Origin of the sequence: Pseudomonas sp. PvP028 (genome assembly GCF_017832255.1) — a bacterium.
Lineage (GTDB): Bacteria > Pseudomonadota > Gammaproteobacteria > Pseudomonadales > Pseudomonadaceae > Aquipseudomonas > Aquipseudomonas syringae.
In genome coordinates this window covers 3581487-3696829 of record NZ_JAFIBL010000001.1, presented here as the reverse complement: position 1 = coordinate 3696829, position 115343 = coordinate 3581487, and the positions used below count along the sequence as shown (strand labels likewise).

The following is a 115343-nucleotide window of genomic DNA, read 5'->3' as shown; positions in this document are numbered from 1 at the left end:
GTCGTTGATGAAGCGAACCGTGTTGCCCAGTTTGGTGTAGCGGGCAAATTCGGCCAGCCAGATGCCGGCCATCAGGCCGATCGGCGTACCGATCAGCAGGCCGATGCCGGACATCAGCACGCTGCCGTAGAACGCGTTGGCCAGGCCACCCTCGGTACCAGGCGGCGGAGTCATGCCGGTAAACAGTTGCAGGTTGAGCGCGTCGATGCCCTTGATGATGGTGGTCAGCAGAATCCACACCAGCCACAGCAGGCCGAAGGCAGTGGCACCACAGCTGAGCACCATCGCAATCTTGTTCTTGAAACTGCGAACCCGATACAGGTGCTCGCTGCCGGTCACATCCTTACTCATAACCCCTCCTTACGCGAAAGGCGCGACAGCATCAGGCGTGCAAGGGCCAGCACGATGAAGGTGACGACGAACAACAGGAAGCCAAGGGCTATCAGTGCGGAGCGGTGCAAGTCGGTATAGGCCTCGTTGAACTCGTTGGCGATCACCGAAGCGATCGAACTGCTCGGCATCATCAGCGAAGCCGAGAATTGATGCGCGTTGCCCAGTACGAAGGTTACCGCCATGGTTTCGCCGAGCGCGCGTCCCAGCCCGAGGAACACACCGCCGACAACGGCCGAACGGGTGTAAGGCAGCACGATGTCCCAGACCACTTCCCAGGTTGTACCGCCCAGTGCATAGGCCGATTCTTTAAGGGCTACGGGCACTGTGCGGAAGACTTCCTGCATCACCGAGGTAATGAACGGCGTGATCATGATCGCCAGCACGATACCGGCGGTCAGCATGCCGATACCCAACGGTGGCCCCTGGAACATCGGACCGATCAGCGGCAGTGCGCCAAGGTTTTCGGTGATCCACGGCGACAGGTGTTCAGCCATGAATGGGCCGAAGACAAACAGCCCCCACATGCCGTAGATGATCGAAGGGATACCGGCCAACAGCTCGATGGCCGAGGCGATCGGCATGCGCAACCAAGGCGGCGCTACTTCGGTAAGAAAGATTGCAATGCCGAAACTCACCGGTACGGCGATCAGCAAAGCCAGAAAAGAGGTAACCAGGGTGCCGTAGATTGGAACCAGGGCGCCGAACTTGCCGGCGTTCACGTCCCACTCGGTGCTGGTCAGAAAGCTAAACCCGAAAGTCTGGAATGCCAGACTGCCGCCCCACAGGGTCGACAAGGCAATACAACCCAGCAAAGCAAGCACCAGCATCGCTGCAGCCTGCAATGAACGCTTGAACCACAGGTCATGACGATGATCCCGTTTGGCGCGCTTCTCGCCCTCGGACTCACCAGCGGAGACGTTAGCGGACAGGTATTGGGTGTTTTCAGTCATGTTGAGGCCACTCGCAAGGAAAAGCCCCCGTCACCGAGCCGATATCGCGGCTGATGACAGGGGTGGTACGGGTTGAATCACTTACTTGGTGAATTCCGTTTTCCAGTAGCTTTCCACGCGATCAACCAGCGATTTTGGCAATGCTACATATTCCAGTTTCTCGGCCTGCTTCTGGCCGTTTTCCAGGGACCATTTGAAGAAGTCGAAAGCAGCCGTGCTTTTCTCTTCGTTCTTGGCTTTCTTGTACATGATGATCCAGGTGGTCGCGGTGATCGGCCATGCAGCCTCACCCGGCGCGTTGGTCATGATCAGGTTGAAGTCTTTGGCGCTTGCCCAGTCGGCAGTGTCAGCGGCAGCAGCAAATGCCTTGGCATCAGGCTTGATGAATTTGCCGGCAGCGTTTTTCAGCTGAGTGTAGGACAGCTTGTTGGTGGTCGCGTAGGAGTACTCGACGTAGCCGATCGAACCCTTGATCTGCTTCACATAGGCCGAAACACCTTCGTTACCCTTGCCGCCCACGCCTGCTGGCCACTGTACGGTCGAACCGAACTTCAGCTTCTCGTTCCACTCCGGGCTGACTTTGCTCAGGTAGTTGGTGAAGTTGTACGTGGTGCCCGAACCGTCCGAACGGTGAACGACGGTGATCGCCACATCTTTCAGGTGATCTTTCAAATCAGGGTTCAGGGCAACGATTGCAGGGTCGTTCCACTTCTTGATGTCGCCCATGAAGATCTTGGCGATGGTTGGGCCGTCCAGCTTCAGTGCGCCACTTTCGACGCCTTCGACGTTGACGATCGGCACGATACCGCCGATCACGCTCGGGAACTGACCCAGACCGCCAGCCTGCAGATCTTCTGCGGACATCGGGGCGTCGGATGCGCCGAAGTCAACGGTCGCAGCCTTGATCTGGGCAATACCACCACCCGAACCGATGGACTGATAGTTGATACGGTTATCCTTGCTCTTGCTGTAGTCCTGGGACCACGCCGAAATAACCGGGTAGACGAAACTCGAACCAGCGCCTGTTACATCAGTCGCGTGAGCCACACCGCTAAGGCACAGCGATGCGATCAGAAGCGACAAGCGTTTTTTAGTCAGCAGAATCACGGTAATACCTCAGTCCAGGAGATTGTGTGGTGGTCCACTTAAGGAGGCCCGAGGCGGATTTAAAACCTCAAATGTTGCTGTTTAATGACAATCCAACGAATCGTGTCGTGCGCGGAACGTTTTTGTAAGTAATTTCTTACGTCGCTGGTGGTGACAAACCCTTTGAAAGCCAATGTTTACGGGCTATTTGCGTGGCGCCAAGCCAAATAGCGTTCTGCCACCACTCATCAGATAGCGGAATGCCAGCTGCGTTATAAAAATGTAAGAAAGTGTGATTTTAAGAATCGTTGTAAATGACCAAGCGGTCACGTTATAGCTAAATCAACTTAAAAATCCGCTTTCGACGGCGCTAAGGGGGTGTATGAGGACCGAAAAGAGCGCGCGATCGCTCTCACGGCTGATAGCAACGACGTAAGCCGTCATGTATCGAACATATCTACCGTTCGTCGGGTTCGACGGCACCTATGGCCACTGGCCAATGACCAATATGAGTCCTTTAAAACAACGGAGTAAGCACCATGATCAAGACCAAACTGACTGCCCTGACTCTTGCTGGCCTGATGGCTGTAGCTTCAGGTGCGGCCTTCGCCGAGTCGACCACCACCCCTGAAACCCCGATCAACAAGAATGCGACCAAACTGCCGGGCACCAATACCCAGCCGATGGACCGCACCTCGTCCGAGACTCCAGGCGTGCAGACTGAAAGCAAAGAAGCGGCAGCCGAGCGTTCGATGAAGCACGACAAGGCTACACACGGCACTCACGACAAGAGCACCGTCACTGAAAAGACCAAGACTCAATAATCAGGCGTCTTACGCGGGCAGGACCATGCCCTGCCCGCGGGTCTACCCTTCTCGCGTCACCGTTTCAATCAAGTACTGTTTCAATCAAAGTACTCACGGAGTTTGCATAATGATCAGGAGTAGATTGGGGGCGATAAGCCTCGCGGCATTTTTGGCCCTGTCGGGCACCAGTGCATTTGCAGGTTCGACCGGCCCGACCAACCCGGTCAGCGACAGCCCAAAAGTACCGGGCACCGGAGCGGAAAACAACGTCGATGGAACCAGCCCCGGCGCGCCAGGCACAAGCCCCGGCACCAAAGGTATTGACCCCTTGCCCGGAAAGAACGGCAGTGCGGATGACAAGCCTCATGATTCGAAACAGCCCCATGATGCGGATCATCAGGACAGTCAGGACGGGCACAAGGCCCCTTGATGATCTGACAGGTCGCTACTGACGCAGACACTGTCGTCAGTCGCCCACTGCACGTAACACACCTCCACCGGCATGCCATGCTCGGCACAGAAGTCCAGCCAGCGCAGTTGGTTGTCCTGGAGGCGGTCACCCGGCCCCTTGACCTCGATCATTCGATAACGACGCTGTTCCGGAAAAAACTGGATCAGATCGGGCATCCCTGTCCGGTTGGCTTTTATGTCCTGCAACAGCCGACGAAACCAGCGAAGCAAATGCTCTGCCGGCAGGCAGTAGAGTGCCTGCTCCAGAAGCTCTGGCGTCAGCGCTCCCCAGAATACAAAGGGTGATTGCAGACCGTATTTGCCCTGAAAATGCTCACGAATGGTCGCCAAGTATTCATCCGACTCCAGTTGCATCAGACAGGCATCGAACAATGTCGCCCTGCGCTGGTAGAAGTCAGGGCTGTACAGGTCACTCGGCGCACTGTGAAACGGATGAAAGAATGCACCCGGCAACGGGGCGAAAATGGCTCGCCAGCACAGCAGCCCGAACAGTGAATTGATCAGCGCATTTTCGACGTAATGCACCTCCCCACCCTGCTCTTCTTCAAGGTGCAGGCGTATCAGACGCTCGACACTCATTCCCGATACTGGCGAGACCTGTACGTCCAGCCGCGCAATGGCCCGCACCGTGCGCTTGCGCGCTGCCGTCAGGCCGAGCTTGCGTTGCAGGCGTGGCAATACGCGTGACAGGTGCTGGACCTCCGCATCACTTTCCGGTGCCAGACGGGCCTGTTCCGCCAGCGCCAGCGCCGCTGCGTACTCGGCGTTGCGCTCCAGTACGCGGATTTGCCTTGAGCGCGCGCCGGGGTAACTGGACTGACGATAGACCGCCATCGCCAGAGGCCAGTCCTGCATGCGTTCGGCCTGTTGCCCGATACGAAACAGCAGTTTGCCGCGCCGCATGAGCAACCACGGGTTACCGCACTCGATGGCAATGACACGCTCGGCCAGCGCACGCAGTTCCATGCAGGTTTCCAGCGCTTCCCGGCAGGCATGCAATTGCAGGCACACATCGATGTCGGCACGCTGGTTGATGCCGCGCGACTCCAGCGAAAACTCGACTTTCTCGTAGCGGTAGATACCCAGGTCAGCCAGTACGAATTCAGACCATTCCTGGTACAGATTGCCGAAGTACAGCAAGCGCAGGCGATCGCACAGCGGCATGATCTTCAGGCCGAATACGGCGTCGGGCAAGGTCGGGTGCCATTGTTCGAGGGACTGCGGCGACGGGTACATCGGCTGCAAGCGCTCGAACCATTCCTGCTTGCGCTCAGGGCCCTTGACCGCATGGTCTTTGAAGCACTGGCTCAACTCATCCCGACGCAGCAGCTGGAACAGCTCGCTCAGGCCCAGCGGCGGAGCGCTGTCGACCCACTCCCGCGCCAGCAGCGGCAATACCGCGTCATGAGGGTCGCCAATCTCGACATAACCGAGTTTGCTGGCCCGAAACAACACGCCTTTGCGCATCACCATGCGCACCAGCAAACCCTGGGAGGGCACCGGCAGCTCGGCAAACTCGCTGATGAAGCGGCGCTCGCTCGCATCGAGCAGGTCATCATAGCGCCGGGCAATCCAGCCAAGGACCTGACGGAAGTTTTCCAGGTAATAAAACGGGTTGTCGAGGGGCGAGTTATTCAAGGCCAGCGTTCACATGACAAATGAGCAGACTGAACAAGGATACTGGTTATCCGTACAGATTCCAGCGCAAACGCCTGCTGTTCGTGTTCCAGCCGATCAATGGCATGTATCGCGAGCAGACGGTCCGCCTTAGAATCGGCGCGATAATATCTGCAGCCGAGAGACGAATATGCACGCGCCACTGGTTTATCTCGCAGGCTTCGACGTGTTCAGGACCGACGCCGTGGAACATGGACGCTATCTCAAGGCATTGTGCGCCGCACACGGGCTTGAGGGTTTGTACCCGTTCGACAATGAGGTCACGCACGGACGGACAGCGCATGAAACCGCACAGCAGATTTACTCGATGAATGTCGCGATGATCCACCGCTGCACTGCCATGCTGGTCAACCTCAACGTGTTCCGTGGTCTGGAGCCGGATTCAGGCACCGCATTCGAAGTCGGGATGGCGGTCGCACTGAACAAACCGGTGTGGGCGTACTTTGAACCAGTGGCGTCGCTGCGCGAGCTGGTTCCCCACGATGAAAACGGTCTCGACGCCAATGGGTTTGCGGTTGAAGACTTCGACTTGCCGCGCAACCTGATGCTCGGCTGCAGTTGGGCGGGTACCAGCTCGACCGTGGAGCTGGGTGCAGAGGCGCTGGCAAAGTACCTGAGCGGCTTTCAGGCCCTGCCGGCGAGCGGCTGAGCGCAGGCTGTCAGCCCCAACCCAGAAAGTCTCCGCCATTATCGCGCAGCATCTGCAACATACCTTCTGCCGCGGGTGACAGGTAACCGCCCTTGCGCAACGTCACACCAATGGTGCGTTTGAGGGTGGTTTGCTCCAGTGGCACTTCACGCAGGTGCTGCATGGTCTTGCCGAACTCCAGAGACTCGCGGGCAATGAAGCTCAACAGATTGCTGCGGGCAATCAGCCCCGGCAACAGCGAGATTGAGTTCGCTTCGATCTGCACCGTCGGTAGCGGCAGGCCATGAGCGGCGAAGGTCGCGTCCAGCCATTTGCGCGATGAAACACTCACCGGCGGCAGTACCCAGCGATACGCGCACAGGTCACTCATTTTCAATGCCGGCTTGAAAATCGGATGATTCTTGCTGGCCACCACCACAGCTTCGTCCTGCAGTATTGCAAAGCTGGTGACGTCTTCACTGTCGGGCGCCAGCGCGCAAATGATCATGTCCAGCTGCCCCGAGCGCAACGATTCACGCAGCAGGTCATCCTGGCCTATCACCAGCTTCAAGGTGACGTCCGGGGTACGTTGCAACAAGGCCGAAGTCAGTTTCGGCATCAAATATTCCGCCATGGTCGCGGCGCAGCCGACACGAATGTTACCCACCATGCCACTGGCGAAATCCCGGATTTCGCGCTGGGTCTGGGCGATGCTTTGCTGCAACTCCTTGCCACGCGCCTGCAACAGCTCGCCTACGGGGGTCAGCTTGATGCGTCGGCCGTCACGTTGAAACAGTCGCGTGCCGAATGATTCCTCGAGGCGCTGAATGCTTTTGGTCAGCGCTGGCTGACTGCGATTGAGCTTCTCCGCAGCGCGTCCGAGGTGCCCCAGCTCGGCAATGGTTTCGAAATAGGTGAGATCGCGCAAGTCCATATCTATCAACCAAAGTTATCAATTCATGATTATTAGAAAATAGACTTGATGGGTTGCGAAGTCGATACTGTGTGTATGTGATTTACCCCAATCAAGGAGAACGTCCTTGTCAAACGCTTCACGCTTTTCGCTTTCCTCCCTTTCCCCGCTGGCTCAATGGGCGGGTCTAATCCTGATGGCCGGCATTGCCGGTCAACTGCTCAAACTGTTCGATATGCCTGCTGCGATGTTCCTCGGGCCCATGCTGGTCGCCATCGGCTTTGGCGTATCAGGTGCCAGCATCCGCATGCCCAAGCGGGCCTTTCAACTCGGTCAGGGCACGGTTGGCGTGCTAATCGCGCATGCCATGTCAGTCAGCGTGCTGCTCACCGCCCTTCATTCATGGCATGTCATGCTTCTGGCGACCATCCTCACGGTCGTGCTGAGCGCGGCGGTTGGGCTGGTGCTGGTGCGCTTTGCCGGTATCCCGAGCAACACCGCAGCCTGGGGCACGTCACCGGGCGCGGCTTCGGCAATGGTCGCGATGTCCGAGGACTACGGTGCCGATTCGCGCATCGTCGCCACCATGCAATATGTGCGCGTCGTCTGCGTGGTCACTATCGGCGCGCTGGTCAGCCATTTTATCGGCGCCCCGGATTCCGCTGCGGCCCTGCACACCAGTGCAGCGGTACTGCCCAGCCTGAACCTTGTCGACCTTGCGCTGAGCCTGGCAGTGATTGCCGCAGGCGTGACTCTCGGCTCGCGCCTCCCGGCAGGTGCCCTGCTGGTGCCACTGATGCTGGGCGGCGCGCTGCAACTGAGTGGCGTGATGCAGATCACCGTTCCGGCCTGGTTGCTGCCCATCGCTTACGGTGCCATAGGCTGCTACGTCGGCCTGCGTTTCGACCGGCCGACGGTGCAGTACGTCTGGAGACGGCTGCCGATGATGATTCTGGCCTCATTGCTGTTGATCGTGCTCTGCGCCGTGTCGGCCTGGCTGATTGCCGTGATGCTGGGCAAGGATTATCTCTCTGTGTACCTGGCGACCAGCCCGGGCGGCCTGGACACCATGGCCATTATTGCCATCGATACACATGCCGACGTCGGTTTCGTACTGGCGATGCAGACCTTGCGCCTGTTCGGCGTGATCCTGACCGGTAGCTTCCTGGCCCGGCAGATCATCCGCCTGACCGACAAACGCATCCCTGCGCTTTGACTTCAGATTTCAGGCTTGAGCCGACAGCCCAGGCTTGACCCAGTGGTTTATTCCAGTCCCGCCAGAGCGCTGGCCAGGCTTGGCGCCAGCGGCAACACCGGCAATAACGTGGCCTGATAGGCGTGATAAAGGTCCGGCTTGCCGGGCCATATGTCTGCGCTGGGCTCGTTGCGCTCGTTCAGCTCATGGCGCCAGCTGCCATGTTCATGATCGATGAACAGGGTCTCGTTGAACTCCCAGAAACAGCGATACCAGTCTTCATACTGCTGCTCGCCGGTACGTTGCAGCAATGCGGCAGCAGCAGCGGCCGCCTCGCAGTGAGTCCAGTGCAGGCGATGACGGACCACCGGCTGGTTCTGCCAGTCGAGGGTGTAGACAATACCCGGTGCTCCATCGACATCCCAACCGTACTGGCAGGCATTGGCAAACAGTTGGCGGGCGTCGTCCAGCAACCATTCGGGGTTGGCGCGTCCGGCCTGACGGCGCGCAGCCTCCAGATGCAACACCAGCCGCGCCCACTCGAAGGCATGCCCCGGCGTAGTGCCGAAGGGCCGGAAACCGTCAGCCGGGTTTTCCCGGTTGTAATCGGCAAGCGGCTGCCAGTCCTGGGTGAAATGCTCGATGACCTGAAAGTTGTTGGCACCGGCATGCTCATGGATAACCCGCTCGACAATGCTCAGCGCCCGGTCGAGCCACTGCGCGTCACCCGTCACATCGGCGAGTGCAAGGAAGGCTTCGGTGCTGTGCATGTTGCTGTTGGCGCCGCGATACGATTCCTCATTGCTCCAGTCCCGCGCGAACGACTCACGCATGGCACCTTCCTGCTCGCTCCAGAAATGCGTCTGGATGACCTGGATGGCGTCTGACAGCAATGCCTGCGCGCCAGGCCGCCCCGCCACCACGGCAGAACTGGCCGCCAGTGCGACGAACGCATGCAGATAAGCCTGCTTTTCGGTCTTGCCGCCGTCTTCGAGCGCGGCACTGAACCAGCCGCCGTGTTCGGCATCGTGCAACGGTCCGCGCAGTGCGGCGATACCGTGATCGACCAGCGCAGCACAGCCAGGGATGCCCTGCGCATGCGCCATGGCAAAACAGTGGGTCATGCGCGCCGTGTTCATGGTTCCTGCGGTGGCACCGACCATCAGCCGACCGTAGTCATCAAGACTGCCAAAGCCGTTGTCCAGCCTCGAAGCCTTGGCGAAGGTCAACAAACGATTGCCTTCCAGTGCCAGCCACTGGTGATGGGCTGGCGAGCGCAGCCAACTGCTGAAGGTTTGATTATTGTTATTCATGAAGCGATGCCGCCCCCTTCGATAAGGTTGTGCCCAGACTGTACCGGAGGTCATTTCGACCGAGGGCATAATGCGCGTCCGGTCGATCGTCGGCAAGCGGACACAACCTGTATCAATGTAGGGTTTTACACCTTGAAGCGTGAGACCACCTGGCTCAGATCGGCCGCCAGACGCGACAATTCGTGGCTCGACGCACTGATCTGGTTGGCACCCTGAGTCGACTGCATGGACAGATCGCGAATGTTGACGATATTGCGATCGACCTCACGCGAGACTTGCGCCTGCTCTTCCGCCGCGCTGGCAATCACCAGATTGCGCTCGGAAATCTGATTGATCGACGAGGTGATTTCGCTCAAGGACTCGCCCGCGCCCTTGGCCAGCGCCAACGTCGAGTCGGCCCGATCGCGGCTGGTGTTCATCGAATCGAGTGCCTGCGCCGAACCGCTGCGCATGGCACTGACCATCGAATCGATTTCCAGGGTCGACTGCTGGGTGCGATGCGCCAATGCCCGGACTTCGTCCGCCACTACCGCGAAACCACGGCCCGACTCGCCTGCACGTGCCGCTTCGATGGCGGCGTTGAGTGCCAACAGGTTGGTCTGCTCGGCAATCGAGCGGATCACGTCGAGCACTTTACCGATGTCCTGCGACTGATTGGCAAGGCTTTGCACCAGCATCGAGGTGGCCTGCACGTTGTCGGTCAGCGTCTGGATCGACTGCACCGTCTCGATCACCCGCGTCTGGCCAGCCAATGCCGAGGTACTGGACTGGTTGGAGGCGTCCGACGTGGACACGGCATTACGCGCAACTTCTTCTACTGCCGAGGTCATTTCGTTGATCGCTGTAGCGGCCTGATCAATCTCTGCATTCTGCTGGTTCAAGCCGCGGTAGCTGTCTTCGGTGACCGAGTTGAGCTCGGTAGCGGCCGATGCCAGCTGGGTGGCCGAACTGCCGATGTGGCGCATGGCTTCACGCAGATTGACCTGCATCATCGCCAGCGCACGCAACAGTCGGGTGACTTCGTCTTCGCCATCGACTTCGATGGTATGGGTCAGGTCGCCGTTGGCAACCTGCTCGGCAGCGGTTACCGCACGCTGCAGCGGACCGACGATGCTGCGGGTCAGCCAGAGCGCCAGGCCGATGGTGCACAGCGCAGCAATCACCACGAAGATAATGACGATGTCGCGCGACTTGTCGTACTGGGCCTCGGCCGACTTGCCTTCCGCATCGACCTTGGTGACATAAAAGTCCGCCAGGTCACCGAGTTGCTTGCCGGAGCCGTCGACGATCTGCTTCATGTCGACCAGCAGCAGCTTGTTCAGCCCGACGCTGTCGCTCTGGCCAGCGAGTACAAAGGAGCGGTCCAGCGCACTGCGGTATTGGCCCATGGTCACCATGAACTGGTCGGTCAGCGTCTTCTCTTCGGGCGTGTCGACAAAGGTCTTGAGGACAGCCAGCTTCTTGTCCAGATCGCCCAGGCGTACATCCATCTGGCCACGGTAGGTCGGAATGCTCGCAGGATCGGTGTCCAGCGCCATGCGCAAGGAAATGGTCCGAATGCGCAGCATGATTTCGCGGATATCGTTGACCACTCGCATGCTGGGCAGCCAGTTGGTCTCCACCGCCACTTCACTCTGGCGAATGGTCGACATCTGCGCCAGCGCAAACCACCCCAGCAAAGCCACCAACAGGGAAATGAGGGTAAAACCCAGACCGGCACGACGAGCGATAGTGAGTTTGCGTAAATTCATGACCAGGGCTCTTTATATTTTTTGGAGGGCAGTGTCCGACGCGAAGTTGTCAGACAACCGACAGCGTATCGCCCTGGTCAGGCAATTCTTTAGGTCGGCCTGCGATCATTTGCAGGGTTGCTTAAAGTAACGGCCAATAGCTGGGCCGGTGTTCGCTGATCACAGTGCTGTCATCAGCCGCCCGAAGCCATCTGCCAGAGCCGCGCCACATCGCGCGCGCGCTCGTGCAACAGGCGGCGGGTATCGCGGCAGGCCTGCTCGAGACTCATTGGTCCGCTGACCAGAGCAAAGGCTGCGCCGATGCCATGCGCGTACAGCTGCTCGTAGCCCTCCCCCAGGGTTCCCGCCAGCACAATCACCGGCACTTGCCGACGCTGGGCGACTCGCGCAACGCCAAGCGGGGTCTTGCCACGCAGGGTTTGCGCGTCGAAACGACCTTCGCCGGTAATGACCAGATCGGCACCGATCAACGCCTGCTCCAGCCCGGTCAGGTCGGCCACCACTTCCACGCCGGCACGAAACGAGGCCTTCAGGTAGGCCTTGGCGGCAAAGCCCATGCCCCCGGCCGCACCGCTGCCAGGACTGTTGCGCAAGTCCTCGCCGAGGACCTGAGCCGTTTGGTCGGCAAAACAGCCGAGCGCGGCGTCCAGCGCCATGACCTGCTCGGGCGATGCGCCTTTTTGCGGGCCGAAGATAGAGGAAGCGCCATTCGGTCCGCAGAGTGGATTATCGACGTCGGCGGCGATTTCGACGCACACGTCAGACAAGCGTGGATCAAAACCGCTCAGATCGATACGCGCCAGCTCGGCAAGCGCGAGCCCACCGGACGCCAGCGGCTGATCGTCGGCATCCAGAAAGCGCGCCCCCAAGGCTGTAAGCATGCCGCTGCCGCCATCGTTGGTTGCGCTGCCGCCGATGGCCAGAATCACCCGACGGGCTCCTGCATCCAGTGCCGCCGAGATCAATTGGCCGGTGCCTTCCGTGCTGGTCACACAGGCGTCGCGTTGTGCCAGGGTCAGCAATTGCAAGCCACTGGCCATGGCCATTTCGATGATTGCGGTCCTGCTCTCCGCCAGCCAGCCCCAATGGGCAGTGACCGGGGCGCCCAGCGGGCCGCTGACGCTGGCGCTCATCAGCTCGCCATTGCAGGCAGCCAGCAGCGCCTCGATGGTGCCCTCCCCGCCGTCTGCCATCGGGCATTTGATCAGCTCGGCATGCGGCCAGACTTCTGCCACACCACTGGCGATCGCGTCGGCAACTGCCTGGGCGCTGAGGCTGTCTTTGAACGAGTCGGGGGCGATGACTATTTTCATTGTTGTTCTCCAGATCCGGTACTCGAATGCTCTCATTCAAAACCGTGCTTTCCGCCTGTCGATCGCACAATGATCCGTCGCCATTCTCGGGCGTTTGAACAAAACCCGGCTTCAGGTCTGGCGAGTGATCATCTGCGCCCCCAGGTACAGCCGCAGCAGGTCGTCGGTCTTGTAGGGATCGCAGCCCGTCAACTCGCCAATCTTCTCCAGCCGGTAGCGCAGGCTGTTGCGATGGATACCCAGCGCTTCGGCGCAGGCCTGACTTTCGCCGCTGTACTCGAACCATTTGCACAAGGTGTCGAGCAGTTGAGTATGCGTGTGCAGACGCTCCAACGGCTCGGCGACGTGTTCCGCCAGCCAGTCATGCCGGTAGCGCCAGAACAGCACCGGCAACCGATACGCTTCAAGACGCAGCAGACGCTGCGCCGGCCTTGCCTGGCTGGCGTAGTCGAGCAGATCCCGCGCTGCGGCGCAGGCCTGGCGCAGGGTGGGCAGGTCTGCCGATTGCGCCACGGTGGCCATACGCTGCACTGGCCAGTGGTGTTCATCAAACTGCTTGAGCAGCAGCGCATCGTCACGCTCCTTGCCCGTCGCGCGGCACCAGTACAGCAAGGTGGGCTCGCGCAGCACGCACCAGCTGTCGGCGTAGCGCGTGCCAAGCCATTTGGCAGCCTGGCTGGCAGCCAGCCCCTCCTCGCCAAACTGCAGCAGCACCACCTGACGCGCCATGTGCGGCTGCAAACCCAGCTGTCGTGCTTCATCCACCAGGCTGTCGGGACACTCCGGCAACAGCAGGCGAGCGAGCAGGTCTTCGCTGCGCTGCGCCCGCCATTGAAGATCAGCCTGCTGACGACGCTGTTCCATGAGCATCTCGGCAGTCATCTTCACCAATTCGCCATACACCCGCACCTCGTCCGGCTCGCCAGTGATACCGAGCACGCCCACCAGTTGATGGTCGAGCATCAGCGGCAGGTTGACGCCGGGCTTGACACCCCCGAGTTGCGACGCCGCCAGGGAATCGATTTCCACCACCTGCCGGTTGGCCAGCACTCGCTGCGCGCCTTCATGACGGGTACACAATCGCTCGGCATCACCGCTGCCGATGATGATGCCCAGGTAGTCCATGACATTGACGTTGTACGGCAGGATGGCCATGGCCCGGTCGACGATGTCCTGAGCCAGCGCTCGATCAAGGGCGAACATGAACGACTCCGGACGCATGGCGAGGCTTGCAATGGTTGGGCATATGGATACATTTTGTTGAAGTTATAGAACGCCCGAGTGTGCCTGAAAGTAGGCACGGGCGCGACGTACATGGCAGAGTGCCCGCGTCGACCTTTTGAACCCTCGAATATGTGTGCACAGGCCCCCTTTTGATCAAATTCCGACTCGCCAGCCTGCTGTCGCTGCTGACCCTGCAAGCCTGCACGTCAATGGCAGAAAGCGAAGAGCCAAAGCAACGCTTTGAAGACTACCGTCAGCAGACCCTCGAGCTGATCCGCAACCAGCGCAACTTCCAGACCGCCGACCACCAGGCCGAACTGGGCTGGAACGCGCCGCGCCAGTGGACCCCGAGCGGGACACCCAAGGGCGGCGTGCTGCTGGCGCACGGTCTGGGAGATTCGGCGTGGTCGTTTCATGACGTGGCACAGACGCTCGCCGCTCAGGGCTATCTGGTCCGAACCGTGCTGTTGCCGGGGCATGGCACCAAGCCCGAAGACATGCTCGACGTGCGCCTCGAACAGTGGCAGCAAGTGGTGCGCGAACAGGCGCAGTTGCTCGGTCGCGAAGTGCCGAAGGTTTATCTGGGCGGTTTTTCGACCGGCGCCAATCTGGTCCTCGATTACGCCTATGGTCATGACGAAATCGCCGGCCTGCTCTTGTTCTCGCCAGCATTTCGCTCCAACAGCGGCTATGCCTGGCTGACCCCGTGGATCGGCTGGGCACGACCCTGGCTTGCCGCGCCGAACGAAGGCCTGCGCCCAATGCAGACGCCGGTTCGCTACATGAACATGCCCACCAATGGTTTTGCGCAGTTCTATCGCAGCAGCGCGCTGGCCCAGGACCGTTTGCATCAGCAGCGCTATGACAAGCCGGTGTTCATCGCCATCGCCGAGCACGACTCGGTACTCGACACTGATTACGTGCTGGATAATTTCAGCCAGCGCTTCAGCCACCCCGCCAGTCGGCTGATCTGGTACGGCGACCTTCCCACCCGGGCTGCCAGTACGCCGCGCGTCGAGGTGCGCAAGGACTATCTGCCGGAATACCGCATCAGCCGCTTCTCACACATGGGCCTGCTTTTTTCAGCGGACAATCCGCTTTACGGCCTATCGGGCAGCCAGCGTATCTGCTGGAACGGCCAGAGCACGGCAGACACCGCCAAGTGCATGGCGGGCGAGCCGGTGTGGTATTCGGACTGGGGCTATACCGAGCCGGGCAAGATCCATGCGCGGCTGACCTTTAACCCGTATTTCGAGTGGCAGACCCACGTGATGCTCGGCGTGCTGAACGCAACGCCGTAGTACGCAACCGCCGCCCTTGTATTGTTGATACCGGGGGCCACGCCTATTTAGGAGCGAACTTGTTCGCGAAGGCGTCGTTTTGAGCGCCGAATCTTCTGCGGCTGTACGGGCCCTTTCGCGAACAAGTTCGCTCCTACATTTTGCCGTACGCTCAAGCATAGAGTGCTTTTGTAGGAGCGAACTTGTTCGCGAAGGCGTTGTGTTGAACGCCAAATCTTCTGCGGCTGTGAGAGTACTTTCGCGAACAAGTTCGCTCCTACATTTTTGCCGTACGCTCAAGCATAGAGTGCTTTTGTAGGAGCGAACTTGTTCGCGAAGGCGTTGTGTTGAACGCCAAATCTTCTGCGGCTGTAAGGGTACTTTCGCGAACAAGTTCGCTCCTACTTTTTTGCCATACGCTCAAGCATAGAGTGCTTTTGTAGGAGCGAACTTGTTCGCGAAGGCGTTGTGTTGAACGCCAAATCTTCTGCGGCTGTGAGAGTACTTTCGCGAACAAGTTCGCTCCTACATTTTTGCCGTACGCTCAAGCATAGAGTGCTTTTGTAGGAGCGAACTTGTTCGCGAAGGCGTTGTGTTGAACGCCAAATCTTCTGCGGCTGTAAGGGTACTTTCGCGAACAAGTTCGCTCCTACATTTTTGCCGCACGCTCAAGCATGGAGGGCTTCTGTGGGAGCGAACTTGTTCGCGAAGGCGTTGTGTTGAACGCTAAATCTTTTGCGGCTGTACGGCCCCTTTCGCGAACACGTTCGCTCCCGCATTTTGCCGTACGCTCAAGCATAGAGTGCTTTTTGTAGGAGCGAACTTGTTCGCGAAGGCGGTGTTTTGAACGCCAAATTTTCTGCGGCTGTAAGGGCCCTTTCGCGAACACGTTCGCTCCTGCATTTCTGCCATACGCTTGAGCATGGGGTGCTTTTGTAGGAGCGAACTTGTTCGCGAAGGCGTTGCTTTGAACGCCAAATCTTCTGCGGCTGTAAGGGTACTTTCGCGAACAAGTTCGCTCCTACATTTTTGCCGTACGCTTGAGCATGAGGGGCTCTTGTGGGGGCAAACACGTTCGCGCCTACTCCAGCGGGACCAGCCGCTCTCGGCTGTTGCTCAGGTGCGTCCACATCGCCGCGCGCGCGGCATCCGGGTCTTTGCGGCGAATGGCGCTGAGCAGTGCTTCGTGTTCGAGGTTGGCCAGATAGCCCTGATGCGCGAGGCTGTTGCCTGCCCGCTCGCTCGATGCAATGCGGCTGCGCGGAATGACCGCGCTGCCCAGGTGTTGCATGATCTCCAGAAAATACGGGTTGCCGGTGGCTTCGGCGATCAACATGTGAAAGCGTTTGTCAGCCTCGACACAGCTGTCGTCGTTGGCCAGGAGGTCCTGATAATCATCCAGCGCCTGACGCATAGCCGCCAGTTGCTCATCGGTACGGCGCACAGCCGCCAGCGCCACGGCCTGGGTTTCCAGGCCGATACGCAGTTCGATGATATCGCGCACTCTGGAAACGGTCTCGACCTTGAGCCGCAGCCCCGTCTGGTCACTGCGCTCGAGCACGAATGTGCCGATGCCGTGATGGGTCACCACCAGCCCGGACGCCTGCAATTTGGAGATCGCTTCACGCACCACAGTTCGACTGACGCCATGCTCGCGAACGATCTGGTTCTCGGACGGCAGCTTCTGTCCGGGTGCGATCTTGCCGAGCAGAATTCGCTGGCTCAGTTCGGTGACCAGATCAGTAGCCAGGCTGTGCTGACGGCGTTTGGGCGCTGTGCTGGCAGGCTCTTGCATAATGAATGAATCCTGACTTGTCTGTTTAAGCTGCCGTATCACGGCGGTGGCAGCGAGAATACTGGGCTGGGAGCGGCCAGAAGCCGGGTTTAACAGCCCTGCGCAGTTGTCTTACTTGTATTACAAGCATTCCCCGCCTGTCAAAGCGCCTGTTTCCGCGCATCTTGCCTTCCGTCAGCCGTTGCGCTCAACGGCACCCACCAAGCCCAGCTAATGCACACAAGCAAAACCCCTGTATTTATTGGTCTAAACTTCAATTCAACACGGTCATATATGCCGGGCACACCTGCACAACGGCGAGTGCCTCCGGTTTAATAATCTCGCAGATCATCACTGCCAAGGGATTGCACAACGGCTTTTTACTTGTATGATGACCGACAATGCGAAGGACACACTTCGCACATACCCGCATAAAAACAACGAGTGGGAGATTCAACTGTGAGCACATCCAATTCCAGGATGGCCGACGGCACAGGTTCGGTTCTGAATTCAGCCGTATCCAAGGTCAAACGTCACGTCCTGCCGCTTTTCGTCATCATGTTCATCGTCAACTACATCGACCGGGTCAACATCGGCTTCGTGCGTTCGCACATGGAGCATGACCTGGGTATCGGCGCTGCAGCCTATGGCCTGGGTGCCGGACTGTTCTTCATCGGCTACGCCCTCTTCGAAGTCCCTTCCAACATCCTGCTGCAGAAAGTCGGCGCGCGTATCTGGCTGACGCGAATCATGCTCACTTGGGGTATCGTCGCCGCCTGCATGGCCTTCATCCAGACCGAAACCCACTTCTACATCCTGCGCTTTCTGCTCGGCGTGGCCGAGGCCGGTTTCTTTCCAGGTGTGATCTACTACTTCACCCGCTGGCTGCCTGGCGTCGAGCGTGGCAAGGCGATTGCCATCTTTCTCAGCGGCTCGGCCATCGCCTCGCTGATCTCGGGCCCGTTGTCCGGCCTGCTGCTGCAAATCACCGGTTTCGGTCTGAAAGGCTGGCAGTGGATGTACTTCATCGAAGGCATGTTCTCGGTCGGTCTGTGCTTCTTCGTCTGGTTCTGGCTGGACTCCAAACCGCACGATGCCAAGTGGCTGACCCGCGAAGAACAGGATGCGCTGGTCAACGCCATCGATGCCGAACAGGCTGCCCGTGAAGCGGCGACGCCGGTCAAGGCCTCCATCGGCAAGCTGCTCAAGGACGGTCAGATCATTCTGTTCTGCCTGATCTACTTCTTCATTCAGCTGACGATTTACGCAGCAACGTTCTGGCTGCCGAGCATTATCCGCAAAATGGGCAGTCTGACTGACTTCGAAGTCGGCATGTTCAACTCGATTCCGTGGCTGCTGTCGATCATCGGCATGTACGTGTTCGCCACGCTGTCCGCCAAGTGGAAACGTCAGCAGGCCTGGGTAGCCATTGCGCTACTGATTGCCGCTGCCGGGATGTTCATGTCGACCACCGGCAGCCCGATCTTCGCCTTCGTTGCCATCTGCTTTGCAGCGCTGGGTTTCAAATCGGCTTCTTCGTTGTTCTGGCCGATCCCACAGGCCTATCTGGACGCACGGATCGCCGCTGCGGTCATCGCGCTGATCAATTCGGTGGGCAACCTCGGCGGCTTCGTGGCACCGACCACCTTCGGCCTGCTGGAAGAACACACCGGCTCGATCCAGGGCGGACTGTATGGCCTGACCGCCACTTCGATCATCGCCGCGATCATTGTTTTCGCCGCGCGCAATAACCCCAAGCCTGGCGCGACGCCGGTCGCCGCCATTCAGACGCCGGCAACCCACTGATGCACGTGCGCAGCCGCTTTTTCATCGGTCATATTTTCAAGGCCTTACGTTTAAAGGACCCGTCATGAACATTCAGCAATCCAATATCACCAGCAAGGCCCCCGTCATTACCGAGATGCAGGTTGTGCCCGTAGCGGGCCATGACGACATGCTGCTCAACCTGAGCGGCGCACATGGCCCCTACTTCACCCGCAACGTGATCATTCTCAAGGACAACGCAGGGCATGTCGGTGTGGGCGAAGTGCCTGGCGGCGAGCTGATTCGCCAGACGCTGGAAGACGCGCGATCGCTGGTCGTCGGCAGCAGCATTGGCACTTACCAGAAGATTCTTAACGAGGCACGCAAGGCGTTTGCCGATCGGGACTCCGGTGGCCGTGGCTTGCAGACGTTCGACTTGCGCATTGCCATTCATGCGGTCACCGCGCTGGAAGCGGCGCTCCTCGACCTGCTTGGCCAGCATCTGGAAGTACCGGTTGCGGCGCTGCTGGGCGAAGGTCAGCAGCGCGATCAGGTCGAAATGCTCGGCTACCTGTTTTATGTCGGCGACCAGCGCAAGACCGATCTGGCCTACCGCAGCGAACCGGAGGCCGACAACGACTGGTTCCGTATCCGCCATGAAGAAGCACTGACGCCGGAGGCCGTGGTGCGCCTGGCCGAAGCCGCGCATCAGCGTTACGGCTTTCAGGACTTCAAGCTCAAGGGCGGCGTGTTGAGCGGCGACCAGGAAATCGAAGCAGTGACGGCGCTCGCCGAACGCTTCCCCGACGCGCGCATTACGCTGGACCCCAATGGAGCCTGGTCGCTCAAGGAAGCGATCCGCCTGTGCCGCGATCAGCATCATGTGCTGGCCTACGCCGAAGATCCGTGCGGCGCAGAAAACGGTTATTCCGGTCGCGAAGTGATGGCCGAATTCCGCCGCGCTACCGGACTCAAGACAGCCACCAACATGATCGCCACCGACTGGCGGGAAATGGGTCACGCCATACAGTTGCAGTCAGTGGACATTCCACTGGCCGACCCGCACTTCTGGACCATGCAGGGCTCGGTACGGGTGGCGCAGATGTGCAACGAGTGGGGCCTGACCTGGGGCTCGCACTCTAACAACCATTTTGATATTTCCCTGGCGATGTTCACCCACGTGGCCGCTGCAGCGCCGGGCACTATCACCGCGATCGATACACACTGGATCTGGCAGGACGGTCAGCGTCTGACCAAGGCGCCGCTGCAAATCATCGGTGGCAAGGTCGAGGTTCCGAAGAAACCGGGGCTCGGTGTCGAGCTGGACATGGACCAGTTGGCCAAGGCTCACGAACTCTATAAAGGCATGGGCCTGGGCGCGCGTAACGACGCCGTGTCCATGCAGTTTCTGATCCCGGACTGGAAATTCAACAACAAGCAGCCTTGTCTGGTGCGTTGAATCGGTCTGACATTCGCCGTTGACTCGCCGCCTGTTCAACCTCTGGCTGGCACACGGCGCGCAACCCCCTTGCGCGCCGTTTTTTTTAATCGAATTTGGCTTGCCGAAGCGGCATGCTACTGTCTGGTAATGTCCAGTAACGATTAGACCGCATGCGCCATCTCGCCCGCACCCGCCCTCGCCTCACCCTTGCCGCTCTGGTCGGCCTGACCGCAGGCATCGCCTGGTCCTGGCTCATCCCTCAGTCGACACTGACCCAGAGCCTGCTGACTGGCTGGGACACGGGGGTTTGGCTTTATCTGATCATGATTTTCATCCGCACGCTGCGCAGCGACGCTGACGATGTGCGGCGGGTCGCGATGAGAGAAGACGAAAACGCGGGGGTCATTCTGGTGACGGTCTGCGTTGCGGCGCTGGCCAGCCTGGCCGCAATCATTTTTGAAATCGCCAACAGCAAAGGCCTTTCCAACGACGCCAAGATGCTTCACCACGCCTTCACCGGCCTGACGGTCATAGGATCGTGGCTGATGATCGGCGTGATCTTCAGCCTGCATTACGCACGCATGTTCTACACCTGGAAAGGCAAAGAGCCCGCGCTGGCATTTGTGGGCGGTGAAAAGAACCCCGATTACTGGGACTTTCTGTACTTTTCGTTCACCCTCAGCGTCGCGGTGCAAACCTCCGACGTTGGCGTAGCGACGCGTGAAATGCGCAAGGTCGTGCTCGGCCAGTCATTGATCTGTTTTGTGTTCAACACCGCGATTCTGGGTTTTTCGATCAACATCGCCGCCAGCCTGTTCAATTAGCGTTTGCCTTGAAAAACAATCCCGTCAAGAGGCCTTAAGACAATGACCCCATTGAAAATAGCGGTACTCGATGACTGGCAAAACGTAGCCAGCACTGTAGTGGACTGGTCCGTGCTTGATTCAGTGGGCAAGGTCAGTTTTCTGCATGACTACCCTGCCGATACATCGACCATGGCGCGGCGCCTGCGAGACTTCGACATCATTTGCGTGATGCGCGAGCGAACCCTGTTCGATGCGACAGTGCTCAGCCAGCTGCCGGCGCTGAAACTGCTGGTCACCGGCGGCATGCGCAATGCGGCGATTGATACCGCTGCGGCCAAGCGTCAGAGCATTGTCGTGTGTGGAACAGAAAGCTATAAGCATGCGGCACCGGAGCTGACCTGGGCGCTGATCATGGGCATCACCCGCAACCTGGTGGCCGAGGCCAACTCGTTGCGTGCCGGCAACTGGCAGGCAGGACTGGGCAGCGACCTGCATGGCAAAACCCTGGGCATTCTCGGCCTGGGCAGTATCGGTAAGTGGATCGCCCGCTACGGGCAGGCATTCGGCATGAAGGTCATTGCCTGGAGCCAGAACCTGACGCCAGAGGCTGCTGCCGAGTCCGGCGTCACCTATGTCAGCAAACAGCAACTGTTCGAGCAGGCCGATGTGCTGTCGGTACACCTGGTGCTCAGCGATCGCAGTCGTGGCCTGGTGGACGCAGAAGCACTGAACTGGATGAAGCCCGGCGCTTATCTGATCAATTCGTCACGCGGCCCGATCATCGATCAGGCCGCGCTGATCGAAACACTGCAGCAGCGCAGAATCGCCGGCGCAGCGCTGGACGTCTTCGACATCGAACCGCTGCCGGCCGACCACCCGTTCCGTACCCTGGACAACGTGCTGGCGACCCCGCACATCGGGTACGTCACCGAGAACAACTACCGGACTTTCTACGGGCAGATGATCGAAGACATCCAGGCGTGGCATGCGGGGTCGCCCATTCGGGTGTTTGGCTGACGAGCCCTGCAACATCAGGCTGTAACCTATGGATGCCACGCTGCTCCTGGGCGTTGCGTATCAGCCGCTTTAAAGCCTGATCACGGGCCGCGATGTCGGCCCTCGCTTCCAGGCCAGTAAACGACCAGCGCTTCGGACAGAAAAAGGCCATAACCGAATTAACCGGCCAGACTTTTGCTGCACGGAAAATGAGTTCTATACGAACCTGCTCGTCCAGTGGACAATGTGCGGGATACCGTTGCACCCTGAGCCCGAGCATCAATAAACAACAGAAACATGGAAACAGTCGCACAATCGTTCAATCAAGTTTCCGACGTGCTTATATGGACACTGTCATTTTAGAAGTTATCGCCTGCCTCGAGCTTCATTCTGCTGCTTCACCAGGCGCAGTCACTTTTCGCATAGACCACAGAGACATCCGATGAATATCCGCTCAGTCGGGCCACATGACAGCCTCATGGCAGCTAACGAAAAACCTGTCATGGCAGACAGGACCCCACAGCCGGCGAGCGCTGGCACGACGGCTGCAACTTCGGATACGCAGACGAAACTTGATACCTACACCCCCTCCGACAGGCGCTCCGCTGAAGCAGCGGAAACGTCGCCGGTCTATACCAAGGCCATGCTTAATGACGCGGCCCCTGTCAAAGACAACACGACCTCTGCCGAGCCAGATACAAAAATCAAAGACAAAGACAAGGTTTCCGCTTCAGACCCCGTCAAAACCCCCGAGCCCGTCTTGCGCGGAGGGGCCAACGTCAATCCTGATGATATCGCCACGCCTGCCGCTGCCACGAAGATGATTCAGGACCTGAAAGCGATTGGAGGCGGAACCTTGCGCTTTCAGATGACGCACGATCAGATCAAGGACGGCAGGCAGTTGGATAAGCTCAGAGCATTGCTCAGTGAAGGGGGCAAACAGGGTGTAAAAGTTCAGTTCACGTTCCGCGACGATGCGAACCAGGGTAGCGGAAACGTGCTGACGGGGGACAAATTGAAGGAGGCCGCGGCCGACATCAGTACCATTGTCAAAAGGTTTGGCAGTCGTACAGGCTTTGTACTGGATACCTTCCATCAGGGCGGTAAAAGCGCAAGTCAGGAATGGGCTGACATGCAGACCACATTAATTAAATCCGCGCGCGATGCCGGTTATAGAGGAAGTATTGTTGTCGAGGACAGCAATTGGGGGGGTGGCCTGACCGCAGGTCCGCAAAGCGGCCTGGTCAAGTTTGCCGTTCAATTAAAGGCTGCCAATGGCGACGACAACCCAGCCCTGATTGGAAGCTTTCATGTATATGCCAGAGAAAGCGAAGCCTCTTCGCGACTCGCCAGCCAGATCAAGGCATTGAAAGAAGCTGGCTATAAATTCCAGATTGGCGAAGTGGGTAATGCCAACCTGACAGCAAACAATACCTTCCAGCAAAAGGACGCCGCCACCAACGCCTTGCGGGATAATATGAGCGCTCTCAAAGCAGCCGGAGCGGATATTTTGCCCGGCAAGGAACAGTTCCAAGGGGGCAAACTTCGCCATCGTGCCGGTTTTTCAACGGCCGATCAGTACTGATGATGCACGGCCGCGTGTGCGCAAGGGCCGGTGCCCATGACACACGCTGCTGAACCTGCCCTTGAAAGGGTCAGGCTTTCTCCATCAGAACCCGATACCGGCACACGGCATCACAACGTATAGGCAATCCCCACCTGCACTGTCCGTGGAGCCCCCGGATAGGCATAGACATTGCCGAAAGAGCCTTCCTCATAGTCTGTGTCGAACACATTCTTCAGGTCCAGATTGAGCTTCACGTGCGGGTTGACCTTGTAATAGGCCAACAGGTCAAACACTGTATAGCTGTCCATCGAGAAAGAGGTGTTGGCTGTCCGCCCGGCGCGCTGGTCGACATAGCGACCGCCGCCGCCCAGGCCCAGACCACGCAGGGCGCCGTCCTGAAACTCGTAGACGTTGAGCAGGCTAAACGTTTGCTCGGGAATGTTCATCAACCGTGTACCGGAGCGTAGCGTGTTGTCCTTGGTGACCTCGGCGTCCACGTAGGCGTAGCTGCCCATTACCCGCCATTGCGGCGTCAGGTTGCCGACCACGTTCAGGTCCAGGCCGCGACTGCGCACCTCGCCCGCCGCCACACTGAACGTTGAATCGAGCGGATCGGTGGTCAGCACGTTACGCTTTTCGATCTGATAGATCGCCGTGTCGACACTCAGCTGCCCGTCCAGCGCTTCCCACTTGGTTCCGACTTCATAGGACTTGCCCTCCTCCGGCTTGAACCCGCCACCCAGTCGGCTGGCACCGCTGTTGGGCTTGAACGAGCGAGCGGTGGTGGCGTAGACGGCAAGGTCGTCGGTCAGGTCGTAGCTCAGGCCGAGGCGCGGTGTGACCGCGTTATCGCTGGCAGTCCAGCTGCTGGTGCCGGGCAGGAAAGAATCGTAATCGTGTTCGAAACGCTCCAGACGCACACCGCCCAGCAGCTTCAGGCGCTCGGTCAGGGCCACCTGATCCTGCACGAAGGCAGCCCAGGTCTTGAGGTTCTCCTTGTCGTGGGTTGTCGTTCGGGTCAGTGCCGGACGAGCCTGGCCGTAGACCGGATTGAAGAGGTCGATCGGGTAGGCACTGACTGCACCGCTGGAGCGTTGAATGATCGACTTGTAGTCATAATCTTCGTACTCGACACCGGTCAGCAGCGTGTGCTCGAAACCGCCCGCCGAAAAATGCCCGGTCAGATTCAGCTGCACATCGCGATCGGTCCATTCCAGCTTGCGATAGTTGAAGTTGCGCCCGAGGGTGCGACCGTCCGCCGCCAGCCCGTTGGCCTCGATGGCATCGCCTTGCAGGGAACCATCAAGGATCTGCACGCCACCGCCCAGCGTCCAGTCCGGGTTGAGGTCATGCTCGAAGCGCAGCTGTGCCATGTTGTTATCGTTATGCAGCTTGCCCACACTCTTCTCGCCGAAGAACGTGTCGCGGGAAGCGGTGCCCGTCTGGTTGGCATAACGCGTCAATCCACGATCCAGCGGCGCGTTATTGCGCATGAAGTCACCTTCGAAGGTGATGCGCGTGGCGTCGTTGACCTGCCAGCTCAATACCGGCGCCACACCATAGCGCTCGGTTTCGACGTGGTCACGGAACGTATCGCCGCCCTCACCCACGACATTCAGGCGATAGGCAAAACGGCCTTCATCATCCAGTGGCCCGGAGGCATCCAGCGTTCCACGCTTCATGCCCTGATCATTGAGCTGACTGCCCAAGGTAACGGAAGGCTCGGCCAACGGCTGTTTGGAAACTACATTGAAGGTGCCGCCCGGATCGCCGCGGCCATAGAGGGTGGTGGCCGGACCACGCAGCACCTCAAGGCGCTCGATGGTGTTGGCGTCCGGCATGTTCGGATAACCACGATTGATCGGGAAGCCGTTGCGATAGAACTCGCCAGTGGTGAAGCCTCGCACCGTGAATGTGGTCAGCCCCTGGCCGCCGAAGTTGTTGGCTCGCCCGACGCCACCCGCGTAGTCGAGAGCATCCTGCAAACGTGTGGAACCGATGTCCTCGACCGCTTCGCGGGTCACGACGCTGACCGATTGCGGGGTTTCGTGCAACGAGGTATCGGTACGCGTGGCGCTGGCGGACCGTGTGGCCCGATAACCATCGACCGGCCCTTGTGCCGTTTCGGCATTGGCGGCGCCCTGAATATCGATATTCTGCAACTCCATGGCAGGCTGGACGCCAGCCACCTGATCAGCCCAGGCCGCTTGAGAGATAGCCTGGATAACGCAAAGTGAAACGAGAGTACGACGCATCGACATGCAGCCCTTGGCAAGAAACCAGACCTCTTGGGACCTGGCAGGATTTTTTGCGAATAGTACAGATTCGTATTAACGCCTGATACAAATTCCCAAAAATACTCTTGCTCAGTCACCGTATGACGCTTAGCCAATGTGGCGATAAACAGGCAAACTGCGCTAATTGCTCCTTACCAGAGAACCCACGATGCCCCTTTCCCACAAGCCTGCCGATCCTCGATGCGCCTTGCTGGTGATCGACATGCAGTACGACTTCATGCCCGGCGGGCAACTGGCGGTGGCTGAAGGTGACGCGCTGCTGCCGTTGATCAATCGCCTGGGTGCGCGCTTTTCCCATGTGGTCATCACTCAGGACTGGCACCCTGCCGGGCACATTTCCTTTGCTTCCAGCCATGCGCAGCGCCTGCCGTTCGAGAGCATTACCCTGCCCTACGGTCCGCAGACGCTGTGGCCGGATCATTGCGTACAAGGCAGTCACGGTGCGCAGTTACATGCCGACCTCGACCTGCCGCACGCGCAACTGGTCCTGCGCAAGGGCTGCAATGCGCACATCGACAGTTACTCGGCATTTCTGGAAGCAGACCGCACGACCCGCACAGGGCTGGCCGGGTATCTGACAGAGCGCGGCATCGACACGCTGTTCGTGGTCGGTCTGGCGCTGGACTTCTGTGTCGCCTGGTCGGCGCAGGATGCACGCTGTGCGAGTTTCAACACTTTTGTGGTCGAAGACGCCTGTCGCGCCATCGACATGAACGGCTCGCTGGAGCACGCCTGGAGGACCATGCTGGGCATGGGTATCGAACGCGTGCAGAGCGCTGATCTGCTGGGCTAGACCGACACATTCTGCCAACTGACTCAAACATTTCTCGATACGCCCCGCCGCTGGCGAACGACAGCGTGCGGCGCCTGTCTGAACCATCGGCCCGACATTGCCCCGGTCGGTCCATTTCATCACTGGCGCTGAGGACGTTGTATGGATCACGAAGTAGATGGCAAGACCCCCGGCCTTTCCGCCGAGGAAGAGCGCGAGATTGATGAGAATCAGCCGCCCCGCGCGGCGGTGTTGCACGAAACCATTCGCATGCAGGGCGACCACGAACTGGAGCGCAGCGTAGCCGCGCTGTGGTGGTCGGCACTGGCTGCAGGGCTGACCATGGGCCTGTCGCTGATGGCCATGGGGTTGTTGAACTCGCGCCTCGAAGGCATCCCCGGCAGTCATGTGATCAGCAGCCTCGGCTATTCTGCAGGGTTTCTGGCGGTCATCCTGGCGCGCCAGCAACTGTTCACGGAAAACACCATCACGGCTGTGCTACCCGTCATGAGCAAGCTGAACCTGGCCAACATCGGGCGGCTGCTGCGTTTGTGGGGTGTGGTTCTGACCGGCAACCTGGTCGGTACGCTGACGGTGGCCTATGTCATGCTCAATCTGCCGATTTTCGATACCAGCACAGACAAGGCGTTTCTGGAAATTGGCCACAAGGTCATGGAAAACGACATGGCCCAGATGTTTTCCAAGGGCATCGTCTCGGGCTGGATGATTGCGACCATGGTCTGGATGATCGCGTCGATGGAAAACGCCAAGATAGCGATCATTGTGCTTATCACTTACCTGATGGCGCTTGGCGACTTCACGCACATCGTGGTGGGTTCGGCCGAAGTATCCTATCTTGTATTCGCGGGTGAACTGGGCTGGAAGGATTTCTGGTTTGCCTTCGCAGGCCCCACGCTGGCAGGCAACATCATCGGTGGCAGTTTTATTTTCGCTTTGATCAGCCATGCGCAGATCCGCAGTGAAAAAGACACCACAGAGAAAATGGAGCGCGATCGCAAAAACAAGGAAGAAAAACTTCGCCTGGAGAAGGCGCAGAAGCTCAAGGAAGCGGATTTCACGGCAAAGCGAGAAATATGATCCCTATCATTAAACTTTCTTTCAGGAAACGCGGCGGATTTTAAAGGCAGAATGACTCTTTGAACGCATCTATTCAGGCAGGGACCATGACCCGAATTCTGGCAATCGAAGATGATGCCATCACTGCAAAGGAAATCGTGACCGAACTCAGCAGCCACGGGCTGGAAGTGGACTGGGTCGACAATGGCCGTGACGGCCTGGCGCGTGCAGTGAGTGGTGATTATGACCTTATTACCCTGGACCGCATGTTGCCGGAGATGGATGGTCTGACCATCGTCACCCACTTGCGCGCCCAGGGCATTTCCACGCCGATCCTGATGATCAGCGCCCTCTCCGACGTGGACGAGCGCGTTCGCGGCCTGCGTGCCGGAGGGGACGACTATCTGCCAAAGCCCTTCGCGTCGGATGAGATGGCTGCGCGCGTCGAGGTGCTGTTGCGGCGCAGCAACCCGGTCAGTGCCGCCAAGACGGTATTGCAGGTTGCCGACCTGGAACTGAACCTGATTACCCGGGAAGCGTGTCGCGGCGGCGAGCCGCTGATCCTGCTGCCCACCGAATTCAAGCTGCTTGAGTTTCTGATGCGCAACAGCGGACAGATCATCACGCGAATGATGATTTTTCAGGAAGTCTGGGGCTACCACTTCGACCCGGGCACCAACCTGATCGACGTACACATCGGCCGTCTGCGCAAGAAGATCGACCAACCCGGCACCGCACAGCTCATTCAGACCGTGCGAGGATCCGGCTATGTCATTGCCGAACCCGTCTGACGGCTGGCGATCATCAACGAGTCGATTACTGGCGCTGTACAGCTCGCTGTTCGTAGCCTGGAGCGTAATTCTGCTTGGCGTCCTGTACTGGGAAGTTACGTCCTATCTGGACACCCTCGCCCGCCAGTCACTTACCCATCGCCAGCAACTGTTTTCGCGCTTCGAGGGGCAAGGACTGGTGGACGCTCTGGCCACCAGCATGACCTTCGATACCCGGTCCGTGGATGCCTACGGTCTGTTCGACGAGAACTTCCGGCCGGTTGCCGGGCCTATCAACAGCGTCCCGAAAAACCTGCCGATAGACGGCCAGATTCATGTGCTGAACGATTGCATCGAGTCGGACGATCCAGGCATGCCGCAAGGCAGTTGCGATGCGATCGTCAATCGCACCTCGGACGGCCGCTGGCTGGTGCTCGTTCGCGAGAACGGCTCGCTGTTTGCGGTGAGCACGCTGATCCTGCATGCCTTGCTGTGGGGCATCTCGCTGACCATTATTCCCGGTGTTGCCGGCTGGCACTTGCTGCGCCGGCGACCGTTGCGGCGTATCCGTGCGATCCAGGCCAGCGCCGAATCGATCATCGCCGGCGACATGGCCGGCCGTCTGCCGGTCTCCAACAGGCGCGATGAGCTAGACATGCTGGCGGTGATCGTCAACGCCATGCTGGACCGCATCGAAAAGCTCATGAACGAGGTCAAGGGCGTCTGCGACAACATCGCCCATGACCTGCGCACACCGCTGACGCGCTTACGCGCGCAGCTTTACCGTATTCAACAGCAGTCAGCCCACGATTCGACCCATGCCACGCAGATTGCCCAGGTCATCAGCGAAGCTGACACGCTGATGGCACGCTTTCGTGGACTGCTGCGCATCTCCGAGCTGGAAGACCGCCAGCGGCGCTCGGCATTCGTTGAACTGGAACTGCGCCCATTGCTGCAGGAGCTGCACGACTTCCACCTGCCGCTGGCTGAAGAAGACCAGATCACCTTGATACTTGACCTGCATGAAACGTTACCCACCCTGGTGGGCGACCGCGCCCTGCTGTTCGAGGCACTGACCAACCTGCTGGGCAACGCAATCAAGTTCACCCCTGCCGGTGGAGTCGTCAAAGTCAGCGCCTACCCTGCCCCAGGCGGTACCACACCGTGCATCGAGGTAGAGGATTCCGGCCCTGGCATCCCCGTCGCCGAGCGCGCCGCTGTCTTCCAGCGCTTTTATCGCAGTGAGGCCGGAACCGAGCAAAGCGGCTTCGGCCTCGGTCTCTCGGTAGTGGCCGCAATCGTCAATCTGCACGGTTTTACGCTGCAGATAGGCACCAGCGAATACGGCGGCGCAAGTTTGCTGCTGGAATGCCGCACAGTGAATACGCTGGCCTGATATTCAGGCACTTTTCAAGCCCACGATTGCACGATCGCGCCTGCTTTTTGACGAGATTAACGCGTCTGGCCCAAGGGTTTCAGCGACTTAGATATTAATCTGGCGCGTTCTGCCAAGCATAAATTTGTAACTAGGTGTTACAAAATCATACCCAGCTTGACCGTTTCAGCCTGCGCAAGTTCCTCTCAATAAATACGCTTTTACGGCTGGATACGGCGTTTTTCCCCGATTAAATCCTTCTCTTTCGCAAAAAGTGATGGCCAAACGCCAAGGTGAAACGTGAGCGACTAGACATTTTTATGACGTCAGTGACTTGTCGCAATGCTGGCACTGCGTTATCTATGTCCGGGCAGACACAGTTCCTGCGGTAACGTTTCCGCTGCATCCAGAATAATAACTCACCGGATTTCGCCACTTACCAGGCGAGGCTTTGGCATGGCTGCCGAAGCAGAGAACGCTGCACTAATTGCTGGATAAAATTTTAGCTGGGAGGCTGTTATGGGCGCACAATCGAAGATTCTAACGATCGGTAAGTACAAGGTTTACGCCGAGGCTTACTGGAAAGGCAGCGACGCCAAGACCATTCTGCTGGTCAACGGTGCACTGTCGACCACTGGCTCTTTCGGGCAGACGGTCAAGTACTTGCAACCGCACTACAACCTGGTGCTGTTCGATCTGCCGTTTTCGGGACAATCCCGAGCGCATAACCCGGACGACATGATTGTCAGCAAGGAAGATGAAGTAAACATTCTCCTCCAACTGATTGATCTCTATCAGGTAAACCACCTGCTGTCGGTCTCCTGGGGCGGTGTATCGGCCCTGCTGGCCCTCTCTGCATGCCCTCCATCCGTAGAAAAAGCCATCATCAGCTCGTTCTCGCCGGTGCTCAACGAGGCCATGCTCGACTATATCGACAACGCCCAGGTCTACCTCGCCGCGCGAGAAAAACGCAAGATCGGCTCACTGCTCAACGACACCGTGGGCAAGTACCTGCCGCGCCTGTTCAAACTCTATAACTACAAGCACCTGATCAGTCTTGCCGAGCACGAATATCGCCAGATCGACTTTCACATCAGCCAGATTCGCCAACTAAGCGCCAGTAATTACGTCGAGCGTTTTTCCTCGATCAACATTCCGGTGCTGTTCATCAACGGTGAAAAAGATGAATACACCACCGTTGAAGATGCCCGCATGTTTTCCAACTACATTGCCAAAAGCAGTTTCAACGTAGTTCCGGACACCGGGCACTTTCTGGACCTGGAAAGCAAGGCGGCGTGGCATCACTCGCAAAGAAACGTACTGACATTTCTGGGCACTGAAGCTAACCAGGAGGTTTGGCCCAGCGTCACCGCGATGGCCTGAAGCTCGGTCGCCAGGCCCGGGAAGCCCTTGCGCTTTTCCGGTCTGACGCTGTGACTCATGGATGATGTTGGCTTCTTTGATCGGGCAGTGCTATTCGTTGATGACTTTTCCCTTTGCAACGCTCCGGCGTTCGTGCTGCCGTGTTTACGGAAATATCCGGCCGTTGCACTCTCTGTACACTCGGCCCGGCGTGGTGCTGGGGTTCATCTCGCTACTCTCGCTCAGCGCTTGCTCTGCAGGAAAACCCGCAGAAAAGGCGCTGGTGCGAGTCACCGCGCAACCGGTTGCCTTACTGAACGTCGCCAGCAGTGTGACGCTGACGGGCGACATCCAGGCACGCAAGGTGACCGAGCAATCGTTTCGTGTCTCCGGCAAGCTGATCAAGCGCTATGTGGATGTCGGGGATCGAGTGCGGGTCGGGCAAGTTCTGGCCAGACTCGACGCGCGCGAGCAAAAGACCGAGCTGGCGTCAGCCAGTGCCGAAGTCGCCGTACGACAGTCGCGGCTGCACCTCGCCGAACAAAACTACCAGCGTCAGCAAGTGCTGCTGCCCAAGGGTTATACCAACCTCAGCGAATACCAGAGGGCCCGCTCCGGGCTCGACAGTGCGCGGGGGGATCTGGCCGCGCTGCAGGCGCAGCAGGCCAACGCGCGTGATCAGGTCGGTTACACCGAACTGTTCGCGGCAGCCAATGGCGTCGTGACGGCGCGCTATGCCGAAGAAGGTCAGGTGGTTCAGGCCGCCACTGCGATTTTCAGCGTCGCTCATGATGGCGAGCGCGAAGCGGTGTTTTCCGCGTACGAATCGCTGCTGCGAGCCGATCAGGCCGGTGCTGCAGTGACTGTCAGCCCCTTGGGCCAGCCGGAGATTCAGCTGAGCGGCATCATCAGGGAAATCACCCCTATCGTCTCCGCCGCGAACGGCACGTTGCGGGTGCGCGTTGCACTGCAGGGCGCCGCTGCGTCGCTCGCACTGGGCTCCGTGGTCAGCGCTCGCTTGCAGACGCAGTCGCAATCGGCGTTCGCCCTGCCCTGGTCCGCATTGAGCCGTACACAAGGACAACCGGCAGTCTGGCGGGTGGACGCTCAGGCCAGGGTCAGGCTGACGTCTGTGAAAGTGCTGCGTTACGAACAGGGCCAGGTCATCGTTTCAGAGGGCTTGTCCGAAGGTGATCGGGTGGTTTCCCGAGGGCTGCAGTTTCTCTACCCGGGACAACGGGTAGAGGTCGCAGAGCAAGCACCAGCCGAACAAAGCGTCTCGCTGGCGTCGTCGGGAGCTGCGCGATGAGCACCTCGTGCGTAGAACCACGAACGAGATCCCGCTGCTGGCTGATCTGCATTCTGATCGTGGCACTGCCGGGATGCCGCGACAAACCGCTTCGCGAGGTTGTCGAACGCCCGGTGCTGTTCACCGAAATAGTCGATCAGCACAGCGCCTCTTATGGCCGCTTCGCCGGCGTCATCGAGCCGCAGTATGAAGCGGAATTGGGGTTTCGCGTCGCTGGCCGACTGGCAACCCGGCACGCGGAGATCGGCGATCAAGTGCGCAAGGGCGATCTGCTCGCCACCCTGGAACCCGGCGACCAGCAACACCGTTTGCGTGCCCGCCAGGCGGAACTCGGCAAAGCCCAGTCCGCCTGGCAACAGGCGCGCGACGAGTTGACGCGCTACCAGCAGCTCTATCAACGCGCTATCGGCTCGCGAGCACGAATGGATCAGAGGGTCAGTGGCGCGCTGCACAAGGGCGAAAAAGTAGTGACTGCCGGCGTCAACGGCATGCAGTCCGGTCAGAAGATCCGTGTGCAGCGAGAGGTCGGTTTGTGAAGGAGCGCTTCAATCTATCGGCCTGGGGGCTCAGGCATCGCACGCTGGTCTGGTACATGATGTTCGTTTCACTGCTGATGGGCAGCTGGTCATTCCTGAATCTGGGGCGTGAGGAAGACCCTTCATTCGCCATCAAAACCATGGTCATTCAGGCGCGCTGGCCGGGTGCGACGCTGCCCGACACCCTGCAGCAAGTAACTGATCGGCTGGAAAAGAAGCTCGAAGAAATCGACGCGCTGGATTACGTGAAAAGCTACACGCTGGCTGGCGAATCGACGCTTTTTGTCTTCCTCAAAAGTGAAACCCGAAGCGTTGATATCCCGGCAGCGTGGTATCAGGTACGCAAGAAGATCAGCGATGTGCGCAGCGAACTCCCCAGCGGTATTCAGGGCCCTGCGTTCAATGACGAGTTTGGCGATGTGTTCGGCAGCATCTATGCGTTCACCTCCGATGGCCTGTCTTTCCGCCAACTGCGCGACTATGTCGAGCAAGTGCGCGCCGACATCCGCAGCGTGCCCAACCTGGGCAAGATCGAGTTGCTCGGCGCCCAGCGCGAAGTCATTTATCTGAATTTCTCGATCCGCAAGCTCGCGGCGCTGGGCATCGATCAGCGCCAAGTGCTGAAAAGCCTGCAAGCGCAAAACTCGGTTACGCCTGCCGGCGTGATGGAGGCCGGTCCCGAACGCATTGCGGTGCGGGCCAGTGGGCAGTTCAGCAATGAACAAGACCTCGAGGCCGTCAATCTGCGCTTCGGCGACCGGTTCTTTCGCCTCAGCGATCTGGCGACCATCGAGCGCCGTTATGCAGATCCGCCCTCCTCACTGTTCCGCTTCAATGGCCAGCCAGCCATTGGCCTTGCGGTGGCCATGAAGCAAGGTGGCAACATCCAGGCATTCGGCACCCAGTTGCAGCAGCGCGTCGACGATCTGACTACCGAATTACCGCTGGGCATCGACGTGCACCTGGTCTCAAGCCAGGCCGATGTGGTCGAAAAAGCCATCGGCGGCTTCACCCATGCACTCTTTGAAGCGATCCTGATTGTGCTGGTCGTCAGCTTCATCAGCCTCGGCATCCGTGCCGGTCTGGTGGTGGCCTGTTCGATTCCGCTGGTGCTGGCGCTGGTCTTCGTGTTCATGGAGTACAGCGGCATCACCATGCAACGTATCTCGCTGGGCGCGCTGATCATCGCCCTGGGGCTGTTGGTGGATGACGCGATGATCACCGTCGAGATGATGGTCACTCGCCTTGAAAGCGGCGATTCGTTACCGCAGGCCGCTACCTTCGCTTACACCTCGACAGCGTTCCCGATGCTGACCGGCACATTGGTCACGGTCGCCGGTTTCGTGCCCATCGGCCTGAACTCCAGCTCCGCAGGCGAATACGTGTTCACCATGTTCGCCGTCATTGCCGTAGCGTTGCTGCTGTCCTGGCTGGTGGCGGTACTGTTCGCGCCACTGATTGGCGTGCACATCCTCAAGGCGTCCGCGCAACACGCAGCGCCGGGGCGCTGGATGCGTGGTTTCAGCCGACTGCTGGTCAAGGCACTCGAGCACCGGGGGTGGGTCATAGGCATCACTCTGCTGATGTTCATCGCGTCGCTGTTTGCAGGCAGGCTGCTGCAGAACCAGTTCTTCCCGGACTCCGACCGGCCGGAAATTCTGGTGGATATCTACATGCCGCAAAACGGCTCCATCGAAGGTACCCGCCAAACCATGGACCGCTTTGAAGCAGCGCTCAAAGGGGATGCCGATGTGCTGCGCTGGAGCTCTTACGTGGGCAAGGGCGCGGTGCGTTTTTACCTGCCGCTGGATCAGCAATTGAGCAACCCGTTCTACGGACAACTGGTGATCGTCAGCCAGGGTGGCGAAGCGCGTGACCGGCTGATCGAACGCTTGCGTCAGCGCTTTCGCGACGATTACGTCGGCGTGGGTGGCTACGTTCAGCCGCTGAACATGGGGCCGCCAGTGGGCTGGCCGGTGCAATACCGGGTCAGCGGGCCGGACATCGAACAGGTGCGCAGCCAGGCCATGGCGCTGGCGGCGATTCTCGATGCCAACCCCAATATCGGCCAGGTCATCTATGACTGGAACGAACCGGGCAAGGTGCTGAAGATCGACATCGCGCAGGACAAGGTGCGCCAGTTCGGTCTGTCCTCCGAGGACGTGGCGCAAATCCTCAACAGCCTCGTCAGCGGCACCACCATCACTCAGGTGCGTGACAGCACCTATCTGATCGACCTGGTCGGACGTGCGGACAGCGACGAACGCAGCTCGGTGCAGACCCTTGCCAACCTGCAGATTCCCACACCCGGCGGTGCGAGTGTGCCGCTGCTGGCGTTCGCCACGCTCAGTTACGAGCAGGAACAGCCGCTGGTGTGGCGGCGTGACAGACTGCCGACCATCACCCTGAAAGCCAACGTGCTCGGCACTTTGCAGCCGGCAGCGCTGGTCAGGCAATTGAAGCCCGACGTCGATGCGTTCAGCGCCGACCTGCCGTTACGTTACTCGGTCGCCACTGGCGGCGCAGTCGAGGCCAGCGCTCGCTCACAGGGGCCGATCCTGAAGGTCGTGCCGTTGATGCTGCTGTTGGTGGTCAGCTTTTTGATGATCCAGTTGCACAGCGTGAAAAAACTGCTGCTGGTGGTCAGCGTAGTGCCGCTGGGCCTGATCGGCGTGGTCGCGGCCTTGTTGATTTCCGGCTATCCGCTGGGGTTCGTGGCGATTCTGGGCGTGCTGGCGCTGATCGGCATCATCATCCGCAACTCGGTGATTCTGGTCACGCAGATCGATGAATTCATTGCCGCCGGGGAAAGCGCCTGGACATCGGTGGTCAAGGCCACCGAACATCGCTGCCGACCGATTATGCTCACTGCTGCGGCCGCGAGCCTGGGCATGATCCCGATTGCCCGCGAGGTGTTCTGGGGGCCGATGGCCATCGCTATGATCGGCGGCATCGCCATCGCCACCCTGCTGACCCTGTTTTTCCTGCCGGCGCTGTATATGGTCAGCTATCGGATCAGGCCACCCGCTGTTTAGCAGGTCAGATTTCCACCGGCAGGAAATCGAACAGCGCCTGTGGGGCCTCGACCAACATAATGCGCTTGAGCGGGTCCGGGCATTCAAGCGCGCGAAACTGCTCGACCACACCGGTGTAGCTGACCACGTGCTCATGCTGGGTGTGCGGCCAGTCGCTGCCCCATACCAGTCGGCGCGGGCCAAAGCTTTGCAGCAGCAACGGCCATGCGGCGCGAGCAAACGTCGCGTTCTGCTCGACACTGCCGCCCAGACGATAGATCGCCGAAATCTTCATCCACATCTGTCCGCTAAGGCCCAACTCCAGCAAGGCCTGGAACGCCGGATCATCAACACCAAGGCGCGCATCGGGCCGCCCGAAATGGTCAATCACCAGCTTGCAACCGAACGGCAACAACTGCCGAATCAGCCCCGGAAGGTCAGCGACCTCGCGGTGCAGTTCGACATGCCAGCCTAGCGTCCAGATGTGTTTGAACAGCGTCTTCCATTCCGGCGCGGCAAAGTCTGGCAGCGGCCTGCCGATCAGGTTCAGGCGGATGCCGACGATGCCCAGCCGGGCCATATGCTGCAACGCACCGCGACTGATGTCCGTGTCGACCACCGCCACACCGCGCAAGCGGTCCGGAGCCTGCGCCAGGGCATCGAGCAGAAACCGGTTATCGGTGCCCAGAAAACTGGGCTGGATCAAAACACCGTGGCTCAGACCATGTTCGCTGAGGTTGGCCAGATAGGCGTGCACCGTTGCGTCGTAGTCCGGGCTGTAACGCCGTCCTGACGCCAGGCTCAAATCCTTGCTGAAGACATGTGCGTGGGCATCGATGCCCAATATTGGCGTGGTACAAGAATCAGTCATGGGTTCGTCTATAAAGAGTCAGCGCGGCGCCGCAACACCGCGAATGAAAGGTTTTCAAGCCCGCTGCGCGGCGCCCTTGTCCAGTGGTTCGGCAACGGGCAGCGTAGCCTCGAGGTTGCGTCCACGGGTTTCCGGCAGGCAGAAAGCGGCAATCATTGCCACGCCGTAGGCAATGCCGGCGTCGATTCCGATGGCGCTGCCGAGCGACATTGACTGGCTCATATGCCCCACCAGAAACGGGAACACCGCCGACAGCACGCGCCCGAAGTTGTAGCAGAAGCCCACCCCGGCACCCCGCACCTCTGCCGGGTACAGCTCGTTGAAAAACGAGCCGAGGCTGGCCGGAATGCCTGCGGCGAAGAAGCCCAGCGGAAAGCCGAGAAACAGCATCTGCGTGTTGCTCAACGGCAGCATCAGGTAACACTGAACGGTGACCACGCAGCACAAGGCGAACAGCATAATGTTCTTGCGTCGACCTATGCGGTCGATCAACAGACCGCTGCACACACAACCGCACCAGAACGCAACGATAATGACCGCCAGATAGCCGCCTGAACTGAGCACGGACAGGTTGCGCTCGGTTTTGAGAAAGGTCGGCAACCAGGTCATGACCGCGTGATAACCGCCGTGCGCACCGAGCCCCAGCAAGCCACCGAGCAAGGTAACGCGCAGCAGTTCGGGGCGAAAAATCCCGGCCATCGACTTGAAGAAGTTGACCTTCGGCGCGGCGCTTTTCTGCATGCGCAGGAAGCTCTCCGGTTCTTCGACATTGCGTCGCACCCAGATGATCATCAGGGCGGGCAGCAGGCCGACAAAGAACATGACCCGCCAGGCAATATCCTCCGGTACAAACGAATAAATCAGAGTAAACAGCACCACTGCCAGGCCCCAGCCGACGGCCCACGCACTTTGCACGGTGGCCATGACCTTGCCGCGGTAGCGGGACTGGATCGTCTCGGCCATCAGCACCGCGCCTGCCGCCCACTCACCACCGATGCCAAAGCCCTGCAGCGCCTTGACGATCAGCAACTGGTTGAAACCGGTCACGAACGCAGACAAAAAGGTAAAGAAGGAAAACCACAGAATCATCCACTGCAGCGTGCGCACCCGGCCATAGCGGTCGGACAGCGTCCCGCCCACCCAGCCACCCAACGCGGACGTTACCAGCGTCACCGCGCTGATCAGCCCGGCATCGCCCTTGGTCAGGGCAAACGCAGCAATCAGGGCCGGAATGGCCAGACCGAACATCTGCACTTCCAGAGCGTCCAGCGACCAGCCGCCAAAACAGGCCCAGAAGGTCTTGCGTTCTTTGGGAGTGACGTCGCGATACCAATTGAACATGGCGCTTATCCTTATGGGCGTTGCACGGCCCGGGCAGACTGCAGCGCTGTCAGCGAATGTCCACGCTGTAGCGGAAATGGCTGGCGTGCCCTCGCGAGCGGCGCCACTCCAGAGGCTCACCGGCGTAGTTGCGCGCCAGGCGTTCGATGACCACCACCGCACTGCCGACCGGAATCTGCAGCAACCGGCCGTATACGTCGTTAACCGTCTCGGCCGTCAGGCTTTCTTGCGCACAGGCGACCACCTGACCGCAGACATCTTCGTAGATCGGATAAAGCAATGGCCCCTGCGTATCGAGGTCAAGCTCCAGCAATGCCTGAAACCGCGCACGTGGCAGCCAGATCTCTTCGGCCAGCACCGGCTGGCCATCCAGCAACCGCAAGCGGACCATACGAATCACCGGCGCACCTGCGCCCATCCCCAGTGCTTGAGCGACCGACGAAGGCGCATCCACAGGCTCGACGGACAAGATCCGGCTTTCCGGCACACGGCGTTCACCCGCTTCGGTTTGAAAACGGAAAAAACGAAACAGCGAGGACTGAAACTGCGCGCGACGAATGAACGTGCCACGCCCCTGCTGGCGCTCCAGAATGTTGTCGCTGACCAGCAGATCAATGGCCTTGCGCACCGTACCGGTGGACAGGCCATACTCTGCAGACAACGCCGCTTCGGTAGGAATCGCCTCACCCGGACGCCAGCGATTATTGGCAATCTGCTCAGCCAGGCTGTCGCGCAGGCGTTGATAAAGTGGTAGACGTTCGTCGCTGGAAAGCTTGTTCATTGTTTTATTCATCCAGTCATCTATATGAATTTCTGAAAAGAGTATTCATCCGTGGCAAGCGAAGGTCAATAGTTCGCGAGCGTGCGTGACTATACCGACACATCGCTGCGCTTCGCTGATCATCATTCCCGGAAATATCCTGTATCAACTCGCCGCACCTACTTAATGGCCGACAAAACCGTTAGCCTGCGCTGCATCGATCAAAAACCGTCTGACAGACACGCTTCCAGCGTCTGACAGTCCATGCTCAAGCGAGATTTTCATGCCCCACTCGTCCCAATCCGCGCATAACGCTGTGACCATGACCCCGGCCATGGTCATGCTGTTTGCCTTCTGCTGCGGCGCAATTGTCGCCAACATCTACTACGCCCAGCCGATCATCGAGCTGATTGCGCCGGACATCGGGCTGTCGAGCACGGCGGCCAGTCTGATCGTTTCATTGACGCAGATCGGTTATGCGCTAGGGCTGTTCTTTCTGGTGCCGCTGGGCGATTTGCTGGAGAACCGCAGGCTGATGCTGGTGACGACTGTCGTCGCGATTCTCAGCCTGCTGGGTGCCGCCTTCGCCGAGCAGCCGAATGTGTTTTTGCTGGTCTCGCTGCTGGTGGGCTTCAGTTCGGTATCGGTGCAGATGCTCATTCCGTTGGCGGCGCATCTGGCTCCGGAGGAGTCGCGTGGGCGGGTCGTTGGCGGGATCATGGGCGGACTGCTGCTGGGGATTCTGCTGGCGCGGCCGATTGCCAGTCTGGTGGCCGACCATTTCGGCTGGCGGGCGGTGTTCGGCTCGGCGGCCGTGGTGATGATCGGCATCAGCGTGGTACTGGCGACCACCATGCCAAAACGCCTCCCGGATCATCGTGCGTCCTACGGCCAGTTGCTGTTCTCGCTCTGGACGCTCTTGCGTACCCAGCCGGTGCTGCGCCAGCGTGCCTTTTATCAGGCTTGCATGTTTGCGACCTTCAGTCTGTTCTGGACCGCCGTCCCGCTGGAGCTGTCGCGCAATCACGGGCTGTCGCAAACCCAGATCGCGCTCTTTGCCCTTATCGGCGCGATCGGTGCCATTGCGGCACCGATCAGCGGCCGCCTGGCAGACGCTGGCTACACCCGCATCGCATCACTGGGCGCACTGTTGTTCGGCGCACTCAGCTTTCTTCCAGGCCTGGTTCATCCAGCCTACAGCGTGATTGGCCTGGCCATAACCGGCGTAGTGCTGGATTTCTGTGTGCAGACCAGTATGGTCCTGGGCCAGCGCACGGTCTACGCGCTGGATGCCGCCAGCCGCAGCCGGCTCAACGCGCTGTACATGACCAGTATTTTTATCGGTGGTGCCATTGGCTCGGCAGTCGCCAGCCCGCTGTTTGATCACGGTGGCTGGACCTGGGTGCTGATCGCTGGCACGGCACTGCCACTGATTGCATTGCTCGCGCTGCTCAGGGACCGATCCAGGCAGAATGCGTAAACCCTGCACTTTGTAACTGAATTGCAGGATAATGCCGCGGCGATGTCATACCCCATCGCCCTTCTGGCTCTCTCTCGCACCTAAAGGCTCGCGTATCCGGCAGCTCTGGATCTGCGCGATTGAACACGGATTGTACACACGCCTCATCCCAAGGCCCCGAATCCGTCGATACTGCTTTTCAAGCGCATCGGCACGCACTTGCGCAACCCGAACAAGGCATAACAGCAATGGACGCAGCACCACGAACAAGCAAGATTTCCGCGATTTTCGCCAAGATATCGCTCGGCATCAGCGTTATGATCGGGGCTATCTGGAGCATCTTCACCTACCTTTTCCCGGACCCGGCCGTTCTTGGCCTCAGTATTGACTTCATAAACTGGAAGACACTGGTCATTATCGTCGGCACCGGCATGGTGATAAGCGGGCTGTACATCGCAATCATGGCCAGAAAGCTTCCATCGCCGCTCAAGCTCGGCGTCTGGCTGGCACTGTCACTATTTCTCTGCGCGGTGTTCTTCAAACTGGGCGGCGAATACGCTAAACCTTCGGTCGATTTCGCCCGCGCTCAGACACTGTTTACCGAGAACGAAAGCGCCAACCTGTTCGGCAAGCGCTCCGAGACCGTCGACAACGTAAGTATGGAGTTGCTGGGTTGTGACCAGAACGGCCAGTCGCCTACCTGCATGCTGGAGCTGATCAATAAAAGCGCCGATCGCGACTTCAGGTTTCTCAACCCGATCAGCCTGTTCGAAGAAACCGGCGGCGCGCTGGGGCTTTCGCAACTGCGTGTCGGCGATGCAAGGTTCGATCGCTGGGACAGCTTCCAGTTGATCCGCAACGTGCCTACCCGCGTGACACTGATCTTTGAAGCGACCAAGGGCCGTGTGAAGCAGTCACCTGCCTTGAAGCTGACCTTCCGCGATCGCGAGAACAAGGACAACGTGCTCAAGTTCAACGAGGTCAAGGTCAACTAGTTGAACGAAGAATGAGCGTCGCCCCCAAGGACGACGCACGTATTCACTGGCGGTTTGACTGCTTCAACCAAGCCGCCAGATCCATCACTTCAGCCTCGTTGATGCTGTGCCCCATGCCGTCATAGGCATGCAACTGCGGCGTCAGACCGAGCGATTTCAACGTCGCTTCGGCTTGCGGGGCGCTGGCATAGGCCACCTGGCGATCCTGCGTGCCGTGACCGATGAATACGCTCAGTGCCTTGAGATCGTCGGAGGCCTTGACCTCGGACTTCACAACCGGCAACAGCCGTCCGCTCAACGCCGCGAAGCCGCCGACCAGCTTTGGCTGTCGCAGCGCGACTTCGTAACTCATCATTGCGCCCTGACTGAAACCGATCAGGAAGACTTTGCCTGGCTGGGTATGAAACTTCTCAGTGGCTTTGCCGATGAACGCAGCCAACCGGGTACCGCTGCTTTTCAGGTCTTCAGTCACACCGTCGTAATCCGCGACGCCGGGCTTCTGCGTGAACCACTTGTAGCTGTCAGCGCGCAACTCCATCGGCGCCTGTACCGACACGTAGTTGTAGTCGGCCGGAAGCTCTTCCTTGAGCCCGAACAGGTCGGCGGCATTGCTGCCGTAGCCGTGGATGAAAATCACCAGTGGCTGGTCAGGCTTGTCGACATTGGTCTGCGCCAGGTAATCGAGTGGCAGGTCCGTATGCAAGGTGTCCTGGGCCTGTGCCATTGCGGTGAAGGCAAACAGCAAGGCAGCGAAGAATTTCAGCATGTTCATCACCTCTGTTTGACGCTGCCAACGGGCAGCGTCGTGAGTGGGCGTGGTGGCAGAAACTAACACAGCCTCAGTTCTGCATGCTGGTCCGCGAAACTTCCGGCTTGATCAACTGCATCTGCTGACGGTAATCATCCGTCACCTGACGGGCCTGGCTGCTGCTGGTAATGACCCGCGGCGTGATCAGCACGATCAGTTCGGTACGGCCCTTGGATTTGCTGGTATTGCCGAACAGCCATCTCAAGCCCGGAATGCGTCCCAGGTAAGGTACGGCGCTGACCGTCTCGGCATTGTCCTGCTTGATCAAACCGCCCAGCAGCACGGTCTGACCGCTCTGTGCGGCCACTTGCGTGGCCACCGAACGGGTGGAAATACGCGGATTGCCGTTGGCATCGCTGTTGTTGGCATTGGTGTCGGCACTGCTGACCTGCTGCTGAATGTCCATGTACACCAGGCCGCCCGGATTGATGCGTGGCACGACATCGAGAATCACACCGGTCTGCACATATTCGACGCTGCTCAATGTGGTGCCGGCATTGGTGTTGGTGTTGATCGAGGTCTGGCTGATCGGGATGTTGTCGCCGACCTGAATCTGCGCCTGCTGGTTGTTCATGACCACCAGCGAAGGCGCCGACAGGACCTGCGTGCGGCCATTGGTTTCCAGCGCCCGCAAGGCGACTTGCAGGTTGTTGCTGACAAAGGAGTAGAAGAACGCGTCAGTAGAGGCCAGCGCAGCACCGCCAGTACCAATCGCACCCTGGCTGCCCGCAGTATTGGTCACGTTGCCGGTGGTACCCGAGTTGCCCGCCAGACGCCCGAGGTACCACTGCACGCCCATGTCCAGCTCACCGGTGAGCTGGACTTCCAGAATGCGCGTCTCGATCTGCACTTGCAGCGGCGGATTATCGAGGCGTTTGATGGCCGACTCGATCTCCTTCCACTGCGCCGGACGGGTGCGCACCAGCAACTGGTTGCTGCTCTTCTGCGCCGTGATGCGTGTGCTGGCGTCCAGAGACTTGTTGTTGCCACCGGACTCGCTGCCTTCCTGGCTGGCCGAATCCGAATCACCGCCACTCTGATCGTCGCCTTCGGATTCGCTGTCGCCATTGTTCTGGCTGTTGTTCATGCCCTGACTGTTGCCAAACCCGCCACCATTGCTCAGGCCGCTGCCGGTACCGCCCAGCCCGTTGGAGCTGCTCATGCCGCCGACACCGTTGCCGCCACTGGAGTTGAGCGACGACAAGGTGGTGGTGCGCAGGCCCGGTGCAACCTTGGCCGCAGCGTCTTCCTTGATGGCACCCGTACCGTAGATCTGCCGCAGGTATTTGGCCAGATCAGTGGCCTTCATGTTGCGCACGTCATACACGTACATCTGCGGCTCGTTGCCACCACCTTCATCGATGGTGTGAATCCACTCGCCGACTTCGTGCAGGTATTCAGGCTGCGAGGAAATCGCCACCACCGAATTGGTCCGCTCGATTGGCAGGAAACGCACCATGCCCGCCAGCGGCATGCCGCTTTCCGGGCCGAACATTTTCTGCAGTTCGGGCATCAGTTCGCCAACCGAGGCGCGTTGCAGGCCGAAGACGCCGACAGACATGCCTTTGAGCCAGTCCACATCGAAAGTGTCGATGGTGTCCTGATAGTTGGCCAGCTCTTCGGGCGTACCCGCCAGGCTGAGCACATTGCGCGCCGGGTCTACCAGCAGGAAAGCGTTTTCGCGAGCGAACGGCTTGAGCAGCTTCTGCATCTCGGTCGCCGAGATGTAGCGCAGCGGAAACAGCCGCGCCGACATGCCCGCCGAAGGTTGCGCCACGCGCATTTCCGGGACCAGCTTGCCCGCCACCGCCTGGTTCGATGGCAGGATCACGTAGCGGTTGCCCTGTTTGATCATCGCGTTGTCGGTCCAGGACAGCAGCGTCTCGAGAATCGATAGCGCCTGCTGCTTGTTGACCGGCTTGGACGTCGAGAAGCTCACATCGCCCTTCACACCCTGGGCAATGCTGTAATTCTCGTGCAGCAGATCGCCCATGATGCTGTTGATCACCGCCTGAATCGGCTGATTGGTGAAGTTGAAGACGATGTCACCCGTCTCGGCCTGACGCGCTGCGGGAGCGGCGGCAGGCTGACGGATGAAACGCTGGTTGCCTTTGATGATCTGCCGCTGCGGCGAGCTGGTCGTCTGCTGGGAAGGTGGCTCGACGGGCGGTCTTTCGCTGCGCGGGTCTACCGGCGGGCGTTGTGAACCGGTTCCCTGGAGCGCTTCCTGCAGCATGCCATTGTCGGGATCGAGTGTGTCTGACTGTGACGCGCAGCCGCCAAGGGCGACGGCGGTGGCCAGGCAAAGCAAGGGTGTGCGCAAGGTAGCGATGGCAGGAACTCCAGAAAAGGTACCCATCACAGGGTGGAATCGTTGGTTAAGGTAATCGGCGGTGTATTCGACGGCGGCGGCAGACGCAGCGCGGGCAGGCGCAGGACTTGCGTGCGGTCATCGAGTTTGAACGTGGCCTGGGTGGGCTCCAGACGGTCCAGCGTCCAGCCGTTGGGCAAGCGATCGCCCTGACGGACTTTCAATGCCGGGCCGCTGGCCTGCTTGAGCAATGCCACACGCAGCGAGCCGTCCATGATCACCCCGGTCAGGGTCAGGCCAGCCAGATTGGTGGCTTGCGCATCGGCTTTGCGAACGGCCACGTCAGGGCTGCGATCAGGACTGAACAGCGGGGTTTTCCAGGTATTGGCGAGGCTGTCGAGGGTCGCCGACGGCGCACTGTGGACCTGCGCCCGCTGATCGACCGGGTTGCGCGGCGCCTGCTCGGGCAGCCAGTCCGGTGAATGCGCAGCGCCGCTGAAGACCAGTGCGATCAAAGCTGCCAACACTGCGGCGAAAGCCAGCAGTGCCCACTCCAGCGGACGCAGTGAACCGATCATTGCTCGCCCTCCCCGGCACTGGCCGGTTGCAGGTAGCCGCGCACCAGCAGGTGCACCACCAGTTTGCCGGCAGCACCGCTGGCCGGAGCGTTGGCGTCGCGACGCATACTCATCTCGTCAATGAACAGAAACGGGCGCTGATACTCCAGCGCATGCAGGATGGCGGTCAGTGGTTCGATGGCGCAGTTCAGGGTCAGGCTGACCTTGACCTGCCGATACGGCTCGGCACTGTCCTGCTCAGGGGTGATCGGCATGCGCTGAGTCAACTCGCAGCCGCCGCCAGTGCTGGCCTGGCTGCTGATCAGGTCGGCAATGCGCTGCATCAGATCAGCGGCCACGGCACTGGGATCTTCGCCCGGCAGCAAGCTGGTGCTACTGGCCGGATCACGGCGGGCCTGCTCCAGTTGCTCGCGCAACGAGTCACCCTGCTGCAGAAGGCCCGCGTAGCGCTGCTGCTGTTCGCGCAACTGGTCGGTCTGTTCGTTGATGTCGCGCAAGGGTCCGGCGAACCAGCTGTCGATCAACAACCAGTAAGCCAGGCACAACACCAGGGCCAGAATCATCAGGGCAGCGCCCCGCCGCTCACGGCTTGTCAGTGGACGGCGCATCGGCGTTCTCCTGCTGCTGGTTCTGGTGCAAATGCGCGCGCAGGGAATATTGATCCTTGCCGGTTTTGGTGTCGGGCTGGATCACCCCCTGAAACTGCGCATTATCCAGACTTCGGCAGTCCTTGACGCGGCCGATCAGCGCACTGGCCTTGGCGCTCTGCCCTGAAAAGGCCACCTCGGCACTGTCGCTGATTTCCAGATGCTCGATCCAGGTGTCCGAAGGCAGGCAGGCGGTCAGTTCGCTGAGCAGCGCCGAGAGCGGCGGCTGCGCAGCCTTGCGGCGCAACAGGTAGTTGGCAGCGCCCAGAGTGTTAGTCAATTGCTGGCGCAGTTGTTGGACCTCGCCAACCTGAGCCTTCTGCGCCTTGACGCTGGCCTGCATGTCCTCGAGCAGGTTCTGCCGATCGTTCAGCCACAGCAACATGGCGCTCAGCAGCAGACCGGCACACAGCCAGATCAGCCCGCGCTGCAAGCGATGGCCGGAGCGCGATTGCTGCGGACGCAGTGGCATCGGCAGCAGATCAATCCCCATGCGCTGCCCTGCAACCAGATTGTCAGCACCCACGTCAGTGCCCACATCGACAGCATCGGGACGCAAGCCACGCTCGGCGCACTCACTGAGTATCGCGTCCAGCCGCTCGCGCAGGATTGCCACCAGCGTGACCTGCACAAAGCTGGCGCTGCGACTGTCCTGACGGGCGACGAAGTACAACTGCCCAGCGTCAAATGGCGTGAAACGGTCAAGCTCGTAGCCGACCACAGTCGACAAATTGCGTGCCGCAGCCGCAGGAAGCTGCAAGGTCTGCAACAGCACAGCCGAGGGCGGCAGCAGCAGAACCCGCCGTACCTGAGGCGATGCATCGGGCAGCGGCTCGACCAACGGCCAGACAAGCGTCTGCTCCACGGTCTCGCGGCCCAGCCATCGACGCACACGCGGCGGCAGGCAGGCGCGAAGCTCCGTCACCCACCACTGCCAGGCATGTTGCGCCGGACTGCCACGCCACTGCCGGGCGACCTGTTCGCGTAACGCGTAAACAGGCGCCAGACGTGCAGAAACTGATGAATTCATTCTTGCCAACGCAACACCCTGTAGGGTTGTGCGCCTCCCTCCGATGGGCTCAATAAAACAGTGGTCTGTAACAGGGCGGTCACGCCGCCCGGTCGTTCTGCGCGCGTGTCTATGGCCAGTACCTCACCGGGGTCGGCTCCGACCGCGCTCTGGTTCGGCAGGTTCAAGGCCCGACGCAGCAACGCCGAAGCGAACGCCGGGTCGGGCCGATCCAGACCGCTCCATAATGTTATTTCCGGCAACAGCCGGGTATACAGCGCCTGGTTCATGCCCGGCAGCTGGCGAACTTCCTCTACCACCCGCAGCGGTGACTGACCGCCATTGCGCTGCGACTCCAATACCTGGGCGATACCGCTGGCCTGATTTTTAGCCGCGCCGCAGGCCTGCAGCAGACGCGATATATCAGCAACCGGCGCGCTGTTGAGGTCCAGCTTGCCGCGCTCGCTTCTGATGCTCACCAGCAGTTGCGTATCATCCATACGCAACGAGACCACACGCCCGTCGGCAATCCAGCGTTTGCGCTGCTCAGCATCGAGCAAGCCTTGTACAGCCATATTCATGCCAGCTTCGGCGGCCATCAGCGCCTGGGTATTTTGCCGTAACCAGAGCGACTGCCGGCTCTCCAGTTGCACCCACCCGGCCAGCCCGCCGAGCAACAGGCTCAGCAGTGCCAGCACCCAGAGCACCACCAGCAGCGCAACACCGCGCTGCGATTGGCTAGTCACGTTCATTCGCCGCCCGCCCCGCCGGACAGGTCCAGACGCAAGGCCACCACTTCCGAGACCCATTTCACCGCGCCATGGGTCTGCATGTCGATGCGCACCGCGCCCGGCAAGCGATTCGGCCAGGGCCATTCGGCCATCCAGCCGGTCGGTTTGCCCTTGGGGGTCAGCCCGCGATAACTGAACGTCAACGACTCGACGTTTTGCAGCAATACCTGAGGCTCACCCCAGGGTTTGAGGGCGATGCCATTCGCACTGGACAGAACCTGAGCGAACGACACTTGCAAAGACCGATGGTCTTGCGGCCCCTTGAGCTCCAGGCTGTGAACCTGGATACCGCCGCCTAGCTCGCCCGGCAGCGTTGCGACAAACCGCAACTGCTGCGCCGAGCCTTCAAAAAAACCGCTGTTGACGTCATCCTCACCAGACGTGTCCAGCGGCAGCGCCTGAGCGATCGAGCTGCGCAGAAACGCTTGCGCGGCGCGGATCTCGTCCAGGTTAACGGTGTAGCGCTCAGCCTTGAGCACGGCACGATTGGCGCCCAGCAACGCCCCGGCAACCAGTACCAGCAACACGCCGAGCAGGCTGATCACCAGCAGCACTTCCAGCAGCGTGAAGCCACGCTGGGTACGCATCATGACCCCGCACCGCTGACAGCGCCGCGTAATTTAAACGTGCTGAACTGCGCCTTGCGCTGATGTTCACTGAGCATCAGGTCGAGGCGAAACATCCTCGCCTGACCATTGGCACCCGGCAACTGACGGATATCCAGTGTCCAGTCGATGCCTGCTAGCTCTCCCTTTCGCGTACCGTTTTCCAGCGGACCGGCGCTTTCCTGATCCATTATCGTGCGTGCCGCATGGCTCAGCCGGTCACTGCGCGACACCTGCTGCAAGGAGCGCGCACTTTGCCCGAACGCCACCAGCAGAACACCGCTGCACACCGCCATGACGGTCAATGCAGCAAGCATTTCCAGCAGGGTGAACCCCGACTGCGATGTTTTCATTAAAGCGTCCGGACCTGGACGCTGCCGGTCAGCCAGCCAATATCAATACGCCAGCGTCGGTCGCCGTCAGCGACCACCACGTTGCCACCACTGGAGCCGCCGTCCGGGTAGAACTCCACAGCGGAACCAAGATCGGACGAGGTCTGCATGGTCACGCGCAGACTTTCCGGCCAGTGCATCTCGCGCTTGCCGGGCGCCTTGAAGGTCGCCTTGCGCAGATTGAATTCGGTGCGCGCCGGCTGACCGGTGACAATCGCGCGCACTCTGGTGGCCCGCAACGCTTCGACCATGTCGCCGACCGCGCGCCGTTCACTGGCGGTGCTCAAACCCTGTTGCAGACCGAAACCCACCAGACCGACGGCGATGCTCATCAACACCAGCACCACCAGCATTTCCATGAGGGTAAAACCCCGGGTTGCGACAGGCGTTCTCATGCCGAACGTTACTCCCAGTTGCCCAGGTCGGCGCTGTACCCTTCGCCGCCCGGCTGACCGTCCTGGCCGTAGAAGATCAGGTCGAAGCTGCCGTGCTGACCAGGGAAGCGGTAGCCGAATGCGTGGCCGAACGGATCCTTGAGGTCCGAAGGCTTGGCGTAAGGGCCGTTCCAGTTCGATGCATTACCCGGCTTCTCGGTCAATTGCTGCAAGGTCTTGGGTGGCGAACCGACGTCCAGCGCGTAGCTTTCAATCTTCATGCCCAGGCTGGCCAGTTGAGCCTTGCCTGCCCCGTACTTGCCCTTGTCGACGTTGCCGCCCACCTGACGCACGACGATGGTCGCAACGATGCCCAGCAATACGATAACGGCGAGCATTTCCAGCAATGTGAAGCCGCCCTGTCGACGTGCGGGTTTGAAACGTGTACGGCTAAAAGTCATCGGAATGGTTTCCTGTTTCATGAATTCAGATATTGCTGGTCAGGCTCATCAGCGGCAGCATGATGGCCAGCATGATCACCGCGACCATGCCCGCCATCACCACCGTCAGCGCCGGTACGAGTGCGGCCAGCATGCGGTCGATACCGCGCTTGGCCTCGACGTCGAACACATCGGCGACCTTCATCAGCATGGTGTCCAGTTCGCCAGCCTGTTCGCCGACCTCGATCATTTGCAGCGCCAGATCCGGCAACAGCGGTTGCGCGCCAAATGCGCTGGCCAGCGTACCGCCACCCTTGACCGACTCGGCCGCCTGCTCGACCTGCGCCTGCAGGGCACGATTGGTACAGACCTGGCGAGCGATCACCAGCGCCTGCAACAACGCCACTCCATTGGTCAAAAGCGTCCCGAGGGTTCGAGTCAGACGTGCTGCCTCAATGCGCTGCAATAAAGGACCGATCACCCGGATGCCCAGCAAACGGCGATCACGGCGCTCGCGACGCTGCGGGTCGCGCATGCGAATGGCCATTCCCCAGATCAACGCGATCAGGCCCGCCAGCACCGCCAGCCCGTAGTCGCTCAAAAACTCTCCGAGGTTGAGAATAACCTCGGTGATCAACGGAATCGGCACGCCGAGATCCTTGAAGATCGGTACGAATTGCGGCACGACGTAGGCCAGCAACAGCGCCAGGGAACCCAACACGCCTACCACCAGGAAGGCCGGATAGATCAGCGCGTTGATCACCTCGCCACGCAGCAACTGGCTGCGCTCCAGGTAATCGCTCAGCTGGCGCAGCGTACTTTCCAGTGCGCCACCGGCTTCACCGGCGCGGACCATGCTTATATAGAGGGGCGAAAACTGGCTGCCCTCTTCTTCAAGCGCCACGGACAGCGGCTTGCCTGCCTTGACCTGTTCGCGGATGCGCTCGATCAACGCTTTGGTCTGCGGTTGTCCAGGCTGTTTGAGCAGAATTCCAAGCGATCGTTCCAACGGTTGGCCTGCGCCGAGCAACGTTGCGAGCTGCTGGGTGAAGCTGACCAGCGCCGCGCCATTGAGCAAACCGCTGCCCAGCGCACGACGCAAACCGCCCAGACCGGCAGCATCGACCTGCAAAACCATCAGGCCACGCTTCTGCAACGCGGCAATGGCGGCGTCCTGATCGCGGGCCTCCAGCGTGCCATTCTGCGGCGCACCCTGAGCATCCAGCGCGCGGTACTTGAACAGGCTCATGTGCCTTCACCACGGGTGACGCGCAGCACCTCTTCCAGCGAAGTCACCCCTGCAACGGCCTGACGCAGGCCTTCTTCATGCAGTGTGCGCAAGCCGCCACGTCGGGCAGCCTCTTCCAGCGTCGAGGCGTCGGCGTGACGCATCAAAAGACTGCGCAGCTCTTCGTTCATCACCAGCAGTTCGGTGATTGCACTGCGCCCGCGATAGCCGCCGCCGGGCGCATCGGCACGCGGACGATACAGACGGATGGGCCGCTCGTCAGTGAAACGCTCCAGCCCGTGTTCGGCGATCAGCTCCGGTGGCGCATCGAAGGCTTCACGGGTTGCCGGATCGAGGCGACGGACCAGGCGCTGAGCCAGAATTCCGTTGACCGTCGAAGCGATCAGGTAGCTTTCGACGCCCATGTCCAGCAAGCGGGTAATACTCGCCGCCGCGCTGTTGGTGTGCAGGGTCGAGAGCACCAGGTGACCGGTCAACGAGGACTGGATGGCAATACGGCAGGTTTCCAGGTCGCGCATCTCACCGATCATGATGACATCCGGGTCCTGACGCACGATGGAGCGCAGCGCTCCGGCGAAATCCAGGCCGATGGAAGGCTTGACCTGAATCTGGTTGATACCTTCGAGCTGATACTCGACCGGATCTTCAACGGTGATGATCTTGCGCTCGGCCGTATTGAGCCGTGACAGCGCGGTATACAGCGTGGTGGTCTTGCCGGAACCGGTCGGCCCGGTAACCAGCAGAATGCCGTGCGGACGCTCCAGCACGTCGAGAAATTCGTCCAGCCGTTCGCCATCGAAACCCAGGCTCGGGAAATCGAAGTTGATGGTCTGTCGGTCCAGCAGACGCATGACCACCGATTCGCCAAAGCTGGTGGGCACTGTCGATACCCGCAGGTCCAGCTCCTTGCCCTGGATGCGCAGCATGATCCGGCCATCCTGCGGCAGACGCCGCTCGGCGATGTCCAGCCGCGCCATGATCTTCACCCTGGAAATCACCGCCGCCGAAGAGCTGGACGGCGGTGCTTCGGCTTCGTGCAAAACACCGTCGATGCGATAGCGCACCTTCAACTGGCTCTCGAAGGGCTCGATATGAATGTCTGACGCACGCTGTTCGACCGCGCGCTGCAGGATCAGGTTGACCAGACGAATGACCGGCGCTTCGGAGGCCAGGTCCTTGAGATGCTCGATGTCTTCCAGCGAGCCGCCCTCCTCATCCAGGTTCTCGATCAGGGTGCCCATTGCAGAGCGGCCCTGACCATAATAACGCTCGATAAGGGTCTCGACCTCGTTGCGTGGGCCGATGGACAGTCGCACCGGTACCGCGCAGGCATAGGCGATGGCCTGAAACGGATACGCCGTGGCGGGGTTGGCGCTGAGCACTTGCAGGCCTTGATCGCTCCAGCCTACCGGCACGACTTGATAGTGACGCATGAAGCGTTCGGTCAGTGGCGGCAAAGGATCCAGCAGCGGTGGCACAGCGTCGGCGAGCAACAAAGGTGCCTGCAGCAAGGCCGCCCATGCGCGGGCCAGTTCGAATTCGGAAACCAGTCCCAGACGCGTCAGCAGCCCGAGCAACTCAGTGCCTTCCGACTCCTGCTGCAAGCGCTGCGCGCGCTCCAGATCGGCCGTTTTCAGACCGGCATTTTCGATCAGCCAGGCGCAAACCTGCTGGGCATCCGGAATGAGCAGACGGGAAACTTCGACGGGAGCTGACGGCATGAATGAGGGCATTTTGCTACTTCGGAGGGACATATTACAGCACTCTCCGACCGGAGAGTGCTGCGCTCAAAGGCTTCAAACGATCAGTTTGACTGCTTTTGAGGGGTTGCGTTCTGCGGGCGACCGCCTTTTGTCGTTTCGGTCTTCTGGTTTTGCGCTTTCTGAGCCGCCTTGGCGTCCTGAGTCTGGGTCATCACGGTCTCGTCGCTGGCGCCGGAAGTTGCATCTGCATCCGTCGCGTCGTCGGCAAAGGCTGCACCACTCAGGGCAAGACCTAACACCACACCGGCACTCATCATGGAAAATTTCATCGTAGTAACTCCTCAAAAAACAAAAAGAGCCCCGCAAAAAAGCGGGGCAGTTGTAGAAACCGGTCAAGCACTAGCGCACCGCATATGTCGCAACTTGCGAGCCGTCTTTCTTCATCCTGAAAAATCTTAAACCCATCGACCAGTAGGTTTAACAAGAGTTCCTCAGATGTAAAGAAAAATTACCAAATCAAAGAAAAATACGCTTTTATTTGACATTTATGCCTTGTTTTATACTTAATTGTATCGTTTTGTAGATTCAAAACGCCATCACGCGATGTCAATTTGATAGCGCTCGGCAAGTAAAAAAAGAAACGCCATACAAAACTAATACGGTAACTAAGGAGTCCTACCTCGCGCCCTTGAAACAGGGAATAAACGCGACGACGGGAAACTGTTGCCCAAAGAAAAGTTGGCCGAAAGCAGTAAATAAGAACGCATTTATCCTGCGCACGTGCGCAGGCAGACAGTTATTTGAAACGCAGTTGGAGAGCAATATGAACAAGCGAAAGATGATAGGCGCGCACTCGGCGCTGGCCTTGCTGGCATTGGCAGTATCCCAGGTGCACGCCGCTGACCCTACCGTACAACAAGGGCGTGAAGATCGCGCCGAAAAAGCCGCACAGAAAACCCTGGCCAAGATGACCATGGAAGAAAAGCTGGCCTACATTGGCGGCACCGGCGGCTGGGACGTCAAACCACTGACCAACTACGGCGTCCCGCAGATCCATGGCGCTGACGGCGGTGTGGGCGTGCGCTACACCAGCGAAGGCAACGATCAGGGTGTTGTCTACCCGTCCGGCCCTAACCTGGCCGCCACCTTCAACCCGCGTCGTGCCATCGACCTCGGCCGTGCGCTGGGCTATGACACTGCCGTCGGCGGCTACCAGTTCATCACTGGCCCCGGCGTCAACCTGTACCGCATGCCGTTCGGCGGCCGTGCGTTCGAATACCTCTCCGGTGAAGACCCGTTCCTCGGCGCCAGCCTGGCACCAGGTGTCATCAACGGTATCCAGTCTCGTGGTGTATGGGCCAACGCCAAGCACTACGCGGCTAACGATCAGGAAAGCAACCGCTTCAATCTGAACCAGACAATGCCAGAGCGCGTGCTGCGCGAAATGTCGCTGCCTGCGTTCGAATCGTCGTCGAAAAACGGCAACGTGGCGATGATGATGTGCGCTTTCCAGAAAGTGAACGGTGAGTTCGCCTGCGAAAGCGAGCACCTGATCGCCCAGATCCTGAAGAAGGAATGGGGCTTCAAAGGCTTCGTACAGAGCGACTACAACGCTGTCGTTCACGGTTTCAACGCTGCCCGCGCCGGTACCGATCTGGACATGATGGGCTACCAGATGAACAGCTCCGTGCTGAAGCCGCATCTGGACGCCGGCGACCTGAGCGCTGCGACCATCGACGACAAGGTCCGTCGTATTCTCAAGCAGATCTACCTGTACAAGTTCGACAGCAAGACGCCGCTGACCACGCACAACATGAACAGCTCGACCAGCAACAAGGTTGCTCTGAACGCTGCGCGTGAAGGTATCGTATTGCTGAAAAACCAGGACAACCTGCTGCCGCTGGACAAGCAGAAAGTCAAGAAAATCGCCGTTGTCGGCACCCTGGCCAAGTACTCGCCACCGACCGGTTTCGGCAGCGCCAACGTCATGGCCAGCCATTACGTCAGCGAATTGAGCGGTCTGCAGCAAATCGCGCCTAACGCCAAGGTCGACTTCATCGAAGGCCTGTCGCTGGACCCAAGCACCAGTGCCTGGACCACCACCGACGCAACTGGCAATGAAGTCCAAGGCATGAAGGCCGAGTACTTCAGCAACACCAACTGGTCTGGCGATGCCGCTGTCACCCGCACCGAGAAGCACGTTGACTTGGACTGGGCCAACGACAAGAACCTGCCGTTCGAAAGCAACACTTCGACGTCCGATCCGTACACCACCAAAGGCTCGACCGCTGGCCAGTTGAATGGCGATACATCGTCCACTTCGATTCGCTACACCGGCAAGGTCACCCCGACCCAGAGCGGCGAGCAAGTGTTCAAGGTGCGTGCCGACGGCGCCGTGCGTCTGTGGGTCAACGGCAAGAAAATCATCGACAACGGTGACGGCAAGCCGCTTCCGGGCAACAGCATTCCGCCTACCATTCCAGAGTTCGCCAAGATCAACCTGGAAGCGGGCCAGTCTTACGACGTGAAGCTCGAGTACTCGCGTCGTGCCGGCTACCTGTCGACCATGGGCGGCCTGGTAGGTGTGCAGTTGAGCTCCGCCTCGCTGAACGCTCCTCAGGACCTGTCCGGCTATGACGCCGTCGTGGTTGCCGTAGGTAACAGCAACGAATACGAAGGTGAAGGTTTCGACCACAGCTTCGATCTGCCTGAGTTCCAGAACGAGCTGATCCAGAACATCGCCAAGGTCAACCCCAATACCGTGGTGACCATGTATGGCGGTACGGGTCTGAAGATGAGCGACTGGATCGAACAGGTTCCAGCAGCGCTGCACGCCTTCTACCCAGGTCAGAACGGTGGTCAGGCCCTGGCCGAGATCCTGTTCGGCAAGGTCAACCCGTCGGGCAAACTGCCGATCAGTATCGAACGCAACATCGAAGACAACCCGGCTTACGCTTCCTTCCCGAAATTCGACAATCAGAACACTCTGACCGACATGGATTACAAGGATGACCTGCTGCTGGGTTATCGCGGATACGAGAAGAAAGGCATCAAGCCGCTCTACCCGTTCGGTTACGGTATGTCGTACACCACGTTCGGCTACAGCAACATCAAGGTGACGCCAGGCGTCGCGGTCGGCAACACGCCGATCAAGGTGTCCTTCGACCTGAGCAACACCGGCAAGGTCGGTGGTTCGGAAGTCGCCCAGCTGTACGTGGGCCAGCAGAACCCGAAAGTCGAGCGTCCGATCAAGGAACTCAAAGGCTACAAGAAGGTGTTCCTCAAGCCGGGTGAAAGCAAGCGTGTGACCATTGAGCTGAATGATCGCTCGCTGGCCTACTTCGATGAGAAGAGCAAGCAGTGGGTGGTCGATGCCGACACCTTCAACATCTCGCTCGGTTCGTCGTCGCAGGACATCCGCCTGAACGCCAAGCTGGTCAACTCGTTCCGTCAGGAACTGTCGACCACCACCAGCAACCCGCTGCCACGCTCCGCTCTGAACTCGGTTCTGGTCGAGAAACCACCGGTCAAGACCGGCGGTGTATTCAAGCAGACCGTTGAGTAAGCGTTAGCTGACTGAAAGGTAAACGGACAAATAAAGGCTCAAGGACGAGCCCTTACCGCTGCATCGACCTGCGCAATGTAGGTATCGAAACACTCGACCAGATCCACCTGATCGGGAAAGCGTAACCACTGAATCTGCAAGCCATCCATCATCGCCAGAAGCTGCCGGATAATCTTGTCCAGATCCACATCCGCACGTACCTCCCCGCGCTCCACCAAGGCCGAAAACTGTCCCAGCAAGTGCGCGTGAATACGCTCGTAGCGCGTCTGGAACCATTCATAGGCAGGCTGGTTTTCCAGCAGACTTTCCGCATTGAGGATCGAAAACGCGCGTACCACGCCGGGTGCCGTGGCGTTGGAGCGGTTGATCGCGCGCAAGCCGCCGAGCAGACCGGTCAAGGTGTTATCGGTGCGGACTTCGGCAGCAATTCGGCCGTTGACCTCGTCGCGTCGCTCCAGCACGCCCATCAGCAGCGAGATCTTGCTCGGAAAATGGTGCAGCAATCCGGCGACGGAAATACCGACGATGGCCGCCACTTTGGCCACTGAAGCGCCGGTATAGCCTTCAAGGGAAAACACTTGCAGGGCCGCATCGAGCAGTTCTTCGCGGCGCTTTTCGCCCTTTGGCGCGCGTCGCTGTCGGGTGACTGCCGTGCCCGTTTCCGTGGGGTCATGCCGAGTCATATCAGGCTCCTTCTTGAACAGCCGCGTACCCTAACGATTCAGGCAAGCGCTGGCAACGCTATTGAGCCGGATTGTTCGACAATTTCATCTTGTACAGCAGAGCCATGGCAGGGTCAGGTGCGCTCCACCGGAACACTGCCCCAACCTTCGCCCAGCATGCGCTGCATCAGCACCGTGTCTACCCAACGGCCATGCTTGAAACCGACCGATTCAAACACCCCGACCCGGCGAAAGCCAAGACGCTCATGCAGGCGCAACGACGCGATATTCTGGCTGTTGCCGATTACCGCAATCATCTGCCGCCAGCCGCCCGCTTCACAGTGCTGCACCAGGGCACTCAACAGCGCCTGGCCGATCCCCTGACCGCCGAGTCCATCGCGCACGTACACGGAGTCCTCGACGGTAAAGCGGTAGCCTGGACGTGGCCGATACGGCGTAACGTAGCCATAGCCGACAATTTCTCCGCCGCGCTCAGCGACCAGATACGGCAAGCCTTTCGCAAGGACCATACGACGACGCTGCAGCAATTCGGCCAGGTCAGGCGGCTCCAGCTCGAAGCTGGAAATCCCGTGCAGCACGTGGTCAGCGTAGATCGCCTGTACAGCGGGCATGTCATCGTCGCGGGCGTCACGCAGGTCAAAGGTTGAAGTCATGTCCAGGCTCTGTACGAATGTCTGTGAATGGCCGCAATGATGCCGCTCACCACGACATTAAAAAAGCTATGATTTGTCATCCACAGCATAAGAAATACTTTGTCATGCGTCGGCTGAACCTCAATCACCTGCACACCTTTTCGCTGGTCATTGCCCATGGCAGTTTTTCTGCGGCGGCGGAGCGTTTGCACCTGACCCAACCCGCGGTCAGCCTGCAGGTGCGACAGCTGGAAGATCAACTGAAGCTGCAACTGATCGAACGGGTCGGCAAACGCCTCAAACCTACCTCCGCAGGCAATGTACTGCTGGAGCATATCGCGCGCATCGATGCGGTGGTCGAAGACGCCCTGCAGGCGCTGTCCAGCCATGCCAGCGGCATTGCCGGCAAAATCGCCATCGGCACCGGCGCAACAGCGTGTATTCATCTGCTGCCGCCCATGTTGCAGGCGCTGCGTCGGCGTTTCCCCGAACTGGATGTGCGCGTCAGCACCGGCAACACCGAAGGCATCCTCAAGGCGGTCGAAGAAAACCTCGTGGATCTGGCGCTGGTCACCCTGCCCGCCTCTGGCCGCAGTCTGCACATCACGCCGCTGCTTGAAGATGAGTTCGTCGCGATTTTCGCCAGCAGCCAGCGACCGATGCCGGCACACATGACCCCGGAGCGCCTCAGCGCACAGCCGTTGGTCGTATTCGAAGCCGGCAGCAGCACGCGTCAGTTGATCGATGAATGGTTCCTGCATGCCGGGATCCGGGTAAAACCGGTCATGGAACTGGGCAGCATTGAAGCGATCAAGGAAATGGTCGCTGCAGGCCTGGGCTACAGCATCGTGCCGCGGATGGCCGTTGCTGCGCTGCACCATCGCCGCGGCCTGCAAGTGCTGCCCTTGGCAACAGCGCTGACTCGCACACTGGGAATTGCCTTACGCCAGGACAAACCGGTCAGCAAAGCCCTGCGTCAGGTGCTGGATGCGCTGCAAGACCTCAAAAGGTCATAAAGGCGCGCCACGATAGAGGCTTGATTGCGCCCTTGCACTATAAAGAGCAAAGGCACTCGGCCTGGCAAATAAGGTCGACAGTTGCACAGGCGGCGAATCAGGTTGTACGATGACTGCCCACTGGTAACTGAAAAAATGATGGCTGGCCTGCTTTTAGACGCCCCATCACTGACAATCTGTAAAGCAACTCGGCAACCCATAAGGAGCGCCGGTCCGGATACCTTCCCTGCCGACCTCCAACCTCAAAACAACAGGAGATACCGATGCCTAACATTCTCGGCCAGAACTTCATCGCTGGCGGCCGCAGCGCTTTGGGCCAGAGCCTGCAAAAAAGCCTGGATGCCACCACGGGTGAAGAGCTGCCTTACAGCTTTCATCAGGCCACCGACGGCGAAATCGACGCCGCGGCACTGGCTGCCAAGGCTGCATTCCCGGAATTTCGTCAGCTGAGCCCGGCCCGTCGCGCGGATTTCCTCGACGCCATTGCTGATGAACTCGACGGGCTTGGCGATGACTTCGTCGCTATCGTCTGCCAGGAAACCGCTCTGCCCCAGGCGCGTATTCAGGGTGAGCGCGGGCGCACCAGCGGCCAGATGCGTCTGTTTTCCAAGGTCCTGCGCCGCGGTGATTTCGTCGGTGCACGTATCGACCTGGCGTTGCCGGATCGCAAGCCGTTGCCACGCGTCGACCTGCGCCAGTACCGCATCGGCGTGGGCCCGGTTGCTGTGTTCGGGGCAAGCAACTTCCCGCTGGCGTTTTCCACTGCGGGCGGTGATACCGCAGCAGCACTGGCCGCCGGTTGCCCGGTAGTATTCAAGGCGCACAGCGGTCACATGGCGACTGCCGATCTGGTGGCCAGCGCAATCATTCGCGCTGCCGAGCGTACGCAGATGCCCAAAGGCGTGTTCAACATGATCTTCGGCAACGGCGTCGGTGAAGGCCTGGTCAAGCACCCGGCCATCCAGGCGGTTGGTTTCACCGGCTCGCTGAACGGTGGCAACGCGCTGTGCAAAATGGCTGCCGAGCGTCCACAACCCATTCCGGTGTTTGCCGAGATGTCCAGTATTAATCCGGTCGTGCTGCTGCCAGGCGCCTTGCAGGCACGTGGTGAAACCGTGGCCAAGGAGCTTGCCGGCTCGGTGGTCATGGGTGCCGGTCAGTTCTGTACCAACCCCGGCGTGGTCATCGGCCTGCGCTCCCCGGCGTTCTCGACATTCATCGAGCAACTGACCGAACAGATGGGCAGTCAGGCTCCGCAGACCATGCTCAACGCGGGTGGCCTGCGCAGTTATAGCAAGGGCGTGGAACATCTGCTTTCGCATCCTGGCGTGACTCATCTGGCCGGCAAGCCACAGGAAGGCAAGCAGGCTCAGGCGCAGTTGTTCAAGGCTGACATCAGCCTGTTACTGAACGGTGATCAATTGCTGCAAGAGGAAGTCTTCGGCCCGACCACGCTGCTGATCGAAGTCGCTGACGATGCGCAGTTGAAAGACGCGCTGCAAGCCTTGCGTGGTCAGCTGACTGCGACGGTGATCGGCGAGCCTGCGGACTTGAGCCAGTACAACTGGCTGCAACCGATTCTCGAAGAGAAAGTCGGGCGCATTCTGTTCAACGGCTACCCGACCGGTGTCGAGGTCTGCGAGGCCATGGTTCACGGTGGCCCATACCCGGCAACCTCGGACGCACGCGGTACCTCGGTGGGCACCCTCGCCATCGACCGCTTCCTGCGCCCCGTGTGCTATCAGAACCTGGCGGACAGCCAGTTGCCACCTGCGTTGCAGAACGCCAACCCGTTGGGCCTGCGTCGTCTGGTCAATGGCGAATGGAGTGATCAGCCTGTCGCGTAATCGCCATCGGCTAAATCCGCAACACAGCATCCGCAACACAGCAGCGCGACCTGATGAGGGTCGCGCTTTTTTTTGGAAAAAATTTCTTTTTTGTGCCCGGAGTCGCTTATAGCGGACCGGTTTTGTACCCGGATGACAGCAACATAGAAGTGCAAAACATGGGCTGTTCATAAAATAACCACACAGCTGTAAGCCACGTGTAACAAGGGTTTCAAAAAGTTACCCACAGACATACCCACGATTTCCGTGGACAACTTTTCATCGAATTCGGACCTTAAAAACCCTGAGCAGTGCAAGCGTAAATTTTTGACGGGGGCCTTGAATTCCGGGGTGATGGCATCGGTAATGGCCCACGAGGCCGCCCGACATAACCTTATGCACGTTTGGCGGTTGATTCGACAGGCAGTCCCGCGTGAAATAGACGATTTATCGAGGCCTCAACCATGCAACAGCGTTGTAACGTGGCCGTACTCGGCCTGGGTGCCATGGGTGCTGCCACGGCCTATCAGTTGGCAAAGGCCGGAGTCGATGTGATTGGCATCGACCGCTACGCCCCTCCGCACACACAAGGCTCCAGTCACGGCGATACCCGCATCACGCGGCTGTCGGCCGGTGAAGGTCCGCAATACCTGTCACTGGTACGCAGCTCGCAGCGCATCTGGCGCGAACTTGAAGCATTGAGCGGCGAGTCGCTGTTCGAGCAGTGCGGAGTGCTGGTGATGACTTCAAGCCCCGCTTACGATCCAGAGGACGTCAACGACTTTACCCATCAGACCATCGCGCTGGCCCGCACTTATGGGGTGAAACACGAGGTATTGGCGGCCGCAGCGATTCGCGAGCGCTTCCCTCAGTTCGCTCCTGTGCTGGATAGCGCCATCGGCTATTTCGAACCAGAGGGCGGATTCGTTCGGCCCGAGCGCTGCATCGCCGTACAGCTCAAGCTGGCAAGGCAACACGGCGCGCGTTTGCTGACCCACGAGACGGTCACGCAACTGCAGGCGCATGGCGATCAGGTACGAATCACCACCGACAAGGGCTCGATCATCGCCGACAAGGTCGTGGTCAGCGCGGGCATGTGGTCGGCCGATTTGCTTGGCGCACCGTTCAGCGACCTGCTGCGGGTGTGCCGGCAGAAGCTGTTCTGGTTCGAGTTGCAGCATGAGGCTGCCTTTGCTGCGCCGTCGCCAAGCTTCATCCTGATTCACGGGCCGGGCGACGCCGATGTCAATTACGGCTTCCCGCCGCTGCCCGGTGAAAACAGCATGAAGGTCGCCACCGAGCAATACCTTGAGACGTCAGCGGCTGACCAGTTGGACCGCACCATTACCGCGCGGGAAGAACAGGAAATGTTCCGCACTCAGGTGCAGGGCAGGATTGCGGGACTGACGCCAAAGGTGGTCAAGTCTTCGGTGTGCGCTTACACGGTCACGCCGGACTGCCACTTCATCATCGATGAACACCCGCACCTGAAAAATGTGACGGTGGTCTCGGCCTGTTCCGGCCACGGTTTCAAACATTCGGCCGGGCTCGGACTGGCGCTGGCGCAACGCTGTATCGAAGGCGAGAGCGATGTGGATCTCTCGGCCTTTTCACTGCAGCGTTTCGCCAGACAGTGCTGATCAGCGCGCCACCACGAAAGCCTCGTCGATGCGCGCCAGATCGGTGTCACGCAAGGTGCCGGCGTAGTAATGCAGCTTGATCCAGGCCATCAAATAGTCGTAACGGGCTTTCGCCAGATCGCGACGAGTACTGTAAAGCTGCTGCTCGGCGTTGAGGGCATCCAGGCTGATGCGCTCGCCACCCAGAATGCTCTGGCGGGTCGATTCGACAAGTGCCTGCGCCGAGATCAGCGCCTTCTGATAGGCGCGCAACTTGCTCACCCCTGACGCACAGGCGTTGAACTGGCGACGCAGCTCGATCAGGGTTTCGCGGGTCTTGCCCTCCAGCTCGTATTCAGCCTGCTCGCGCTTGCTGTTGGCCTGGCGCACCGAGGCGCTGGTGCCCCCTCCGGCGTACAGCGGAAGACTGAGCTCGATGCCTATCGTGTTGGTGTCGTAACGCTGATTGTAGGTGTTGCCGCTGTCCGATTCGTTCTGACGGATACTTGCGTAGGCATTCACCGTCGGCAGATGCCCCGCGCGATTGCGCTCCACCTCGTATCGCGCCACTTCCAGGGACTGACGCTGCGAAGCCAGGATCGGGCTGTTGGCCATCGCCAGCGCATGCCACTCGGTAAAGCTGGACGGTGCGAGGACCAACGCCTGAAAGCTGTCCCTCAAGGGCTCCAGCTGCGCAACATCGATACTCGGCTCGCCCAGCAACGCGGCCAGCTCGCGCAAGGCCGCGTCCTGCTCATCGCTGGCTTCGATCTGCTCGGCAATCGCCAGTTCGTTGCGCGACTCCGCTTCGAGAATGTCGGTGCGTGTGCCCTCTCCCTGCTCGAACATCTGCCGATTCTGCGCGAACTGGCGTTCGAACGCCTGCTGCTTGGCACGCGCGATATTGATCTGGTCCTGGGCGAAGAGTGCCTGGGTGTACAGGGTCAACACCCGCACCAGTAACTCCTGGCTCTTGCTGCGAAAGGTCTCGTCGGCAAACAACGCCTGGGCCAGTCCCTTGCGGTAATTGGCGTACGCCTCGTAATCGATCAATGGCTGCTGAACCGTCAGGCTCGAACCAAAGCTGTTGTAGTGGCGATGATCAGTGGTGTCTTGAGTGCTGCCTTTGAGGGTCGCCTTGGAATCGTTGCGCCCCTTGTTGTAGCTGTATGACACGCGGGGCAACAAGCCGGCACGACCGATCACCCGGTTTTCCAGACCCGCGTCACGCTCCTTCAGCGCGCCCAGATAAACCGGGTCATTGCGAAGCGCCAGTTCATAGACCTGAAACGGGCCCATGGCCTGACTCAAGGGTGCAGTACCCATCAGGATGGCCGTCAGCAAAGCAGCTTTAAGGGGATGACGAAACATCCTATTCCTCCGTCAACGCGGAGCCGGCACGGTCCAGCAAAGGTTTGAACAGATAATTGAGCAGCGAGCGCTCACCCGTGCGCACGAACATTTCAGCGGGCATGCCGGGTTTGATCACCAGCCCGTTGAGTTTTTCCAGCGCCGCGTCGCCCACCGAGGTGCGCAGGACGTAATACGGCTGGCCGGTTTTTTCATCCTGCATCTGGTCGGCAGAAATCAGGCTCACCTCGCCGGAAACCCGCGGCGTACGGCTTTGATTGAACGCGGTAAACAGAATGTCGACCGGCAAATGGCTAGCGACCTTGTCGATCAGTTGCACTGGCAGCCGCCCTTCAACTTCAAGCCGTGTGCCTTGTGGGACGATTTCCAGCAGGGTTTCGCCGGCACGCACCACCGCACCTTCGGTGTGCACGCCCAGATTGACGGCGATGCCATCCGCCGGCGCCAGGATGGCGCTGTGTTGCAGACTGAAACCGGCCGAGGCCAGTTGCTGCTCAAGGGTAAGCGCCTTGACCTGGGCATCGGCCCATTGGCTGCGCACCTCTTTCTGGTACTCCTCGCGCTGCTGCTGAAGGCGCAGGCGCGACTCGACGATACCTTGCTCTATACGTCCGGTTTCGCCTGCGTTTTGCGCCAGGCTCTGCTGCACCTGAGAAAGCTGACGCTGGAACTCCAGCAGGCGATTGCCGGGAATGAACCCGTTCTGCGCCAGCGGCTCCAGGTTACTCAGTTGCTTGCGTAGCGAATCAGCCTGAGCCATCAGATCCGAGCGTGCACGGCGCATGCCGGCGAGCTGCAATCCGGCACCCTCGATGCTCGCCTGCAGACCGGACTGCTCGCGCGCCAGGGCCTGGCGTCGGCTGCTGAACAACTGCCGCTGCCCTTCAAGCACCAGCGCCAGCCGTGGGTCGGGGTCTTGCCCCTGCCCGGCGGCAATGAGTTCTGCGGGAAAACGCACCTCGTCAAGGTTGTCGCGCTCGCTCTGCCAGCGCGCCAGGCTGGCCCAGGCCATTCGGTACTGGGCTCGCAGCGATTGCACGTCGGCTTCGACCTGAGTCTGATCAAGGCGAAACAGCGGTTCGCCCTCTTTGACCAGTTGACCTTCACTGACCAGAATTTTGCTGACCACGCCGCCATCCAGCGATTGCACGGCCTTGCGTTTGCCAGAGACCACCACCGTCCCCTGCACGGCAATGCCCTGATCCAGAGGGGCAAGACTGGCCCACAGAAAAAAACTGCCCGCCCCCGCCAGCATGAGAATCCAGCCGGCGCGAACGAAGAACTGCACGCCACGCTCCTTGCCCGGCACGGCGTAATGAGTGTCGATAGGGCTGTTCATACGTCGGACTGCCTGTTCTGCGCGCCGTATTGACGGCTCATGGAAAGCCCGGCTGCCGGGCGAGATTGCGATTGAGGGTGCGCTTGCGCTGCTTGCGCTGACGATGGCTGCCCGGACAAGGCCTGCAACACCTGAGCCGTGGCACCGAATGCCTGCATGCGACCTTCGCTCAGCACCAGCAGGCGATCGGTCTGGTTCAACGACTGCGTACGATGGGTGACGAGCACAACGGTACAGCCGCGGGTCTTGAGTTCAGCAATCGCCTGAGTCAGCGCCGCTTCACCCGCGGCATCCAGATTGGAATTGGGCTCATCGAGCACCACCAGTCGCGGATCGCCATACAGCGCACGGGCCAGCGCGACGCGCTGTTTCTGACCGCCGGACAAGCCAGCGCCATCATCGCCCAGCCGCGTGTCGTAGCCTTGCGGCAGGCGCAGAATCAATTCGTGCACGCCCGCCAGTTGCGCGGCAGCAACCACCGCGCTCGCGTCGCCCTCGCGAAAGCGCGCGATGTTTTCTGCCACGCTGCCGCCGAACAGCTCGATGTCCTGCGGCAGATAGCCAATATAGGGACCCAGCGCCTCTCGGTCCCAGCGATGCATATCGGCCCCGTCCAGACGTACCGTTCCGCCCAGCGCTGGCCAGACACCAACCAGCACGCGTGCCAGGGTCGATTTTCCGGAGCCGGATGCGCCCAGCACGCCGAGCACTTCACCGGCTTGCAACTGGAAGCTCACTTGCTGAATCGTCGGCGACGTTTTGCCTGGAGGCGCCGCGCTGACCTGTTCGGCACTGATCTGACCGCGCGGTGCCGGCAGCGGCATGCGCGGCGCAGGCTCGGCGTAGGTCTTGAGTAACTGGTCAAGGCGCCCGTAGGCCAGGCGTGCAGAACTCCATTGTTTCCAGACGGCGATCAACTGGTCGATGGGGCTCAGAACCCGACCCATGAGGATCGAGCCGGCGATCATCATGCCGGCGGTCATGTCTCCATTTATCACCAGCAGTGCGCCCAACCCCAGCACCAGCGACTGCAGGCACAGGCGTAAAGCCTTGCTGATTGAACTGATCACCGCTCCCGTGTCACTGGCACGGTTTTGCAGGGCCAGAAAGCGCCCATGCACATGGAACCAGCGACGCCGCAAGACCTCAAGCATGCCCATCGCCTGGATCGCCTCGGCCTGTTGCAGATGCCGGGTCGCCAATTGCGCAGACTGCTGCGAGTAGCCGCTGGCTTCGGCCAGCGGTTTGCGGGTCAGCCATTCGTTGAGGCAAGCCAGTCCGACCAGCAACACCGTCCCCACACTGGCCAGCACGCCTAGCCAGGGGTCGAAAAGGAAGATTACCGCCAGGTAGATGGGAAACCACGGGGCGTCGAAGAACGCGAACAGCGCCGGCCCGGTGAGAAACTGGCGGATGAAGGTCAGGTCACCCAGCGCCTGTCCAGCCTGACGCTGTCCGGCGTGCAGGTTGCTCTCGAACGCGGCCTGATAGACGCGCAGATTGAAACGCTTCTCCAGCTCGCTGCCGATGCGGATCACCACAAAGCTGCGGATCATCTCCAGCAAGCCGATAAACGCAAAAAACCCGACCACCATCAGCGTCAGCATGGCCAGAGTGGTCTGGTTCTGTGAGGTCAGTACGCGGTCATAGACTTGCAGCATGTAAATCGATGGGGCGAGCATCAGCACGTTGATCAGGGCGGTAAAGCAACCGACACCAATCAACGCGCTCTTGTAGTCAGCCAGCGCTTTGTACAACGGCGCAGGGTTGCCTTGGGAGGACATACTCATGGTTCTTCCTTGAAAGCCGCGAGTGCGGCCGGGTGACATCCTTGGGGACATTCATTTCGGACATTTTTTCGGTGCACGGCCGGCACCCTTTATTCGGCTGCGCGCTCCAGCCTCAGCACCTGACCGCTCGGCAGGCGCGCCTCATAGCGCTGCTCTCCCATATGGTTGAAATGAATCAGTCGATTGCCCTCTTTGTCGGTCAAGGCGAGACCGTCAGGCGTCGGGAACCAACCGACTGGTGCTTCGTTCAGCCATTTGGTGGCGCAGGCGGTATCGCCGCCCAGCTGGGGCGCCTCGGTGTTCAACTGCAGTTCGCAGGCTCGATCAGCCTGTGAATGAATAAACAGGTACCACTTGCCACTGAGTTCAGCGGGGCTTGGCAGTTTCAGACTCATGGCCATGCATGCTCCAGAAAGGCTCACCAGCAGCGCAAGAGCGGCTGGAGCGAATTGAAAAAAACGGTTGAGCTTCATAAGGACGAACGTTCCAGATCATGGGCGGGCCGATCGACTCGCCCATGATTTTTACCGGTTAAACGATGATGTCAGCAGCGACTGCCTGACCTACGGTACCGACCAGGAAATCGCCGATGCCCTGCCCGGTGAAGTCGATCGCCAGACTGCCCAGATTGCTGCTCTGGTTATAGTTGAGGATCGCCTCGCCAGCATGGCCGCTGAACGCGTTGACGAACTGCAGCGCGCTCAGCGTGGAAATGGCCGACACGTCGATCTTGTCCTGACCGCTGACGAAATCACGAATCGTATCCTGGCCTGCACGGTTGGAGTCGGAGCTGGCGCCAAACACGAAGATGTCGGCACCCGCACCACCGGTCAGGCTGTCGGCGCCGCCACCCCCATAGATGATGTCGTTGCCGGCACCACCCTTGAGGTCGTTGGCGGCAGCATTGCCGATCAACAGGTCATTGCCCGAACCGCCCACCGCGTTTTCAACCACCACACCCTTGGCGATCGAAACGTTGCCCACCATGCCACCGACATCCGAGAACGAGGCGGCATTGAGGTTGATCTTCTGGTTTTGGGTGAAGCCGGAGAAGTCGAGGGTATCCTTGCCCCCGCCATCCCACACCGAGAACACCACCTTGGAGGAGGCGGACGTGGCGCTGTAGAAATCGCGCCCGGCAGTGGAGTTGAACCCATAGACCGTATCACCGGCACGGGTGCTCATGTTCGCGCCATAGAGCTGCTGAACGGCAGTGATGTCATCCAGCAACGGTGCCGAAGAGTACGACGGAGCGCCGCCCTTGACGAAGTTCTGGTCAGTGTTGGACTCACTCCAGTAACTCATGACGCTATAGCCACGGGTGTCTTCTGCGTAGGTGGCGTCCTTGTAGCTCGGATTGCCCTCGCCCGCGTTGTAGTCACCCGGGTGAGACAGGCCCAGGGTATGGCCGATTTCATGGGTCAGGGTCTGACGGCCGTAATTGCCATTGTCCGGGGTGGTGTTGACCTTGTAGCTGTTATCGACAAGGTACCAGGACTGGCCGTCAGTACGGCTGTTGCCGCTCGGCAGGTAGGCAAAAGCTGCCCCGCCTGCGCTGCCGTTGCTGTAGTTGCCGAAGGTCATATGCCCGTCGCCGCCGGAAGCCGCCTGGGTAAAGCTGACCTTGGCGACGTCTGCCCAGGATTGCATCGACAATACCGCCTGTGCTTTCTGCTGCGCGTTGAACGCACTGAAAGTCCCCAGCGAATTGTCGAACCCGGCAGGCTTGGCCGTCAGGAACGTGTAGGTGAGGTTGATGGTGCCGTTGCCATCGCGATCCGTCCAGGCGGCGTCGTCGCGAAGAATATAATCAGCGGCCTGATCGACCGAATACGAGGGCTTGCCATTGATCGTGAGGTTGCCGCCACGGTCATACTGGTGCGCGAACGCATTGATCTGGTCAAAAGAGGTGCTGGTAGCAGCGGAAAGTTGAATTGCAGCATTTTCTTTGACTTTCGTCATGACACTTCCTTGTTTGCTGTTTGACAGGTTAGGTACGACAGGACTCTCCCCTGTAGCGAGAGAGTCCGGTCACTCGCCTTGTGAAGCATAAAAATCGTATTGCGTAACAAAACTGACACATCCTGAAATCTTGTGTCCAGCACTGTTCGATGATGTCAAGTGGCCCTAAATGGGCAAGCGCCTACAGGCGTTGGAGAATCGCCTGATATTATTTTTTGTGATGATGAAATAGTCGATAAACGCTTGAACAGACTGTAGCAAGCTTGATAAATATGACTGATAGGTCAGGAATTTTACGGGGTCGACTGGCCGCAAATGCTCTGAGTAATGCTCCGGCTCACTCAGCCGCCAGGAACGGCACACCGCCAGCAGTGCGATGGGCCAATGCTGACATTTTTCCCCGCCACACAAACGCAAAAAGCCCCGACAAGTCGGGGCTTTTGTTGAAGTGCAGCGGCCTGAATATTCAGGCCTGGTAAATCAATCGTCGCGGCTCATGATGCCGAAGATCTGCAGCAGGCTGATAAACAGGTTGTAGATCGATACATACAGGCTGACCGTCGCCATGATGTAGTTACGCTCACCACCCTGAATGATCGCGCTGGTCTGGAACAGAATGCACACCGACGAGAACAGCACGAAGCCCGCGCTGATAGCCAGTTGCAGACCGCTGATCTGGAAGAACATGCCGGCCACTACCGCACCCAGCAGTACGAAGAAACCTGCGGTGATGAAACCACCCAGGAAGCTCATGTCCTTGCGGGTAATCAGTACGTAGGCTGACAGGCCACCGAATACCAGAGCCGTCATCGCGAAGGCGGAGCTGACCACTTCAGCACCACCGGCCATGCCCAGGTAACGGTTCAGGATCGGACCCAGCAGAAAGCCCATGAAACCTGTCAGGGCGAAGGTCGACACCAGGCCCCAGGCCGAATCACGCAGCTTGTTGGTCAGGAAGAACAGACCGTAGAAGCCGATCAGCACCACGAAAATGTTCGGGTAGCCGACGCGCATCTGCTGAGCGACAAAGGCCATGACACCACTGAAAGCCAGTGTCAGGGCGAGAAGACCATAAGTATTGCGCAGGACACGACTAACCTCGAGCTGGTCGGCCTGCATGCCGGTTTTAAGGCTGTAATCCTGTTCGCGCATGGCGAAACTCCTTGCTGTTGAAATGTTGAGTTGCAAAGATCATAACAGAGGCGCTGCAACTGGCTAGTCACAGAGTTTGACAGCTTGTTTCATTCCGGTATTATGGCGCCCGCAACGAAGTGGAGGTATGGCCGAGTGGTTTAAGGCAGCAGTCTTGAAAACTGCCGACTGTAACAGGTCCTAGAGTTCGAATCTCTATGCCTCCGCCATATTTGGCAGCGCAAAGCCCTGATTATTCAGGGCTTTGTCGTTTCTGGTCGCCACGAATTCCTCCCACCGCCCCGCCGTGCGAGCTGCAGCACGCAACCTGATATATTGATGTCCATACCGAATCAATCAGCCTGGTTACGCAATGCCCATCAATTTCGACCTCAACGACCTCCAGGCATTTCGTGCCGTGGTCGAGAATGGCAGCTTCCGCAAGGCCGCTGAAACCGTGCAGATCACCCAGCCTGCGCTCAGTCGGCGAATAGAAAAGCTCGAGTCTGCGCTGAATGTGAAGCTGTTCGAGCGGACCACCCGCAGGGTCAGTCTGACCACGGTCGGCCGCGCATTTCTGCCTCAGGTCGAACGCATTCTGGATGATCTGGACAGCGCGTTGATGACCATCGAAGGCGTCGGCTCCACGCGAATGGGCAGCGTGACGATTGCCTGCGTGCCTTCAGCCGCCTATTACTTCATGCCTCAGGTCATCAGCGCCTTTCACCGGTTGTTTCCGAAAATCAGAATCCGGGTCATGGACGCCAGCGCCAATGAGGTCAACAGCGCGGTTGCCCTGGGCGAAGCCGATTTCGGGGTGAGTTTCAGCGGCAATCTGGCGCCGGAGGTGGATTTCGAGCTGCTGCTGCAGGAACGCTACGTGATGGCCTGCAGGCGGGATCACCCGCTGGCAAAGTGCGACAGCGTCAGTTGGGAAGAGATGTACCGCCACGACTACATCGGCCTGGACATCACCTCGGGTAATCGTCTGGTGCTGGATCAGGCGCTGGCACCTTCGCGCCCGCACAAGGAAAGCATCTGCGAAACCCGCCATGTCACGACCATGATCGGCCTGGTGGAAGCCGGGCTTGGCGTGGCTGCGGTGCCGTCGATCGCCATGCCGATGACCGCTCACCCGTTTCTGGTGAGCGTGCCATTGGTTGCGCCCGAGGTGATTCGCAATGTAGGGCTGATCAAGCGTCGTGGCAGGACCTTGACACCGGCAGCCCTCGAGTTGGAACAACTGGTCAGGAAAATGCCTTCACGCTCAGCGGGGAACTGAATCCAGACCGGTAGACTGCACTGTAGCCTGGGCCTTCGGGGAAGCCAGGTAATCCAGCAAGGCCTTCGCCTCTTTCGGATGCTCGGCATTGACCGGGATGCCCGCGGCATAACGGGTAACCGACTGAACGTCTTCCGGGATCTTCGCCACGAACGTCACGCCGGGAATCGGCAGCAACTCGGCAACCTGTTGAAAGCCCACCTCGTAGTCACCCTTGGCAACCACCGAAGCAACCGGGATGCGCTCGATCATCTTGCCCTTCGGCGCGAGCTCCTTCTCGATACCGAGCTTTTTGAAAAGCTCTTTTTCGATGTACACGCCACTGGCGCTGTCGGAGTAAGCCACCGACCTGGCCTTGAGCAAGGTGGCCTTGAGCTCACTGTCGGTGCCGATCGCCGGCTTGGCCGCACCCTCCTTCACCACCATCCCGATCCGCGAGTCAGCCAGTTCGACCCGCGATGCCGGGTCTACCTTACCTTGCTTGATCAGATCATCCAGCGCATAGCCGACCATGATCACCACATCGGCGTGCTCGCCACGGGCTAGACGATTCGGGATGGCCTCGGGCGCCTTGCCCATCGATGGGCCGAGAATGGTGTCCAGCGAGTCCCCGGAAGACGCCGCGTATTGCGGTCCGAGCAGTTTGTACGCAGCCGTAAAGCCGCCGGAGGTCATAACCTTGAGCTGTTCAGCCTGCGCCGCCGCACTGACCGCGATACAGCCGAGAAAAAGCGCGGCCAATTGATGTTTGCATAACGATTTCATAATGATTTTCCTTGATTAAACAGCCAGTTGCGGGCGGGTCGAGATGTGCCGGTAGAGCACCAATGTGGCACCCAGCGCACAGGCTGCAGCAAATGTCATCCAGTAAGCAGGTGCAGCCTTGTCGCCGGTGAGGTGGATCAACCAGGTCGAAATCGCCGGAGTGAAACCACCAAAAACCGCCGTCGCCAGGCTGTAGGCCAGCGAGAAACCGGCAACACGCACCTCTACCGGCATGATTTCGGTCAACGCCGGAATCATCGCGCCGTTATACAAGCCGTAGAGAAACGAGAACCACAACAGCACTTCCAGCATATGGCCGAAGCTGGGCGCCAGAGCGAGGAAAGACAGCGCCGGGTACGCACTGACGATGGTCAGTAGCGTCATCGCAACCAACAGCGGCTTGCGCCCGAAACGGTCGCTCAACATGCCGCCGACAGGCAGCCAGATAAAGTTGGAGACACCGACCAGCAAGGTCACCAGAAGCGCATCGGAGGTACTCAGGTTGAGTACGGTTTTGCCGAATGTCGGTGCGTAGATGGTGATCAGATAAAAGGTGGTAGTGGTCATCGCCACCATCAGCATTCCGGCAATCACCACGCGCCAGTTTTGCAGCAGCGTCGCGAACACCTGCCGCATGGTCGGACGATGAGAGCGAGTGGCGAACTCCTCTGTTTCCTGCAGGCTGCGGCGCAGCAGGAAAATGAACGGAATGATCAGGCAACCGATGGCGAACGGAATTCTCCAGCCCCAATCGGCGACAGCAGCAGGTGCCATCCATTGGTTCAAGCCATAGCCCAGTGCAGCGGCGACAACGATTGCCACCTGCTGACTGCCCGACTGCCAACTGGTATAGAAGCCCTTGCGGCCGGGTGTCGCCATCTCTGCCAGATACACGGACACCCCACCCAGTTCCGCGCCGGCAGAAAAGCCTTGCAGCAAGCGGCCGACCAATACCAGGGCCGGCGCCCACAGGCCGATGCTCGCGTAACCGGGTACCAGAACGATCAGCAGCGTGCCACTGGCCATGATCGAAAGCGTCACGATCAGCCCTTTGCGGCGGCCCACGTCATCGATGTAAGCGCCCAGAATCACGGCACCCAACGGACGCATCAGGAAGCCAGCACCGAAGACCGCGAAGGTCATCATCAGCGAAGCGAACTCACTGCTGGCCGGGAAAAAGGCGGAGGCGATCTGGGTGGCGTAAAAGCCGAACAGGAAGAAGTCGAACTGCTCGAGGAAATTACCGGAGGTGACCCGAAATACCGCGCCTGCCTTCGACCGGGAGGATTCTTTTCGTAATGGGGATGAGCCGTGCATCAGTGTTCTCCAGCGATCTTATTAGAGTGTTGTAAGCGCTTGTGATGGAGGAGTCTGCCGGACACACTTTGAAACGATAAGTGCTATGTTTTCATCGATTGATGCCTATTGAACATCAATCCGGGCGCAAACCGTTGCATCCCGGCCCAGCGCTCGCAGGTCAACACGCGCCAAACTCACACGCCTGCCCTTGAATTCTTTATCATTGCGCATGTTTTGTTGGCAGAGCCGATCATGAAATTCGCCATCTCCCTTTTTTCCGCCGCGCATGCGCCCTCCTCTCGGCGAGCCTTGCAGTTCGCCAGGGCGGTGCTGGCAGGCGGGCACGAAATTGTCCGGTTGTTCTTCTATCAGGAAGGCGTACACAGCGCGTCAGCCAACGTCGTGACGCCGCAGGACGAGCAGGATATGGCACTGCAGTGGCGTGACTTCATCGTCGAGCACAAGCTGGACGGCGTGGTGTGCATTGCCGCGGCGTTGCGTCGCGGTGTGCTCGACACGCAAGAGGCCGAGCGTTATCAGCGGCCGGCGGCAAACCTGCGCGAGCCGTGGGAATTGTCCGGGCTGGGCCAGCTGCACGATGCTGTGCAATCGGCTGATCGCCTGATCTGCTTCGGAGGGCCGTGAGATGCCCAGATCACTATTGGTTGTCAGCCGTCAGTCGCCGTGGTCCGGTCCCGGTGCCCGCGAAGCGCTGGATATCGTACTGGCGGGCGGGGCATTCGATCTGTCGGTAGGCCTGCTGTTTCTGGACGACGGGGTTTTTCAGTTGTTGCCACAGCAGTCGCCCGACGCCCTGCAACAGAAAGACCTGACCGCAAACCTGAAAGCCCTGCCGATGTTCGGTGTCGAAGACCTTTACGTCTGCGGACAAAGCCTGGCCGAGCGCGGCATCTCCCCCGGCGCATTGAGCGAAGAGCTGAGCCAATTGACTACGCGCGCAGAATTGTCAGCACTTTTTGACCGGTATGACGAGGTAATCACGATCTGATGGCTACTTTGCACGTTCTCTCTCACTCGCCGTTTGCCGACACCCGGCTGGACAGTTGCCTGCGCTTGCTGGGCAACGATGATGGCGTACTGCTCTGTGGCGATGCCACCTATGCGCTGATGCCATCCAGTGCGCAGCTCAAAGCCCTTCAGTCGTCGGTCGACTCATCGCAACTGTTCGCCCTCGACGAAGACCTCAGCGCACGCAATCTGCCCCTCCCTGCCGGAGTCAGCAGCATCGACTACCCGGCGTTCGTGGAACTGTCGCTGCGCTTCGACAAGGTCAATACCTGGTTATGAAACAGTTGAACATTGATGGGCGCAGCATCGAACTGGACAAGGATGGTTTTCTGCAAGACCTCAGCGACTGGTCGCTGGACGTCGCCCACGCCTTGTCCGCCGAGGAAGGTATCGAGCTGAGTGCCGAGCACCTTGAAATCCTTGAGCTGCTGCGAGGTTTTTACGCCGAGTTCCAGCTTTCGCCCGCAACACGGCCGCTGATCAAATACACCGCGCTGAAGCTGGGTGCAGAAAAAGGCAACAGCATGCACCTCAATCGCCTGTTCAACGGCACTCCCGCCAAACTCGCCGCCAAGCTGGCGGGCCTGCCCAAACCGACCAATTGCATATGAATGATTACGCTGCGCTTGTCACTGAAACACCTGAAGAACATCCCTTTGCGACGTTCGTTCGCATTCTGGGCAAAGGCAAACGTGGCGCGCGCAACCTGACTCGCGAGGAAGCACGGGAAGCCATGGGCATGCTGCTCGATGAAAAAGTCGAGGACACCCAACTTGGCGCTTTTCTGATGCTACTGCGTCACAAGGAAGAAAGCCCCGAGGAGCTGGCGGGGTTTACCGAAGCGGTGCGTGAACGTCTGCACGCTCCCGACATGCAGGTCGACATCGACTGGCCGACCTACGCCGGAAAAAAGCGTCACCTGTCCTGGTATCTGCTGGCAGCCAAATGCCTGGCGCAAAACGGCGTCAGGATCCTCCTGCACGGCGGGGGCGCGCATACCGCAGGGCGTCTGTACACCGAGCAGCTGCTGGACCTGCTGAAGATACCGCTGTGCCGCAACTGGTCAGCGGTCAAAACCTCGCTTGAGCAAGAACAGCTGGCGTTCATTCCGCTCGCCGACTGGGCACCGCAGTTGCAGCGCATGATCGATCTGCGCAACACGCTGGGGCTACGCTCGCCCATTCATTCGCTGGCACGCATTCTCAATCCGCTGCAGGCGCGGTGTGGCCTGCAAAGCATTTTTCACCCGGGCTATCAAAGCGTGCATCGCGATGCCAGCAGCCTGCTCGGCGACAACGCCATCGTGGTCAAGGGTGATGGCGGCGAAATCGAGATCAACCCCGACACCATCAGCCACCTGTACGGCACCACCGGCGGCCAGCCGTGGGATGAAGAATGGCCAGCGCTCTCACCGCGTCGCCATGTAAAACCGGCGACACTCGACCCGCAGCAACTGCTGGCCTTGTGGCGAGGAGAAATCGAAGACAGTTACCCGCAACTTGCATTGATATCGACCATGGCGCTCGCCCTGCGCGGCCTGGGCGTCGATCGTGACGAGGCCTTCGCCCAGGCGCAGGTATTCTGGGATCGCCGCGACATCAATCTGTGACGCTTCGGCCTTTCGACAATGAAAGGCCGTAATCCAGTCGAACCGATGCACCCGCGCTGACCTCCAAGCTCTATCACCTGGAAATGGGAGTCAGACATGGGCCTTCTGGTCGAAGGACACTGGCAAGACCAGTGGTACGAAAGCAGCAAAGATGGCGCATTTCAGCGCGAAAATGCGCAGCGACGCAATTGGGTCACGCCCGATGGACAGCCTGGACCGTCCGGTGCAGGCGGGTTTGCTGCGCAGGCGGGCCGCTATCACCTGTACGTGTCTCTGGCTTGCCCGTGGGCACACCGCACGCTTATTTTGCGCAAGCTCAAGGGCCTGGAAGGCCTGATCGATGTATCGGTAGTCAGCTGGCTGATGCTGGAAGACGGCTGGACCTTCGATCAGCAGAAAGGCTCCAGCGGCGATGCCCTGGACGACCTGCAGTTCCTTCACCAGCGCTATACCGCCGACGACCCTCGATACACCGGCCGCGTCACCGTTCCGGTGCTGTGGGACAAGCAGCAGCAATGCATCGTCAGCAACGAATCTGCGGAAATCATCCGCATGTTCAATTCCGCATTCGACGATCTGACCGGCAATACGCTGGATTTCTACCCGCAAGCGTTACGCGCGAGCATTGGCGAGCTTAACGAGCAGATCTACCCGAAGGTCAACAACGGCGTGTACCGGGCTGGTTTCGCAACTTCGCAAGGTGCGTATGAGGAGGCGTTCGACGATGTGTTCGCTGAACTGGATGTGCTGGAAAATCTGCTCGGCGAAAGGCGTTACCTGACAGGCAAACACCTCACCGAAGCCGACATACGCCTGTTCACCACCATCGTGCGCTTCGATGCGGTGTATTACAGCCACTTCAAATGCAACCTGCGGCGCATCGCGGACTACCCCAATCTCCGCAACTGGCTACGTGAGCTTTATCAGTGGCCGGGTATCGCAGAGACGGTAAGTTTCGAACACATCAAAGGGCATTATTACGGGAGCCATCGCACCATCAACCCGACCGGCATCATACCGAAGGGGCCCGCACTCGATCTGCAGGCAGATCACGACCGTGAGCGACTGTCCGGTGAAGGTGTCTGGAACAACTGACGTATGGGAAGAAGTGGTGGATAGCCCGGACGGGCTACCCACCATTGACATCAGAGAGTCGCCTGAGCGCCCTCGAACCACGCCAGCTTTTCACGCAACTTGACCACCTCACCGATGATCACCAGCGTCGGCGCATGAACGTTATGCTCGGCGACCAGCTGCGGCAGGTTTGCCAAAGTACCCGTGAACACACGCTGATTGACGGTGGTGCCCTGCTCGACCAGTGCAGCAGGCGTGTCGGCAGAGCGACCGTGCCGGATCAACTGCTCACAGATAACCGGCAAACCGATCAGCCCCATGTAAAACACCAGTGTTTGCGCAGGCGCTACCAGATCTGACCAGGGCAGATCTGTCGTACCGTTTTTCAAGTGCCCGGTGATGAAGCGCACCGATTGCGCATGATCACGGTGCGTCAACGGTATACCCGCATATGCTGCGCAACCGCTGGCAGCGGTGATGCCGGGCACTACCTGGAACGGTATGCCATGCGCCGCCAGTTCTTCGATTTCCTCGCCGCCACGGCCGAAGATGAACGGATCACCGCCCTTCAGACGCACCACTCGCTTGCCCTGCTTTGCCAGTGCAACCAGTTGCTGGTTGATCTGTTCCTGCGGAACGGCATGCTCCGCACGGCGCTTGCCAACGTAGACACGCTCGGCATCACGACGGCACAGGTCAAGAATCGTTGGCGCGACCAGGCGGTCATACAGCACCACATCCGCTTGCTGCATCAGGCGCAAGGCCCGGAAAGTCAGCAAATCCGGATCACCTGGACCCGCACCGACCAGATAGACCTCACCGGTCTCAGAAGGCGGCTCGCCAGCAATCTTGGCGATCAGCATACGTTCGGCTTCAGCACCCTGCCCGGCCAGCTGGCGATCGGCAATGGCGCCCTGAAAAACATCTTCCCAGAACGCTCGGCGCTGCTGCACATTCGGAAACAGGCCTTTGACCTGATTGCGAAAGCGCGCAGCCAGTCCGGCGAGCTGCCCGTAGCTGGAGGGAATCCAGGTTTCCAGCTTGGCGCGAATCAAACGCGCCAGCACCGGCGCATCGCCGCCACTGGACACGGCAATCACCAAGGGCGAGCGGTCGACGATGGCCGGAAAGATCACCGTACACAGCGCCGGGGCGTCAACCACGTTGACCGGAACGCAACGCAAGCGGGCATCGCGTGACACCTGAGCGTTGAGCGGCTCATCATCCGTCGCAGCAATGATCAGCACGCAACCATCAAGGTCGCATTCGCTGTAGCCGCGCAGGATCATTTCACCGCCGCTCTGGACAACCAGCTCGCTCAGTTGTGCCTCGATTTCCGGCGCAACCACGCGCAGCACTGCACCGGCGTCGGCAATCAGGCGTGATTTGCGCAGGGCAATTTCACCGCCACCAACCACCAGCACACGGCTGCCACGCAGGTTATGGAACAGCGGCAGAAATTCCATTTAACCGATGACCTCAAGGCCGCCCATGTACGGCTTGAGCACCTCAGGCACACGAATCGAACCGTCCGCCTGCTGATAGTTCTCCAACACTGCCACCAGTGTGCGGCCTACCGCCAGGCCCGACCCGTTGAGGGTGTGGACCAGCTCCGGCTTGCCGGTTTCAGGGTTACGCCAGCGCGCCTGCATGCGCCGCGCCTGGAAATCACCGCAGTTGGAGCAGGAAGAGATTTCGCGATATTTGTCCTGGCTCGGAATCCAGACTTCCAGGTCGTAAGTCTTCACCGCACTGAAACCCATATCGCCGGTGCACAGCGCGAGCGTGCGATAAGGCAGCTCAAGCAATTGCAGGACGCGTTCGGCGTTGCCGGTCAGCGACTCGAGCGCGGCCATGGAGTCATCAGGCGCAACGATCTGGACCATCTCGACCTTGTCGAACTGGTGCTGGCGAATCATGCCGCGAGTGTCACGCCCGGACGCGCCCGCTTCACTGCGGAAGCAAGGGGTATGGGCAACAAACTTGAGAGGCAGCTGTTTGGCATCGAGAATTTCACCCGACACGATATTGGTCAGCGACACTTCGGCAGTCGGGATCAGGTACAGATCGGCCTCGCCTTCGCGGGAGATCTTGAACAGGTCTTCCTCGAACTTGGGTAACTGACCTGTGCCCTGCAACGCTGGTGCCTGCACCAGATACGGAGTGTAAGTCTCTTCGTAGCCGTGCTCGTTGATGTGCAGATTGATCATGAACTGTGCCAGGGCACGGTGCAGACGCGCGATCGGGCCACGCAGCAGCGCAAAGCGCGCGCCGGACAGCTTGGCTGCGGTCTCGAAATCCAGCCAGCCGAACCTCTCGCCCAGCGCAACGTGATCCTTGACCTCGAAATCGAATGACGTCGGCGTACCCCAGCGACGTACTTCGACGTTGCCTTCTTCGTCGGCACCGACCGGCACGGACTCGTGGGGCAGGTTCGGAATGCTCAGCACCAGCGCATCCAGTTCGGCCTGAATACCATCCAGCTCGACCTTGCCTTCGCTCAGCTCATTGCCCATGCGCTCGACATCAGCCATCAACGGCGCAATATCTTCGCCGCGCTGCTTGGCCTGACCAATGGATTTGGAGCGTGCATTGCGCTCGGCCTGCAGCTGTTCGGTGCGGGTCTGCACTACCTTGCGCTGGGCTTCCAGCGATTCAATGCGCGCCACATCCAGCGTGAAACCACGGGAAGCCAGGCGATCCGCTACGTCCTGAAGTTGAGTACGTAACAGTTTGGAATCGAGCATATCGTTCTCTCGTCTATCAAAGTCTGGTCAGGGACAGGCCAGCCCAGGTTGCGAGCAGCCCGCCGAATACACTGATACCGGCATAGCCGAGGGCCAGCGGTACCTGCCCGCTTTCCAGCAGGCGCAGCGTATCCAGTGAAAAGGATGAAAAGGTCGTCAGACCGCCTACAAAGCCGACAAGCAAGCCGGCACGAATTTCGATGGGCACTTCCGGACGCAGCAGGAACAGTCCGTACAGTACACCGATGATCAGGCACCCGACGATGTTGACCGCCAGCGTCGCCGCATAAAAATAACGAGGCCAGTTGGCGCTGACCCAGGTGCCTGTCGCAAAGCGCAATAATGTACCAGCGATCCCGGCAATCGACACCGCAAGAATAGTCTGAATCATCACTTTCTCCGCTTGCGAGGGCTGGCATCGTCCAATGCGTTCAGATGCCTGAGCTTTTCACCGATCTTGAGCTCCAGACCGCGAGGCACAGGCTGGTAATACTGCCGTGGCTCCAGCTCGTCCGGAAAGTAGTCTTCGCCAGCTGCATAAGCATCGGGCTCATCATGGGCATAGCGATATTCTTCGCCATAACCTAGCTGCTTCATCAGCTTGGTAGGCGCATTGCGCAAGTGCAGCGGAACCTCCAGCGAACCGTGCTCACCTGCTTCGCGCATAGCCGCCTTGAACGCCATGTAGACCGCGTTGCTTTTTGGCGCACAGGCGAGATAGACAATAGCCTGCGCGACCGCCAGCTCTCCCTCGGGACTGCCAAGGCGCTCCTGCACATCCCAAGCGGACATACACAACGGCAGCGCACGAGGATCGGCATTGCCGATATCTTCACTGGCCATGCGCACCACGCGGCGCGCCAGATATAGCGGATCACAACCGCCGTCGATCATCCGCGCAAACCAGTACAGGGCCGCGTCGGGATTGGAACCGCGAATCGACTTGTGCAGTGCCGATATCTGGTCGTAAAACGCCTCGCCGCCCTTGTCGAAGCGGCGTCGACTGTCACCCAACAGGCTCTGCAGCAGCCCGACATCGATTTCGCTGCCATCTTCGGCCAGATCCGAGGCGTTCTCCAGCAAGTTGAGCATGCGCCGACCGTCGCCATCGGCGGCGGACATCAGCATCGCAAAACCCTCATCGCTCAAGGCCAGTTGCCGCTTGCCCAGCCCGCGTTCTTCGGTCAGGGCACGGTTGACCAGCTTGCGTAACGCCGCCTCGTCCAGGCTTTTGAGCACGTAGACACGCGCCCGGGACAACAAGGCGTTGTTGAGTTCGAACGAGGGGTTTTCGGTGGTCGCGCCGATAAAGATCAGCGTGCCGTCCTCGACATAAGGCAGGAAGGCATCCTGCTGTGACTTGTTGAAGCGGTGCACTTCGTCGACAAACAGGATGGTGCGCTTGCCGTACTGTCCGGCCTGCTGCCGGGCGACTTCGACGGCCTGACGGATTTCCTTGACCCCGGCGAGCACCGCCGAAACCGTCTCGAAGTGCGCGTCCGACACTTTGGCCAGCAGCTTCGCCAGGGTGGTCTTGCCCACCCCGGGCGGGCCCCAGAAAATCATCGAGTGCAGTGCGCCTTGCTCCAGCGCCTCACGCAGAGGCTTGCCGTGGGCAAGCACGTGTTCCTGGCCGACATACTCATCCAGGTTGGTAGCACGCAAACGTGCAGCCAGAGGCTGAGCTATCGGTTCGCGGCTGAACAAGTCCATGGTCAGAAATCGGCCCTTTTACTCTTGAATGACATCAGCACCCTTGGGAATCTGGAACTGAAACTTGCTGGCTGCGATCGACTCGTTGGCCTTGACCCCGGTGAACAGGATATTGGTGCGCTGACCTACGCTGTCGATCAACTGCATGTCGTTGATGATGCCGTTGCGGAACGACAGACGCAGGCTGTCGAACAGCGTGTCCTTGGTCTTGGGCTTGAGCACGAAATCGATCACGCCACCCGCCTCTTTCGCGGTGATGTCGAAGCTTTCGCTGATCTTTGATACATCACCGGACAGCAGCAAGGCTGGAGTCTGAGTCAGGCGCTGATCGAGCTTCTTGATCGTGACCTGCTCCAGATCAGGGTCCCACAGCGAGACTTTCTTGCCGTCCGAGACCATCAACTGCTCCTGTGGCGCATCGGTATGCCAGTTGAACAAGCCGGGGCGCTGCAGGGCCATTTCGCCGGTGGTTTCCTGCAACTGGGTACCGCCACCGTCCAGCGTCAGTTGCGAGAAGCGGGCGGTCAGGGTCTGGGATTTCTCCAGCAACTGGGTCAGGCGCGCCACGTCCTTGCTGTCGGCATGGGCGGGGATCATGGAGAAGGTCAGTGCAGTGGCCAACAGCATGCGGATAAGGCGCATGGGATTCCTCTTTGAAGTCGATGATGATGCGACAGCGTGGCGTGCACGCCGTCGCCGCAATACGGGGTGATAAAAATCAGTCGCGCACCGGCCCGGGGGCCAGGACTTCGCGCGAACCGTTGGTATTCATGGAGGTCACGACCCCTGCCATTTCCATCGCTTCGATCATGCGCGCTGCGCGGTTATAGCCGATCTTCAACTTGCGCTGTACGGCAGAAATCGAAGCGCGACGGCTTTCCAGCACGAACTTGACGGCCTCATCGTAAAGCGCGTCGCTTTCGCTGTCTTCACTGCCTTCGCCGCCACCGCCATCAAAGCCGCTGCCGGGCTCTTCGACACCGGCGAGAATATCGTCGTTGTAGTCCGGGGAACCTCGCAGCTTCCAGGCTTCTACCACACGATGCACTTCTTCGTCGGAAACGAACGCGCCATGCACACGAATCGGCAGGCTGGTGCCTGGCGGCATGTACAGCATGTCGCCGTGGCCCAACAGTTGTTCGGCGCCGCCCTGGTCGATGATGGTCCGCGAATCGATCTTGCTCGATACCTGGAATGCCATACGCGTCGGAATGTTGGCCTTGATCAGACCGGTGATCACATCCACCGACGGACGCTGGGTCGCGAGAATCAGGTGGATACCCGCAGCACGCGCTTTCTGGGCGATACGTGCGATCAGCTCTTCGACCTTCTTGCCGACGATCATCATCATGTCGGCGAACTCGTCCACCACCACGACGATGGTCGGCAGTTTGCTCAGCAGCGGCGCTTCGTCATGAATACTTTCGCGCTTGTACAGCGGATCGGCAAGCGGCTCGCCGGCATCCTGAGCTTCCTTGACCTTCTGATTGAAGCCGGACAGGTTACGTACACCCATCTTCGCCATCAGCTTGTAGCGACGCTCCATCTCGGCAACGCTCCAGCGCAGGGCGTTGGCGGCGTCCTTCATGTCGGTGACCACCGGACACAACAGGTGCGGAATACCTTCGTAGATGGACAGTTCGAGCATCTTCGGGTCGATCATGATCAGCTTGGCGTCTTCCGGGCCGGACTTGAACAGGATCGACAGGATCATGGCGTTCACACCCACCGATTTACCGGAACCGGTCGTACCGGCTACCAGCAGGTGGGGCATCTTGGCCAGATCGGTAATCACCGGCTTGCCGCCGATGTCGTGGCCCAGGGCCAAGGTGACAGGCGACTTGGCGTTATCGTATTCGGGAGTCGACAACACCTCGGAGAAGCGCACAATCTGGCGATCTTCGTTGGGGATCTCGATACCGACGGTGGTCTTGCCCGGAATCACCTCGACTACACGAACGCTGGTCACGGCGAGCGAGCGCGCAAGGTCCTTGGCGAGGTTGGAAATGCGGCTGACCTTGACGCCGGCGGCTGGCTGGATCTCGTAGCGGGTAATGACCGGACCGGGGTGGATGGAGTCTACCGAGACCTCCACACCGAATTCCTTGAGCTTGATTTCCAGCAAATGACCGACGGCCGCCAGAGACTCTGGGGAATAGTTGAGCTGCTTCTTCTCTGCCGGATCGAGGATGGAAATCGGCGGAAGCGTGCCTTCCACTGCACTGTCCACGAACAGCGGCGCCTGCTTTTCCTTCATGACGCGCTTGCTGGGCTCTACAGGCTTCGAAGGCGCTGGCGCGATGACCGCTGGCACGTGCTTTTCGCGCTCGGTCATGTGTTTGCTCAACGACGCTTCACGCTCAACCAGGCGCTCTCTGGCCTTGGCCTGCTCGCGACGATCGGGAGCCACAGGCGCCACCACATCGTTGACGCGCATGTCCACCTCACGCAACTGCGCAACCATCTGCTTGCGCTCGGCGCGGGCAGTCCACCAGCGGTTCGCAGCGCCTTGAAACAGTTCGAACAGGTCGAGGGTGATCTTGCCGGTGACATCCATCACCTTGAACCAGGACAGGTCGGTGAACACGGTCAGGCCGAACAGAAAAAGGGCAATGAACAGTAAGGTGCTGCCTTGAATATTCAGCGCTTTCTTGGCCAGATCGCCGAGCACTTCGCCCAGCACACCGCCTGCCGAGCCTGGGAAGCCGGCCGAGAAATGGAAATGGATATGCGCCAGCGCAGCGCCCGCCAGGATCAGGAACACCAGACCGATCAGGCGCCAGGAAAACAGCCAGCCGCTCCATTGCCATGGCTCATGGCGATGGCGAAAGACCTGCCAGGCTTTGATCGCCAGCAACAGCGGGAAGATGTAGGCGAAATAGCCCAGAACCATGAACAGAATATCGGCACAGAACGCACCTGCACGCCCTGCGGCATTCTGCACCTGTGCCGCATTGCTGCTGGTGTGGCTCCAGCCGGGATCGCTCTGATCGTAGGTCAGCAAGGCCATCATCAGATACAGGCACAGTGCGCCAAAGGCAATCAGGGCCCCTTCCTTGAGCCGGTAGTGCAATTGCTGTCGCCAAAGCGGGACAGCGCTGGGTGCTGGGGTGGATTTCTTCAAAACTCTTTATTTCCTGCGCAATAGCGCGAACATCTCGTTGATTGACCAGAAACGGCTGTCGGACGGCACTGACTGCTCCCGCATGGACAGGGAGCGCAGACAGCGGGAAAGCCTGTCGACAGACGCTTGAATGATAACGCCCAAAACAGGCATTGTACGGTTTTACAGCCACTTGAGTCTGTACGAAAACACACCAGATCCACTTCAGAAGGTTCCGCAAGACGGAACACGCTTTCACCTTCACTGACGATGTTCAATTTGAGCATGCATTGCGTTTTGTGACAAAGGCTTATGGCGTGTTTCTGTCAACGGTCTGCAACTTGAGCGGCCACGCGACCGTTGCGAGGCTCACGCCCTACCGCATGCACAAGGTACGCGCCATAATGACAACCGCTTGTGACCACGCCTGTCACACAGAGTTGCACACACAGACAGGTGCGCCCTCCCCTTCCGCAAAGTTGTGATGCCATGCTGACCTGGTTGACCCGCAACAGCCTCGATTTTCCCCCACTGGAAAAAGCCCTCCGTGAACCCAACGGTCTACTTGCCGCAGGCGGAGACTTGTCGGCCGATCGCCTGATCAGCGCTTATCGACATGGCTGCTTTCCCTGGTTTCAGGACGGTCAGCCGATTCTCTGGTGGTCTCCCGATCCGCGCACCGTGCTGTTTCCTGAAGAACTCCATGTCTCGCGAAGCCTCGGCAAGGTTCTGCGCCAGTCGCGCTATCGGGTGACCTTCGATCAGGATTTTGCCAGCGTGATCAAGGCCTGCGCTGCGCCTCGCAGCTACGCCAACGAAACCTGGATAACCGGCTCGATGCAGGCGGCCTACGTTGAGTTGCACCGCCGTGGCCACGCGCACAGCGTCGAGGTCTGGGATCAGGATGAACTGGTCGGCGGACTGTACGGCCTGGCAATGGGCCAGCTGTTTTTCGGCGAGTCGATGTTCAGCCGGGCAGACAACGCCTCGAAAGTCGGCTTTGCCACGCTGGTAGAGCATTTGACTGACTGGGGATTTGTGTTGATCGATTGCCAGATGCCCACTCAACATTTGCACAGCTTCGGCGCGCGCGCCATTCCTCGGCAGACTTTCGCCGATTACCTGTCCCGCCATCTGGACCAGCCGACCGACGCCGACTGGTCAGCTAGGCGAGTTTGACAGGCTGGCATACACTCATGGGTAAGGATTCACCATTAGGCGACGACCATGACAGAGCTGGCGAGGCTGAAGTTTTATGCCACTCAACCGCACACGTGCAGTTACCTGCCCGAAGAGCAGGCGACGACCCTGTTTCTGGACCCCAGCCAGCCGATGGATGTACAGGTCTATGCCGACCTGTCGGACATGGGTTTTCGCCGCAGCGGTGATCACCTCTATCGCCCGCACTGCCAGAACTGCAGCGCCTGTGTACCCGCACGCATTCCGGTGAGCCTCTTCGTCCCCGACCGCCAGCAAAAACGCATTCTGAAACGCAATGCCGACATTCAGGTGCAAAGCGCCAAACCAGTGTTCACTCAGGAATATTTCGATCTTTATCGGCGTTATATTGAACAACGGCACGCTGACGGCGACATGTTCCCGCCAAGTCGCGAGCAATTTTCGACCTTTCTGGTCCGCGACCTGCCCTTTTCGCGCTTTTACGAATTTCGTGTCGATCAACGCCTGTTGGCAGTCGCCGTCACCGACCTGCTGCCCAACGGGCTTTCAGCGGTCTATACGTTCTACGAACCCGATGAAGAACGCCGCAGTCTGGGCCGTTACGCGATTTTGTGGCAGATCGCCGAAGCTGCCAGGCTGCAACTGCAGGCGGTGTACCTCGGCTACTGGATCAAGAACTGCAAAAAGATGAATTACAAGACCCAATATCGCCCCATCGAGCTGCTCACCAATCAAAGATGGGTCACTCTGTATTGAACCCCTTGGCTTAAACTGGTTTTTTCGGGCACAATGCACGCCGCTTTTGCCTGGCGCCACTTGCACCGGGCCACTCATTTGTATACCGAGGGCTTTACTGCATGTCGAAAGAAGACAGCTTCGAAATGGAAGGCACTGTCGTCGACACCCTGCCCAACACCATGTTTCGCGTGGAGTTGGAAAACGGGCACGTCGTAACCGCGCATATCTCCGGCAAGATGCGCAAGAATTACATCCGTATTCTGACCGGTGACAAAGTGCGTGTAGAGCTGACGCCCTACGACCTGAGCAAAGGGCGCATCACCTACCGCGCTCGCTAAACAGGCATTAACGAAAACGCCCGGCATAAGCCGGGCGTTTTTGTATGCCTGTTTTTCTACAATCGATGCCCTCAACCTGCCCCGCATCATCATGATGCGGGGCGAGGCGTAGGCTATCAGGCCATTTCTGCCGTGGTTTCGAAATCGAAGGTGATCTCGCCATCCTTGATATCGATGTGCACCACGCCGCCATGTTCTGACAGTTCGCCGAACAGGATCTCTTCGGCGAGAGGCCGTTTGATCTTGTCCTGAATCAGGCGAGCCATCGGTCTGGCCCCCATTGCCGCATCGTAACCACCCTGCGCCAGCCAGCTTCTCGCCGCCTCGGACACTTCGAGCAGTACGCGCTTGTCTTCCAGTTGGGCCTGAAGCTCGGTGAGGAACTTGTCGACCACGCTCTTGATGACTTCGTGGCTGAGGCGACCAAACTGAATGATGGTATCCAGACGGTTGCGGAACTCCGGCGTGAAGCTCTTCTTGATCACTTCCATCGCGTCAGACGAGTGGTCCTGATGAGTGAAACCGATCGAAGCGCGCGCAGCAGACTCGGCCCCGGCGTTGGTGGTCATGATCACGATCACATTGCGGAAATCCGCCTTGCGCCCGTTGTTGTCGGTCAGCGTACCGTGATCCATCACCTGCAGAAGCAGATTGAAGACTTCCGGGTGAGCCTTTTCGATTTCATCGAGCAACAGCACGCAATGCGGCTGGCGGGTAATGGCCTCGGTCAGCAGACCGCCCTGGTCGAAACCGACGTAGCCCGGAGGCGCACCGATCAGACGGGAAACGGTATGCCGTTCCATGTACTCAGACATGTCGAAACGGATCAACTCGACGCCCAAAGCCTTGGCCAGCTGACGAGCCGCCTCGGTCTTGCCGACGCCCGTAGGACCGGCGAACAGGAACGAACCTACCGGTTTGTCAGGCGACTTGAGGCCTGCACGAGACAGTTTGATCGCCGTCGACAACGAGTCAATGGCCGCATCCTGCCCGAACACCGTGAGCTTGAGATCGCGCTCCAGGTTACGCAGCAGTTCCTTGTCGGAGCTATTGACGTGTTTTGGCGGAATACGCGCGATCTTGGCAACGATGTCTTCAACCTCGGGCACATCGATACGTTTAGCGCGCTTTTCGACCGGCTGCAGACGCTGGTAGGCACCCGCTTCATCAATCACGTCAATGGCCTTGTCAGGCATATGACGGTCGTTGATGTAGCGCGATGCAAGTTCTGCGGCAGCGCGCAGGGCTTCGTCGCTGTATTCGATGCTGTGATGCTGCTCGAAACGGCTTTTCAGGCCACGCAGAATACCAATGGTGTCCTCGACCGAAGGCTCGGACACATCGACTTTCTGGAAACGACGCGCCAAGGCACGATCCTTCTCGAAAATCCCGCGAAACTCCTGGAAGGTGGTCGAACCGATGCAACGGATCTCGCCGGAAGACAGCAGCGGCTTGAGCAGATTGGAAGCATCCATTACCCCGCCGGAGGCTGCGCCAGCACCGATGATCGTGTGGATTTCGTCAATGAACAGGATCGCCTGAGGACGCTTGCGCAGTTCGTTGAGCAACGCCTTGAAGCGCTTCTCGAAATCGCCGCGGTATTTCGTCCCGGCCAGCAACGCACCCAGGTCGAGCGAGTAGACGACGCTATTGGCAAGCAGGTCAGGCACCTGATTGTCGACGATGCGCTTGGCCAGACCTTCAGCGATAGCCGTTTTACCGACACCCGCTTCACCGACCAGCAAAGGGTTGTTCTTGCGACGACGAGCCAGAATCTGTGCCACCCGCTCGACTTCGCTTTCGCGGCCGACCAGTGGATCGATGCGCCCCTGACGTGCCAACTCGTTCAAATTGCTGGCATAGGCATCCAGAGGATTGCCTGAGGAAGATGCTTCACCGCCCTCGTCGTCCTGCATATCCTGTTCACCTTCAGAAGAGTGTTCGCCGTGCCCTGGCACCTTGGAGATACCGTGGGCGATGTAGTTGACGACATCGATCCGGGCCACGCTCTGCTGTTTGAGCAGAAATACGGCCTGGCTTTCCTGCTCACTGAAAATCGCGACCAGCACATTGGCGCCGGTCACTTCGCGCTTGCCTGAGCTCTGCACGTGGAAGACTGCCCGTTGCAGCACGCGCTGGAACCCGAGCGTCGGTTGTGTCTCGCGGTCCTCGTCATGAACGGGGATCAGCGGAGTGGTGGAGTCGATGAACTCCTGCAGATCATGCTTGAGTTTATCGAGGTTTGCGCCGCAGGCACGCAGGACAGTGGCTGCAGCCTCATTATCCAATAGAGCCAGCAGGAGATGCTCGACCGTCATGAACTCATGACGCTTCGAACGTGCCTCCTTGAAGGCAAGATTGAGGGTGACTTCGAGCTCACGGTTTAACATAGCTTCACCTCATACCCAAGTGGTCGGCGTTTAACCGTCCTTCTCGATCTCACAGAGTAGCGGATGCTGGCTCTCCCTGGCGTATTGATTGACCTGCATTGCCTTGGTCTCGGCGATGTCACGGGTAAACAATCCGCAGACTGCCCGTCCCTCTGTATGGACGGCCAGCATGACTTTGGTGGCCAGCTCACGATTCAGGTTAAAAAACACCTCGAGTACTTCTACGACGAAATCCATCGGGGTGTAGTCATCGTTGAATAAAACCACCTTGTACATCGGTGGCGCCTGCAGGGCCGGCTTGGCGTCCTGCACCGCAATGCCCGCCGAGTCGTCCTCGTGCGACTGCGGATCATCCTGATTGAATGTTAGTCGAATCTTGCTGAATGCATGCATGGAAAGAAATGTTCGTTTGAGGGCGGATTGAGCAATTTAGTCGCAGTCTGGGCGGTTTTTAAATGGGCTGCCACATGACCTTGACTATCAGCTAAACGGTGTTACAAACAATAGAGCCCACATTGGGTAAAAAGGGTCCGTGCAGTCAACCAAAATTTTTTGGGTGAGCAGCGGATTGAAGTGGATGATACTCCTGACGGAGTCCTTTGCAGAGGGAGATGGTAATGATTGAAGGAAAAGTCAAGTGGTTCAACAATGCAAAAGGGTTTGGGTTCATAAACGCTGAAGGCAATGACGAGGATCTGTTCGCTCATTTCTCGGCCATCGAAATGGACGGTTACAAAACTCTAAAGGCTGGCCAGAAAGTCAGATTTGAAGTCGCCCAAGGTCCAAAAGGGCTTCATGCGGTAAAAATCAAAGGCTTGGAAGATAAAAAGCTGGATCCGGCAAAAGAAACACATCCGCTGCACCAGCAGGACCACGCTCACGCGGACGCCTGATACTCATGTTGAAAAAGTGATTAGATCTATAGCGGCAGCCATCAGAGCCAGCCGAATCAATAGAAACATGCAATGAGCTTTGCCGGACACGTAGAAAGACAGGGACATTGGTCTGTTTATATCCGTCACGCTCCACAGGGTGTCGAATTAGCGGTTATTGCACCGCGGATACCCAGACTCCAATCCAGAACGTTCCGTTCGTCTACCCCAAACCGTCCTGAACAACGAAAATCCGCCCTCACCATCTGCCCCCCCCATCAAGGCGTGCCAGGCCCCACATGCCAACCATTCCAGACAGCTGCCTGGAGGACTGCGCGTTCGACCAACGGCGGATATTCATTTTTCGATAGCTCGCATAGCATTAATGCTTGGTGCCAATGGTTTGATATACTCGCGCCGTGACCGCAGAGTCATCAAGGCCGACCCGTCCGAATTCTGACCCTCGGCCTTCCTTATGCGTCGGGCTGCTACCTGACCCGACAGCTTGACGCTCGACTGATGCACCCAACATCACCGCGAATAAACCTCGACCTGGCTCATGGCCGAACCGTGGGCAAGCGCGCTTAGAATGCGCGTATCGAGATTTTGTGCATGCTCAGCAAAAGAGAGTTAATACGAATGTCCAACCGCTCGAAGATCATCTACACCTTCACCGACGAAGCTCCGGCCCTCGCCACCTACTCCCTGCTGCCTATTATCGAAGCGTTCACGGCAACCTCCGATATCGACGTGGAAACACGCGACATTTCTCTGGCGGGCCGTGTTCTTTCCAGCTTCCCGGAATTGCTTGCCGACAAAAAAGTGCCGGATCATCTCGCCGAGCTGGGCAAACTGGCCACTACGCCAGAGGCCAACATCATCAAGCTGCCTAACATCAGCGCCTCGGTCCCGCAATTGAAGGCGACCATCAAGGAGCTTCAGAATCAGGGCTACAACATTCCTGACTACCCTGAAAACCCTGCCACTGACGCGGAAAAAGAAACCCGCGCACGCTACGACAAGACCAAGGGCAGCGCCGTGAACCCTGTTCTGCGCGAAGGCAACTCCGATCGCCGCGCCCCGCTGTCGGTCAAGAACTACGCGCGCAAGCACCCGCACAAGATGGGCGCCTGGTCAGCTGACTCCAAGGCTCACGTTGCACACATGAGCAACGGCGACTTCTACGGCAGCGAAAAAGCTGCCGAGATCGCAGCCGATAACACCGTCAAGATCGAACTCGTCGCCCAGGACGGCACCACCACCGTCCTGAAGGAAAAAACCTCCGTCAAGGCGGGCGAAGTCGTCGACTGCTCGGTCATGAGCGCCAAGGCCCTGCGCAGTTTCATTGCTGCCGAAATCGAAGACGCTCGCAAGCAGGGCGTTCTGTTTTCGGTGCACTTGAAAGCCACCATGATGAAGATCTCCGATCCGATCATGTTCGGCCAGATCGTCGACGAGTTCTACAAGGACGCGCTGACCAAGCACGCCGATACGCTCAAGCAGATCGGCTTCAGCCTGAACAACGGCATCGGCGACCTGTACGAACGCATCACTGCCCTGCCCGCTGACAAGCAGGCAGAAATCAAGGCTGACATCGAAGCGGTCTACGCCGTTCGTCCACAGCTGGCGATGGTCAATTCCGACAAGGGCATCACCAACCTGCACGTGCCGAGCGACGTCATCGTCGACGCCTCGATGCCGGCAATGATTCGTGACTCCGGCAAGATGTGGGGCACAGATGGTCAGTTGCACGATGCCAAGGCCGTCATTCCGGATCGCTGCTACGCCACCATTTATCAAGCGGTCATCGAAGACTGCAAGAAAAATGGCGCATTCGACCCGACCACCATGGGCAGCGTACCGAACGTCGGTCTGATGGCTCAGAAGGCCGAAGAGTATGGCTCCCACGACAAGACGTTCCACATTCAGACCAACGGCGTGGTTCGCGTAACCGACAGCCAGGGCAACCTGCTGATGGAACAGAACGTCGAAGCCGGCGATATCTGGCGCATGTGCCAGGCCAAGGACGCACCGATCCAGGATTGGGTGAAACTGGCCGTCAACCGTGCCCGCGCCAGCAACACCCCGGCTATCTTCTGGCTGGACTCGTCCCGCGCCCACGACAGCGTGATGATCGAGAAAGTGCGCAAGTACCTGGGCGACCATGACACGTCGGGCCTGGATATCCAGATCCTGTCACCTGTCGACGCGATGAAGCTGACCCTGGAACGCACGCGCGCAGGCAAGGACACCATTTCGGTGACCGGCAACGTTCTGCGCGACTACCTGACTGACCTGTTCCCGATCATGGAACTGGGCACCAGCGCGAAGATGCTGTCGATCGTTCCGCTGATGAACGGCGGCGGTCTGTTCGAAACCGGCGCGGGTGGTTCGGCTCCGAAGCACGTGCAGCAGTTCGTCGAGGAAAACTTCCTGCGCTGGGATTCGCTGGGCGAATTCCTCGCGCTGGCAGCGTCCCTCGAGCATCTGGGCCATGCCTACAACAATCCGAAAGCGTTGGTTCTGTCCAAGACCCTCGACCAGGCCACTGGCGAGTTCCTGGACCGCAACAAGTCGCCTTCGCGCAAGGTAGGCGGTATCGACAACCGCGGCAGCCACTTCTACCTGACCCTGTTCTGGGCTCAGGCACTGGCTGCTCAGAACGACGATGCAGACCTCAAGGCGCAGTTCGCACCTCTGGCCAAGACCCTGACCGACAACGAAGAAAAAATCGTTGCCGAGCTGAACGCCGTTCAGGGCAAGCCGGTGGATATTGGCGGCTACTACTTCCCTAACCCGGAAGTCACCAGCAAGGCCATGCGCCCGAGCGCCACGCTCAACGCGGCCATCGCCGCGCTGTAAGAGGCAATCCGAGGCGGTGCATAAAAGATGCACCGCCCCACAAAAAATCCCCGGCCTGTTGCCGGGGATTTTTTTTATCCATGAAAAATTTCAGCCGCCTGTGTAAGCCCAGGCGCCAGGGAGATGCTCGCTCAAGCACACCATTTATCCCTTCAGCTTTTCAGTGTGCGCGAAAGAAAGTCGCGAATGTATTCGGCGACCTCAGGCGCGTGTGTTTCCAATGCAAAGTGCCCTGCATCCAGCAGATGCACTTCAGCAGCCGGGACGTCCTTGCGATAAGCATGCGCGCCAGGCGGTATGAACGCAGGATCGTGCTTGCCCCAGACCGCCAGCAAGGGAGGCTGATATTTGCGCAAGTATTCCTGAAACGAGGGGTAAGCCGCTACGTTACTGCGGTAGTCAAGAATCAGGTCAAGCTGGATCTCCTCTGCGCCCGGCCGCGCCATATACATAATGTCGAGGTTGTAGCCATCGGGAGAAAGCTTTTCAGGATCGGCTCCCGTACCGTATTGCCAGTCCCGGATGACTTGCGGTGACAACGAGGCGCGACAGGCTTCGCGATTGGCTGCCGAAGGCTCGCGCCAATAGGCTTGCCACGGACCCCATTGATCGCTGAATCCTTCCAGGTAGGCGTTGCCGTTCTGACTGATGATTGCAGTAACCTTCTCCGGGTTCGCCGCTGCGAGCCGCAAACCTGTCGGTGCGCCATAGTCGAATAGGTATAACGCGTATTTCTTCAGGCCCAGCGCCTCGGTGAAGCGCTCGATCACCTTGTAAAGGTTTTCGAATGTGTAATCGAACTGCCCGCGCGGTGAAGCCTTGGTATTACCGAATCCAAGCAGGTCGGGAGCGATCAGGCGGTACTGACTCGCCAGCAAGGGCATCAGGTCGCGAAACATGTGGCTGGAACTCGGAAAACCATGAAGCAACAGCAGCACCGGGGCGTCCTTGGCTCCGACTTCGCGATAGAACACATTGACGTCTCCTACCTGCTGAGTGTGAAACGTCACGCGGAAGGCGTCATCAATGTTCATTGCATTTTCCCTGGATAGAGGTTTATTGCTTGCAGAAGCGGCGCTCACCAACGACGCCCCGAGAGCAGAAGCAGCGCCTAACGCTGACACCTGTAAAACCTTGCGCCGACTGACACCGGATGCGGCATTTTCAGCGTCGGCTGAACCGAAATTTTTCATAGAAGAGTCTGACCGGGCTTGATGAATGTGCAGCCATCCTAATCATTGCTCCTAAAATGCAGAATCACCGCAAAAATCAATTCACCATTTCAAAATCTGAAATGCTGATACGATTTCGCATCTCTCGTGGCAAGCAGGCAGCCTATGGACCGTATTCAGGAAATGACGCTTTTTGCCGCACTTGCCGAGCAAACCAGTTTTGCCGGGGTGGCCCGCCACTTTGGCCTGTCGACCGCTACGGTAACCCGGGCTGTCGCGAGCCTGGAGAGCCGCCTGGGCATCCTTCTGGTGGTGCGCACCACTCGCAATATGCGGCTCACCGAGGCGGGCCAGCGCTTCGCCGCTGATTGCCGTCGATTGCTTGCCGACCTTGATGAGGCTGAAAGCGCGGCAGGCGGCTTGCATGCGTTGCCAGGCGGCCTGCTGACGGTCACCGCACCTCAGATGTTCGGCGCGCTGCATGTCGTACCCGTAATGACGAGCTTTCTCGAGCGGTTTCCGGCCGTGGACATCCGTGCCATTCTGGTCGACAGGGTAGTGTCCATGCTCGATGAGGGCATCGACGTGGCGGTCAGGATCGGCACCCTGCCCGATTCGTCTCTTACCGCAATCCCGACAGGTAGCGTGCGGCGCATGGTTTGCGCCTCCCCTGCCTACCTCGAAAAGCATGGAGCCCCGCAGCATCCCGACGATTTGCGACAGCATTCCACAGTTTCAACCACCACCGCCGAACGCTCGCCTCACTGGCTTTTCCGGATCGATGACAAGAATTATTCAGTAGACGTCGCCTCAAGACTCAGTCTGACGTCTTATCAGGCGGCGATCAGCGCAGCGTTACAGGGCTGGGGACTGACCCAGGTGCCGTACTATCAGATACGCGAGCACCTGCAGGAAGGCAGGCTCAAGTGTGTTCTGGAGACGTTCGAAATAATCCCGGAACCGGTTCACGTTGTTTACCTGGAGGGCCGTCGTCGCTCATCCAAGGTGCGAGCCTTTGTGGACTTCTGCGTCAGCGCCCTGAGGCATGATCTGCAATTCGATCAACAATAAGCTGTTACGGCTGACTCAATCCCCAGCAAAGAGACCATTATCATGACTTGGCAAGCCCACGTTACCGTCGCCACTATCGTCGAAGATCAAGGCCGCTTTCTGTTCGTCGAAGAAATCAAAGGCGGACGCGCCGTACTCAACCAACCCGCCGGGCACCTCGACCCGAACGAGAGCCTGCAACGCGCTGCAGTGCGTGAAACCCTGGAAGAAACCGGCTGGGACGTCGAATTGACTAGCGTGGTGGGCATCTACCTGTACACCGCACCGAGCAATGGCGTGACCTACCAGCGAATCTGCTTTGCCGCCAAGGCCCTGCGCCACCATCCGGAATATCAACTCGATGAAGGCATCGTCGGCGCAGTCTGGCTGACTCGCGATGAACTGGTAGCCCAGCAGGAGCGCTGGCGCAGCGAGCTGGTATTGCGCTGCCTGGACGACTACCTCGATGGTGAACATTTCAGTCTCGACCTGCTGCGCGACAAGGCGTGAGACTCGACGCCCTCAGCCTGATAGAATCGCGTCCTTTTACAGGTCAGCCGTTGAATCCCCATGCGTGATCCAGCCCCCTCGAACTCAGAAATGAAGCGCGTCATAGTCGGCATGTCCGGCGGCGTGGACTCTTCCGTTTCCGCCGTACTGCTCATGGAGCAGGGTTATCAGGTGGAAGGCTTGTTCATGAAGAACTGGGAAGAAGACGACGGAACGGAATACTGCACCGCCCGCGAAGACCTGGCAGATGCCCAGGCCGTGTGCGACAAGATCGGCATCAAGCTGCACACGGCCAACTTCGCGGCCGAGTACTGGGACAACGTCTTCGAGCACTTCCTTGAAGAGTACAAGGCCGGGCGCACGCCGAACCCGGACATCCTGTGTAACCGCGAAATCAAGTTCAAGGCGTTTCTCGACTACGCACTGATGCTCGGCGCCGACCTTATTGCTACAGGCCATTACGTACGCCGCCGTGATATCGATGGACGTACCGAGCTGCTCAAGGGCCTGGACCCGAACAAAGATCAGAGCTACTTCCTGCACGCCGTTGGCGGCGAGCAGATTGCCCGCACCCTGTTCCCGGTTGGCGAGCTAGAAAAACCGGAAGTGCGCGCCATTGCCGAAAAGCACGGCCTGGCCACTGCCAAGAAGAAGGATTCCACCGGAATCTGCTTCATTGGCGAACGCCGCTTCACTGATTTTCTGCGCCAGTACCTGCCCGCCCAGCCCGGCGAAATCAAGACCACCGAAGGTGAAGTCATCGGTCGTCACAGCGGCCTGATGTACCACACCATCGGCCAGCGTCAGGGTCTGGGCATCGGCGGTCTCAAGGATGCCAGCGATGATCCGTGGTACGTGCTGGTCAAGGACCTGGACAACAACGAACTGATTGTCGGTCAGGGTAACGATCACCCCTGGCTGTTTTCCCGTGCGCTGGTTTCTTCGGAAATCTATTGGGTCAACCCGATCGATCTGAGCAGCCCGCGCAGGCTCACCGCGAAGGTCCGTTATCGTCAGGGCGACCAGCCATGCACACTGGAAAAAACCGCAGACGGTTATCGCGCCACATTCGATGACCCGCAACGCGCCGTCACTCCCGGCCAGTCTGTGGTGTTCTACGACGGCGAAATCTGTCTGGGCGGCGGCGTGATCGAAATTGCCGAACCCTGGACCAGCAAGGACAAGCGTTGATGAGCCCGACTCAGGAACAACTGATCGCTCTGGGCGGTGTATTCCAGGCCGCCGTGCTCGTCGACCGGATCGCCAAGACCGGTCAGATCAGCGAAGCGGCCCTGGGCTGCATGCTCGGCAGCCTGCTGGTGGTCGATCCCAAGGATACGCTGGACGTCTACGGCGGCGACGATCTCAACCTGCACGAAGGCTATCGCGCCATGGCCAGCGCCCTGGAGCGCGACCCGGCAACCTTGCAACGCGAGCCGTTGCGCTACGCCCTGTCGATGCTCGGCCTCGAGCGTCAGCTGGCCAAGCGCGATGACCTGCTTGAAGTGATCGGCAAACGCATTCCGGTGATTCAGTCACAGGTCGAGCATTTTGGCATCGCCCACGAGAACGTGATTGCCGCGACCGGCGCGCTGTATCAGGACACCCTGAGCACCTTGCGCCAGCGCATTCAGGTGCAAGGCGACATGCGTAATCTGCAGCAGCCGAATAATGCCTCGAAGATTCGCGGCATTCTGCTGGCCGGTATTCGCTCTGCCCGCCTGTGGCGGCAAGTTGGCGGTCATCGCTGGCAACTGGTGTTCAGCCGCCGCAAGTTGTTGAAAGAACTTTATCCATTGCTGCACGGCTGACCCGCCGCGCGCCAATGACCTTCACCACCCCTGGCACGACGCTGTCTACGCTGGTCGGCGGACTCCGGTCCGACTGACTTTTCATGTATGATATGCGCCCTTTTCGTCGCCCGACTGTCCGAGAGCATCCCATGCAGCTTTCTTCGCTCACTGCGGTTTCCCCTGTTGATGGCCGCTACGCCGGCAAAACCCAGGCCTTGCGCCCTATTTTCAGCGAATACGGCCTGATCCGTTTCCGCGTGATGGTTGAAGTTCGCTGGCTCCAGCGTCTTGCGGCTCACCCGCAGATCACCGAGGTCCCGGCCTTCTCCGCGCAAGCCAACGCCATCCTGGATACCCTGGCCGAAGACTTCTCCGTGGAGCATGCCGAGCGAGTCAAGGAAATCGAGCGCACCACCAATCATGACGTGAAGGCTGTGGAGTATCTGCTCAAGGAGCAGGCTGCCAAATTGCCAGAGCTGGAAAAGGTCAGCGAGTTCATCCACTTCGCCTGCACCAGCGAAGACATCAACAACCTGTCTCACGCATTGATGCTGCGCGAGGGCCGCGACACTGTCGTGCTGCCGCTGATGCGTCAGATCGCCGACGCTATCCGCGAGCTGGCGATTCGCTTCGCAGACGTGCCGATGCTGTCCCGCACCCACGGCCAGCCCGCCTCCCCGACCACATTGGGCAAGGAACTGGCCAACGTCGTCTACCGCCTCGAGCGTCAGATCAGCCAGATCGCGGCAGTCCCGTTGCTCGGCAAGATCAACGGCGCAGTCGGCAACTACAACGCCCACCTCTCTGCCTACGCAGACATCGACTGGGAAGCCAACGCGCGCGCCTTCATCGAAGACGAGCTGGGCCTGGGCTTCAACCCCTACACCACGCAGATCGAACCGCACGACTACATTGCCGAGCTGTTCGATGCTATTGCGCGCTTCAACACCATCCTGATCGACTTCGACCGCGACATCTGGGGCTACATCTCGCTGGGCTATTTCAAGCAGCGCACCATCGCTGGCGAAATCGGCTCCTCGACCATGCCGCACAAGGTCAACCCGATTGACTTCGAAAACTCCGAAGGCAATCTGGGCATCGCCAACGCACTGTTCCAGCACCTGGCGAGCAAGTTGCCTGTGTCTCGCTGGCAGCGTGACCTGACCGACTCCACCGTGCTGCGCAATCTGGGCGTCGGCTTTGCCCACAGCGTCATTGCCTACGAAGCCAGCCTCAAGGGCATCAGCAAGCTGGAACTGAACGAACAGCGCATTGCCGCCGATCTGGACGCATGCTGGGAAGTTCTGGCAGAGCCGATTCAGACTGTCATGCGTCGTTACAACATCGAAAACCCATACGAAAAACTGAAAGAACTGACACGCGGCAAGGGCATCGGTCCTGAAGCGTTGCAGACTTTCATCGACGGCCTGGACATGCCTGCCGAAGCCAAGGCCGAGCTCAAGAAGCTCACGCCGGCCAATTACATCGGTAACGCAGCCGCTCAGGCCAAGCGCATCTGACACGCAAAAAAATTGCACACGCCCGGCTGTGCCGGGCGTTTTCATTTCAAGGGCTTACACATGAATCCTGATATTCCTCTGCAACTTCTGGGCGGCATCAGTGCTCGCGTTTTCCTGCGTGACTACTGGCAGAAAAAACCGCTGCTGATCCGCCAGGCTCTGCCGGACTTTCAAAGCCCGATCGACGCGGACGAGCTTGCCGGCCTCGCCCTGGAAGAAGAAGTGGAGTCGCGCCTGGTCATCGAAAACGGCGAGCGTCCATGGGAGCTGCGTCGTGGCCCGTTCGCTGAAGACGAGTTCAGCAAGCTGCCCGAGCGCGACTGGACGCTGCTGGTCCAGGCCGTGGACCAATTCGTCCCGGAGGTCAGCGAGCTGCTGGAAAACTTCCGTTTTCTGCCCAGCTGGCGGATTGACGACGTGATGATCAGCTACGCAGCCCCTGGCGGCAGCGTCGGTCCGCATTTCGACAACTATGATGTGTTCCTGCTTCAGGGACATGGCAAACGGCACTGGCAGATCGGCCAGATGTGCGATGCGGAAAGCCCGCTGCTGCAGCATGCCGACCTGCGCATCCTTGCCGAATTCGAGAAGACCGAAGAGTGGACGCTGGAACCGGGCGACATGCTTTATCTGCCGCCACGCCTGGCGCACTGCGGCGTCGCCGTCGACGACTGCCTGACCTACTCGGTCGGTTTCCGGGCGCCAAGCGCTGCCGAAGTCCTGACTCACTTCACCGACTTCCTCAGCCAGTTCATCCCGGATGAAGAGCGCTATACCGATGCTGACGCCCAGCCGGTCAGCGACCCTCATCAGATCCAGCATGACGCGCTCGATCGCCTGAAAACGCTGCTGGCCGAGCACATGAGTGACGAACGCCTGCTGCTGACCTGGTTCGGCCAGTTCATGACCGAGCCGCGCTACCCGGAACTGGTGACCGGCCCTGAGCTGGAAGAACAGGACCTGCTCGACAGCCTCGAGCAGGGCGCGGTGCTGATTCGTAACCCGAGCGCACGGCTGGCCTGGTCTGAAGTTGATGACGATCTACTACTGTTTGCCAGTGGCCAGAGCCGTCTGCTGCCGGGCAGCCTGCGTGACCTGCTCAAACTGATCTGTGCCGCCGATGCGTTGCACAGCGAAAACCTTGGCCAATGGTTGGCCGATGACGAGGGGCGCAATTTGCTTTGCGAACTCGTAAAACAAGGAAGCCTGGGATTTGCCGATGAATAAAGTCACTGTAGCTGTCGCCCAATGGCAGAAGAACAACGCCGATATCCGGCGCATACGCGATTCGGTATTCATTGCCGAACAATCGGTGCCGCCGGAACTGGAGTGGGATGCCGAAGACGCAGGTGCCGTGCACTTTCTTGCGTACGAAGGTGAATATGCGGTGGGCACTGCCCGACTGCTGCCAGATGGCGAGATCGGCCGCTTGTCAGTCCTGAGAGACTGGCGTGGCCTGAAGGTCGGCGAGGCTCTGTTGGGTGCCGTGATCCATGAAGCTGAACAGCGTGGCCTCAAGCCGCTCAAGCTGAGCGCTCAGGTGCAGGCCGTCGAGTTTTATCAGCGCTTCGGCTTTTCGGTTATCAGCGACGAGTTTCTCGAAGCCGGCCTGCCACACGTCGATATGCTCCGCGAAGCGTGATCAACGCGATTATGTAGGCGCTCACCGCGGCACTACATAATGATCGCCCTGCCCTTTTTCGCTAGACCCTCTCAAGGTCGAACCGAAAAGCGGCAGGGCTTTTTCATGCCTGACCATTCAGCTTGATTGCCTGCAGCCGACACAGTGGCACAATCATGCTTTACGCGCTTACCGCGGAGAATGAACATGTCAGTACGCAACTTGCTCAATGCAGCGCTCACCTCGATGCTGATCGTCCTCAGCGCTCACGTCTTCGCAGCGACCGAAGTCGTCCCGCTCAACTACCGCACCAGTGCCGATCTATTGCCGGTCGCCAAATCCTTTCTGGGGGACGAAGGCACCGTCAGCGCCTACGGCAATCAACTGATCGTGAATGCAGAGTCACGCAAGATCGAAGAACTTCGCGCCTTGATCTCGCAACTCGATACCGCACCGAAACGCTTGCTGATCAGCGTTGACACCAGCGACAGCGCGACGCGCAACAGCAGCGGCTCGCCAGTGATCGAGTACGGTACCGCCAGCCGTGAAGGCGGCGTGCAACAAGTACAAACCAGCGAAGGGACCCCTGCACTCATTCAGGTTGGCCAGAGCGTGCCACTGACCTCCTCATCCACGGACGCGTACGGATACTCGCGAAGCGACACCGAGTACCGCAATGTAACTCAGGGGTTTTACGTCACGGCCAGCGTGACCGGCGACACGGTTCACCTGAGCATCAGCACCAATCATGACCGCATGAGCCAGGAGCGCCCTGACGCCGTCAAGGTGCAGAGTACCGACAGCCAGGTGAGTGGCAGGCTGGGAGAATGGATCACGCTGGCGAGCAATAGCAACGAATCCGTCGCCGATCAGAGTGGTCTGGCGCAACGCTATTCCACCCAGGGTCGCGACGATATGATTTTGCGCGTAAAGGTCGAAACCCTCGAATAGCCTGTATGGGGTGAAAACCCAATACTTACGGGCCTTTTGATGACTGGCCGGTCGACTTCCCACAAATATGTAGTGATTTAAAAAAAGCACTACAAAAGGTTTGACGCCCCCCGGAAGTGCGAGGCATGATTGCCTCGCTCCCGCTAATCAGAGGCTTTGCAAAGAGTCTTCGAGTCGCCGCTCTCACACACCCCGCAGAGCCGATTCGTGTCCGCACCGCCCACAAGGCAGTTTGACGAGGTTGCGACTGGAACGAAGTTGTCCCGAGGGACGGAAGCGTAAACGGTAACCCGGCAAGGCCGACGGTGATGCACAACGCCACTGCAGGCCCGACTGTCCACCTGACAGCCTCATGTCCGGACGCCCGCTCTCCCCTCGAGTACATCGTTCACCTGTCGCGACCCACGAACGTGCGGCTTCAAGCAAAGCCCCGGATCAGCGAGCAGCCATCTACCGTGCCTTCGATAAACGAGGCGTTTTGGCGGAGCAGGACTTTCCAACGAGACCTACTTCTAGAGGTTTATCACCATGGCACTGACACGCGAACAACAAATAGCGGCTCTCGAGAAAGACTGGGCTGAAAATCCGCGCTGGAAAAACGTGACCCGTACTTACTCCGCTGCAGATGTGGTCCGCCTGCGCGGCTCGGTTCAACCCGAACACACCTTTGCACGACTGGGTGCAGACAAGCTGTGGAATCTGGTGACCCAGGGTGCCAAACCGTCCTTTCGACCGGACAAGGATTTCGTCAATTGCATGGGTGCCCTCACTGGCGGCCAGGCCGTGCAGCAGGTCAAGGCCGGTATTCAGGCCATCTACCTGTCCGGCTGGCAGGTCGCTGCCGACAACAACTCTGCCGAGTCCATGTACCCGGATCAGTCGCTGTACCCGGTCGACTCGGTGCCGACCGTGGTCAAGCGCATCAACAACTCGTTCCGCCGTGCCGACCAGATCCAGTGGAAAGCCGGCAAGGCACCGGGCGACGAAGGCTACATCGACTACTTCGCCCCGATCGTGGCAGACGCGGAAGCCGGATTCGGCGGTGTACTCAATGCCTATGAGCTGATGAAAAGCATGATCGAAGCCGGTGCCGCCGGGGTGCACTTCGAAGACCAACTGGCTTCGGTGAAGAAATGTGGCCACATGGGCGGCAAGGTGCTGGTCCCGACTCAGGAAGCCATACAGAAACTGGTCGCAGCACGCCTGGCCGCCGACGTGGCCGGTGTACCGACCATCATTCTGGCCCGGACTGACGCCAACGCTGCCGACTTGCTGACATCCGATTGCGACCCGTACGACAAGCCATTCGTGACCGGCGAGCGAACCCACGAGGGGTTTTACAAGGTTCGCGCCGGTCTCGATCAGGCGATCTCGCGTGGCCTGGCGTACGCGCCCTACGCCGATCTGATCTGGTGCGAAACAGCCAGACCGGATCTGGACGAGGCACGCCGCTTCGCCGAAGCGATCAAAAAGGAATACCCGGACCAGTTGCTGTCCTACAACTGCTCGCCGTCCTTCAACTGGAAGAAAAACCTCGACGACGCAACCATCGCCAAATTTCAGCGCGAGCTGTCGGCCATGGGTTACAAGCACCAGTTCATCACCCTGGCAGGCATTCACAACATGTGGCACAGCATGTTCAATCTGGCACACGACTACGCCCGCAATGACATGACCGCCTACGTGAAGCTGCAGGAACAGGAGTTCGCCGACGCTGCCAAGGGCTACACCTTCGTGGCCCACCAGCAGGAAGTGGGTACCGGCTATTTCGATGACATGACGACCGTGATCCAGGGCGGAGTATCGTCGGTAACCGCACTGACCGGCTCCACCGAAGAAGAGCAATTCCACTGATACACCGCGCAACGCGTTGAAAAGACAGGCCGCCCGTAAGGGCGGTCTGTGTTTTGTGTCAGAAGGTGCCGGTATTGATTTCGGACAATATGCAGTTGCCGAGCGAATGCTACAAAAGGCGCACTTTATAAGCAGTACCGTTACCCACTATGCGACGACTACCGCACGCTGAACTATCAAGGCTCCCTCAAATGATATTAATTATCATTCAAATTGCCTTTCCTTACATTTCGTGCACAAGAAACATAATTAATGAAATCCCCGCTGACGCCCGTCTGGCAGGCCCTGCAGCCTCCGTGAAAGGCCGTGGGCAATTAATTCCGTAAATAAATTTGATGTAGAAAATTTACTTGCCAAGTGTTTGCACATAAAATCAATCCGTTGACCGCACTGCGACATTTCGTCACTGCCTCGACTCTTTATCAAGCACAGAGACCTTTGCTCTCTAACAAGGACTGACAGCATGCCCGAATCGACAGGTCTGATTGCCCATAACTGGGGCTTCGCCATTTTCCTTTTGGGTGTTGTCGGCCTTTGCGCCTTCATGCTCGGTCTGTCCAGCCTGCTCGGAAGCAAGGCCTGGGGTCGCAGCAAGAACGAACCTTTCGAATCCGGCATGCTGCCTACCGGCAGTGCGCGCCTGCGTCTCTCCGCAAAATTCTATCTGGTCGCGATGCTTTTCGTGATCTTTGACATTGAAGCCCTCTTTCTCTTTGCCTGGTCTGTGTCCGTCCGCGAAAGCGGCTGGACCGGATTCGTCGAAGCTCTCGTTTTCATAGCAATTCTGTTGGCAGGTCTTGTCTACCTATGGCGGGTTGGCGCTCTTGACTGGGCTCCTGAAGGTCGCCGTAATCGGCAAGCGAAGCTGAAACAATGAGGCTTTGGCGATGCAATATAATCTCACCAGGATCGACCCGGACGCTCCTAACGAGCAGTACCCCATCGGCAAACGGGAAACCGTTTCCGATCCGTTAGAAGATCAAGTCCACAAAAACATCTACATGGGCAAGCTGGAAGACGTGCTGAACGGTGCGGTCAACTGGGGACGTAAAAACTCCCTGTGGCCCTACAACTTCGGCCTGTCGTGCTGCTATGTGGAAATGACCACCGCCTTCACGGCACCCCACGACATCGCCCGCTTTGGTGCCGAAGTCATCCGGGCGTCGCCACGACAGGCGGATTTCATGGTTATTGCCGGTACCTGCTTCATCAAGATGGCGCCGATCATCCAGCGTCTCTACGAGCAAATGCTCGAACCCAAGTGGGTCATTTCCATGGGTTCGTGTGCCAACTCCGGTGGCATGTACGACATCTACTCAGTGGTCCAGGGGGTGGACAAATTCCTTCCCGTGGATGTCTACGTGCCCGGCTGCCCGCCCCGCCCCGAGGCGTTTCTGCAAGGCTTGATGCTGTTGCAGGAATCCATCGGCAAGGAGCGTCGCCCTCTTTCCTGGGTCGTTGGCGATCAAGGCGTGTATCGCGCCGAGATGCCGTCGCAAAAGGAACAGCGCCGCGAACAGCGTATTCAGGTGACCAACCTGCGCAGCCCCGACGAAGTCTGATCCAGCCCGTTCTTCTTATAAAAAAGACAAGAACCGGGGTTGATTCTGTACGTTGACCGAAGTGATTGAGACCTATGACTGCAGACAACGCTCTGTACATCCCGCCTTACAAGGCTGACGACCAAGATGTCGTCGTTGAACTGAATAACCGTTTTGGTGCCGAGGCTTTCACCGCCCAGCCGACTCGCACCGGCATGCCCGTGCTGTGGGTCGAGCGCGCCAGACTGTTTGAAATTCTGACGTTCCTGCGCAACGTGCCCAAGCCCTACTCCATGCTGTATGACCTGCATGGCGTGGACGAGCGACTGCGCACAAACCGTCGTGGTCTGCCCGGCGCAGACTTCACCGTGTTCTATCACCTGCTGTCGATCGAGCGAAACAGCGACGTGATGATCAAGGTAGCGCTTTCCGAAAGCGACTTGAGCGTACCGACGATTACCAGCATCTGGCCCAACGCCAACTGGTACGAGCGTGAAGTCTGGGACATGTTCGGCATCGACTTCCCAGGCCACCCGCACCTGAGCCGCATCATGATGCCGCCAACCTGGGAAGGCCACCCGCTGCGCAAGGACTTCCCTGCCCGTGCAACGGAATTTGATCCGTACAGCCTGACCCTCGCCAAACAGCAGCTGGAAGAAGAAGCCGCACGCTTCCGTCCGGAAGACTGGGGCATGAAACGCTCTGGCGCCAACGAGGACTACATGTTCCTCAACCTGGGGCCGAACCACCCTTCTGCTCACGGTGCGTTCCGTATCATTCTGCAACTGGACGGCGAAGAAATCGTCGACTGCGTTCCGGACATCGGCTACCACCATCGTGGTGCCGAGAAAATGGCCGAGCGCCAGTCCTGGCACAGCTTCATTCCCTACACCGACCGTATCGATTACCTGGGCGGGGTGATGAACAACCTGCCTTATGTGCTCTCGGTCGAAAAGCTGGCAGGCATCAAGGTGCCGGAGAAGGTCGACGTCATCCGCATCATGATGGCCGAGTTCTTCCGAATCACCAGTCATCTGCTGTTCCTGGGTACCTACATTCAGGACGTGGGCGCCATGACACCGGTGTTCTTCACGTTCACCGACCGCCAGAAAGCCTACACGGTGATCGAAGCGATTACCGGCTTCCGTCTGCACCCTGCCTGGTACCGCATCGGCGGGGTCGCTCACGACCTGCCGCGTGGCTGGGAAAAACTGGTCAAGGACTTCGTCGACTGGCTACCGAAGCGCCTCGACGAATACACCAAGGCTGCGCTGCAGAACAGCATCCTCAAGGGTCGTACCGTCGGCGTTGCCGCCTACAACACCAAGGAAGCCCTCGAATGGGGCGTCACCGGTGCAGGCCTGCGCTCCACCGGTTGCGACTTCGACCTGCGCAAGGCTCGCCCTTACTCGGGTTACGAGAACTTCGAATTCGAAGTGCCGCTGGCCGCCAATGGCGATGCCTATGACCGCTGCATGGTCCGCGTCGAAGAGATGCGCCAGAGCATCAAGATCATCGACCAGTGCATGCGCAACATGCCGGAAGGCCCGTACAAGGCGGATCACCCGCTGACCACGCCGCCGCCGAAAGAGCGCACCCTGCAGCACATCGAAACCCTGATCACGCACTTCCTGCAGGTTTCGTGGGGCCCGGTCATGCCGGCCAACGAATCCTTCCAGATGATCGAAGCGACCAAGGGTATCAACAGCTATTACCTGACGAGCGACGGCGGCACCATGAGCTACCGTACCCGGATCCGCACCCCGAGTTACCCGCACCTGCAGCAGATCCCTTCGGTGATCAAAGGCAGCATGGTCGCGGACTTGATCGCGTACCTGGGTAGTATCGATTTCGTTATGGCCGACGTGGACCGCTAAGCATGAATAGCCCGCTAATCCAGACAGACCGTTTCGCCCTGAGCGAAACCGAGCGCTCGGCCATCGAGCATGAGATGCATCACTACGAGGACCCGCGCGCGGCGTCCATCGAAGCCCTGAAAATTGTTCAGAAGGAACGCGGCTGGGTGCCCGACGGCGCCATTTACGCGATCGGCGACCTGCTGGGCATCCCTGCCAGCGACGTCGAAGGCGTTGCCACCTTCTACAGCCAGATCTTCCGCCAGCCGGTCGGGCGTCACATCATTCGCGTCTGCAACAGCATGGTGTGCTTCATCGGCGGCCACGAAAACGTGGTCGACGAGATCAAGAGCTCACTGGGCATCGGCCTGGGTCAGACCACCGCCGACGGTCGTTTCACACTGCTGCCGGTCTGCTGCCTCGGCAACTGTGACAAGGCGCCGGCCGTGATGGTCGACGACGACACTTTCGGCGATGTACAGCCTGCTGGCGTTGCCAAGATGCTGGAGGGTTACCTATGACCATCACTTCCTTCGGCCCTGCCAACCGCATTACGCGCACGGCAGAAACCCATCCGCTGACCTGGCGTCTGCGCGACGACGGCGAGCCGGTCTGGCTCGACGAGTACCAGACCAAGGACGGCTATGCCGCAGCGCGCAAGGCGCTGATGCAACAGGCGCCTGACGATATCGTCCAGTCGGTCAAGGATTCCGGCCTCAAGGGACGCGGCGGCGCAGGCTTCCCCACCGGTGTGAAGTGGGGCCTGATGCCCAAAGACGAGTCCATGAACATCCGCTACCTGCTGTGCAACGCGGACGAGATGGAGCCCAACACCTGGAAAGACCGCATGCTGATGGAGCAACTGCCCCATCTGCTGGTCGAGGGCATGCTGATCAGTGCCCGCGCGTTGAAAGCCTATCGCGGCTATATCTTCCTGCGCGGCGAATACGTCACTGCGGCCAAGCACCTCAATCGCGCAGTGGCGGAAGCCAAGGCTGCCGGTTTGCTGGGCAAGAACATTCTCGGCACCGGGTTCGACTTCGAGCTGTTCGTGCACACCGGTGCCGGTCGCTACATCTGCGGCGAAGAAACCGCACTGATCAACTCGCTGGAAGGCCGCCGCGCCAACCCGCGCTCCAAGCCGCCCTTCCCTGCTGCAGTGGGCGTTTGGGGCAAGCCGACCTGTGTGAACAACGTCGAAACCCTGTGCAACGTGCCTGCCATCGTCAATAACGGCAACGACTGGTACAAGTCGCTGGCTCGCGAAGGCAGTGAAGACCACGGCACCAAGCTGATGGGTTTCTCCGGCAAGGTCAAAAACCCCGGTTTGTGGGAGCTGCCTTTCGGCGTACAGGCTCGCGAACTGTTCGAAGACTACGCCGGCGGCATGCGCGATGGCTTCAAGCTCAAGTGCTGGCAGCCCGGAGGCGCCGGTACGGGTTTCCTGCTGCCGGAACACCTGGACGCCCAGATGTATGCAGGCGGTATCGCCAAGGTCGGCACCCGGATGGGTACTGGACTGGCGATGGCGGTCGACGACTCGGTCAACATGGTCTCGCTGCTGCGCAACATGGAAGAGTTTTTCGCTCAGGAGTCCTGCGGCTTCTGCACGCCATGCCGCGACGGTTTGCCATGGAGCGTGAAAATGCTTCGCGCCATCGAGAACGGTCAGGGTCAGCCGGGGGATATCGAAACCCTGCTGGGTCTGGTCAATTTCCTCGGCCCTGGCAAGACCTTCTGTGCCCATGCACCGGGCGCCGTTGAACCCTTGGGCAGTGCGATCAAGTATTTCCGTTCCGAGTTCGAAGCCGGTATCGCGCCAGCCAGCGCAACCACGCTCGTTCCGGGCAAAAGTCCGACAGTGGTCGGCGCATAACAAGACACAACGGTCGGCAGCTGTTCGAGCTGCCGTCCTCGTACCTGCTGACGCCCTCCGGGCTGAACGATACGGGTACTACCGAGATTCCATTAGCCACGCCCGCTGACAACGGGCCAACGAAGACCTTTGAACCATGGCTACTATTCACGTAGACGGCAAAGCGCTCGAAGTCGATGGTGCAGACAACCTGTTACAGGCATGTCTGTCGCTTGGCCTCGATATTCCTTATTTCTGCTGGCACCCCGCCCTTGGCAGCGTTGGCGCCTGTCGCCAGTGCGCGGTCAAGCAGTACACGGACGAGAACGACACCCGCGGTCGTATCGTCATGTCCTGCATGACGCCAGCCACCGACAACACCTGGATTTCCATCGAAGACGATGAGTCCAAGGCCTTCCGGGCCAGTGTCGTCGAATGGCTGATGACCAACCACCCGCATGACTGCCCGGTCTGCGAGGAAGGCGGTCACTGCCACCTGCAGGACATGACGGTGATGACCGGCCACAACGAGCGCCGTTATCGCTTCACCAAGCGTACCCATCAGAATCAGGAGCTGGGGCCGTTCATCGCGCACGAGATGAACCGCTGCATCGCCTGTTATCGCTGTGTGCGCTTTTATAAAGACTACGCAGGCGGCACCGACCTGGGCGTCTACGGCGCCCATGACAACGTGTACTTCGGTCGCGTTGAAGACGGCACGCTGGAAAGCGAGTTCTCCGGCAACCTCACCGAGGTCTGCCCGACCGGTGTGTTCACGGACAAGACCCACTCCGAGCGCTACAACCGCAAGTGGGACATGCAGTTCTCTCCAAGCATCTGCCACGGCTGTTCCAGCGGCTGCAACATCAGCCCGGGTGAACGCTACGGTGAATTGCGCCGCATCGAAAACCGTTACAACGGCTCGGTCAACCAGTACTTCCTCTGCGACCGCGGACGTTTTGGCTACGGCTATGTCAACCGCAAGGATCGCCCGCGTCAGCCATTGCTCGCCGACGGCCAGGTCAAACTGAGCCTGGACGAGGCACTGGACAAAGCGGCGGACCTGCTGCGCGGCCGTAACATCGTCGGTATCGGCTCTCCTCGCGCCAGCCTTGAAAGCAACTACGCGCTGCGTGAGCTGGTGGGTGCCGAGCATTTCTACAGCGGTATCGAAGCCGGTGAACTGGAGCGTATCAGGCTGATCCTCAAGGTCCTGAACGACAGCCCGCTGCCTATTCCGACCCTGCGCGACATCGAAGATCACGATGCCATCTTCGTCCTCGGCGAAGACCTGACCCAGACAGCGGCACGTATGGCCCTGGGCTTGCGCCAGGCCGTCAAAGGCAAGGCTGAAGACATGGCAGCGGCGATGAAAGTCCAGCCGTGGCTCGATGCAGCCGTGAAGAACATCGGTCAGCACGAGCTCAATCCGCTGTTCATCGCCAGCATCGCCGAGACCCGTCTCGACGACGTCGCAGAAGAATGCGTACATGCAGCGCCCGATGATCTGGCGCGTATCGGTTTTGCCGTAGCCCATGCCCTGGACGCCAGCGCACCTGCTGTCGAAGGTCTGGACAGCGAGGCGCTGGAACTGGCGCAACGCATTGCCGATGCACTGCTGGCTGCCAAACGACCGCTGATCATTTCCGGCAGTTCACTGGGTTCGACAGCGCTGATCGAAGCTGCTGCCAACATCGCCAAGGCCTTGAAACTGCGCGACAAGCAGGGTTCCATCAGCCTGATCGTGCCTGAAGCCAACAGCATGGGCCTGGCGATGTTCGGCGGCGAGTCCGTAGATGCCGCGCTGCAAGCCGTGATCTCCGGCAAGGCCGACGCTATCGTGGTGCTGGAAAACGATTTGTATCGTCGTGTGGACGCCAGGATCGTCGACGCCGCGCTGAGCGCAGCGAAAGTCGTGATCGTCGCTGACCATCAGAAAACCCCGACCAGCGACCGCGCCCACCTGATCCTGCCAGCTGCCAGCTTCGCTGAAGGCGACGGCACACTGGTCAGCCAGGAAGGCCGCGCCCAGCGCTTCTTCCAGGTCTTCGATCCGACCTATCTGGATGCCAGCATTCTGATCCACGAAGGCTGGCGCTGGTTGCATGCCCTGCGTGCCACCTTGCTGAACAAGCCGGTTGACTGGACGCAACTCGACCACGTCACCGAAGCCTGCGCCGGCAGCACGCCGCAACTGGCGGGTATCGTCAACGCCGCGCCGTCTGCGTCGTTCCGCATCAAGGGCCTGAAACTGGCTCGCGAACCGCTGCGTTATAGCGGTCGTACCGCGATGCGAGCCAACATCAGCGTGCATGAGCCGCGCACCTCGCAAGACATCGACACAGCGTTCTCGTTCTCCATGGAAGGCTACTCGGGCTCGGCCGAGCCTCGTCAGCAGGTGCCATTCGCCTGGTCGCCGGGCTGGAACTCGCCACAGGCCTGGAACAAGTTTCAGGATGAAGTCGGCGGTCACTTGCGTGCCGGCGACCCGGGCACTCGCCTGATCGAAAGCCAGGGCGATGGTCTGTCGTGGTTCTCCAGCGTGCCACGCGCGTTCTCTCCAGAGCGCGGCACCTGGCAGGTCGTACCGTTCTTCCACCTGTTCGGCAGCGACGAAACCTCGTCTCTGGCCGCGCCGGTTCAGGAACGCATCCCGCAGGCCTATGTCGCAGTGGCCAAGTCCGAAGCCGATCGTCTCGGCGTCAACGAAGGTGCCCTGCTCTCCTTGAGCATCGGCGGCGAAACGCTGACCTTGCCGTTGCGCATCAGCGAAGAACTGGGCGCGGGCCTTGTGGCATTGCCGGCAGGACTGCCTGGCATTCCGCCAGCACTCTTTGGCAAATCCGTTGACGGTCTGCAGGAGGCAGCGCAATGACCTGGTTTACCCCTGATGTGATCGACGCAATCATTGCAGTGGTCAAGGCCATCGTGGTGTTGCTGGGCGTCGTGGTTGGCGGTGCCTTGTTGAGCTTCGTCGAACGTCGTTTGCTGGGCTGGTGGCAGGACCGTTATGGTCCGAACCGCGTGGGTCCGTTCGGCATGTTCCAGATCGCAGCTGACATGCTGAAGATGTTCTTCAAGGAAGACTGGACCCCACCGTTCGCTGACAAGGTGATCTTCACCCTGGCGCCGGTGGTTGCCATGAGCGCCTTGCTGATCGCCTTCGCAGTCATCCCGATCACCCCGACCTGGGGCGTCGCGGACCTGAACATCGGTCTGTTGTTCTTCTTTGCCATGGCGGGTCTGTCGGTGTATGCGGTGCTCTTCGCCGGCTGGTCGAGCAACAACAAGTTCGCCCTGCTGGGCAGCCTGCGTGCTTCGGCACAAACCGTGTCCTACGAAGTGTTCATGGGCCTTGCGCTGATGGGCATCGTGGTTCAGGTCGGCTCATTCAACATGCGCGACATCGTTGAATATCAGGCGCAGAACCTGTGGTTCATCATTCCGCAGTTTTTTGGCTTCTGTACGTTCTTCATCGCAGGCGTGGCGGTGACTCACCGCCACCCGTTCGACCAACCGGAAGCCGAGCAGGAACTGGCTGACGGCTACCACATTGAATATGCCGGCATGAAATGGGGCATGTTCTTCGTGGGCGAATACATCGGGATCATTTTGATCTCGGCGCTGCTGGTGACGCTGTTCTTCGGCGGCTGGCACGGCCCGTTCGACATTCTGCCATCGCTGGCATTCTTCTGGTTCGCCTTGAAAACCGCGTTTTTCATCATGCTGTTCATTCTGCTGCGCGCCTCCATCCCGCGCCCGCGTTATGACCAGGTCATGGATTTCAGCTGGAAGTTCTGTCTGCCGCTGACCCTGATCAATTTGCTGGTGACTGCTGCGATTGTGTTGTTGAACACACCGGCAGGCTCGGTTCAGTGAGGATTTGACCCATGTTCAAATATATTGGTGACATCGTTAAGGGTACGGGTACCCAGTTGCGCAGCCTGGTCATGGTCTTTGGCCACGGCTTTCGCAAGCGCGACACCCTGCAATACCCCGAAGAGCAGGTTTATCTTCCGCCCCGCTACCGTGGCCGCATCGTTCTGACCCGCGACCCCGATGGTGAAGAGCGCTGCGTGGCGTGCAACCTGTGTGCGGTAGCCTGCCCGGTCGGCTGCATTTCGCTGCAGAAGGCCGAGACAGAGGACGGACGCTGGTATCCCGACTTCTTCCGCATCAACTTTTCGCGCTGCATCTTCTGCGGCCTGTGCGAAGAAGCCTGCCCGACGACCGCGATCCAGCTAACGCCGGACTTCGAGATGGCCGACTTCAAGCGTCAGGATCTGGTGTACGAGAAGGAAGACCTGCTGATCTCCGGACCCGGCAAGAACCCTGACTACAACTTCTATCGCGTTGCCGGTATGGCCATCGGCGGCAAGCCCAAGGGCTCCGCACAGAACGAAGCCGAGCCGATCAACGTCAAGAGCTTGCTGCCTTAAGGAAGTAAAGATGGAATTCGCTTTCTACTTCGCATCTGGTATCGCTGTTGTGTCCACCCTGCGGGTGATCACCAACACGAACCCGGTGCACGCCCTGCTCTACCTGATCATCTCGCTGATCGCCGTAGCGATGACTTTCTTCAGCCTCGGTGCGCCGTTCGCCGGTGTGCTGGAAGTCATCGCCTACGCGGGCGCGATCATGGTCCTGTTCGTGTTTGTGGTGATGATGCTCAACCTCGGCCCGGCCTCGGTTCAGCAGGAACGTGCCTGGCTCAAACCCGGCATCTGGATCGGTCCGGTCATTCTCGGCGCGCTGTTGCTGGCCGAGTTGCTGTACGTGCTGTTCGCCAACCCGACCGGCGCTGGTGTCGGTCACACCACGGTCGACGCCAAGGCAGTCGGCATCAGCCTGTTCGGGCCCTATCTGCTGGTGGTGGAACTCGCCTCGATGCTGTTGCTTGCAGCAGCCATCACGGCTTTCCATCTGGGCCGCAACGAGGCCAAGGAGCCAAGCCAATGAATGCTATCCCTCTTGAGCACGGTCTGGCGGTCGCCGGGGTCCTGTTCTGTCTGGGTCTGGTCGGCCTGATGGTGCGCCGTAACATTCTCTTCGTGTTGATGAGCCTGGAAATCATGATGAACGCCGCTGCACTGGCGTTCGTCGTGGCCGGCAGCCGTTGGGGGCAACCGGACGGGCAGGTGATGTTCATCCTGGTGATCAGCCTTGCGGCAGCCGAGGCCAGTATCGGCCTGGCGATCCTGATGCAACTGTATCGCCGCTTCCACACTCTCGATATCGATGCTGCCAGCGAGATGCGCGGATGAATCTTCTCTTTCTGACTTTCGTATTCCCCCTCATCGGCTTTCTGCTGCTGTCGTTCTCCCGTGGACGCCTCTCGGAAAACCTCGCTGCGCTGATCGGCGTCGGCTCCATCGGCCTGTCAGCCATCGTCACGGCCTGGGTCATCTGGCAGTTCAACGTGGCGCCACCCGAAGGCGGTCACTACACCCAGGTGCTGTGGCGCTGGATGGACGTCGATGGCTTCCAGCCCAACTTCGCGCTGTATCTGGACGGACTGTCCGTCACGATGCTGGGCGTCGTGGTTGGCGTCGGCTTCCTGATCCACCTGTTCGCGTCCTGGTACATGCGCGGTGAAGCGGGCTACTCGCGCTTCTTCTCCTACACCAACCTGTTCATTGCCAGCATGCTGTTCCTGATCCTGGGCGACAACCTGCTGTTCATCTACTTCGGTTGGGAAGGCGTAGGCCTGTGCAGCTACCTGTTGATCGGTTTCTATTACAGCAACCGCAACAACGGCAACGCAGCGCTCAAAGCGTTCATCGTCACCCGTATCGGTGACGTGTTCATGGCTATTGGCTTGTTCATCCTGTTCCAGCAACTGGGCACGCTCAATGTGCAAGAACTGCTGGTCAGGGCGCCGGAACACTTCAAGGTCGGCGATTTCTGGATCGTGCTGGCGACGTTGATGCTGCTGGGCGGTGCGGTCGGTAAATCTGCACAGCTGCCACTGCAAACGTGGCTGGCGGACGCGATGGCCGGTCCTACGCCAGTTTCGGCGCTGATCCACGCAGCGACCATGGTCACGGCGGGCGTTTACCTGATCGCGCGCACTCACGGCCTGTTCGCACTGGCACCTGACATTCTGCATCTGGTTGGCATTGTCGGCGGCGTCACGCTGGTTCTGGCGGGTTTCGCCGCACTGGTACAGACCGACATCAAGCGTATCCTCGCCTACTCGACCATGAGCCAGATCGGCTACATGTTCCTGGCACTGGGTGTCGGCGCCTGGGAAGGCGCGATCTTCCACCTGATGACCCACGCCTTCTTCAAGGCGCTGCTGTTCCTTGCTTCCGGTGCGGTGATCGTTGCCTGCCACCACGAGCAGAACATCTTCAAGATGGGCGGCCTGTGGAAGAAACTGCCATTGGCCTACGCCAGCTTCATCGTCGGTGGCGCTGCTCTTTCCGCCCTGCCGCTGCTGACGGCGGGCTTCTACTCCAAGGACGAAATTCTCTGGGAAGCATTTGCCAGCGGTAACAACGGTTTGCTGTATGCCGGTCTGGTGGGCGCGTTCATGACGTCGCTGTACACCTTCCGTCTGATCTTCATCGCGTTCCATGGTGAAGCCAAGACCGAAGCACACGCAGGTCACGGCATCGCTCACTGGCTGCCACTGTCGGTGCTGATCGTGCTGTCTACGTTCATCGGCGCGTTGATCACTCCGCCCCTGGCCGGTGTGCTGCCGCAGAGCGTCGGCCATGCCGGTGGCGAAGCCAAGCACAGTCTGGAGATCGCTTCCGGCGCCATCGCGCTGGCCGGTATCCTGCTGGCAGCGTTGCTGTTTCTCGGCAAGCGCCGCCTGGCGACGGCTATCGCCAACAGCGGTCCGGGCCGTTTCCTTTCGGCCTGGTGGTTCGCGGCCTGGGGCTTCGACTGGATCTACGACAAGCTGTTCGTCAAGCCGTATCTGGCAATCAGCCATGTACTGCGTAGCGATCCGTTCGACCGCACCATCGGCTTGATCCCACGTCTGGTCAAAGGCGGTCATGACACCATGAGCCGCACCGAGACCGGCCAGTTGCGTTGGTATGCTGCCTCGATCGCCGTGGGTGCCGTTCTGGTACTCGGTGCCGTCGTTCTGGTTGCGATCTGATATGAACCTTGCGAATTTGCGAAAGGAATTGAGCCCGTCATGATTCTGCCCTGGCTAATCCTGATCCCCTTCATCGGCGGCCTGCTGTGCTGGCTGGGTGAGCGCTTCGGCTCTACCCTGCCGCGCTGGATTGCGTTGCTGACAATGACCCTTGAACTGGTTCTCGGCCTCTGGCTGTGGGCTACCGGCAACTTCGGCTACGCGCCGGTGCCGGGTGCCGATCCGACCTGGACCCTGGAATTCCACCACCCGTGGATCACCCGCTTCGGCATCGACGTGCATCTGGCACTCGATGGCCTGTCGCTGCTGATGATCCTGCTGACCGGCCTGCTGGGCGTGCTGTCGGTGCTGTGCTCGTGGAAGGAAATCCAGCGCAAGG

General features: G+C 59.4%; 103 protein-coding genes, 1 tRNA gene and 1 pseudogene (2 of these 105 cut by a window edge). 59 read left to right on the top strand and 46 right to left on the bottom strand.

Features of this window, described 5'->3' with window-relative positions; genetic code table 11:
• The 3 genes from pstA to pstS form a co-directional block, all read right to left on the bottom strand.
• A protein-coding gene (pstA, locus tag JOE34_RS16450; protein ID WP_003396464.1) for a phosphate ABC transporter permease PstA crosses the window boundary here: on the bottom strand, positions 1–351 show its 5' portion. The gene continues 534 nt to the left of window position 1, outside the view; the window shows 351 of its 885 coding nt (coding positions 1–351); it begins with the start codon at positions 349–351; its stop codon lies beyond the left edge, outside the window.
• The gene (gene pstC, locus JOE34_RS16445; protein ID WP_003315456.1) at positions 348–1343 is read right to left on the bottom strand and encodes a phosphate ABC transporter permease subunit PstC; all 996 of its coding nucleotides are present in this window, start codon (positions 1341–1343) and stop codon (positions 348–350) included. The genes pstA and pstC overlap by 4 nt, the downstream gene beginning before the upstream one ends.
• A gap of 81 nt (positions 1344–1424) precedes the next feature.
• Positions 1425–2450, bottom strand: coding sequence for a phosphate ABC transporter substrate-binding protein PstS (pstS, locus tag JOE34_RS16440; protein WP_003315457.1), 1026 nt, complete (start codon positions 2448–2450; stop codon positions 1425–1427).
• A 518-nt stretch (positions 2451–2968) separates the two neighbouring features.
• Between pstS and JOE34_RS16435 the strand changes: the two genes are divergently transcribed.
• Complete coding sequence (locus JOE34_RS16435) at positions 2969–3253, top strand: hypothetical protein (protein ID WP_003315458.1); 285 nt, start codon at positions 2969–2971, stop codon at positions 3251–3253.
• A gap of 109 nt (positions 3254–3362) precedes the next feature.
• The gene (locus tag JOE34_RS16430) at positions 3363–3665 is read left to right on the top strand and encodes a hypothetical protein (RefSeq protein ID WP_024664983.1); all 303 of its coding nucleotides are present in this window, start codon (positions 3363–3365) and stop codon (positions 3663–3665) included.
• Here the strand turns inward: JOE34_RS16430 and JOE34_RS16425 are convergent.
• Complete coding sequence (locus JOE34_RS16425) at positions 3641–5344, bottom strand: VRR-NUC domain-containing protein (RefSeq protein ID WP_209996092.1); 1704 nt, start codon at positions 5342–5344, stop codon at positions 3641–3643. The genes JOE34_RS16430 and JOE34_RS16425 overlap by 25 nt on opposite strands.
• A 169-nt stretch (positions 5345–5513) precedes the next feature.
• Between JOE34_RS16425 and JOE34_RS16420 the strand changes: the two genes are divergently transcribed.
• The gene (locus tag JOE34_RS16420; RefSeq protein WP_010407009.1) at positions 5514–6032 is read left to right on the top strand and encodes a nucleoside 2-deoxyribosyltransferase; all 519 of its coding nucleotides are present in this window, start codon (positions 5514–5516) and stop codon (positions 6030–6032) included.
• A 10-nt stretch (positions 6033–6042) separates the two neighbouring features.
• Here the strand turns inward: JOE34_RS16420 and JOE34_RS16415 are convergent, their stop codons facing one another.
• Positions 6043–6945, bottom strand: coding sequence for a LysR family transcriptional regulator (locus JOE34_RS16415; protein WP_003417523.1), 903 nt, complete (start codon positions 6943–6945; stop codon positions 6043–6045).
• A gap of 106 nt (positions 6946–7051) precedes the next feature.
• On the opposite strand from JOE34_RS16415, the gene JOE34_RS16410 reads away from it, so the two are divergent.
• Positions 7052–8140 (top strand): AbrB family transcriptional regulator, encoded by a 1089-nt coding sequence (locus JOE34_RS16410; RefSeq protein WP_004417340.1) that lies wholly within the window; start codon positions 7052–7054, stop codon positions 8138–8140.
• Between the two features lie 47 nt (positions 8141–8187).
• On the opposite strand, the gene JOE34_RS16405 is transcribed toward JOE34_RS16410, so the two are convergent.
• The 4 genes from JOE34_RS16405 to JOE34_RS16390 form a co-directional block, all read right to left on the bottom strand.
• Positions 8188–9432, bottom strand: coding sequence for an AGE family epimerase/isomerase (locus tag JOE34_RS16405; protein WP_024684271.1), 1245 nt, complete (start codon positions 9430–9432; stop codon positions 8188–8190).
• Positions 9433–9557: 125 nt separating this feature from the next.
• Positions 9558–11183, bottom strand: a complete 1626-nt coding sequence (locus JOE34_RS16400; RefSeq protein WP_209996090.1) for a methyl-accepting chemotaxis protein — start codon at positions 11181–11183, stop codon at positions 9558–9560.
• A gap of 173 nt (positions 11184–11356) precedes the next feature.
• The gene (locus tag JOE34_RS16395; protein WP_209996088.1) at positions 11357–12496 is read right to left on the bottom strand and encodes a glycerate kinase; all 1140 of its coding nucleotides are present in this window, start codon (positions 12494–12496) and stop codon (positions 11357–11359) included.
• Between the two features lie 111 nt (positions 12497–12607).
• Positions 12608–13699 carry a sugar diacid recognition domain-containing protein gene (locus JOE34_RS16390; RefSeq protein WP_003411518.1) on the bottom strand — a complete coding sequence of 364 codons (1092 nt, stop codon included), beginning with the start codon at positions 13697–13699 and terminating at the stop codon, positions 12608–12610.
• 230 nt (positions 13700–13929) lie between these two features.
• Between JOE34_RS16390 and JOE34_RS16385 the strand changes: the two genes are divergently transcribed.
• A complete protein-coding gene (locus JOE34_RS16385) occupies positions 13930–15021 on the top strand; it encodes an alpha/beta fold hydrolase (RefSeq protein ID WP_209996866.1) in 1092 nt (363 codons plus the stop codon).
• Positions 15022–16081: 1060 nt separating this feature from the next.
• Here the strand turns inward: JOE34_RS16385 and JOE34_RS16380 are convergent.
• Complete coding sequence (locus JOE34_RS16380; RefSeq protein ID WP_046266433.1) at positions 16082–16795, bottom strand: FadR/GntR family transcriptional regulator; 714 nt, start codon at positions 16793–16795, stop codon at positions 16082–16084.
• A gap of 459 nt (positions 16796–17254) precedes the next feature.
• Here JOE34_RS16380 and JOE34_RS16375 point away from each other — a divergent pair, with 459 nt between their 5' ends.
• From JOE34_RS16375 to JOE34_RS16355, 5 genes are all read left to right on the top strand, one after another.
• On the top strand, positions 17255–18580 hold the full coding sequence (locus JOE34_RS16375) for an MFS transporter (protein ID WP_003396445.1): 1326 nt from the start codon (positions 17255–17257) through the stop codon (positions 18578–18580).
• A 64-nt stretch (positions 18581–18644) separates the two neighbouring features.
• Entirely contained in the window at positions 18645–19997 is a 1353-nt protein-coding gene (gudD, locus tag JOE34_RS16370; RefSeq protein ID WP_209996086.1) for a glucarate dehydratase, read from the top strand.
• A 152-nt stretch (positions 19998–20149) separates the two neighbouring features.
• Positions 20150–20803, top strand: coding sequence for a DUF1345 domain-containing protein (locus JOE34_RS16365; protein WP_024665344.1), 654 nt, complete (start codon positions 20150–20152; stop codon positions 20801–20803).
• 42 nt (positions 20804–20845) lie between these two features.
• Complete coding sequence (locus JOE34_RS16360) at positions 20846–21802, top strand: D-2-hydroxyacid dehydrogenase family protein (protein WP_209996084.1); 957 nt, start codon at positions 20846–20848, stop codon at positions 21800–21802.
• A 421-nt stretch (positions 21803–22223) separates the two neighbouring features.
• Complete coding sequence (locus JOE34_RS16355) at positions 22224–23366, top strand: cellulase family glycosylhydrolase (RefSeq protein ID WP_024692841.1); 1143 nt, start codon at positions 22224–22226, stop codon at positions 23364–23366.
• A 110-nt stretch (positions 23367–23476) separates the two neighbouring features.
• Here JOE34_RS16355 and JOE34_RS16350 read toward each other — a convergent pair whose 3' ends face one another.
• Complete coding sequence (locus tag JOE34_RS16350; RefSeq protein WP_198704437.1) at positions 23477–25603, bottom strand: TonB-dependent siderophore receptor; 2127 nt, start codon at positions 25601–25603, stop codon at positions 23477–23479.
• A gap of 190 nt (positions 25604–25793) precedes the next feature.
• Between JOE34_RS16350 and pncA the strand changes: the two genes are divergently transcribed.
• The 8 genes and pseudogenes from pncA (at position 25794) to JOE34_RS16310 (ending at position 35881) form a co-directional block, all read left to right on the top strand.
• Positions 25794–26438: a bifunctional nicotinamidase/pyrazinamidase gene (pncA, locus tag JOE34_RS16345; protein WP_010425446.1), complete on the top strand. Its 645-nt coding sequence runs from the start codon at positions 25794–25796 to the stop codon at positions 26436–26438.
• 141 nt (positions 26439–26579) lie between these two features.
• Positions 26580–27515 carry a formate/nitrite transporter family protein gene (locus tag JOE34_RS16340; RefSeq protein WP_003396430.1) on the top strand — a complete coding sequence of 312 codons (936 nt, stop codon included), beginning with the start codon at positions 26580–26582 and terminating at the stop codon, positions 27513–27515.
• Positions 27516–27601: 86 nt separating this feature from the next.
• Entirely contained in the window at positions 27602–28285 is a 684-nt protein-coding gene (locus tag JOE34_RS16335; protein ID WP_003343378.1) for a winged helix-turn-helix domain-containing protein, read from the top strand.
• The gene (locus JOE34_RS16330) at positions 28263–29660 is read left to right on the top strand and encodes a HAMP domain-containing sensor histidine kinase (RefSeq protein WP_003426210.1); all 1398 of its coding nucleotides are present in this window, start codon (positions 28263–28265) and stop codon (positions 29658–29660) included. Before JOE34_RS16335 ends, JOE34_RS16330 begins: the two co-directional genes overlap by 23 nt.
• A 498-nt stretch (positions 29661–30158) precedes the next feature.
• The gene (locus tag JOE34_RS16325) at positions 30159–31022 is read left to right on the top strand and encodes an alpha/beta hydrolase (protein WP_010425449.1); all 864 of its coding nucleotides are present in this window, start codon (positions 30159–30161) and stop codon (positions 31020–31022) included.
• Positions 31023–31086: 64 nt separating this feature from the next.
• A complete protein-coding gene (locus JOE34_RS16320) occupies positions 31087–32310 on the top strand; it encodes an efflux RND transporter periplasmic adaptor subunit (RefSeq protein ID WP_161421059.1) in 1224 nt (407 codons plus the stop codon).
• Positions 32307–32741 (top strand): annotated as a pseudogene (locus tag JOE34_RS16315) (biotin/lipoyl-binding protein); the annotation flags it as partial. The gene JOE34_RS16320 and the pseudogene JOE34_RS16315, both read left to right, overlap by 4 nt.
• Before the next feature lie 101 nt (positions 32742–32842).
• Complete coding sequence (locus JOE34_RS16310; RefSeq protein WP_161420923.1) at positions 32843–35881, top strand: efflux RND transporter permease subunit; 3039 nt, start codon at positions 32843–32845, stop codon at positions 35879–35881.
• A 4-nt stretch (positions 35882–35885) separates the two neighbouring features.
• On the opposite strand, the gene JOE34_RS16305 is transcribed toward JOE34_RS16310, so the two are convergent.
• The 3 genes from JOE34_RS16305 to JOE34_RS16295 are packed head-to-tail and all read right to left on the bottom strand — an operon-like array spanning position 35886 to position 38853.
• Entirely contained in the window at positions 35886–36731 is an 846-nt protein-coding gene (locus JOE34_RS16305; RefSeq protein WP_004417319.1) for an amidohydrolase family protein, read from the bottom strand.
• Between the two features lie 54 nt (positions 36732–36785).
• Positions 36786–38072, bottom strand: coding sequence for an MFS transporter (locus JOE34_RS16300; RefSeq protein ID WP_198713382.1), 1287 nt, complete (start codon positions 38070–38072; stop codon positions 36786–36788).
• A gap of 49 nt (positions 38073–38121) precedes the next feature.
• Positions 38122–38853, bottom strand: a complete 732-nt coding sequence (locus tag JOE34_RS16295; protein ID WP_003395782.1) for a GntR family transcriptional regulator — start codon at positions 38851–38853, stop codon at positions 38122–38124.
• Positions 38854–39115: 262 nt separating this feature from the next.
• Here JOE34_RS16295 and JOE34_RS16290 point away from each other — a divergent pair, with 262 nt between their 5' ends.
• Together JOE34_RS16290 and JOE34_RS16285 are read left to right on the top strand one after the other, a co-directional pair.
• The gene (locus tag JOE34_RS16290; RefSeq protein ID WP_004417315.1) at positions 39116–40312 is read left to right on the top strand and encodes an MFS transporter; all 1197 of its coding nucleotides are present in this window, start codon (positions 39116–39118) and stop codon (positions 40310–40312) included.
• 227 nt (positions 40313–40539) lie between these two features.
• Complete coding sequence (locus JOE34_RS16285; protein WP_010425466.1) at positions 40540–41286, top strand: hypothetical protein; 747 nt, start codon at positions 40540–40542, stop codon at positions 41284–41286.
• A gap of 43 nt (positions 41287–41329) precedes the next feature.
• On the opposite strand, the gene JOE34_RS16280 is transcribed toward JOE34_RS16285, so the two are convergent.
• The 13 genes from JOE34_RS16280 to JOE34_RS16220 all read right to left on the bottom strand — a co-directional run bounded on the left by JOE34_RS16280 (position 41330) and on the right by JOE34_RS16220 (position 52522).
• Positions 41330–42052, bottom strand: a complete 723-nt coding sequence (locus JOE34_RS16280; protein WP_161420921.1) for a dienelactone hydrolase family protein — start codon at positions 42050–42052, stop codon at positions 41330–41332.
• Positions 42053–42125: 73 nt separating this feature from the next.
• Positions 42126–44453, bottom strand: coding sequence for a type II secretion system secretin GspD (gspD, locus tag JOE34_RS16275; protein WP_003426187.1), 2328 nt, complete (start codon positions 44451–44453; stop codon positions 42126–42128).
• Complete coding sequence (locus tag JOE34_RS16270) at positions 44453–44983, bottom strand: general secretion pathway protein GspN (protein ID WP_003417561.1); 531 nt, start codon at positions 44981–44983, stop codon at positions 44453–44455. Before JOE34_RS16270 ends, gspD begins: the two co-directional genes overlap by 1 nt.
• The gene (gspM, locus tag JOE34_RS16265) at positions 44980–45591 is read right to left on the bottom strand and encodes a type II secretion system protein GspM (protein WP_003343405.1); all 612 of its coding nucleotides are present in this window, start codon (positions 45589–45591) and stop codon (positions 44980–44982) included. Before gspM ends, JOE34_RS16270 begins: the two co-directional genes overlap by 4 nt.
• Positions 45566–46660: a type II secretion system protein GspL gene (locus JOE34_RS16260; RefSeq protein WP_016568429.1), complete on the bottom strand. Its 1095-nt coding sequence runs from the start codon at positions 46658–46660 to the stop codon at positions 45566–45568. The genes gspM and JOE34_RS16260 overlap by 26 nt, the downstream gene beginning before the upstream one ends.
• Positions 46657–47391, bottom strand: a complete 735-nt coding sequence (locus JOE34_RS16255; protein WP_004417310.1) for a general secretion pathway protein GspK — start codon at positions 47389–47391, stop codon at positions 46657–46659. The genes JOE34_RS16260 and JOE34_RS16255 overlap by 4 nt, the downstream gene beginning before the upstream one ends.
• On the bottom strand, positions 47388–48020 hold the full coding sequence (locus tag JOE34_RS16250) for a prepilin-type N-terminal cleavage/methylation domain-containing protein (protein WP_003371841.1): 633 nt from the start codon (positions 48018–48020) through the stop codon (positions 47388–47390). The genes JOE34_RS16255 and JOE34_RS16250 overlap by 4 nt, the downstream gene beginning before the upstream one ends.
• Entirely contained in the window at positions 48017–48388 is a 372-nt protein-coding gene (locus JOE34_RS16245; RefSeq protein ID WP_003343408.1) for a type II secretion system protein, read from the bottom strand. Before JOE34_RS16245 ends, JOE34_RS16250 begins: the two co-directional genes overlap by 4 nt.
• The gene (locus JOE34_RS16240; protein WP_080272632.1) at positions 48388–48822 is read right to left on the bottom strand and encodes a prepilin-type N-terminal cleavage/methylation domain-containing protein; all 435 of its coding nucleotides are present in this window, start codon (positions 48820–48822) and stop codon (positions 48388–48390) included. Before JOE34_RS16240 ends, JOE34_RS16245 begins: the two co-directional genes overlap by 1 nt.
• 8 nt (positions 48823–48830) lie before the next feature.
• A complete protein-coding gene (gene gspG, locus JOE34_RS16235; protein WP_003317918.1) occupies positions 48831–49262 on the bottom strand; it encodes a type II secretion system major pseudopilin GspG in 432 nt (143 codons plus the stop codon).
• Positions 49263–49287: 25 nt separating this feature from the next.
• A complete protein-coding gene (gspF, locus tag JOE34_RS16230) occupies positions 49288–50490 on the bottom strand; it encodes a type II secretion system inner membrane protein GspF (RefSeq protein ID WP_003417566.1) in 1203 nt (400 codons plus the stop codon).
• Positions 50487–52211, bottom strand: coding sequence for a type II secretion system ATPase GspE (gspE, locus tag JOE34_RS16225; protein ID WP_046266438.1), 1725 nt, complete (start codon positions 52209–52211; stop codon positions 50487–50489). Before gspE ends, gspF begins: the two co-directional genes overlap by 4 nt.
• Before the next feature lie 83 nt (positions 52212–52294).
• Positions 52295–52522: a hypothetical protein gene (locus tag JOE34_RS16220; protein WP_017278752.1), complete on the bottom strand. Its 228-nt coding sequence runs from the start codon at positions 52520–52522 to the stop codon at positions 52295–52297.
• 494 nt (positions 52523–53016) lie between these two features.
• Here JOE34_RS16220 and JOE34_RS16215 point away from each other — a divergent pair, with 494 nt between their 5' ends.
• Positions 53017–55758 carry a glycoside hydrolase family 3 C-terminal domain-containing protein gene (locus JOE34_RS16215; RefSeq protein ID WP_024648643.1) on the top strand — a complete coding sequence of 914 codons (2742 nt, stop codon included), beginning with the start codon at positions 53017–53019 and terminating at the stop codon, positions 55756–55758.
• A 38-nt stretch (positions 55759–55796) separates the two neighbouring features.
• Here JOE34_RS16215 and JOE34_RS16210 read toward each other — a convergent pair whose 3' ends face one another.
• Together JOE34_RS16210 and JOE34_RS16205 are read right to left on the bottom strand one after the other, a co-directional pair.
• Positions 55797–56441: a TetR/AcrR family transcriptional regulator gene (locus tag JOE34_RS16210; protein WP_003343422.1), complete on the bottom strand. Its 645-nt coding sequence runs from the start codon at positions 56439–56441 to the stop codon at positions 55797–55799.
• A 113-nt stretch (positions 56442–56554) separates the two neighbouring features.
• Entirely contained in the window at positions 56555–57094 is a 540-nt protein-coding gene (locus JOE34_RS16205; RefSeq protein WP_003395744.1) for a GNAT family N-acetyltransferase, read from the bottom strand.
• A 104-nt stretch (positions 57095–57198) separates the two neighbouring features.
• Between JOE34_RS16205 and JOE34_RS16200 the strand changes: the two genes are divergently transcribed.
• The 3 genes from JOE34_RS16200 to solA all read left to right on the top strand — a co-directional run bounded on the left by JOE34_RS16200 (position 57199) and on the right by solA (position 61555).
• Positions 57199–58089: a LysR family transcriptional regulator gene (locus JOE34_RS16200; RefSeq protein WP_017278754.1), complete on the top strand. Its 891-nt coding sequence runs from the start codon at positions 57199–57201 to the stop codon at positions 58087–58089.
• A 263-nt stretch (positions 58090–58352) separates the two neighbouring features.
• Entirely contained in the window at positions 58353–59936 is a 1584-nt protein-coding gene (locus tag JOE34_RS16195; RefSeq protein ID WP_209996082.1) for an aldehyde dehydrogenase (NADP(+)), read from the top strand.
• A gap of 443 nt (positions 59937–60379) precedes the next feature.
• Positions 60380–61555 carry an N-methyl-L-tryptophan oxidase gene (gene solA / locus JOE34_RS16190; protein WP_209996074.1) on the top strand — a complete coding sequence of 392 codons (1176 nt, stop codon included), beginning with the start codon at positions 60380–60382 and terminating at the stop codon, positions 61553–61555.
• Here solA and JOE34_RS16185 read toward each other — a convergent pair whose 3' ends face one another.
• From JOE34_RS16185 to JOE34_RS16160, 6 genes are all read right to left on the bottom strand, one after another.
• Positions 61556–62905: a TolC family outer membrane protein gene (locus JOE34_RS16185; RefSeq protein ID WP_209996072.1), complete on the bottom strand. Its 1350-nt coding sequence runs from the start codon at positions 62903–62905 to the stop codon at positions 61556–61558.
• Between the two features lies 1 nt (position 62906).
• Complete coding sequence (locus JOE34_RS16180; protein ID WP_004417301.1) at positions 62907–64244, bottom strand: HlyD family type I secretion periplasmic adaptor subunit; 1338 nt, start codon at positions 64242–64244, stop codon at positions 62907–62909.
• Positions 64241–66034, bottom strand: a complete 1794-nt coding sequence (locus tag JOE34_RS16175) for a type I secretion system permease/ATPase (RefSeq protein WP_209996063.1) — start codon at positions 66032–66034, stop codon at positions 64241–64243. The genes JOE34_RS16180 and JOE34_RS16175 overlap by 4 nt, the downstream gene beginning before the upstream one ends.
• A gap of 89 nt (positions 66035–66123) precedes the next feature.
• Complete coding sequence (locus JOE34_RS16170) at positions 66124–66507, bottom strand: protease inhibitor Inh/omp19 family protein (RefSeq protein ID WP_209996061.1); 384 nt, start codon at positions 66505–66507, stop codon at positions 66124–66126.
• Positions 66508–66565: 58 nt separating this feature from the next.
• On the bottom strand, positions 66566–67996 hold the full coding sequence (locus JOE34_RS16165; protein ID WP_003411605.1) for a serralysin family metalloprotease: 1431 nt from the start codon (positions 67994–67996) through the stop codon (positions 66566–66568).
• 480 nt (positions 67997–68476) lie between these two features.
• Positions 68477–69148 carry a Bax inhibitor-1/YccA family protein gene (locus JOE34_RS16160; protein ID WP_010425505.1) on the bottom strand — a complete coding sequence of 224 codons (672 nt, stop codon included), beginning with the start codon at positions 69146–69148 and terminating at the stop codon, positions 68477–68479.
• 121 nt (positions 69149–69269) lie between these two features.
• Here JOE34_RS16160 and JOE34_RS16155 point away from each other — a divergent pair.
• A tRNA-Ser gene (locus tag JOE34_RS16155) sits at positions 69270–69357 on the top strand.
• A gap of 143 nt (positions 69358–69500) precedes the next feature.
• Positions 69501–70409: a LysR family transcriptional regulator gene (locus JOE34_RS16150; RefSeq protein WP_046266440.1), complete on the top strand. Its 909-nt coding sequence runs from the start codon at positions 69501–69503 to the stop codon at positions 70407–70409.
• Here the strand turns inward: JOE34_RS16150 and JOE34_RS16145 are convergent.
• Positions 70395–71174 carry a substrate-binding domain-containing protein gene (locus JOE34_RS16145; protein ID WP_004417290.1) on the bottom strand — a complete coding sequence of 260 codons (780 nt, stop codon included), beginning with the start codon at positions 71172–71174 and terminating at the stop codon, positions 70395–70397. The two genes, JOE34_RS16150 and JOE34_RS16145, sit on opposite strands and share 15 nt — an antisense overlap.
• Before the next feature lie 15 nt (positions 71175–71189).
• Positions 71190–72491 (bottom strand): MFS transporter, encoded by a 1302-nt coding sequence (locus tag JOE34_RS16140; RefSeq protein WP_004417288.1) that lies wholly within the window; start codon positions 72489–72491, stop codon positions 71190–71192.
• A gap of 234 nt (positions 72492–72725) precedes the next feature.
• Between JOE34_RS16140 and tusD the strand changes: the two genes are divergently transcribed.
• The 6 genes from tusD to JOE34_RS16110 all read left to right on the top strand — a co-directional run bounded on the left by tusD (position 72726) and on the right by JOE34_RS16110 (position 76206).
• Complete coding sequence (gene tusD / locus JOE34_RS16135) at positions 72726–73118, top strand: sulfurtransferase complex subunit TusD (protein WP_003317940.1); 393 nt, start codon at positions 72726–72728, stop codon at positions 73116–73118.
• Position 73119: 1 nt separating this feature from the next.
• Complete coding sequence (gene tusC, locus JOE34_RS16130) at positions 73120–73482, top strand: sulfurtransferase complex subunit TusC (protein ID WP_004417284.1); 363 nt, start codon at positions 73120–73122, stop codon at positions 73480–73482.
• Positions 73482–73781 (top strand): sulfurtransferase complex subunit TusB, encoded by a 300-nt coding sequence (tusB, locus tag JOE34_RS16125; RefSeq protein WP_003395712.1) that lies wholly within the window; start codon positions 73482–73484, stop codon positions 73779–73781. The genes tusC and tusB overlap by 1 nt, the downstream gene beginning before the upstream one ends.
• Positions 73778–74113, top strand: a complete 336-nt coding sequence (locus JOE34_RS16120; RefSeq protein WP_003317943.1) for a TusE/DsrC/DsvC family sulfur relay protein — start codon at positions 73778–73780, stop codon at positions 74111–74113. Before tusB ends, JOE34_RS16120 begins: the two co-directional genes overlap by 4 nt.
• Complete coding sequence (locus JOE34_RS16115) at positions 74110–75111, top strand: glycosyl transferase family protein (protein WP_046266441.1); 1002 nt, start codon at positions 74110–74112, stop codon at positions 75109–75111. Before JOE34_RS16120 ends, JOE34_RS16115 begins: the two co-directional genes overlap by 4 nt.
• A 96-nt stretch (positions 75112–75207) precedes the next feature.
• Positions 75208–76206: a glutathione S-transferase family protein gene (locus JOE34_RS16110; RefSeq protein ID WP_010425515.1), complete on the top strand. Its 999-nt coding sequence runs from the start codon at positions 75208–75210 to the stop codon at positions 76204–76206.
• Positions 76207–76256: 50 nt separating this feature from the next.
• On the opposite strand, the gene cysG is transcribed toward JOE34_RS16110, so the two are convergent.
• The 6 genes from cysG to ftsK all read right to left on the bottom strand — a co-directional run bounded on the left by cysG (position 76257) and on the right by ftsK (position 83769).
• The gene (gene cysG / locus JOE34_RS16105) at positions 76257–77651 is read right to left on the bottom strand and encodes a siroheme synthase CysG (RefSeq protein WP_010425516.1); all 1395 of its coding nucleotides are present in this window, start codon (positions 77649–77651) and stop codon (positions 76257–76259) included.
• Positions 77652–78932, bottom strand: coding sequence for a serine--tRNA ligase (gene serS / locus JOE34_RS16100; protein WP_029572571.1), 1281 nt, complete (start codon positions 78930–78932; stop codon positions 77652–77654). It abuts the gene before it with no gap.
• 16 nt (positions 78933–78948) lie between these two features.
• Entirely contained in the window at positions 78949–79323 is a 375-nt protein-coding gene (crcB, locus tag JOE34_RS16095; protein ID WP_003317947.1) for a fluoride efflux transporter CrcB, read from the bottom strand.
• Positions 79323–80645 (bottom strand): replication-associated recombination protein A, encoded by a 1323-nt coding sequence (locus JOE34_RS16090; RefSeq protein ID WP_003411647.1) that lies wholly within the window; start codon positions 80643–80645, stop codon positions 79323–79325. The genes crcB and JOE34_RS16090 overlap by 1 nt, the downstream gene beginning before the upstream one ends.
• A gap of 18 nt (positions 80646–80663) precedes the next feature.
• Complete coding sequence (gene lolA, locus JOE34_RS16085) at positions 80664–81287, bottom strand: outer membrane lipoprotein chaperone LolA (protein ID WP_003371767.1); 624 nt, start codon at positions 81285–81287, stop codon at positions 80664–80666.
• Between the two features lie 76 nt (positions 81288–81363).
• The gene (ftsK, locus tag JOE34_RS16080) at positions 81364–83769 is read right to left on the bottom strand and encodes a DNA translocase FtsK (protein ID WP_058417278.1); all 2406 of its coding nucleotides are present in this window, start codon (positions 83767–83769) and stop codon (positions 81364–81366) included.
• A 468-nt stretch (positions 83770–84237) separates the two neighbouring features.
• Between ftsK and aat the strand changes: the two genes are divergently transcribed.
• From aat to infA, 3 genes are all read left to right on the top strand, one after another.
• Positions 84238–84927 carry a leucyl/phenylalanyl-tRNA--protein transferase gene (gene aat, locus JOE34_RS16075; RefSeq protein WP_010425525.1) on the top strand — a complete coding sequence of 230 codons (690 nt, stop codon included), beginning with the start codon at positions 84238–84240 and terminating at the stop codon, positions 84925–84927.
• A gap of 48 nt (positions 84928–84975) precedes the next feature.
• Positions 84976–85683, top strand: a complete 708-nt coding sequence (locus tag JOE34_RS16070; RefSeq protein ID WP_003317953.1) for an arginyltransferase — start codon at positions 84976–84978, stop codon at positions 85681–85683.
• Between the two features lie 101 nt (positions 85684–85784).
• On the top strand, positions 85785–86003 hold the full coding sequence (infA, locus tag JOE34_RS16065) for a translation initiation factor IF-1 (protein WP_002553999.1): 219 nt from the start codon (positions 85785–85787) through the stop codon (positions 86001–86003).
• 116 nt (positions 86004–86119) lie between these two features.
• On the opposite strand, the gene clpA is transcribed toward infA, so the two are convergent.
• Together clpA and clpS are read right to left on the bottom strand one after the other, a co-directional pair.
• Positions 86120–88393 (bottom strand): ATP-dependent Clp protease ATP-binding subunit ClpA, encoded by a 2274-nt coding sequence (gene clpA / locus JOE34_RS16060; protein WP_003317954.1) that lies wholly within the window; start codon positions 88391–88393, stop codon positions 86120–86122.
• Between the two features lie 30 nt (positions 88394–88423).
• Complete coding sequence (clpS, locus tag JOE34_RS16055) at positions 88424–88786, bottom strand: ATP-dependent Clp protease adapter ClpS (protein WP_003317955.1); 363 nt, start codon at positions 88784–88786, stop codon at positions 88424–88426.
• Between the two features lie 224 nt (positions 88787–89010).
• Here clpS and cspD point away from each other — a divergent pair, with 224 nt between their 5' ends.
• Complete coding sequence (cspD, locus tag JOE34_RS16050; protein WP_003317956.1) at positions 89011–89286, top strand: cold shock domain-containing protein CspD; 276 nt, start codon at positions 89011–89013, stop codon at positions 89284–89286.
• Positions 89287–89904: 618 nt separating this feature from the next.
• Positions 89905–92127 carry an NADP-dependent isocitrate dehydrogenase gene (locus tag JOE34_RS16045; RefSeq protein WP_003395699.1) on the top strand — a complete coding sequence of 741 codons (2223 nt, stop codon included), beginning with the start codon at positions 89905–89907 and terminating at the stop codon, positions 92125–92127.
• 152 nt (positions 92128–92279) lie between these two features.
• On the opposite strand, the gene JOE34_RS16040 is transcribed toward JOE34_RS16045, so the two are convergent.
• The gene (locus tag JOE34_RS16040; RefSeq protein ID WP_010425532.1) at positions 92280–93161 is read right to left on the bottom strand and encodes an alpha/beta hydrolase; all 882 of its coding nucleotides are present in this window, start codon (positions 93159–93161) and stop codon (positions 92280–92282) included.
• Here JOE34_RS16040 and JOE34_RS16035 point away from each other — a divergent pair.
• From JOE34_RS16035 to nuoM, 22 genes are all read left to right on the top strand, one after another.
• Complete coding sequence (locus JOE34_RS16035; RefSeq protein ID WP_129112394.1) at positions 93154–93342, top strand: hypothetical protein; 189 nt, start codon at positions 93154–93156, stop codon at positions 93340–93342. The two genes, JOE34_RS16040 and JOE34_RS16035, sit on opposite strands and share 8 nt — an antisense overlap.
• 122 nt (positions 93343–93464) lie before the next feature.
• Complete coding sequence (locus tag JOE34_RS16030; protein WP_029572723.1) at positions 93465–94370, top strand: LysR family transcriptional regulator; 906 nt, start codon at positions 93465–93467, stop codon at positions 94368–94370.
• A gap of 42 nt (positions 94371–94412) precedes the next feature.
• On the top strand, positions 94413–94859 hold the full coding sequence (locus tag JOE34_RS16025; RefSeq protein ID WP_003317959.1) for an NUDIX hydrolase: 447 nt from the start codon (positions 94413–94415) through the stop codon (positions 94857–94859).
• A gap of 60 nt (positions 94860–94919) precedes the next feature.
• On the top strand, positions 94920–96050 hold the full coding sequence (mnmA, locus tag JOE34_RS16020; protein ID WP_024649772.1) for a tRNA 2-thiouridine(34) synthase MnmA: 1131 nt from the start codon (positions 94920–94922) through the stop codon (positions 96048–96050).
• Positions 96050–96670, top strand: coding sequence for a high frequency lysogenization protein HflD (hflD, locus tag JOE34_RS16015; RefSeq protein WP_003395695.1), 621 nt, complete (start codon positions 96050–96052; stop codon positions 96668–96670). The genes mnmA and hflD overlap by 1 nt, the downstream gene beginning before the upstream one ends.
• Before the next feature lie 131 nt (positions 96671–96801).
• A complete protein-coding gene (gene purB, locus JOE34_RS16010) occupies positions 96802–98172 on the top strand; it encodes an adenylosuccinate lyase (protein ID WP_003395694.1) in 1371 nt (456 codons plus the stop codon).
• A gap of 60 nt (positions 98173–98232) precedes the next feature.
• Complete coding sequence (locus JOE34_RS16005; protein ID WP_003395693.1) at positions 98233–99399, top strand: cupin domain-containing protein; 1167 nt, start codon at positions 98233–98235, stop codon at positions 99397–99399.
• On the top strand, positions 99392–99814 hold the full coding sequence (locus JOE34_RS16000) for a GNAT family N-acetyltransferase (RefSeq protein WP_003317965.1): 423 nt from the start codon (positions 99392–99394) through the stop codon (positions 99812–99814). The genes JOE34_RS16005 and JOE34_RS16000 overlap by 8 nt, the downstream gene beginning before the upstream one ends.
• 186 nt (positions 99815–100000) lie before the next feature.
• On the top strand, positions 100001–100744 hold the full coding sequence (locus tag JOE34_RS15995; protein WP_046266444.1) for a secretin N-terminal domain-containing protein: 744 nt from the start codon (positions 100001–100003) through the stop codon (positions 100742–100744).
• Between the two features lie 528 nt (positions 100745–101272).
• Positions 101273–102598, top strand: a complete 1326-nt coding sequence (gene aceA / locus JOE34_RS15990) for an isocitrate lyase (protein ID WP_016568452.1) — start codon at positions 101273–101275, stop codon at positions 102596–102598.
• Between the two features lie 463 nt (positions 102599–103061).
• Positions 103062–103475: an NADH-quinone oxidoreductase subunit A gene (locus JOE34_RS15985; protein ID WP_002554011.1), complete on the top strand. Its 414-nt coding sequence runs from the start codon at positions 103062–103064 to the stop codon at positions 103473–103475.
• Between the two features lie 10 nt (positions 103476–103485).
• On the top strand, positions 103486–104160 hold the full coding sequence (locus JOE34_RS15980; protein WP_002554012.1) for an NADH-quinone oxidoreductase subunit B: 675 nt from the start codon (positions 103486–103488) through the stop codon (positions 104158–104160).
• A gap of 74 nt (positions 104161–104234) precedes the next feature.
• On the top strand, positions 104235–106016 hold the full coding sequence (gene nuoC, locus JOE34_RS15975; protein WP_002554013.1) for an NADH-quinone oxidoreductase subunit C/D: 1782 nt from the start codon (positions 104235–104237) through the stop codon (positions 106014–106016).
• Between the two features lie 2 nt (positions 106017–106018).
• On the top strand, positions 106019–106516 hold the full coding sequence (gene nuoE, locus JOE34_RS15970) for an NADH-quinone oxidoreductase subunit NuoE (protein WP_002554014.1): 498 nt from the start codon (positions 106019–106021) through the stop codon (positions 106514–106516).
• Positions 106513–107871 (top strand): NADH-quinone oxidoreductase subunit NuoF, encoded by a 1359-nt coding sequence (gene nuoF, locus JOE34_RS15965; protein WP_096116526.1) that lies wholly within the window; start codon positions 106513–106515, stop codon positions 107869–107871. Before nuoE ends, nuoF begins: the two co-directional genes overlap by 4 nt.
• A gap of 136 nt (positions 107872–108007) precedes the next feature.
• Positions 108008–110725: an NADH-quinone oxidoreductase subunit NuoG gene (nuoG, locus tag JOE34_RS15960; RefSeq protein WP_096116527.1), complete on the top strand. Its 2718-nt coding sequence runs from the start codon at positions 108008–108010 to the stop codon at positions 110723–110725.
• Positions 110722–111729, top strand: a complete 1008-nt coding sequence (nuoH, locus tag JOE34_RS15955; protein ID WP_003317976.1) for an NADH-quinone oxidoreductase subunit NuoH — start codon at positions 110722–110724, stop codon at positions 111727–111729. Before nuoG ends, nuoH begins: the two co-directional genes overlap by 4 nt.
• 11 nt (positions 111730–111740) lie before the next feature.
• Positions 111741–112289, top strand: coding sequence for an NADH-quinone oxidoreductase subunit NuoI (gene nuoI, locus JOE34_RS15950; RefSeq protein ID WP_002554018.1), 549 nt, complete (start codon positions 111741–111743; stop codon positions 112287–112289).
• A gap of 10 nt (positions 112290–112299) precedes the next feature.
• Positions 112300–112809, top strand: coding sequence for an NADH-quinone oxidoreductase subunit J (gene nuoJ, locus JOE34_RS15945; protein WP_003317979.1), 510 nt, complete (start codon positions 112300–112302; stop codon positions 112807–112809).
• Complete coding sequence (nuoK, locus tag JOE34_RS15940) at positions 112806–113114, top strand: NADH-quinone oxidoreductase subunit NuoK (RefSeq protein ID WP_003317980.1); 309 nt, start codon at positions 112806–112808, stop codon at positions 113112–113114. Before nuoJ ends, nuoK begins: the two co-directional genes overlap by 4 nt.
• Complete coding sequence (nuoL, locus tag JOE34_RS15935; RefSeq protein ID WP_016568454.1) at positions 113111–114964, top strand: NADH-quinone oxidoreductase subunit L; 1854 nt, start codon at positions 113111–113113, stop codon at positions 114962–114964. The genes nuoK and nuoL overlap by 4 nt, the downstream gene beginning before the upstream one ends.
• 39 nt (positions 114965–115003) lie before the next feature.
• Positions 115004–115343 carry the beginning of an NADH-quinone oxidoreductase subunit M gene (gene nuoM / locus JOE34_RS15930; protein ID WP_002554022.1) on the top strand. It continues 1193 nt past the right edge of the window, so the window shows 340 of its 1533 coding nt (coding positions 1–340); it begins with the start codon at positions 115004–115006; the stop codon falls past the right edge of the window.

What these genes read in the sequence shown, in the direction of transcription:
- pstC (WP_003315456.1), bottom strand. Translation starts at nt 1,343, where the DNA reads ATGACTGAAAACACCCAATACCTGTCCGCTAACGTCTCCGCTGGTGAG.
- JOE34_RS16435 (WP_003315458.1), top strand. Translation starts at nt 2,969, where the DNA reads ATGATCAAGACCAAACTGACTGCCCTGACTCTTGCTGGCCTGATGGCT.
- JOE34_RS16430 (WP_024664983.1), top strand. Translation starts at nt 3,363, where the DNA reads ATGATCAGGAGTAGATTGGGGGCGATAAGCCTCGCGGCATTTTTGGCC.
- JOE34_RS16420 (WP_010407009.1), top strand. Translation starts at nt 5,514, where the DNA reads ATGCACGCGCCACTGGTTTATCTCGCAGGCTTCGACGTGTTCAGGACC.
- JOE34_RS16415 (WP_003417523.1), bottom strand. Translation starts at nt 6,945, where the DNA reads ATGGACTTGCGCGATCTCACCTATTTCGAAACCATTGCCGAGCTGGGG.
- JOE34_RS16405 (WP_024684271.1), bottom strand. Translation starts at nt 9,432, where the DNA reads ATGAATAACAATAATCAAACCTTCAGCAGTTGGCTGCGCTCGCCAGCC.
- JOE34_RS16400 (WP_209996090.1), bottom strand. Translation starts at nt 11,183, where the DNA reads ATGAATTTACGCAAACTCACTATCGCTCGTCGTGCCGGTCTGGGTTTT.
- JOE34_RS16395 (WP_209996088.1), bottom strand. Translation starts at nt 12,496, where the DNA reads ATGAAAATAGTCATCGCCCCCGACTCGTTCAAAGACAGCCTCAGCGCC.
- JOE34_RS16390 (WP_003411518.1), bottom strand. Translation starts at nt 13,699, where the DNA reads ATGTTCGCCCTTGATCGAGCGCTGGCTCAGGACATCGTCGACCGGGCC.
- JOE34_RS16385 (WP_209996866.1), top strand. Translation starts at nt 13,930, where the DNA reads ATGGCAGAAAGCGAAGAGCCAAAGCAACGCTTTGAAGACTACCGTCAG.
- JOE34_RS16380 (WP_046266433.1), bottom strand. Translation starts at nt 16,795, where the DNA reads ATGCAAGAGCCTGCCAGCACAGCGCCCAAACGCCGTCAGCACAGCCTG.
- JOE34_RS16375 (WP_003396445.1), top strand. Translation starts at nt 17,255, where the DNA reads ATGGCCGACGGCACAGGTTCGGTTCTGAATTCAGCCGTATCCAAGGTC.
- gudD (WP_209996086.1), top strand. Translation starts at nt 18,645, where the DNA reads ATGAACATTCAGCAATCCAATATCACCAGCAAGGCCCCCGTCATTACC.
- JOE34_RS16365 (WP_024665344.1), top strand. Translation starts at nt 20,150, where the DNA reads ATGCGCCATCTCGCCCGCACCCGCCCTCGCCTCACCCTTGCCGCTCTG.
- JOE34_RS16360 (WP_209996084.1), top strand. Translation starts at nt 20,846, where the DNA reads ATGACCCCATTGAAAATAGCGGTACTCGATGACTGGCAAAACGTAGCC.
- JOE34_RS16355 (WP_024692841.1), top strand. Translation starts at nt 22,224, where the DNA reads ATGAATATCCGCTCAGTCGGGCCACATGACAGCCTCATGGCAGCTAAC.
- JOE34_RS16350 (WP_198704437.1), bottom strand. Translation starts at nt 25,603, where the DNA reads ATGCGTCGTACTCTCGTTTCACTTTGCGTTATCCAGGCTATCTCTCAA.
- pncA (WP_010425446.1), top strand. Translation starts at nt 25,794, where the DNA reads ATGCCCCTTTCCCACAAGCCTGCCGATCCTCGATGCGCCTTGCTGGTG.
- JOE34_RS16340 (WP_003396430.1), top strand. Translation starts at nt 26,580, where the DNA reads ATGGATCACGAAGTAGATGGCAAGACCCCCGGCCTTTCCGCCGAGGAA.
- JOE34_RS16335 (WP_003343378.1), top strand. Translation starts at nt 27,602, where the DNA reads ATGACCCGAATTCTGGCAATCGAAGATGATGCCATCACTGCAAAGGAA.
- JOE34_RS16330 (WP_003426210.1), top strand. Translation starts at nt 28,263, where the DNA reads ATGTCATTGCCGAACCCGTCTGACGGCTGGCGATCATCAACGAGTCGA.
- JOE34_RS16325 (WP_010425449.1), top strand. Translation starts at nt 30,159, where the DNA reads ATGGGCGCACAATCGAAGATTCTAACGATCGGTAAGTACAAGGTTTAC.
- JOE34_RS16320 (WP_161421059.1), top strand. Translation starts at nt 31,087, where the DNA reads ATGTTGGCTTCTTTGATCGGGCAGTGCTATTCGTTGATGACTTTTCCC.
- JOE34_RS16305 (WP_004417319.1), bottom strand. Translation starts at nt 36,731, where the DNA reads ATGACTGATTCTTGTACCACGCCAATATTGGGCATCGATGCCCACGCA.
- JOE34_RS16300 (WP_198713382.1), bottom strand. Translation starts at nt 38,072, where the DNA reads ATGTTCAATTGGTATCGCGACGTCACTCCCAAAGAACGCAAGACCTTC.
- JOE34_RS16295 (WP_003395782.1), bottom strand. Translation starts at nt 38,853, where the DNA reads ATGAACAAGCTTTCCAGCGACGAACGTCTACCACTTTATCAACGCCTG.
- JOE34_RS16290 (WP_004417315.1), top strand. Translation starts at nt 39,116, where the DNA reads ATGCCCCACTCGTCCCAATCCGCGCATAACGCTGTGACCATGACCCCG.
- JOE34_RS16285 (WP_010425466.1), top strand. Translation starts at nt 40,540, where the DNA reads ATGGACGCAGCACCACGAACAAGCAAGATTTCCGCGATTTTCGCCAAG.
- JOE34_RS16280 (WP_161420921.1), bottom strand. Translation starts at nt 42,052, where the DNA reads ATGCTGAAATTCTTCGCTGCCTTGCTGTTTGCCTTCACCGCAATGGCA.
- gspD (WP_003426187.1), bottom strand. Translation starts at nt 44,453, where the DNA reads ATGGGTACCTTTTCTGGAGTTCCTGCCATCGCTACCTTGCGCACACCC.
- JOE34_RS16270 (WP_003417561.1), bottom strand. Translation starts at nt 44,983, where the DNA reads ATGATCGGTTCACTGCGTCCGCTGGAGTGGGCACTGCTGGCTTTCGCC.
- gspM (WP_003343405.1), bottom strand. Translation starts at nt 45,591, where the DNA reads ATGCGCCGTCCACTGACAAGCCGTGAGCGGCGGGGCGCTGCCCTGATG.
- JOE34_RS16260 (WP_016568429.1), bottom strand. Translation starts at nt 46,660, where the DNA reads ATGAATTCATCAGTTTCTGCACGTCTGGCGCCTGTTTACGCGTTACGC.
- JOE34_RS16255 (WP_004417310.1), bottom strand. Translation starts at nt 47,391, where the DNA reads ATGAACGTGACTAGCCAATCGCAGCGCGGTGTTGCGCTGCTGGTGGTG.
- JOE34_RS16250 (WP_003371841.1), bottom strand. Translation starts at nt 48,020, where the DNA reads ATGATGCGTACCCAGCGTGGCTTCACGCTGCTGGAAGTGCTGCTGGTG.
- JOE34_RS16245 (WP_003343408.1), bottom strand. Translation starts at nt 48,388, where the DNA reads ATGAAAACATCGCAGTCGGGGTTCACCCTGCTGGAAATGCTTGCTGCA.
- JOE34_RS16240 (WP_080272632.1), bottom strand. Translation starts at nt 48,822, where the DNA reads ATGAGAACGCCTGTCGCAACCCGGGGTTTTACCCTCATGGAAATGCTG.
- gspG (WP_003317918.1), bottom strand. Translation starts at nt 49,262, where the DNA reads ATGACTTTTAGCCGTACACGTTTCAAACCCGCACGTCGACAGGGCGGC.
- gspF (WP_003417566.1), bottom strand. Translation starts at nt 50,490, where the DNA reads ATGAGCCTGTTCAAGTACCGCGCGCTGGATGCTCAGGGTGCGCCGCAG.
- gspE (WP_046266438.1), bottom strand. Translation starts at nt 52,211, where the DNA reads ATGCCGTCAGCTCCCGTCGAAGTTTCCCGTCTGCTCATTCCGGATGCC.
- JOE34_RS16220 (WP_017278752.1), bottom strand. Translation starts at nt 52,522, where the DNA reads ATGAAATTTTCCATGATGAGTGCCGGTGTGGTGTTAGGTCTTGCCCTG.
- JOE34_RS16215 (WP_024648643.1), top strand. Translation starts at nt 53,017, where the DNA reads ATGAACAAGCGAAAGATGATAGGCGCGCACTCGGCGCTGGCCTTGCTG.
- JOE34_RS16210 (WP_003343422.1), bottom strand. Translation starts at nt 56,441, where the DNA reads ATGACTCGGCATGACCCCACGGAAACGGGCACGGCAGTCACCCGACAG.
- JOE34_RS16205 (WP_003395744.1), bottom strand. Translation starts at nt 57,094, where the DNA reads ATGACTTCAACCTTTGACCTGCGTGACGCCCGCGACGATGACATGCCC.
- JOE34_RS16200 (WP_017278754.1), top strand. Translation starts at nt 57,199, where the DNA reads ATGCGTCGGCTGAACCTCAATCACCTGCACACCTTTTCGCTGGTCATT.
- JOE34_RS16195 (WP_209996082.1), top strand. Translation starts at nt 58,353, where the DNA reads ATGCCTAACATTCTCGGCCAGAACTTCATCGCTGGCGGCCGCAGCGCT.
- solA (WP_209996074.1), top strand. Translation starts at nt 60,380, where the DNA reads ATGCAACAGCGTTGTAACGTGGCCGTACTCGGCCTGGGTGCCATGGGT.
- JOE34_RS16185 (WP_209996072.1), bottom strand. Translation starts at nt 62,905, where the DNA reads ATGTTTCGTCATCCCCTTAAAGCTGCTTTGCTGACGGCCATCCTGATG.
- JOE34_RS16180 (WP_004417301.1), bottom strand. Translation starts at nt 64,244, where the DNA reads ATGAACAGCCCTATCGACACTCATTACGCCGTGCCGGGCAAGGAGCGT.
- JOE34_RS16175 (WP_209996063.1), bottom strand. Translation starts at nt 66,034, where the DNA reads ATGAGTATGTCCTCCCAAGGCAACCCTGCGCCGTTGTACAAAGCGCTG.
- JOE34_RS16170 (WP_209996061.1), bottom strand. Translation starts at nt 66,507, where the DNA reads ATGAAGCTCAACCGTTTTTTTCAATTCGCTCCAGCCGCTCTTGCGCTG.
- JOE34_RS16165 (WP_003411605.1), bottom strand. Translation starts at nt 67,996, where the DNA reads ATGACGAAAGTCAAAGAAAATGCTGCAATTCAACTTTCCGCTGCTACC.
- JOE34_RS16160 (WP_010425505.1), bottom strand. Translation starts at nt 69,148, where the DNA reads ATGCGCGAACAGGATTACAGCCTTAAAACCGGCATGCAGGCCGACCAG.
- JOE34_RS16150 (WP_046266440.1), top strand. Translation starts at nt 69,501, where the DNA reads ATGCCCATCAATTTCGACCTCAACGACCTCCAGGCATTTCGTGCCGTG.
- JOE34_RS16145 (WP_004417290.1), bottom strand. Translation starts at nt 71,174, where the DNA reads ATGAAATCGTTATGCAAACATCAATTGGCCGCGCTTTTTCTCGGCTGT.
- JOE34_RS16140 (WP_004417288.1), bottom strand. Translation starts at nt 72,491, where the DNA reads ATGCACGGCTCATCCCCATTACGAAAAGAATCCTCCCGGTCGAAGGCA.
- tusD (WP_003317940.1), top strand. Translation starts at nt 72,726, where the DNA reads ATGAAATTCGCCATCTCCCTTTTTTCCGCCGCGCATGCGCCCTCCTCT.
- tusC (WP_004417284.1), top strand. Translation starts at nt 73,120, where the DNA reads ATGCCCAGATCACTATTGGTTGTCAGCCGTCAGTCGCCGTGGTCCGGT.
- tusB (WP_003395712.1), top strand. Translation starts at nt 73,482, where the DNA reads ATGGCTACTTTGCACGTTCTCTCTCACTCGCCGTTTGCCGACACCCGG.
- JOE34_RS16120 (WP_003317943.1), top strand. Translation starts at nt 73,778, where the DNA reads ATGAAACAGTTGAACATTGATGGGCGCAGCATCGAACTGGACAAGGAT.
- JOE34_RS16115 (WP_046266441.1), top strand. Translation starts at nt 74,110, where the DNA reads ATGAATGATTACGCTGCGCTTGTCACTGAAACACCTGAAGAACATCCC.
- JOE34_RS16110 (WP_010425515.1), top strand. Translation starts at nt 75,208, where the DNA reads ATGGGCCTTCTGGTCGAAGGACACTGGCAAGACCAGTGGTACGAAAGC.
- cysG (WP_010425516.1), bottom strand. Translation starts at nt 77,651, where the DNA reads ATGGAATTTCTGCCGCTGTTCCATAACCTGCGTGGCAGCCGTGTGCTG.
- serS (WP_029572571.1), bottom strand. Translation starts at nt 78,932, where the DNA reads ATGCTCGATTCCAAACTGTTACGTACTCAACTTCAGGACGTAGCGGAT.
- crcB (WP_003317947.1), bottom strand. Translation starts at nt 79,323, where the DNA reads ATGATTCAGACTATTCTTGCGGTGTCGATTGCCGGGATCGCTGGTACA.
- JOE34_RS16090 (WP_003411647.1), bottom strand. Translation starts at nt 80,645, where the DNA reads ATGGACTTGTTCAGCCGCGAACCGATAGCTCAGCCTCTGGCTGCACGT.
- lolA (WP_003371767.1), bottom strand. Translation starts at nt 81,287, where the DNA reads ATGCGCCTTATCCGCATGCTGTTGGCCACTGCACTGACCTTCTCCATG.
- aat (WP_010425525.1), top strand. Translation starts at nt 84,238, where the DNA reads ATGCTGACCTGGTTGACCCGCAACAGCCTCGATTTTCCCCCACTGGAA.
- JOE34_RS16070 (WP_003317953.1), top strand. Translation starts at nt 84,976, where the DNA reads ATGACAGAGCTGGCGAGGCTGAAGTTTTATGCCACTCAACCGCACACG.
- infA (WP_002553999.1), top strand. Translation starts at nt 85,785, where the DNA reads ATGTCGAAAGAAGACAGCTTCGAAATGGAAGGCACTGTCGTCGACACC.
- clpA (WP_003317954.1), bottom strand. Translation starts at nt 88,393, where the DNA reads ATGTTAAACCGTGAGCTCGAAGTCACCCTCAATCTTGCCTTCAAGGAG.
- clpS (WP_003317955.1), bottom strand. Translation starts at nt 88,786, where the DNA reads ATGCATGCATTCAGCAAGATTCGACTAACATTCAATCAGGATGATCCG.
- cspD (WP_003317956.1), top strand. Translation starts at nt 89,011, where the DNA reads ATGATTGAAGGAAAAGTCAAGTGGTTCAACAATGCAAAAGGGTTTGGG.
- JOE34_RS16045 (WP_003395699.1), top strand. Translation starts at nt 89,905, where the DNA reads ATGTCCAACCGCTCGAAGATCATCTACACCTTCACCGACGAAGCTCCG.
- JOE34_RS16035 (WP_129112394.1), top strand. Translation starts at nt 93,154, where the DNA reads ATGTTCATTGCATTTTCCCTGGATAGAGGTTTATTGCTTGCAGAAGCG.
- JOE34_RS16040 (WP_010425532.1), bottom strand. Translation starts at nt 93,161, where the DNA reads ATGAACATTGATGACGCCTTCCGCGTGACGTTTCACACTCAGCAGGTA.
- JOE34_RS16030 (WP_029572723.1), top strand. Translation starts at nt 93,465, where the DNA reads ATGGACCGTATTCAGGAAATGACGCTTTTTGCCGCACTTGCCGAGCAA.
- JOE34_RS16025 (WP_003317959.1), top strand. Translation starts at nt 94,413, where the DNA reads ATGACTTGGCAAGCCCACGTTACCGTCGCCACTATCGTCGAAGATCAA.
- mnmA (WP_024649772.1), top strand. Translation starts at nt 94,920, where the DNA reads ATGCGTGATCCAGCCCCCTCGAACTCAGAAATGAAGCGCGTCATAGTC.
- hflD (WP_003395695.1), top strand. Translation starts at nt 96,050, where the DNA reads ATGAGCCCGACTCAGGAACAACTGATCGCTCTGGGCGGTGTATTCCAG.
- purB (WP_003395694.1), top strand. Translation starts at nt 96,802, where the DNA reads ATGCAGCTTTCTTCGCTCACTGCGGTTTCCCCTGTTGATGGCCGCTAC.
- JOE34_RS16005 (WP_003395693.1), top strand. Translation starts at nt 98,233, where the DNA reads ATGAATCCTGATATTCCTCTGCAACTTCTGGGCGGCATCAGTGCTCGC.
- JOE34_RS16000 (WP_003317965.1), top strand. Translation starts at nt 99,392, where the DNA reads ATGAATAAAGTCACTGTAGCTGTCGCCCAATGGCAGAAGAACAACGCC.
- JOE34_RS15995 (WP_046266444.1), top strand. Translation starts at nt 100,001, where the DNA reads ATGTCAGTACGCAACTTGCTCAATGCAGCGCTCACCTCGATGCTGATC.
- aceA (WP_016568452.1), top strand. Translation starts at nt 101,273, where the DNA reads ATGGCACTGACACGCGAACAACAAATAGCGGCTCTCGAGAAAGACTGG.
- JOE34_RS15985 (WP_002554011.1), top strand. Translation starts at nt 103,062, where the DNA reads ATGCCCGAATCGACAGGTCTGATTGCCCATAACTGGGGCTTCGCCATT.
- JOE34_RS15980 (WP_002554012.1), top strand. Translation starts at nt 103,486, where the DNA reads ATGCAATATAATCTCACCAGGATCGACCCGGACGCTCCTAACGAGCAG.
- nuoC (WP_002554013.1), top strand. Translation starts at nt 104,235, where the DNA reads ATGACTGCAGACAACGCTCTGTACATCCCGCCTTACAAGGCTGACGAC.
- nuoE (WP_002554014.1), top strand. Translation starts at nt 106,019, where the DNA reads ATGAATAGCCCGCTAATCCAGACAGACCGTTTCGCCCTGAGCGAAACC.
- nuoF (WP_096116526.1), top strand. Translation starts at nt 106,513, where the DNA reads ATGACCATCACTTCCTTCGGCCCTGCCAACCGCATTACGCGCACGGCA.
- nuoG (WP_096116527.1), top strand. Translation starts at nt 108,008, where the DNA reads ATGGCTACTATTCACGTAGACGGCAAAGCGCTCGAAGTCGATGGTGCA.
- nuoH (WP_003317976.1), top strand. Translation starts at nt 110,722, where the DNA reads ATGACCTGGTTTACCCCTGATGTGATCGACGCAATCATTGCAGTGGTC.
- nuoI (WP_002554018.1), top strand. Translation starts at nt 111,741, where the DNA reads ATGTTCAAATATATTGGTGACATCGTTAAGGGTACGGGTACCCAGTTG.
- nuoJ (WP_003317979.1), top strand. Translation starts at nt 112,300, where the DNA reads ATGGAATTCGCTTTCTACTTCGCATCTGGTATCGCTGTTGTGTCCACC.
- nuoK (WP_003317980.1), top strand. Translation starts at nt 112,806, where the DNA reads ATGAATGCTATCCCTCTTGAGCACGGTCTGGCGGTCGCCGGGGTCCTG.
- nuoL (WP_016568454.1), top strand. Translation starts at nt 113,111, where the DNA reads ATGAATCTTCTCTTTCTGACTTTCGTATTCCCCCTCATCGGCTTTCTG.